Source organism: Aeribacillus sp. FSL W8-0870 (assembly GCF_037963755.1).
In the GTDB taxonomy this organism is placed as follows: Bacteria; Bacillota; Bacilli; order Bacillales; family Aeribacillaceae; genus Aeribacillus; species Aeribacillus composti.
This window is the reverse complement of sequence record NZ_CP150165.1, coordinates 2,734,360-2,849,702: the sequence shown is the minus strand read 5'-3', so window position 1 is coordinate 2,849,702 and position 115,343 is coordinate 2,734,360. Positions and strand designations below refer to the sequence as shown.

The window sequence follows — 115,343 nt, the reverse complement described above, 5'->3', positions numbered from 1 at the left end:
AAAATCCAAGTGAAAATTCCAGCTGGTGTAGATGACGGTCAGCAGCTCCGCATACAAGGGAAAGGAGAGCCGGGAATTAACGGCGGTCCATCAGGTGATTTATATATTGTTTTCCACGTACAGGAACACGAATTTTTCGTCCGCGATGGTGATGACATCTATTGTGAAATGCCGCTGACATTCGCACAAGCTGCGCTTGGAGATGAGATTGAAGTTCCTACTTTATACGGTAAAGTGAAATTAAAAATACCTGCAGGCACGCAGACAGGCCGAAAATTCAGACTGTCTGGAAAAGGGATCAAAAATGTTCACGGCCATGGCATAGGAGATCAATATGTAACTGTTCGCGTCGTTACACCAACTAACCTTACGGAAAAACAAAAAGAATTGCTGCGGGAATTTGCGGCTATCAGCGGGAATCAACCTGATGTACAGGAAGAAAGTTTTTTTGATAAAGTGAAGCGGGCGTTTAAAGGAGATTAAAGGATTGGGGTTACTAAAATGAAGTGGTCAGAGATTAGCATCCATACAACGGAAGAAGCGGTTGAACCTATCTCTAATATTTTACATGAAGCGGGTGCTGGTGGAGTAGTTATTGAAGATCCGTATGATCTTATAAAAGAAAGAGAAGATCAATATGGAGAAATTTATCAGCTTGATCCTGAAGACTATCCTGATGAAGGTGTCATCATTAAAGCGTACCTTCCTGTGAATAGCTTTTTAGGCGAGACGGTGGAAGGGATAAAAGAACGGATAAATAACCTGCTGTTGTATGATATTGATTTGGGGCGGAACCATATTACAATTAGTGAAGTTAATGAGGAAGAATGGGCTACCGCTTGGAAGAAATATTACCGTCCTGTGAAGGTTTCAAAAAAATTTACGATTGTCCCCACATGGGAGCTGTATGAACCTGCTCACACCGATGAACTGATCATTGAATTGGATCCTGGTATGGCGTTTGGAACTGGAACCCATCCAACAACAGTTCTCTGCATACAAGCACTTGAAAAAAAGGTGCAAAAGGGAAATATTGTAATTGATGTCGGTACAGGGTCAGGCGTATTGAGCATCGCGAGTGCTTTGCTGGGGGCCGATAAAGTCATCGCACTTGATTTGGATCCAGTTGCAGTGGACAGCGCGCGATTAAATGTTAAATTGAATAAAGTGCAGCATCTTGTTCAAGTCAAGCAAAACAATTTGTTGGACGATATCGATGTTAAAGCGAACGTAATTGTTGCAAACATATTAGCTGAAGTCATATTGCGATTTGTTCGTGATGCGCATGAGCGTTTAGAAAACGGCGGTTATTTTATTACTTCCGGAATTATTCAAAACAAAAAACACGAAGTGGAGCAAGCTTTAATCGAAGCTGGTTTTACGATTGAAGAGACGATGACGATGGAAGATTGGGTCGCCTTTATCGCAAAAAAATAGAGGGATTGAAGATGCAGCGTTATTTTATTCATTATGCAAAAAAAGAATTAACTGATATTATTGACATCACCGGGGAAGATGTCCACCACATTTCCCGGGTGATGCGGATGAAACAGAATGATCAAATTATATGTGTAACAAAGGATGGATATTCAGCCCTTTGCCAAATTGTTCAAATATCTGCCGATAAAGTATGCTGTTCCATTTTAGAGTGGATCGAGAACAATTCAGAGCTTCCGGTAAAAGTGATATTAGCGAATGGGCTGCCTAAAGGGGATAAATTGGAGCTCGTCATTCAAAAAGGGACGGAGCTTGGTGCTTCCAAGTTTATCCCTTTTAATGCTGCTCGTTCAATTGTAAAATTAAATGAAGGTAAAATAAATAAAAAATTAGAGCGGTGGAATAAAATTGCGAAAGAAGCTGCGGAACAGTCACATCGGACCATAATTCCTGAGGTGACGAAGCCAGCTTCATTAAAGGATGTCATTTCTTATGCTGCATCAGCCGATGTAAAAATTGTCGCTTATGAAGAGCATGCAAAAAAAGGTGAAACGAGCAATTTATTTCGTGCTTTAAATTCTTTGCAGCGGGGAGGATCATTATTCGCTGTTTTTGGACCAGAAGGAGGTTTTACAGCCGAGGAGATTAAGCAGTTATCCGATAACGGCTTTCTTTTATGCGGGCTAGGTCCGAGAATATTGCGGGCGGAAACGGCTCCTCTTTATTTATTATCTGCAGTATCCTATCATTTTGAACTGTCGAGGTGAAAAACATGCCGACTGTTGCTTTTCATACATTAGGATGTAAGGTAAATCATTATGAAACAGAAGCTATTTGGCAGCTATTTAAAGAAGCGGGATATGAGCGCCGGGATTTTGAAGCGATTGCGGATGTATATGTCATTAACACTTGTACGGTGACGAATACAGGTGATAAAAAAAGCCGCCAAGTAATACGGAGAGCGATCCGCAAAAACCCTGACAGTGTTATTTGCGTTACAGGTTGTTATGCGCAAACGGCACCCGCAGAAGTCATGGCTATTCCTGGGGTTGATATCGTTGTCGGTACACAAGATCGAAAAAAAATGCTCGATTATATTGAGCAGTTTAAGAAGGAGCGCCAGCCGATCAACGGTGTGACAAACATTATGAAAGCTCGGGTATTCGAGGAGATGGACGTACCTTCCTTTACAGACCGGACGCGGGCGTCTTTAAAAATACAAGAAGGCTGCAATAATTTTTGCACGTTTTGTATTATTCCTTGGGCACGCGGTCTCATGCGGAGCCGGGATCCAAAAGAAGTGATTAAACAGGCTCAAAAGCTGGTGGATGCTGGATATAAAGAAATTGTTTTAACCGGCATCCATACAGGAGGATATGGGGAAGATTTAAAAGATTATAATTTTGCGCAACTTCTTCGCGATATTGATTCTGAAGTGAAAGGATTAAAGCGGCTTAGAATTTCTTCAATTGAAGCGAGCCAAATAACTGATGAAGTAATTGAAGTGCTGAAAACGTCCGATAAAATTGTCCGCCATTTGCATATACCGCTTCAATCAGGATCAAACAGCGTCTTAAAGCGGATGCGCCGTAAATATACGACGGAATTCTATGCTGAGCGTCTGAAACGGCTGCGGGAAGCTTTGCCTGGGCTTGCGGTAACTTCTGATGTGATTGTAGGTTTCCCGGGTGAAACGGAAGAAGAATTTATGGAAACATACAACTTTGTTAAAGAACACCGTTATTCTGAGCTTCATGTTTTCCCTTATTCGAAGCGGACAGGAACACCAGCTGCCCGAATGGAAAATCAAGTTGACGAAGACATAAAAAACGAACGCGTGCACCGGCTGATCGCATTAAGCGATCAACTAGCAAAAGAATATGCCTCAAAATTTGAGGGACAAGTACTGGAGGTTATTCCAGAAGAACCTTATAAAGAAGCTCCAGACAGCGGCAAATATGAAGGATATACGGACAATTATTTAAAAGTTGTTTTTCCGGCGACGAAAGAGATGGTTGGGAAAATTGTGAAGGTGAAATTAACTAAGGCGGGCTATCCATATAATGAAGGACAAGTAGTCCGTATAGTCGATGAAGACTATTTACAGAAGTCTTCTTAATCTAGCTTTTTCTTGCGTAAAACAGACTTTGATGTAAGCTGTACCACTTTTTATGAAGGGAGCCTTCTCATGAAAAGGGATATTGCGAAGTATATTGACCATACTGTTTTAAAGCCGGATGTCACGCAGGCAGATATTGAAAAGCTTTGTTTTGAGGCGAAGGAGTACGGATTTGCATCTGTCTGTGTTAACCCCGTATGGGTGGAAACAGCAGCTAATTTGCTGCAAAAATCAGATGTGAAAGTTTGCTCAGTGATTGGTTTTCCGCTTGGAGCAACAACTACTGAAGTAAAGGCATATGAAACGACAGAGTTGGTTCAAAAAGGTGCAGCGGAATTAGATATGGTGATAAACATCAGCGCATTAAAGGATCAGCGTTATCATGCAGTTAAAGAAGATATTCGTGCTGTCGTTGAAGCGGCAAACGGAAAAGCTTTGATAAAGGTGATTATTGAAACATCTCTATTAAATGTTGATGAGAAAAGAAAAGCGTGTGAGCTAGCTGTAAAAGCCGGAGCAGATTTTGTCAAAACATCGACAGGATTTTCTACCGGTGGTGCAACAGTTGACGATGTGAAGCTTATGCGTGCAGTAGTAGGTCCGAAATTCGGCGTGAAAGCATCTGGCGGAATCCGCGATTATAAAACTGCGATCATGATGATAGAAGCCGGTGCGACAAGAATTGGTACTAGTTCTGGAGTGGCGATTATAAAAGGAAGTGAACGTTAATCTATTATAATCACAGAATTGCTGGATTTTTTACATTTAGTTTAAAAAAGTTTTCCCGCAGTTTGTTGCGGGATTATTTTTTTATCCATGCTGAAATAGTTTTTGTCCACCATAATACAAAATTTGCATATTGATTCGCAAACGGGAGAATGATTAAAGAAGTTATCAGGTTAAAAATCAGACTAAAGTGAGCGATTTGGAAATCTGGTTCATTTGTTAACAATTTTAAATTATTTGCGAAAAAAGGAATAAGCGGAACGAACAGGATCACTCCAAACACATTCAGCCAAAGATGGGCAAAAGCAGTATATTTCGCTTCTTGTTTAGAGCCGATCGAGGCCAATAAAGCTGTAATGCAGGTGCCGATATTTGCGCCGAGAACAAAAGCTAATCCTGTTTCTAATGGCAGCAGCTGTTCGTTCATAAAGCTCATGACAATTCCGATTAATGCAGTTGATGATTGAATAATTCCGGTGAAGACCGCGCTTATTCCGACAGAAAAAAGCAAATGGTCACTCGATTTGGCAAGTAGATCAGACATAACCTGCAGGTCAGACAAAAGAAAAGCAGCTTTTTCAAACCCGTTCAAAGCTAAAAAAATACACGATATGCCGAAGCATGAACAGCCTAATGAAAATAAAATTCTGTTTTTAAAAAGCATGAGAAGAAGAGAAATTGCAAACATCATCCCTAAATAGTCATCTATTTCAACGGCTAGAAATTCGGTCGTAAAGGTCGTCCCGACATTGGAACCTAAAATAATTCCAATTGCATCTTTAAACTTTAACAAACCAGCGGAAACAAAACTAACTGTAATCACCATCACTAGAGAACTGCTATGAACAAGAGCTGTTGCAATCATGCCGGTTAGAAAGGATTTGATTGGGGCATTCGTGCAGTTGTACAGCCATTTCTCCAGCTGCCTATGGGACATTTGCTGAAATCCGTATTTCATCATTGCCATTCCGCAAAAAAATAAAAGGAAACAAGAAAAAAATAATAACAGCAATTGCATTCCCATGAAAACCACCTCATCAACAGTCTATGGACAAGGTGTCACAATAAGACCTTATGAACGAGTAATTTTTTTCAATCGAACTAGTTATATTTTTTCAGACAGCTGTTTAGCGGCTTTCAAACGATCTTGAATCATTTCCTTATATACATGATGAATTTGGAAATTCTTCCATACAAAAGCTGATATAAAACAGTCTTGTAAACCTGTCCGGTAAAAAAAAGTCATAAGGAATAGGAAAGATGTTTTGAACATTGACCAAATAAATCGATTATATTATACTAACTTAGTAAATGTTCTTTTTGATAAGGAACATGAACTGGCTTTGTTCGGAGGGAGGGAAAAAGGATGTCTAAAACGATCGTACGTAAAAACGAATCGCTTGAGGATGCTCTTCGCCGCTTCAGACGCCAAGTATCAAAAACTGGTACTTTGCAGGAATATAGAAAGCGCGAATTTTATGAGAAGCCTAGCGTAAGACGCAAGAAAAAATCTGAAGCTGCAAGAAAGCGTAAATATTAAAAGAGGGTGTATATTAATTATGGGTCTTCTTGAGCGTTTAAATCAAGATATGAAGCAAGCGATGAAAAATAAAGAGAAAGATCGCCTTTCAGTCATTCGCATGGTAAAAGCATCCTTGCAAAATGAAGCGATTAAACTCGGAAAAAGTGAGTTGACTGAAGAAGAGGAATTAACGGTACTTTCTCGAGAATTAAAGCAACGTAAAGACTCCCTCCAAGAATTTGAAAATGCAGGTCGTTCAGATTTAGTTGAAAAAGTGAAAGCTGAAATTGCAGTAATAACTGAATATATGCCTGAGCAATTATCTGAAGAGGAATTAATACAAATTATTAAAACAACAATTTCGGAAGTGAACGCAACGTCCAAATCCGATATGGGGAAAGTAATGGGAGCCGTTATGCCAAAAGTAAAAGGAAAAGCAGATGGCTCGCTTGTTAATAAATTGGTTCAGGATTTGCTTTCATAATTCGAGTAAAAAGCTTGCCGCTTTCTATGTGCGGCAAGCTTTTAAGTTTTTGCAGCGGATTCATCCTATGGACTGCGGCAGTCGATTAATGAATGTAGCTGCCTTGCAATTCATCAATAGTGGTTCAGTTGTTGATAGCAAGCTTGTCGGCGAAAGAATATAGCTGCTATGCAAATGTCCGCAAAAAATTGAGCAGAGGGCAACAATGAAGGAAAACATTCGGAAAGATCGCTGATCTCAATGAAGATTATCGGGAAAATACGGCGGCAATAAAGGAAAACCTATCGAAAAGAGCACACGTCTATCTAGCTGTGAGAACAGGGAAAAACGACAGCACTATTTGCTCTGAAAGGGAAAGGATTTATTTCGGAGTTAACCCAAATATTTTCATTGAAACCTCAACGGGATCAACATGACGGAGCGTATAAGCGGCGCCTGAGCTGTTCATACGCTCTTTTTTGATGAAGGGAAAACCGTTCTATCCATATAGTTTGAGCAGTTTTTCTTTTGACATCATTAAATATTTCGGCGGCCGCTTCAAGCTATCGAAACGATATTGAATGATGAAATACATAGGGGTAAATGTCAAAAGCTTATACCATTTATAAAATGGATTTTGAATGGAAAACGTTTCAAAGCCCAGCCGTTCAGAGCCTTTATTTAAAATAGTTATTCCAATAATCCCTTTCACATTGTGAAATTGTGAATGATTCCGCAAGTATTGAACGATATTTGGCAGCCCTTTTTCTGTTTTAGAGTAAATGTATCTTCCTTTTTGAATTTCGCTCTTAAAATGATTCAGTTCCTTCATTAAATAGACGTTATGAAGATGTATTTTTAACAGAAGATCATTTTTTTTAATTTTTGTACCGTCTGAAAGAATTATTTCCCTTCCTTTATATTTTGTCAATCGAACCCGGAAAATGTCACGATTATTCTCCTTGTCCCTCACATACTCAAGCCGCGAACAAAGGTAATAAATGGGATCCAATAGGCACCAAAACTTAAAAAAACAATATCTCAACCTTCCCATTTGCAACACCTTTCACTTTTTTTCTTACAGTTTATTTTTTAGCATACGAATTGTTTTTATTTATAAAAAATTTTTTTCGAATAGCCATGAGAAATTAAGAAAAAACTTTTAAAGAACTCCATCAATAACAATGGTGAGCGATATGAAAAAAATTTTATATCTTCCTTTTTTGACCATACCTTCAGGCCATCATCAAACAGCTGATGCCCTAATGGAAGGGTTGTTACGGCTTGATCCTGACATTCATTGCGAAAAAATGGACCTTTTGTCATCGAAATTTGGAAAAATAGAAAGGCTGATATCTTCCTTTTATTTGCAATGGATTGGCCGTTTTCCTAAATCATACAGCCATATGTACCACAGGTCAGTGCTTGCGGAACAAAAGAGCGGCAAAAGGTTTTTCCATTATGAGGCACTTTTTCTCCGCCATTTAAAAAAGATCATTGATGAATTGAATCCGAAAATGATTGTTTGTACCCATGCTCTTCCTTCCTACTTGCTTGCCAGGCTGAAAGCCTCTTCTCAAATCAACATCCCTGTTATCAATGTATACACAGATTTTTTTATTCATCATCTTTGGGGAAAAAGAGAAATTGACTATCATTTTGTCGGTCACTCATATATGAAAGATTATTTGCTCGAAAAAGGTATAAAAAAAGAACAGATTTTTGTTACAGGGATTCCTATTCACCCAAATTTTACAAAAAGGAAAGATGAACATGTACATAGCATGCGTTTTTATCGAGGATTAATTTCGGGAGGAAGTTCAGGCGTCGGTTCAATAGAGAAGATAACGGAAAAAATCAGCCGCGATGATGATATCCATTATATGGTGTTATGCGGAAAAAACAGAAAGCTTTATGATCGATTAATAAAACAAAACCATCCACGAATTACTCCTTTACCTTACATCTCTTCAAGAGAACAAATGAACGATCTGTACAATCGCGTCGATTTTATCATGACAAAGCCCGGTGGTGTGACAATCAGCGAATGTTTATACAAAAAAATTCCTATATTTGTATACCACACTCTTCCAGGACAGGAAGAAATAAATTTGGAGAAATTAACAAAATTCGGGATGGTGTTTGATTTTCGAAATTGGCAAGAGGAAACAAATATTTCGGACTCCATTATTCGAGCGCTGCAATCTAAGCAGCTATCAAAATTTTTATCGAAAGTGGATGAATATCATAAAAGTTTAGCTCCGATTGAACCAGCGGGATTGATCAAACGTTTAATGAATGAATAGCTCCTGGAAGCCATTAAAGCTTCTAGGAGCATTAGTTTGAAAATTATTTATCGATAAAGGGATGACCCGCCCTCTATAAATTCTTTTGCTTTTTGCCTCAAACCTTCCTGAACGAAATCAGAATCACTTGAACCGGCCATTTTTCTTAAATTGTGGGAAATTTTCATCGAGCAAAATTTTGGACCGCACATAGAACAAAAATGGGCAATTTTCGCTCCTTCTGCCGGCAAAGTTTCGTCATGATATTCGCGTGCCCGTTCAGGATCGAGAGAAAGATTAAATTGGTCGTTCCAGCGAAATTCAAAACGGGCTTTTGATAAAGCATCATCCCTTATTTGGGCGCCTGGATGCCCTTTTGCCAAATCTGCGGCATGGGCTGCAATTTTATAAGCAACAACACCTTGGCGCACATCCTCTTTATTGGGAAGGCCTAAATGCTCTTTCGGAGTTACATAACATAGCATGGCCGTTCCGTACCAGCCGATCATGGCTGCTCCAATGGCTGACGTAATATGATCATAGCCGGGAGCAATATCGGTCGTTAATGGACCGAGGGTATAAAAAGGAGCCCCTTTGCAAATTTCATTTTCTAAATCAACATTTTCTTTAATTTTATGCATCGGAATGTGCCCAGGGCCTTCGATCATGACTTGGACATCATGTTTCCAGGCTATTTCCGTCAATTCACCGAGCGTTTTCAATTCGGCAAATTGCGCTTCATCATTGGCATCTCGAATAGATCCGGGACGCAAGCCGTCACCTAATGAAACGGCAATATCATATGTTTTTAAAATTTCGCAAATCTCTTCAAAATGAGTGTATAAAAAGTTTTCTTGATGATGCGCCATACACCACTGCGCCATGATCGAACCGCCGCGGGATACGATTCCGGTCGTCCGTTTGACGGTCAAAGGGATATAGCGAAGCAGCACGCCGGCATGTATAGTAAAATAATCGACCCCTTGTTCTGCTTGCTCAATTAATGTATCACGGTAAATTTCCCATGTTAACTCTTCAGCAACGCCATTTACTTTTTCGAGCGCTTGGTAAATCGGGACGGTTCCAACCGGCACGGGCGAGTTGCGGATGATAAATTCTCTTGTTGCATGAATATTTTTTCCTGTTGACAGGTCCATAATTGTGTCAGCGCCCCAGCGGATGGCCCAAAGCATCTTCTCAACTTCTTCTTCGATTGACGATGTTACAGCTGAATTGCCAATGTTGGCATTAATTTTTACATGAAAGTTCCGGCCGATGATCATCGGTTCACTTTCCGGGTGATTAATGTTGGACGGAATAATGGCCCTGCCGGCAGCGACTTCTTGACGAACGAATTCAGGATTTATGTTTTCACGAATCGCCACAAACTCCATCTCTGGGGTGATGATCCCCTTTTTTGCATAGTGCATTTGTGTAACGACAGCACCTTTTTTTGCTTTGAAAGGCTTTCGATGAAAAGGTGTGGCAATATTGTGATCTTCCCAATTGCGAAATCCATTATCTTCAGGCTTTACCTGGCGCCCGTCATATTCTACAACATCATGACGGTCTAAAATCCACTGTTTGCGTACAGCCGGCAAACCTTTATGAATATCTGCCTGAAAATCAGGATCTGTATAGGGACCGCTCGTGTCATAAACCTTTACAGGTTCATTTTCAAACGTTCCCGCTTCCGTTTTCGTGGGAGTTAATTGAATTTCCCTCATCGGAACCCGAATATCGGGTCTTGACCCAGTCACATAAATTTTTTTGCTTGCTGGAAACTGCATGTTTTCGAAATAATGTTTCATTTTTCTCCTCCTCCATTTTTTTATCTGAAGATGTGCATAGAAAAATAGGAGGGGAGATGGGATGTGAAAAATAAAAACGGGTTCGCTTTAGCACGAACCCGATCAATTCAATATAGAAAAAGAAGGCAATACAAATACTCCCGCTACCTACTTCCCTACGCTGGCATCATCCAGATCAGGTTCAAAGGGTTGAAGAACTTCAGGCGCGTTCTTCTCTCAGTCCAGCTAATTGGACACCCCTAGTAGATGGTTATATATTTTTTTTAATAGTAACATAATATGAAAAATAATGAAAATATTTTTTCGTTTCATGATGTTTGTAGAATTGTTGATTTTTGAAACTTTCTGCGCAATTGTCCGTAATAATATTAGGCAAAAAATAAGGGGGGAGAGGCCTGAAATCAAACAATAAGTTTTTCGCTATTTGCGCTCTGCTGCTCATCTTGTCGATTATTTGTGCGTCTTTTGATGCCAAATCAGCTGAAGGGAAAACCGTTTATTTTATTCCGATTGAAAATACAATTGAAAAAGGATTGGTGCATTTTATTAAACGATCCATTCAGGAGGCGGAAAAAGAGAAGGCGGATGTCATTGTTTTTGAATTGAACACTCCTGGCGGTGCTTTAGAGGCAGCGATAGAAATAGGCAAAATGATTATGGATACAGATATCAAAACAATCGCTTATGTAAATAAACATGCGATTTCTGCAGGGGCTTATATAGCATTAAGGGCTGATCAAATATATTACCATCCTGGCGGTACCATTGGGTCAGCGGCTGTCATTGACTCCAATGGCAATGCTGCAGAAGTAAAAGTGCAATCGTTTTGGAAAGCAGAGATGAGAAATGCTGTTGAGGTTCATGGCAGAGACCCTATGTTCGCTGAGGCGATGGTAGACAGCAGCTTGGATATGCCCGAATATGGTGCAGAAAAAGGAGAATTACTAACATTAACAGCAAAACAAGCGATGGAAGTCGGGTATGGTGAAGGCATCGCCAAAAGCCGGGCAGAGCTTTTGAAATCGATCGGAATGGAAGGTGCAAAAGTCCAGGAGACTGAGGAGACGTTTGCTGAAAAAATAGCCCGTTTTGTAACAAACATGTATACCATTCCGATATTATTAACGATTAGCGGTTTAGGGTTTGTGTTAGAATTGTACACTCCTGGGTTTGGCATTCCTGGTTTTATTGGACTATTGGCACTGTTTTTGTTTTTCTTCGGTCATTTTATTGCAGGGCTTGCGGGATTGGAAACGGTTGTTTTGTTCGTGCTTGGGGTTCTGCTTATAATTGCAGAGTTGTTTGTTCCAGGAGGAATTATTGGAGCAATCGGTTTTCTTTCAGTCCTTTTAAGTTTATTTTTAGCAGCTGATCATATAGGACATATGGCGGTTTCTCTTTTTATTGCCGGTTCCATTTCGATATTCACAATATTCATCATGTCAAAGGTGATTGGTAAGCGTATGAAATGGTTTAAAAAAATTATTTTAAATGATTCAATCAGCACGGAGAAAGGTTATGTATCCAATCAAAATCGTACAGATTTAATTGGGAAAACGGGTGTAACTGTGACTGCTTTACGACCGGCAGGAACAGTAATGACCGATGGAGAGGAAAGATTGGATGTTGTGACAGAAGGAACGTATATTGAGAAAGGAAAAAAAGTGAAAATTGTTAAAGTAGAAGGCTCACGAATTGTTGTAAGAGCTATTAATGAAAATGAATAGGAGGTAGGTATATCACATGGACGTAACATTTTTTCTTTTACTAGGTCTTATCGTATTAGGTCTTATTTTGCTTGGCATCTTGTTCTCTTTTGTGCCGATTATGCTCTGGATTTCAGCTCTGGCAGCTGGCGTTCGCATCAGTATTTTGACTCTTATTGGAATGAGGCTGCGCAGAGTCATTCCAAGTCGAGTGATCAATCCGTTAATTAAAGCGCATAAAGCAGGCCTTGATGTCACAACGAATCAATTGGAAAGCCATTATTTGGCAGGAGGGAATGTTGATCGAGTTGTCAACGCATTAATTGCAGCTGAAAGAGCTAATATTGAATTGAGCTTTGAACGTTGTGCTGCGATTGATTTAGCGGGAAGAGACGTGCTTGAGGCCGTTCAAATGAGCGTAAATCCGAAAGTAATCGAAACCCCGTTTATTGCAGGGGTTGCCATGGACGGAATTGAAGTGAAAGCAAAAGCCCGCATCACGGTGCGAGCCAATATTGACCGGCTTGTTGGTGGTGCCGGGGAAGAAACGATTATCGCACGTGTAGGTGAAGGAATTGTCAGCACCATTGGTTCTTCTGATGATCATAAAAAAGTGCTGGAAAACCCTGATATGATTTCGCAAACAGTTTTAAACAAAGGACTCGATTCAGGAACAGCCTTTGAAATTTTATCCATCGACATCGCGGACGTTGATATCGGCAAAAACATCGGTGCGATCCTGCAGACAGATCAAGCGGAAGCGGACAAAAACATCGCGCAAGCTAAAGCGGAGGAACGCAGGGCGATGGCGGTGGCAAGAGAGCAGGAAATGCGCGCTAAAGTTGAAGAAATGCGGGCAAAAGTTGTTGAGGCGGAAGCGCAAGTTCCGCTTGCAATGGCGGAAGCTTTAAAATCAGGAAATATTGGAGTTATGGATTATATGAACATCAAAAACATTACCGCTGATACAAATATGCGTGATTCTATCGGAAAAATGACAAAAAACTCTGCTGGTGATGAAGAAGAATGATCTTTCTGCCCATCAAAGGAGGTGTCATATGGAAATATTTGAAAATCCACTGTTCATTGTTATTTTAATCGGGATTATTTCTTCTTTGTTTGGCAGAAATAAAAAAGATCAAGAGCAGCAGAAAAAAAGGAAACAAGTTGCAAAACAAACGAAACAAAGGATAAAAAATGTTTCGACAAGCCCTCCAAATGAATGGAATCAAATTCAAAATGTACACACAGGCCTATCCAGCCAACTAAAAAAAGCTGAAAAAGACAAATCGAATATGAAATCTTTTCATAATAAAAATAAAAAACAGAAACCATCAGCTTTACACATGCATTCAGCTGCAAAAGGAGTCATTTGGAGCGTCATTTTAGATGAACCCCGATCCAAAAAGCCCCATCGGTCGAATTTCATAAAATAAATGAATTAATGGTGTTAATCCCCTTTTGTCTCTCATAAATATGAGGATGAAGGGGGTTCTTTTATGGGCAAAAAATGGCATCAGCGAATAAAAAGCATATTGACAGAAGGATTGCAAATACCAGCTGACGTCATGATGGATCTTCCCCGTGTTACGATGATCGGTACATTGCATATATATATAGAAAATCATAAAGGACTGCTTTCTTTTACAGATAAAGAGATTCGAGTTCTGCTGCAGCAAGGCCAGATGCTCATTAAAGGAAGCGATTTTGTGATGAAAGCGATATTGCCAGAAGAGCTCCTTGTAGAAGGGAAAATTGAACAAGTATTATATATTGATCAGTAGGGGGATCGGGATGCGGAACAATTGGTTGTTATATTTTACAGGCTTCGTTCAGGTAATAGCGGAAGGAACCGGCTCAGAAAGAATGTTGAACGATTGCACGCGGCTTGGCATTGTCACAATAAATGTAAAGCGGCTGGAAAACGGTGCAATTTCTTTTTTTATACGCCTTAAAGATGTACAGGCTTTACGAAAAGTAGTTCGTAAACATGAATGTAAGTGCACCTTTCACCAAAGGATAGGATTTCCATTTTTATTAAAAAAATCATGGAGAAATTTTGGTTTTGTTATTGGAATTGTTCTGTTCATTGCCATTACATTTCTTTTATCCAACATGATTTGGCATATTGAAATAAAAGGGGCTAGTCCGAAAACAGAGCATTTAATACAAAAAGAATTGGACAAAATAGGAATTAAAAGAGGGACGTTTCAGTTTTTGACATCGAGCAATCAAACAGTTCAAAATCGTTTGATGAGCCAAATAGATGATATAACATGGATCGGTGTCAAATTAAAAGGAACGACATATTCTCTGGAAGTAGCCGAAAAGAAAAAAGAGCAAAAAAGCAAAGTGGAGGGGCCGAGGCATTTAGTGGCCGCGAAGGAAGCTGTTATAGCAAAAATGTATGTTGAAAAAGGACAACCTTTAGTAGACGTTCATGATTTTGTTAGAAAAGGACAAATATTAGTTTCCGGTGTAGTTGGAGAAGGTGATAAAATACGAAAAGTGGCAGCAGACGGAGAAATATTAGGCGAAACTTGGTATATTTCAACAGTGGAGGTGCCGCTTCAAACAACTTTCCAGTTATTTTCAGGAAAGTCAGTCACGAAGCATTTTCTCTCCTTTCGTTCTTTTTCCCTTCCTATTTGGGGGATGTTTCGCAATGATGAATCGGAATATCCGCAATATGCGGTGGAGCGAGACGAGCGTCCATTAAAATTTTTAAAATGGGATCTTCCAGTTAACTATAAGAAAGAAACGATTCGTGAGACGGAAACCTTTCACAGAAAATATTCTGTGGATGAAGCGAAACGGCAAGCGATTGCTGCCGGGAAAAATGACTTATTTCGAAAACTTGGAAAAGATGTGAAAATTGTTGGCGAAAAAGTTTTGCACGAAGACGTCGAGAATGGTAAAGTAAGATTGAAAATACACTTCCAAGTTATTGAAAACATTGTAAAAATAAAACGGGTTCAGGGAGATTAGAGAATGACAGAAGATTTAGTCACAATCAGCCAGAGTTTAGAAAATCCGAATGAAGCCATTAATTTATTTGGGATTCATGATGTTCATTTAAAAAGAATTGAAGAAGAGTTAAACGTATCGATCATTTCGCGCGGTGAAGCGGTATATGTTTCAGGAGATAAAGAAAAAGCTGAACTGGTTGAAGACATCTTGAAATCCCTTCTTTCGGTTATTCGAAAAGGAATTTCGATTAACGAACAAGACGTGCTTTATGCAACAAAAATGGCGAAAAGTGGGAAGATCGATGAATTTGAATCCCTTTACGATGAAGAAGTTGCGAAAAATGCAAAAGGAAAAACCATTCGTGTAAAAACACTAGGTCAACGAAAGTATTTTCAAGCAATTAAAACGCATGATTTAGTATTTGGAATCGGTCCAGCAGGAACAGGAAAAACGTTTCTCGCTGTTGTCATGGCCGTCCATTGCTTGAAAAATGGGCTTGTAAATAAAATCATATTAACGCGGCCGGCCGTTGAAGCTGGTGAAAATTTAGGTTTTTTGCCCGGCGATTTAAAAGAAAAGGTAGATCCTTATTTAAGACCTTTATATGATGCTCTACACGATATTTTAGGCGTGGACCATACAGAGCGCTTATTAGAAAGAGGAGTTATTGAAATTGCTCCATTGGCGTATATGCGCGGAAGAACACTTGAGGATGCGTTCGTTATTTTAGATGAAGCGCAAAATACAACAACTCAGCAAATGAAAATGTTTCTAACCCGTTTAGGCTTTGGATCCAAAATGGTCATTACAGGCGACCTGACACAAGTGGATTTGCCCAAAGGAGTAAAATCAGGACTGCTTGAAGCGAATGAAAAATTATCAGGCATTCGAGGCATTTCATTCGTATATTTAAAGGAAACTGATGTCGTGCGGCACCCGCTCGTTTCAAAAATTATTGAGGCTTATGAAAAAGATGATCAGTAAGACCCGCTCATCATGACCGGGTCATTTTTGCATAGAATTGATCGGAGGTGCTGTGACAAATGAAAAGAAAAATGGATCGCAAAGACAGGAAACAGCCGATATTCCATTTTTTGAAAAAAATGAAATCCCTTCATTTTTTCTTATATCCCGTTATTGGAGTAATTTTGTTTACCGTTTTATACAGCAATGTAGAACCGGACACGTTTGATGCCAAATTATTTTCAGTATCCGACCAAACGATTTACGCACCTGTTACCGTTGTCGATAAGGAAATGACGGAAAAGAGAAGAGAAGAAGCTGCTGAAAGCGTGGAAGATCAATATGTGCTAAAAAAAGAATATGCGGACAACAGTGTGGATTTGGTCGAATCTTTATTTGATGCCATCATGGAGGCTTCATCTAATGCCGAAATGAGCAGCAAAGAGAAGCTTGACAGGCTTAAAAGCAGTTTAGGAGATATGTATGATAAATATCCTGAAAGCGTATATACATCGTTGTTAAGTGCAAATGAAGGACAGCTTACGCTGGCGAAAGATGCGGTTGTTACGGCTGTCAATGAAACGATGAGCGAGCCGATTCCGGCTGAAAAATTAGAAGAAGCGAGAAACAAAGTGAAAGAACGGCTTCAAAACGTGAATTTGCCGGATAAGATACGCTCAGCAGCTGAAGAGATTGGACGCAGCGCAATTATTTCCAATTATGTATTTGACCCAAAATCAACAGATGAAAAGCGGGAAGAAGCAAAAGAAAAAGTGCAGGAGGTTCAAATTAAGCAAGGTCAAATTATAGTCGAAGAGGGCCAATTAATTGACAGGGAAGTATATAGAAAGCTGGAATTGTTGGGCCTTTTAGATAATAAGTACACATTTCAGCCGATCATTGGTCTTTTCATTTTAGTCTTATTAGTGATGATCTATCTTGCATATTTTTTTGAAAAAGAAAAGAACTCGTTCTTTACGAGTAAAAACCAGTCATTGCTTCTCTTTACCATCATCCTAGCGATAACGTTAACGGTCATGAAGATTATCAGCTTATTTCAAAAAATGGACTATTCTCATATCGGCTTTATTGTCCCGGTGCTGATGGGAGTTATGTTGACAAAGCTTTTGATTAATGACCGCCTTGCGTTCGTGACAAGCATTATATATGCTTTTTGCGGAAGCTTGATTTTTAATGATGGAGTCACTGGCACATTTAATTTTACAATTGGTCTTTACTACTTATGCGGGTGCATCGCAGCCATTCTGTTTCTAGGGGAACATAACGTCCGTTCGAAAATTTTACAAGCTGGTCTTTTCGTTTCGGCTGTTAATATTGTTGTGATCACTGCTATTTTATTCATTCAAAATGGAATTTATTCGAATCTAGAGATCGGTTCTTATTTTCTTATGGCGATTGTATCAGGTGTTATCTCTTCCGTCTTGACAATCGGTTTAATGCCTTTTTTTGAATCAGGTTTTGGCATTTTATCGACGATGAAGCTGATTGAACTGTCGAATCCGAATCATCCTTTATTAAGGAAAATATTAACGGAGGCGCCTGGTACTTATCATCACAGTGTAATGGTGGCCAATCTAGCCGAGGCTGCTTGCGAAGCGATCGGTGCGAATGGGTTGTTGGCAAGAGTTGGAAGCTACTATCACGATATCGGCAAGACGAAACGGCCGCGCTATTTTATTGAAAACCAAATGAACATGGAAAATCCGCATGATAAATTGTCCCCTCAGCTAAGCAAAAACATTATTATTGCTCATGCTGAAGAGGGAGCAGAAATGTTAAGGAAGCATAAAATGCCGAAAGAATTTATCGATATTGCTCTGCAGCATCATGGAACATCGCTTTTAAAATTTTTCTACCATAAAGCCCAAGAAAATAGTGATCAGCCTATTTTGGAAAGTGAGTTTAGATATCCGGGTCCGAAGCCGCAAACGCGGGAGATTGCCGTTATTTGTATCGCTGACAGTGTAGAAGCAGCTGTTCGTTCAATGAAAAATCCGATGCCCGAAAAAATTGAAAAGCTTGTTCGTTCCATCATAAAAGATAAACTTCAAGACGGGCAATTCGACGAATGTGATATAACGTTTAAAGAGCTTGAAACGGTGGCAAAAATATTGTGTGAAACATTGAAGGGGATTTTTCATTCAAGAATTGAATATCCGGAATTTCATGAAAAGAAGGTGAAGAAAACATGACATTATCCATTGACATTTTCGATCAGACGGAAACACTCTCTTCTGAGGAAATAGAAACGATCGAAAATTTGCTGCAATTTGCTGCTTTAGAAGAACGTGTTCCCAAAGATTCGGAAGTATCTATAACCTTTGTTACTAATAAAGACATTCAAGAGATCAATCGGGATTACCGGGGAAAAGATCAGCCGACAGATGTGATTTCATTTGCGCTTGAAGAAACAGGAGAAGATGAAGTGGAGATCCAAGGTGCTGATCTCCCCCCTCATTTAGGGGATATCATTATCTCAATAGAAAAAGCGAAAGAGCAAGCAGAAGAATACGGCCACTCATTTATGAGAGAGCTCGGATTTTTATCTGTTCACGGCTTTTTGCATTTATTAGGTTATGATCATATGACAAAAGAAGAAGAAGAAAAAATGTTTTCAAGGCAAAAGGAAATTTTGGAGAAATTTGGATTGAAAAGAACAGGATAAACATGAAGATTTTGTTGAAAAGCTTTTATTTTGCCGTACAAGGAATAGCTGCAGCCTTCCAATCCGAGCGGAACTTTAGAATTCATGTCACAGCTGCGATCATCGTGATCGCAGCCGGATTATTTTTCAACATTAGCTTAATTGAATGGATTGTCATTCTCCTATTAATTGGCGGAATGTTAGCTTTAGAGCTGGTCAATACTGCCATTGAACGAATCGCTGATGCTGTGTCGAAAGAATTTCATCCTCTGCTTAAAACTGCAAAAGATGCAGCTGCAGGAGCAGTATTGGTTTATGCAGCCGTTTCGGTTGTTATCGGATTCATCATTTTTTCCCCAAAAATAATTGAAGTTTTTTCGTGAAAAATGTAGAATTTTCTGAAAAAATAAACGTGAAATTAAATGAAAAATGATGTAAAATAATGAGTATAAGCTGCAACGTAAACGAAAGGAAGGAAGCTATGGACTCCCATCAACTGATTGAAGAAGCAAAAAGAGCAAGAGAATTTGCTTATGCACCTTACTCTCGATTTAAAGTAGGTGCAGCACTTCTGACAAAGGATGGAAAAGTATACAAAGGATGCAATATTGAAAACGCAGCTTATTCCATGTGCAATTGTGCCGAGCGCACTGCTATATATAAAGCGGTTTCAGAAGGTGAAAATGAATTCGCAGCTATTGCCATAGTTGCGGATACAAAGCGCCCTGTATCGCCGTGCGGCGCTTGCAGGCAAGTCATAGCAGAGCTCTGTCCTAAAAATATGAAGGTGATTTTGGCGAATCTTAACGGAGACTATAACGAGCTAACAGTTGAACAACTATTACCAGAAGCATTTTCATCGGAGGATTTACATGAATAAGGCAGAATTTAAATCAGGATTTGTATCAATCATCGGCCGCCCGAATGTCGGCAAATCGACTTTTATTAACCGTGTAATCGGTCAAAAAATTGCGATTATGAGCGATAAACCTCAAACAACGAGAAACAAAATACAAGGGGTTTATACGACGGAAAACTCACAAATTATTTTTATCGACACTCCCGGTATTCATAAACCAAAGCATAAATTGGGCGATTTTATGATGAAAGTCGCTCAAAATACGCTCAAAGAAGTGGATCTAATTCTGTTTATGATTAATGCTGAAGAAGGATTAGGCCGCGGTGATGAATATATCATGGAACGATTGAAGGAAACCGATACTCCTGTATTTTTAGTTGTCAATAAAATCGATCGGGTTCATCCTGATGATTTATTGCCGCTTATTGACCAATACAGGGAAAAGTTCGAGTTTCAGGAAATTGTTCCAATTTCTGCTCTGCAAGGAAACAACATTGAAACGTTGCTAGGGCAAATTGAAGCGTATTTGCCGGAAGGTCCGCAATATTATCCTAGTGATCAGGTGACAGATCACCCGGAACGTTTTATCATTTCTGAACTAGTTCGCGAAAAAGTATTGCATTTGACAAGAGAAGAGATCCCACATTCTGTTGCAGTTGTTGTTGATTCAATTGAAAAAAGAGAAAACCATGCAGTATATATAGCTGCAACAATTGTTGTGGAACGCAACTCTCAAAAAGGTATTATCATTGGGAAGCAAGGAAGAATGTTGAAAGAAATTGGGAAAAGGGCAAGGGTTGACATTGAAAACTTGCTCGGGTCAAAAGTCTTTTTAGAGCTGTGGGTCAAAGTGCAAAAAGATTGGAGAAATCGCCTGTCGCAATTGCGAGATTTTGGATTTAGGGAAGACGAATATTAATTGACTTAAAGGAAGTTAGAAATATTTTCAAAACATGAAAATGATTCAAAAAGGCTATGATAACAATGAATTGGATATAGCTTAGGAACAACGACAGAAAGGTGGGGACAATATGTTAGATTTTACCTGGAAAGTATTCACGTTTACAGGTAATATTGACACATATCTCCTTTTTAAAGAGCTTGAAAAGGAGCGGACGAAAGATTGTCAAATGAAGGAAGAAGAGCGGACTGAGGTTGATCTCCCTGTTTAGTAGTGCTGTATCCAATAGGATGGTGGAGAAATGCTTGTAAAGACGGAAGGAATTGTCATTCGTACAACGGAATATGGTGAGACCAATAAAGTTGTTACAATATATACAAGGGAGTTGGGGAAAGTTGGTGTAATGGCACGGGGCGCAAATAAACCGAACAGCCGCCTCGCAGCTGTTACCCAACTTTTTACGTATGGAAATTTTTTGTATCATCAATCTTCTGGATTGGGTAATTTAAGCCAAGGAGAAATCATTTCCGCTTTTAGAGAGATTAAGGAAAATATTTTTTTGACTGCATATGCTTCATATATTGTAGAGCTCCTTGATAAAGGAACAGATGAAAAAGACAGAAACCCTTTTTTGTTTGAGCTCTTATTTCAAACACTTCATCTGCTGAATGAAGAAAAGGATGCGGAAATTTTGACCAATATATTTGAAATAAAGATGCTCAACGTTCTCGGTTTATATCCCGAATTAAACAAATGTGCAGTAAGCGGCGAAACAAACGGACCGTTTCATTTTTCATTAAAAGAAAACGGATTGATTTGCAGCCGCTGTTTTGAAAAAGATCCTTACAGGCTCAATATTTCTCAGAAGACAGTGAAGCTGTTGCGGCTGTTTTATTCTATTGACTTAAACCGCATTGGTCAAATATCCGTCTCCGCTGAGACAAAAAAAGAACTGAGATTTGTTCTTGATCAATATTATCAGGAATATGCAGGTTTATCGCTGAAATCGAAAAAATTTTTAAATCAGCTTGACAGTTTAAAAGAAATGTTGTAAACCATATACATGGATGTGAAACCTTTCAAATGAAGGATTTATCCCCCCTCATGCTGTTAGAAAAAGCGATTTAATGTCATGTAATGAGCGGAAATGTACGTGTCAAATTGAATAATAAAATGCGATGAAGGAAAAGAGTACCTGCAATCTTCATAGAAAGCGACCTTAGGATGGTGCGAGCTAAGGTATGAGGATGCAGGGAACGGCGTTCCAGAGCAATAACGGTTTACGAGAGGCTGAAACATTTTTCAGCAAATAGGGTGGAACCACGGGTCATCCCGTCCCTATGCAACTTTGTTGCATTAGGGACGGTTTTTATTTTGTTCGAACATAACTTAATTGTGGAGGTGCATGATGAATGAACATTCAAGAAATGATTTTGACGCTGCAAAAGCATTGGGCCGATCATGGATGTATTTTGATGCAGGCATATGATGTAGAAAAAGGTGCCGGAACCATGAGCCCATACACATTTCTTCGCTCCATCGGGCCAGAACCGTGGAATGTTGCTTACGTGGAGCCGTCAAGAAGACCTGCTGACGGAAGGTATGGGGAAAATCCGAACCGCCTTTATCAACACCATCAATTCCAAGTCATTATGAAGCCGTCTCCGAAAAACATACAAGAAATTTATTTAGATTCATTAAAGGCTCTTGGAATTGATCCGCTTGAACATGACATCCGCTTTGTGGAAGATAACTGGGAAAATCCTTCTCTCGGCTGCGCAGGGCTTGGCTGGGAAGTTTGGCTTGACGGAATGGAAATTACTCAATTCACGTATTTTCAGCAGGTCGGAGGACTGGAATGCAAACCGATTTCTGTTGAAATTACTTATGGAATAGAGCGTTTGGCGTCTTATATTCAAGAAAAAGAAAATGTATTTGACCTTGAATGGACAAACGGATTTACATACCGGGACATTTTTTATCAGCCTGAATATGAGCATTCCAAGTATACGTTCGAAACATCCGATACAAACATGCTATTTGAACTGTTTAATACGTATGAAAAAGAAGCGCACAGACAGATGGAATTAGGTCTCGTTCATCCAGCGTACGACTACGTTTTAAAATGCTCGCACACATTTAATTTGCTTGACGCAAAAGGAGCTATTTCTGTTACAGAACGAACCGGATATATTGGCAGAGTGAGAAAGCTGGCAAGAAAAGTTGCCAAAACGTTTTATGAAGAACGGGAAAAACTCGGTTTTCCAATGCTGAAAAACAAGGGGGCCGAAAATCATGAATAAACGGGATTTACTTATCGAAATCGGGCTTGAAGAAATGCCTGCCGGCGTCATCCTGTCTTCGATTGATCAGCTGGCTGACAAAGTAGGAGCTTGGCTGGATGAACATCGCATTTCTTACGCCAAAATAAAAAAATATTCAACTCCTAGACGTCTTGCCGTCCTTGTAGAGGATGTAAATGAAAAACAGGAAGATTTGCTTGGCGAAGCAAAAGGACCGGCAAAAAAGATTGCGGTTGATGAGAATGGAAATTGGACAAAAGCAGCGTTAGGCTTTGCACGGAGCCAAGGAGCTTCCACAAACGACATATCCTTTAAAGAAGTAAACGGTGTTGAGTACGCTTTTGTTCAAACATTTCAAAAAGGGAAAGAAACGAAAGAACTGCTCCCAGGGTTAGAAGAGATTATTCAAACCATCCATTTTCCGAAAAATATGCGTTGGGGAAATTGGAATCTTCGCTATATCCGTCCGATCCAATGGTTAGTTGTCTTATTTGGACAAGACATCATTCCGTTTTCCATTACCGATGTTCCGACAGGAAATGTTACGTATGGCCATCGCTTTTTAGGAACGAAAGCGGAAATTTCCACTCCACGCGATTATGAAAATACTTTGTTGAACCAGTTTGTTGTCGCCGATTATGAAAAACGAAAACAAATGATCATTCAACAGCTGGAGGAACTGGAAAGAAAGGAAAACTGGATCATCCCTGTTGATGAAGATTTGCTCGAGGAAGTTACAAACTTGGTGGAATATCCGACCGCCCTGTACGGTTCATTCGAAGACCAGTTTTTAACATTACCTGAAGAAGTGTTAGTGACGACGATGAAGGAGCATCAGCGATATTTTCCTGTCAAAAATAAAGATGGAAAGCTGCTTCCGTTTTTTGTTACCGTAAAAAACGGGAATGATCAAAACATTGAAACGATTGCCAAGGGGAATGAAAAGGTCCTTCGGGCAAGACTTTCCGATGCAAATTTCTTTTACGAAGAAGACAAAAAGCTTGCCATCGATACCGCACTGGAGAAGCTTGAAAAAATTGTTTTTCATGAAGAACTGGGCTCCATCGGTGACAAGGTTCGCCGAATTGTAAAATTATCAGAAAAGCTTAGCGAAAAGCTTGAATGCTCCAATGAGGAGAAAGCTTATATTAAACGGACTGCTTCCATTTGCAAATTTGACATTGTTACGCAAATGGTTTATGAATTTCCTGAGCTTCAAGGAATTATGGGAGAAAAATACGCTCTTTTAAAGGGTGAACAGGAAGAGGTTGCAAAAGGAATAAATGAGCATTATATGCCGCGGCATGCTTCCGACAAGACGCCTGAAACGTTGAGCGGAGCCATTGTAGGGCTTGCGGACAAGCTGGATACAATTGCAGGATTTTTTTCGATCGGTTTGATTCCAACTGGCTCACAAGATCCGTATGCATTAAGAAGACAAGCAAGCGGCATTGTTCAAATTCTTCGAGCCAAACAATGGCGGCTTGAATTGGAGGAATTGTTCGACCTTGCTATAAATGTATATGGTTTAGAAAATAAAGACAATTTGAGAAAAGAATTGCTGTCGTTCTTCCAAATGAGAGTCAAATTTGCGCTTCATGAAGAAAATGTCCGCCATGATATAATTGAATCGGTATTACAATCCAATTACCATGAAGTTAATGCATATTTTGAGCGGGCTGCCGTTCTGTCAGAAGAAAGCCAAAAGGGTGACTTTAAAGAAGTAATTGAATCGCTGTCTCGTGTTGTCAACATCTCGTCTAAGGGCCAAGAGGGCAATATTAAAGAAGAGCTGTTCGAGAAGGAAGAAGAAAAAACATTGTATCAAGCGTATTTACGGCTTGAAGAAAATTTTGTAAAATTGCAAAAAGAGGGTAATTTTAAAGAAGCATTTTTGGAAATGAAAGCTTTAAAGCCGGTGATTGATCGTTATTTTGATAATATTATGGTAATGGCAGAGGATGAATCGGTTAAACAAAACAGGCTGTCCCAAATGGTACAATTAACAAAGATAATCACATCTTTTGCCAAAGTGAATGAAATTATCGTAAAATAAATGCAAATAGACGATTATCCCGAGGATAATCGTCTTTCCTTTCGCCGTAATGAGCAATAGAAAACCTTTTCAAAATATTGAAATCATATATAATATTTTTATAATGCAGCCTCTTTTTCAAGGTGGTGAGGACAATAGAGCTTAATAAACGGCAAGAACAAATATTGCAAATCGTTAAGGAGCATGGACCAATTACAGGTGAACATATTGCAGATCGTTTAAACTTGACAAGAGCTACGCTAAGACCTGATTTAGCAATTTTAACAATGGCTGGATACCTTGACGCAAGGCCGCGAGTCGGCTATTTTTATACAGGGAAATCAGGCGCCAATTTGCTTGCAGAGAAATTAAAAAAGCTCCAAGTAAAAGATTTTCAGTCGATCCCAGTCGTTGTCAACGATAATGTTTCTGTTTATGATGCAATTTGTACAATGTTTTTGGAAGATGTCGGGACATTATTTGTGGTAGATAATCAATCGTTGCTAGTGGGAGTGCTGTCGAGAAAAGATCTCCTCCGGGCAAGTATCGGCAAACAGGAATTAACCCAAATCCCCGTCAATATTATTATGACTAGAATGCCAAATATAACCGTATGCAAAAAGGAAGATCTTATTATTGATGTAGCAAGGATTTTAATTGAAAAGCAAATCGATGCACTGCCCGTTGTAAAAGAAGTGGACGGCGGTTTTGAAGTGATAGGAAGAATTACGAAAACAAACATTACAAAAATATTGGTAAGATTAGTTGATGACGATATTATGTAAGAATGGGGGATCCGAATGAATAATCGTACGATCTATATTGTTTCAGACTCAGTCGGGGAAACGGCAGATCTCGTTGTAAAAGCAGCTATCAGTCAATTTAACGGCTCTCAATATGAAACGAATGTGAAAAGGGTGCCTTATGTGGAGGATGCAAATACAATCAAAGAAGTTGTCGCATTGGCGAAAATGGATAATGCGATCATTTGCTTCACAATCGTTGTCCCCGAACTTAGGAATCTTCTTATTCAAGAAGCGGAAAAAGAAGGTGTGATCTACCACGATATCATTGGTCCTTTAATTGATAAATTGGAAACGTCATATGGAATAAAAGCGAAGTATGAGCCCGGAAGAGTTCGGAAGCTTGATGAAGACTATTTCAAAAAAGTAGAAGCAATTGAGTTTGCTGTTAAATATGATGACGGCCGCGATCCGAGAGGAATTTTGAAAGCCGATATTGTTTTGATCGGTGTATCGCGCACTTCCAAAACGCCTTTGTCGCAATATTTGGCGCTAAAACGATTAAAAGTAGCTAATGTTCCTATTGTTCCAGAAGTAGAACCCCCTGAAGAACTTTTTAAAGTTTCCAAAGAGAAATGCGTCGGTCTAAAAATCAGTCCGGAAAAGCTGAATTATATCCGAAAGGAAAGATTAAAGCAGCTCGGGCTTAATGATCAGGCTATATATGCCAATATAGACAGAATTAAAGAAGAATTAGCTTATTTTGAAAAAATTGTTCAAAAAATCGGCTGTCCAGTTATAGATGTATCGAACAAAGCAGTTGAAGAAACAGCCAATCATATCCAAAATTTATTCTTAAAAAAATAACATGTGATAAAACCTGCTTATTCCGATCTTAAGAATATAGTAGGTTTTTTTCATGGTGAAAGATAAAATGATGGAATAATGCAGTGTATTGTATTATAATAAAAAATTGTGATAAAATTGTGCTTTTTAGGTTTAGACTAAAAAAAATACGAATAAACTATTTACAGGAAGATGTCAAGGGGGTTGGAGAAAGAAAATTCGACAAATCACTTTTTGTAAAAAGTTTAAATTGCTGGCAGGATTCTTTGAGGTGATGAAGAATAGAGAAATATGATGGGAAAAATATCACTATTTTTGTCGATGCTGATGCATGCCCCGTCAAAGAAGAAATTGCATCAGTCGCAAAAAAATATAAAGTCCCGGTTTGTTTCATTGCATCATATGCTCATGTAGGTAAAAAGGATGACGGGAATAGCTGGGTATTTGTCGATCAAGAAAAGGAATCTGTCGACTTATACATTTTTAACAACTCAAAAAAACATGACATCATCATTACACAAGATATCGGACTAGCCGGTATGCTGCTTAAGAAATGCACACATGTTCTCTCTCCAAGAGGAATGCTGTTTACAGAAGATACAATCGACTCTGTTCTCCATCTCCGGTATATTTCGGCAAGGGAAAGAAGAAACGGCAATTATATCAAAGGGCCAAAAAAATTCCAAGATAAAGATCGTCATCATTTTATCACAGCACTTGAAAAAATATTGTCGAATTATGCAGGGAATTTTAAAATTCATATTGAATAAATTTTAAGGCACGGAGTTGTTCATATGGGGAAAATGCTTCCCGAGGAATTTATAGAAAAAGTGCAACATGCTGTTGATATAGTAGATGTTGTGAGTGAATATGTTCAATTAAAGAAGCAGGGTCGAAACTTTTTTGGACTATGTCCTTTTCACGGCGAAAATACACCTTCATTTTCTGTTTCACCTGAAAAACAAATTTTCCACTGCTTTGGCTGCGGTTCTGGCGGAAATGTTTTTACCTTTCTCATGCAAATTGAAGGATGCAGCTTTACAGAAGCTGTACAAATGACAGCAAAAAAAGCTGGTTTGGACATTCCAGGGGGCTCGGCACTTTCTCAAGAGTCGACATACCCAAACAACAGCGAAGCAGAGAAAATGATAAAAGTGCATGAACTGCTGAAAAAAATGTACCATCATTTATTACTAAATACAAAAGAAGGGCAAAACGCGTTAAATTATTTGCTTCATCGGGGTTTTACGAAAGAATTAATCGATCAATTTGAGATTGGCTACGCTTTAGATTCTTGGGACTTTTCTTTAAAATATTTGCTGAAAAAAGGTTTTGAACTTCCGTTGTTAGAAAAAACAGGATTAATTATCCGAAGCGAATCTAACGGTTCTTTTTTTGATCGGTTTCGCAATCGGATCATGTTTCCGGTTAAAGATGCACAAGGCCGTACAGTCGCTTTTTCCGGAAGGTCGCTAGGAAACAAACAGCCAAAATATTTAAACAGCCCTGAGACAAAAATATTTAACAAAGGACGGATTCTTTATAATTTCCACCAAGCAAGACCTTTCATTAGACGAAAACAGGAAGCGGTGTTGTTTGAAGGGTTTGCGGATGTTATATCGTCCGTTCACGCAGGAATCGAGCATAGTGTAGCAACAATGGGAACAGCGCTGACGGAAGAACAGGTCAAGCTCTTAGCCAGAAGCGGAGGAACAGTTGTCATTTGCTACGATTCCGATTCCGCTGGAATTGAAGCTGCCTTCAGAGCTTCTAAATTGCTTGTTGAAGCAGGATGTAATGTAAGGATTGCTAAAATGCCTGAAGGGTTAGACCCTGATGACTACATTCGGACATACGGAAAGAAAAAATTCAAAAACGATGTAATAGGGGCAAGTCTCTCATTAATGGCATTTAAGATGGAATATTTTCGAAAGGGGAAAAATCTCCAGGATGAAGGGGACCGAGCGAGATACATTCAAGAAGTGCTTAACGAATTAAGCGGCCTTCCGAGCGGGATCGAACAAGAGCTGTATATCACGCAGCTTTCTGAAGAATTTTCCGTATCAAAAGAAACGTTAATGGCAGAGCTTCGGAATATAAATAAGCGGAAAAGAAGAAGACCTGAAAAAACGAGCCTCAAGACTGATGCATTACAACGGAATGCACTGATGCCTGCTTATCAAAAGGCAGAACGCCTTCTAATTGCTCATATGTTGAAAAGCAGGGAAGTGGCAGAAAAGGTTCTTCATGCGATTGGTGGAAATTTTAACGTGGAGGAGCATCGGGCTATTTCATCCTATTTATACGCTTATTATGAGGAAGGGAACGATCCAGACATAAGCCACTTTTTGACAAAGCTCAAAGATCCTTCATTAAGCCGAATTGTATCGGAAATTGCCATGATGACAATTGGCGAACAATTGACTGAGCAAGAGCTTCAAGACTATGTAAAACATATCTTGAACCATCAAAAAATGCTCATCCTAAAGGAAAAGGAAGCTGAGAAGAAAGAGGCTGAAAAACGAAAAGATTATGTAAAAGCTGCCGAAATTGCAATGGAAGTAATTCAGCTGAAAAAAGGATTAATGTGAAAGCTTGTATAACTCTGGAAGGAGGGGATCCAATGGCTGAAAAACAAGCCCATTCAAAAGATTTAGAAGCTGATGGAACTGTTGAGGAAGTGAAAAATCAGCTTATTCAATTAGGAAAGAAACGCGGAGTATTAACATATGAAGAAATTGCTGAGAAAATGGCAAATTTCGATATTGATTCAGATCAAATGGATGAGTTTTATGAATACGCTAATGAGCAAGGAATCGAATTAATTAGCGAAAACGAAGATGTTGATTCCAATTTGCCGGATTTAGACAAAGAAGATGAAGAAGAATTTGATCTAAATGATCTTAGTGTACCGCCGGGTGTGAAAATAAATGATCCGGTTCGAATGTATTTAAAAGAAATCGGCCGGGTTGATCTCTTATCGGCTGATGAAGAAATCGAACTTGCCAAGCGTATTGAACAAGGGGACGAAGAAGCGAAAAGAAGGCTTGCAGAAGCCAACCTGCGCCTAGTCGTCAGCATTGCAAAACGCTACGTCGGCCGCGGAATGCTCTTCCTCGATCTCATACAGGAAGGCAACATGGGGTTGATGAAAGCTGTTGAAAAATTTGATTATCGAAAAGGATACAAATTCAGCACATATGCAACATGGTGGATTCGCCAGGCAATTACACGGGCAATTGCAGATCAGGCGAGAACGATCCGCATCCCTGTCCATATGGTTGAGACAATCAATAAGTTAATTCGAGTCCAACGCCAATTGCTTCAAGATTTGGGTCGTGAACCGACACCAGAAGAGATCGCTGAAGATATGGATTTGACTCCTGAAAAAGTTAGAGAAATCTTAAAAATTGCCCAAGAACCTGTATCATTAGAAACGCCGATTGGCGAAGAAGACGATTCGCACTTAGGTGATTTTATTGAAGACCAAGAGGCTACTTCTCCATCAGAGCATGCTGCATATGAATTATTAAAGGAGCAGCTTGAAGATGTTCTCGATACCCTTACAGACAGGGAAGAAAACGTTCTGCGCCTTCGTTTTGGACTGGACGATGGAAGAACTCGGACTCTGGAAGAAGTAGGAAAAGTTTTCGGTGTCACTCGAGAACGCATTCGGCAAATTGAAGCGAAGGCTCTGCGAAAATTGCGCCATCCAAGCCGAAGCAAGCGGCTGAAAGACTTTTTGGAATAAAAATAAAAATGTCTTTTTCTTTCCTTGGGCAGACTTATTCGTCTGCCTTCCCTTCAATATATGTAAACGCTAACAACAATAACTATTTGTACTATATTTTACTGAATCTTCTTTCATTTTGCAAATGACATTTGTTGAAAAAACATAAGATCTTTTTAAATTGTTTTTTTGTCTAATTCGTGAACATCACAAGGAACTTATATAGAAAGACTTTTCCTTCAAAGAAAATTCAAGTACAATAGAGATTGTTTAGGTTAGTTTCAGCTCGTCCATGTTGAGCGAAAAAAGCAAATGTACGGTTATACATAAGGGAGGTTACAAAATGAATCGTAATCCGCTTATTCCATTTGCATTAATCATTGTGTTTGGAATTGGACTAATGGTTGCATTTTCTTTCATCGGACTGGATAATATGAAAGAGATGGCTGAAGAAAAAGAGGGGGGCGGACAAAAAACGGAAGACGTCGCTAATGCAAAGCCGGAGGATATATTCAAGCAAAGCTGTGCAAGCTGCCACGGTCAAAACTTTGAAGGCGGAGCAGGTCCTTCATTAAAAGGTGTTGGCGACAAATTGTCTGTTGATGAAATTAAAGAAACAATTAAAAACGGCCGCGGTGCGATGCCTGGCGGGCTAGTACCTGAAGAAAAGCTTGATGAAATGGCCGAATGGGTTTCTAAAATTAAATAATAAAAAACATATTGGTTGAAAAGTCTTCCTTTTGGGGGACTTTTTTCGTATTTTCATGTTTACCAAATTGGAATAAAGGGTGAAATAAATTGAACAGTGTCCAACTTTCAAAAAGACTGTCGGCTGTGGCAGAATTTGTTCCGAATAATCAGGTGACAGCAGATATTGGATCAGATCATGCATATTTGCCATGTTATTTAGTGCTTGCCAAAAAAACAGTGAAAGCGATTGCCGGTGAAATCAATGAAGGCCCTTATCAAGCGGCAAAAAAGCAAGTGGAAAAAAACGGGCTCCAGCATGTAATTTCCGTTCGGAAAGGGGACGGATTGTCCGTATTACAAAAGGATGAGGCAACATGCATCACGATCGCTGGCATGGGCGGCTCGCTTATTAAAACGATTTTGGAGGAAGGAAAAGAGAAGCTCGGGAAGGTTGAACGGCTTGTACTTCAGCCGAATATTCATGCAATTGAAGTTCGAAAATGGCTGATTGACAATGGTTGGGAGCTCGAAGGAGAAACAATTCTAGAAGAGAGCGGAAAAATATATGAGGTGCTGTCCGCTAAGCGTGGAAATGCAATGAAACCGTACGAAGCTTTGCCATTTGAAGCAGCTTTGTTAATGGGTCCATTTTTGTTAAAAGAAAAGAACAACGTTTTTTTAAAAAAATGGAGACACGAGCTTTCTCATCGGAAGGACATTCTACGGCAGCTGGAGCAATCCAATGGAAATGAACAGCTTATGCAAAAAAAAGAAGAAATAAAAAAGGTGATCGAGATCATTGAGGAGGTCATAAAATAAATGAAGAAAATCGCTAACGGCCAACATATTATTCAATTATTTGAACGGTTTTCTCCAAAGCATTATGCATTGGAAGGAGACAAGATCGGGCTGCAAATCGGCACATTAAACAAGCCTGTCCGAAAAATTATGGTCGCTCTGGATGTTTTGGAGGAAGTCGTTGATGAAGCAATCAATCAAAAGGTTGATTTAATTATCGCTCATCATCCTCCCATTTTTCATCCTTTAAAGCATATTAGAACAGATGATCCGGCAGGACGTATTATAGAAAAATGCATCAAGCATGAAATTGCCGTTTATGCGGCCCATACAAATTTGGATGTGGCTCCAGGTGGAGTGAATGATCTTTTGGCCGACCGCTTACAATTGGTGAATCAAAAAATACTTGTCCCAACTTATCAAGACCCATTAAAAAAGCTTGCTGTATTTGTACCAAAAGACTATGAGGGGGACGTTCGGGAGGCGCTTGGCAAAGCGGGTGCTGGATTTATCGGCAACTACAGTTATTGCACTTTTTCCTCGGCAGGAACAGGAACATTTTTACCTTTGGAAAATGCAAATCCCTTTATCGGAGATACTGGAAAGCTTGAAATGGTTGAAGAAGTCAAAATTGAAACGATCTTCCCGCAGTCAATCCAAAAGAAAGTCATTCAAGCGATGTTGAAGGCGCACCCTTATGAAGAAGTTGCTTATGACATCTATCCATTAGAAAACGAAGGGAAACAGCTTGGATTAGGGAAAATTGGAGAGCTTGAAAAAGAAATGACATTGAAGGAATTTGCAGAGCATGTTAAGAAAGCTTTAGAAGTGGAAAAAGTAAGAGTAGTAGGGGATTTACAGGCAACTATAAAAAAAGTAGCCGTTTTAGGTGGAGACGGAAATAAATACATTTATCAGGCAAAAATGAGAGGCGCAGATGTTTATGTAACTGGTGATGTATATTACCACACAGCTCACGATGCTATGATGCTCGGCTTACATGTAGTTGATCCAGGCCACAACATTGAAAAGGTGATGAAAGAGGGAGTGGCGGAAAAACTAACAAAGCTGTGTGCTGAAGAAAATCTGGAAGTAGAAATTATTCCTTCCCGCGTCCATACAGATCCGTTCAAATTTCTATAATTAAATGGGGGATCAGTCCTTTTTAGCGGACCGATCCCCTTTAAGCATTAAAAAGGTTTTGTCTATGATTTTTTGACTTTTACCTTTGGCAATATTTTTTCAAGAGGGACATTTGAAGTTAAATCCCATGTTTCTGGATTTTCTGGATCATAATTCTCCAAAAATCGAATGACCTCTTTGACAATCGGCGTTGGGGTTGATGCACCGGCTGTAACGGCAACTTTTTTAACGTCTTTAAGCCATTCCAGTTTGATTTCACTTACATTCGCCACGCGATAAGCTTTCGTGCCCGCAATCTCTTCAGATACTTGCGCAAGCCGGTTTGAATTGTTGCTGCGCGGATCGCCGACGACAATGGTTAAATCAGCTTCTTTTGCCTGTTCGGCCACAGCTTCCTGGCGAACTTGTGTTGCGAGGCAAATTTCTTTATGAAACTCGACATGCGGATATTTTTCCTTCACTTTTTCCATTATATCAGCTACGTCCCATTGGCTCATTGTTGTTTGGTTCGTAACAATGATTTTGTCGTTGGAAATATCGAGCTCTTCAACATCGTTGACAGTCTCGACTAAATGAACGATATCCGGCGCTACACCTACTGCTCCTTCCGGTTCCGGATGCCCTTTTTTTCCAATATAAATGACGTCATACCCTTCTTCTTTTTTTTGCTTAATAAGTTCATGAGTTTTTGTGACGTCAGGGCATGTAGCATCGATCGTGACAAGCCCTTTTTCCTTCGCTATTTTGCGCACTTCTGGCGAAACGCCGTGAGCAGTGAAAATAACGGTTCCTTTATCGACTTTTTTCAAAATCTCAAGTCGATTTTTTCCGTCTAACGTAATAATCCCTTCTTTTTCAAAGGCATCTGTTACATGTTTATTATGAACGATCATTCCTAAAATATAGATCGGTCTAGGCAGTGATTTATCCATTGCTGCATTTTTGGCTATCACCATTGCATCAACAACACCATAGCAGTATCCTCGAGGGGAAATTTTAATAACCTCCATGTTTTTTCCTCCTGATATTTAGTAAAGGAAAATAAAAAAGCCGTCAAGCGGCTTGACTATCTAACATCATTATACCTAACATGGAGGAAGAAAACAAAACACAATTAAATATATAGCTTAGGTTTTGATTCGCCCGACGTATTTTCATCTGAAGGGCTGTCATCGGCTGTCTGTTCCTTCAATCTTTTAGATGACGAATTTTCTTTTATATCATCTTCTTCGCTACTGTCTGTATCAGCATTTTTTAATTCTCTATAAATTTTGAACATTGCCGGGAGATTGCGGATCAGAGGACCGTATTGCTGAACCATCGGTGTGACTTGCTGAGCGACACCGAGAACTTTTTGGACATTCGTCAACATGTTTGAAAGATTGGCAGGGTTTGCTAAACTTTGAACAGCGCCGCTTGACGGTATACTTCCTGCATGCATTGTGCTCGATGGAAGAAAACGTGAAAAAAGCGATTGTAATCCTCCCCTAGGCGGAACAGGCCATTGCTGAACAGGGGGCTGCCCCCAAAAAGGATGGTAGCCTCCACCAAAAAAAGGGCGGATCAATGGCTGTTGCCGGAAGGGAGGAAAAGCACGATAAGGATGCATAAACTTTTCCCCTTTCTTTTCCTGTTTTACCTACATTAAACTATGCGGCTTTTTAGGAAAATGTTTTATTAAAATTGGAGTTTTTCCATTATATTGTTTATAATCAAAAAATGGGTTGATTGATTATGAAGGAGTTGTTTTGCAATGGCAGCTGACTTTAAAGATTTTCCATTTCAAAATTTTATTATAGATGCCGTTCAGTCGTTAGGTTTTAAAGAACCGACTGAAATTCAAGCACAAATGATCCCAATCATATTAAGAGGAGCAAGTGCCATCGGCCAATCACAAACAGGTACAGGCAAAACACATGCTTATTTGCTACCGTTAATCAACAGCATTTGCGGAGAGGAAAAGCGTGTTCAAGTTGTTGTTTTAGCACCGACGAGAGAGCTTGCGACTCAAATTTACGAAGAAGCGTTAAAAATCATAAAATTTGCCCCGCCAGAAAAAGAATTACATGCAAAACTTTTTATTGGCGGTACAGATAAAATGCGGGCGATCGAAAAGCTAAAAACTCAGCCCCATCTTGTGATCGGAACACCTGGCAGAATTCTTGATCTTGTCAAGGAAGGGGCGCTAGATTTATATTCGACAAAAAGCATAGTTGTGGATGAAGCCGATTTAATGCTAGATTTAGGCTTTATTTATGAGGTCGACCAAATAGCTAGTCGAATGAAAAAAGAACTGCAAATGCTTGTGTTTTCTGCCACCATTCCTGAAAAATTAAAGCCTTTTTTAAAAAAATATATGGAAAATCCTGAGTATGTTCATGTATCTCCAAAACAAGTACATGCCAAAAACATCACGCATGTCCTTGTTCCGCTGAGGCATCGAAACAAAATAGATCTTTTATACAATATGGTAGTTTCCTTAAACCCTTATTTAGCGTTAATTTTTGTGAATACAAAAGCGAATGCCCAAGATGTGGCATACGGTCTTGCCGAAAAGGGATTAAAGGTTGGGCAAATCCACGGCGGTCTTACCCCGCGTGAACGGAAAAAAGAAATGCGTCAAATAAAGGATCTTGCCTATCAAGTTGTAGTAGCAACTGATTTAGCTGCAAGAGGAATTGATATTGAAGGTGTTTCCCATGTAATCAATGCCGAGCTGCCGACTGATTTAGATTTTTATATTCACCGAACCGGAAGAACGGCTCGGGCTGGCTTTTCAGGATTTGCCTATACAATCTATGAAGACGATGATGAACAAATGCTGCAAAAGCTTGAAAAAATGGGGATAATCTTTGAAAATCGAGATATTGAAAACGGAATATGGAAAGCGCTCGATGACCGAAATCGCAGACAAAAAAGAAAAAAACAACCAATGGAAACAAACGCGATTATCGGAATCATCAAAAAGCCAAAATCGGTAAAACCAGGATACAAAAAAAAGATGAAAGAACAAATTGAAAAGCTAAAGAAAAAGCAAGCAAGAAAAAATAAATAAAAGGTTGTAAGGAGAGGAAAAACATGTTAAAAATTGGCTCGCATGTATCGATGAGCGGCAAGAAAATGTTGCTTGCGGCAAGTGAAGAGGCAGTTTCATACGGCGCTAATACGTTTATGATTTATACAGGAGCCCCGCAAAACACGAGAAGAAAAAAAATTGAAGATTTAAATATCGAAGCAGGTTTGGCGCATATGAAAGAGCATGGCATCGAAGAAATTGTCGTTCACGCACCATATATTATTAACATTGGCAATACAACAAATTTAGCGACCTTCCAGCTTGGCGTTGATTTTTTAAAATCGGAAATTGAGCGCACGGAAGCAATCGGTGCAAAACAAATCGTGCTCCATCCGGGAGCTCACGTTGGAGCCGGTGCAGAAGCCGGAATTAAAAAAATTATTGAAGGTTTAAATGAAGTGCTGGAGAGGGGGCAAAAAGTGCAAATCGCCCTTGAAACGATGGCCGGCAAAGGTTCAGAATGCGGAAGAACGTTTGAGGAGCTTGCGATGATCATTGATGGTGTTACCTACAATGAACATTTGTCCGTTTGTTTCGACACTTGCCATACTCATGATGCCGGTTATGATATTGTCAATGATTTTGATGGGGTTTTAAATCAATTTGATAAAATCATCGGTATCGACCGTTTGAAAGTTGTTCATATAAACGACAGCAAAAATCCGCGCGGGGCCCAAAAAGACCGTCATGAAAATATCGGATTCGGCCACATAGGATTTAAAGCAATCAATTATATCGTCCACCATCCGCAATTAAAAGACTTGCCAAAAATTTTAGAAACTCCGTATGTCGGTGACGACAAAAAAAATAAAAAGCCGCCTTATAAATTTGAAATTGACATGCTGAAGAATAAGACGTTTGATGAAAATGTTTTGGAAAAAATAGCGAATCAATAAAAAAGAACAAGCTCCCTTTTTTAGGGAACTTGCCTTTTTTATTTCCAATTGCCATTGAAGAATTGCAAAAATAATTGATTTGCTTTTTTGGCTGTTTCCGGCGAAGTGATTTTGGCAATTTGTTTTAACAAAGCAATTCTTTCTTCTTCATGAAACACGTTGATTTTTTTTCCCTGTACGAGTTGAAGCAGCTGTTTTGCTTCGTTAATCGAAATGGATATATCATATTGCTTTGCATATGACACAAGTTCTTCAGGTTTTAAACTGTTAATTTTTTGTTGAATAATTTTTTCAAATAAAATCAAAGATCTCGCCTCCCCTCTTATTCGTATGAACAGAGGGGAAGATAGTTGCCTTTTTTTAAAAAAAATGGGTGGAGAAAATGACATAAATATCGTCTCAGCAAAATTTTTATAATACAATATGATTAAAAAAAAAACTAGGAGGACGAGATGAGTAAAAAACATCATAAAAAAGAAAGCTTAAGACACATCATTTATCGATTGTTAATGATTGTGATCGGAGCTGTTCTGGCAGCCGTAAGCATCGAGCTGTTTTTAGTCCCAAATCATATGATTGATGGCGGTATCATCGGCATTTCGCTTATTTTAGACCACATATTTTCGAATCATATTAAAATCATTAATTTCGCAACATTAGTTATTGTGTTAAACCTTCCTTTTATGTATTCCGGTTATAAGCAGATTGGGAAGACATTTATGTTTTCGTCCATATTTGGCATCATTTGTTTGGCCATTGCGGAAAGGCTGGCCCATGATTTTGAGGTCTTTACTACAGAGCCTTTGCTAGCCACTGTATTTGGTGGTTTTTTGCTCGGTGCAGGAGTGGGACTTGTCATCCGACACGGAGGATCTCTGGACGGGACAGAAATTTTAGGAATTCTTTTAACGAAAAAAATTCCCTTTTCCGTTGGTGAAATCGTGATGTTTTTGAATATTTTCATTTTTGGAAGCGCAGCGTTTGTCTTCGGGATTGAGCAAGCCATGTATTCCATCTTTACATATTATATTGCCTTTAAAACAATTGATGCGGTTGTTCAAGGTCTTGATGAAACAAAGGCCGCCATCATTATATCTGATCATTACGATGAAGTGTCTGATGCTATATTGTCACGCTTAGGACGCGGAACGACAAAATTAAAGGGAAAAGGCGGATACACGGATACGGAAAAAGACGTCATTTATGCAGTTGTTACAAGGCTTGAAGTGGCAAAATTAAAATCGATTGTACATGAGATTGACCCGAACGCGTTTATTACCATTATGAATACACAAGAAACGAAAGGCGGAAAATTTAAATCTGCCATCCATTAATCAACACATTGAAGTAGAGGGAGAACACATTTTTCTTTACAAATGTGCTCTTCTCCTGTATACTTTAATGATAAAAATAAATCGTAATGATTCCTAATTAAATAGGTGAGAAGCATGGGGGAAAAAATAGTAGAAGTAAAGAACCTTTTTTTTCAATATGAGAGAAAATATGTGCTCGAAAATATCAATATTTCCATTGAAAAAGGAGCATTTTTAGGTTTAGTTGGGCCGAACGGCTCCGGAAAATCGACATTATTGAAATGTCTGCTTGGGCTTTTAAAGCCTCAGAAAGGGACGATTCATTTATTTGGTGAAGATATTCATCAATTTAACGATTGGCATAAAATTGGCTACGTTTCTCAAAAGGCAAACAGCTTTAACTCTTCGTTCCCAGCTACTGTTTTTGAAGTAGTAGCGAGCGGCTTGACTCCCAAACTCGGTTTGTTTAAAAAAATGAAAAAAGCTGATCGGGAAAAGGTAATGGAAGCGATCCGGGCAGTTGGAATGGAAAAGGCAGTTCACCAAAATATCGGTGAGCTTTCAGGAGGACAGCAGCAAAGGGTATTTATTGCTCGCGCACTTGTCAGTGAACCTAAATTATTGATTTTAGATGAACCAACTGTAGGTGTAGATAGTCAGACAGTCAATCATTTTTATCAGCTTTTGCATCATTTGAATAAAGAATTGGAAATCACATTAATACTTGTTACCCATGATATTGGAGCTATTACAGATAAAGTTACGCATGTTGCTTGCTTGAACAAACAACTTTATTTCCATGGAAATAAAGACGAATTTGAACGCCTGAAAGAAACGGAATTGACCTCATTGTACGGGCATCCAGTTCAGTTAATAACGCATGATCATGAGTAGATGGAGGAAATGAAGATGTTTAGCAGTATTTTACAATTTGAGTTTTTGCAAAATGCATTTCTTTCAGGTATTTTAATCGGTTTTATCGCACCTCTTTTAGGTGTTTTTGTGGTGGTCAGACGATTATCACTAATTGCAGATGCACTGAGTCATGTGACCTTGGCTGGAATTGCGGGCGGTCTTTTTTTATCTTCAAAAATATCCTTCTTTTCTTCATTGAATCCAATTTATGTAGGAATGGGTTTTTCTGTTTTAGGCTCACTTGTGATTGAAAAGCTACGAGCTTTTTATAAATTTTATGCGGAATTGGCCATTCCGATAATTATGTCGGCTGGGATCGGTTTTAGCGTTGTATTTATCTCTTTGGCAGACGGGTTTAATACAGATCTTTTTAATTACTTATTTGGAAGTGTTAGTGCGGTTTCTAGGACGGATTTATATATTATTACTGGTGTTGCAGCGTTGGTTATTTTGTTGATCGTATTGTTTTATAAGGAATTGTTTTTACTGTCGTTTGATGAAGAATATGCATCTGCATTAGGGCTGCCGGCAAAAGGCTTGCATCTTTTGTTTATTTTAACAGTTGCCCTAGTGATAAGCGTTTCCATGAGAGTTGTTGGAATTTTGTTGGTTTCCTCGCTTATGACCCTTCCTGTTGCTGCAAGCATTAGAATAGCAACCGGTTTTAAAAAGACAATTTTTCTTTCCGTTATAATAGGAGAAGCTTCCGTTTTAATCGGTTTAGTATTATCTTATTATTTAGATATTGCTCCGGGAGGAACAATTGTCATTTTAGAGGTATTGGCTTTGATTTTTTCCATTATTTTGTCAAAAGCTAGGAGGGGCAAAATATGAATGTCGAACAAGCTTTACAATATTTAAAAGAAAAGGGATATAAATATACATCCAAAAGGAAAGAAATGCTTCAACTAATTGCCGATTCTGATAAATATTTGACAGCTAAAGATGTTTTGGAAAAAATGAATAAGCGCTATCCCGGTTTAAGTTTTGATACGATTTACCGGAATTTATCATTGTTTGCAGAGTTGGGTATATTGGAAACGACAGAGCTTTCAGGTGAAAAGCACTTTCGCTTTCATTGTGACTTAGGACATCATCACCACCATTTTATTTGCATGGAATGCGGAAAAACGAAAGAGATCGAATCATGCCCAATGAATACGATAGAGGAGTATTTGGACGGATATAAAATTAATGGACATAAATTTGAAATTTATGGGTTATGCCCGAATTGCCATGAACAAACCTTGTGAAATTTGATCACAAGGTTTGTTTTTTTATGGGAATTCATGATAAGAAGGGATGAACTCGAGTTTTGTCATTTCTTAAAAAAAGAATAAAATTTCACAAATAGTAAAAAAATAAAGGATCAACATATTGCTTCCCGTCCTCTGATCCAACATTAGATCCTATTTGAAAACATTTCCATAATAATGGGAATTGATTTGCTTATACTATAAATGCTCCTATCTTTTGAAAGCGAGGGATATGGCAATGGCAAACAAAAATTTCCCACATGCCGGCAAATCAACTGAAATAAATGCCATTCAGGAAAACCGAAATTTTGAAAACCGGAATAATGAAAACCGAGATTATCTAGAAGAAACTGCGGCAGAAGCTGGAGCAGTTGAATCTAGAAATACAAATGAAACATATAATTATAATAATGACGCCGATGAAGCTGGCGGCCGCAATTTAGGATGGCTGGCGCTGGCACTATCGATTATTTCTTTATTTGTTTTGCCCGTTTTATTAGGAGCAACGGGTATCATTATTGGGTTTATCGCCCGTCGGCGCGGTGCGGAAAATCTGGGAGCATGGGCGATCGGAATAGGTATCGTTTCCTTGCTGCTTGGAATTTTCGTATTGCCGTTTTTTTAACAAAAACAAAAAGCTTGGGGCATCCGCTCCAAGCTTTAAACTTTTTCCTTTTCTTGTTTTTTGAAATATTCTTCAGCGATTAAATCCACTTCTTTTTTTAATTCTTCGACCATTGTTTCTTCCGGAACTTTCCGAACAATTTTTCCTTTTCTAAAAAGCAATCCTTCGCCTCGTGCACCAGCAATTCCAATATCGGCTTCTCTCGCTTCGCCTGGACCGTTTACTGCGCATCCTAAAACAGCTACTTTGATTGGCGCACGAATTTTTGAAATATATTCTTCGACTTCATTCGCGATTTTAATGAGATCTATTTCAATTCTTCCGCATGTAGGGCATGAAATAAGTGTTGCTGCATTGGCAGCCAGGCCGAATGATTTCAGCAATTCTCGGGCAACCTTCACCTCTTCGACGGGATCAGCGCTTAATGATATACGCAAAGTATTGCCGATGCCTTTGCTTAAAATGGCTCCAAGGCCGGCAGCGCTTTTGATTGTCCCCGCAAACAAAGTGCCAGATTCGGTAATCCCTAAATGGAGAGGATAATCAAACGCCTTTGCAGCTTTTTCATATGCTTCGATTGAAAGCCGTACATCAGACGCTTTTAAAGAAACGATAATATCGTGAAAATCAAGATCCTCTAAAATTTTTATGTGATGCAATGCACTTTCAACCATTCCGTCAGCAGTAGGATAGCCGTACTTTTCTAAAATCCTTTTTTCAAGTGAACCGGCGTTTACTCCAATTCTGATTGGAATGTTTCTTTCTTTCGCAGCCTTCACAACGGCTTCTACTTTTTCCCTTCGCCCGATGTTCCCCGGGTTAATCCGTATTTTATCTGCTCCGCCTTCAATCGCTTTTAAAGCGAGCCGGTAATCAAAATGTATATCGACAACTAGAGGAATGTTAATGCGTTTTTTGATTTCTGGAATTGCATTTGCAGCCCGTTCATCAGGACAAGCAACTCGAACGATTTGACAACCTGCTTCTTCCAGTCTGTGAATTTCTTTTACTGTGGCTTCAACATCATGCGTTTTCGTTGTGGTCATGCTTTGAATGACTACTTCATTATTTCCGCCAATTTGAATGTTGCCTACTTTGACTGGACGTGTTTTCGTACGATGTGTGATTTCGCCCACGTTTATCGCTCCTTAAATATAAATACGTTTGATGGAACATTTGCCATCCTATGATATTGTACCAATCATAGCCAAGCAATGACAAGAATTAAAAACTTTTAACTAATTGTTATATAAGGGGAATTTGTATGTTTTTCCTGCCTGTATACTGTACACATCTTCATTTGAATTTAATTCCCCAAAATCTTTAATAATCTCTTCAATGCTTGCTGGAACAGGCTTATTGTGTATTTTTTCAACAATGGAAAGAACCGTATCTCCTTCCTTCACTTTTACCTTCATAAATTGTTCTTCAGCATGCTGTTCATTTTGTATGGAAGATACAGGTAATGTACCGTTTTTTAAATCATAATAAATAACAAAACTGAAAAAGATAACTAGTAAAGCGGAAAATAAACGTTTCATCTCTATGTTCCCCCGTTTTGTTCTTTATTAACATATATGTTTTTTTATGTACAAACATACCAATTATGTCTTTGCTGGCATACACAAGTGAAAAGTTAGCAAGTTCGGAGGACCTGGGGAGAAATCAACATCTCTTTTCTCGCTTGAGACAAGCTGCTGAAGCTGTTGCAAAGCGAGTTCGATGCTTTTTTCGATCTTTCTTCCTTCTCAAATGGAAAATTTATACAGATTAAAACTTTCAGGCAATGCGGGCTCAAATTTATGAATTCAGATCCTTTCCAGCTATTCTTTCCGAAAATATGTTCAAGCTGAAGCCAGTGCCTGAATTAATGCGAGAGGGAAGCTCAGTTAAACCTAAAGGATAGAAGAGGCAGCTTTACGATCGAAGAGCATTTTGAAAACGTCCAAGATATTCTTCGGTTTAACGCATTCCCTGCTGTCAAACAATGAATTCATGCATCAATTCGAGTAAACGAAGGGAGATAAATATGAGAGAGCATATCATCATTATGTTATTAGGGATGCTTCCGTTTATGATGGTGCTAGGCAATTCGATGCTGATCCCGATATTGCCGGAGTTTGGACAAGCGCTTGAAATTACAGCTGCACAGACGAGCTTTATTTTAAGCATATTTAATATACCTGCAGCGATCATCATCCCAATTGTAGGTTTCCTTTCCGACCGTTACGGCCGAAAAACATTTATTTTATGGTCGCTTTTATTGCTGATCATAGGGGGGGCTATCTGTTTTTTCAGCGGTTTTGTCAACAAATCTATTGCTTTTTGGACATTGTTAGCTGGGCGTTTGGTGCAAGGGCTTGGCACAGGAGGAATATCGTCTCTAGCCATGTCATTAGCAGGAGACATGTTTACGGACGAAAAACGGGATCGAGCTCTTGCCGTTTTAGAAGTGTTCAACGGAACTGCAAAAGTAGCCGCTCCCATTTTAGGGGCTTTGTTAGCCCTTGTAGCATGGTATTTTCCATTCATTCTTTTCCCTATTATTGGAACTCTCTTGCTTTTTTTCATTCTTTTTTTTATAAAGACTTCTCCATCAGGCGAGGAAAAAATATCGCTTCACGAATATGTGCAAAGAATAGCTGATGTGTTAAAGGTGCAAAAAGTGCGATTGTTATCTCTTTACCTGTATGGCGGTACAAGTATGTTTTTGCTTTTTGGGCTGCTGTATTACTTAGCCTATTTAATTGAAGAGTTATATCATATCGATGGATTCTTTAAAGGATTTGTATACTCTTTTCCGTTAGGCGCATTATCTATATCGTCTTATTGGACAGGAAAGCGATTGGACTATGTAAAAAACCGTTTTCTTTTTTTATTGGTAGGGATGTTCATGACGTTTTTATCATTTTTCAGTTTTTTGATTTTTCAACAGTTTTCGCTATTTTTGTTTTTTATCACTATTTCATTTGGCGGCTTAGGTTTTGTGCTGCCGGTTATTAATTCGTTGATTATATCAAGTGTTGATGATGCAGAAAGAGGGATTGTAGTTAGCTTATACGGGATGGCGCGTTTTTTAGGGGTTGCGCTCGGACCGGTTGTTTTTAGCTTGTGGATTGGCAATGAACAGTTGTTGTTTAAGCTTTTATTTTTTATGTTGTCGCTCGTTCAATGTTTACTCCTATACGTATTTAAAAATGATTGGAAAATAGTATGTAGCAAAATGTGGAGGAATTTACAATAAAAATAAAAAAACTTTAAATTCCCTTAATAATCTTTTGTCATAATGCTGTTAAGCTTATAAAGGGGGAAATCATAATAGTGAAAAAGAAGAGAAAGAACATGTCGATAGGAGAGCGAATACCTCTATCTGTAAGATTGATTTTGTTTGCGCTCATACTTCTTATTAGTTCGATAACTGTTGTCGGTTATACTGCTTACCAAAAAGCAAGTGAAACAACTTTTAATTTGATAGAGGATCGATTAAAAAGGGAAGTATATATGACAGAGATTGCTGCCAGCAATCTTCTGTATGCTTATGTAAATAGCTCTGATGATTTTTTCGAAAGATTTGATAAAGAAGTCGTTCAAAGGCAATCCTCCCAGCTGATTCAGGACGGTTTAAATGCTGACTTTTTTTTCGTTCGAAATGAAAAGGCCACACCATTTTCGGTTAGCGTTAAAACAAAAACTCAAATCCCAGCTGAAATTGTAAAGGAAATAACGAAAAAAAATAGCGGAATTATTCATAAATCTTTCAATGGACAAGATTATACGTTGGCCTTTAAAGAAATGCAGGAATTGAAAGGAATTTTTTTGCTTGCCGTTCCGACAGAAAGCTATATTAAGCCTGTGCATGAACTAGCTTACAATACAATCTGGATTGGAATAATCAGCGTCTTTTTTATGATGGGAATATTGTTTTTAGCTGTCAGAAGTATGACAAAACCGTTGACGATTTTGAGGGAAAAAATGAGAAAAATGCGTGAAGGAGATATTCAGCTTGATTTAAACATAAATACAAATCTTCCAGAAATCCTTTCGCTCATCAAAAGCTTTAAGCAATTGGCAGGCTATTTGGGGATGATGATTCAAAGGATTAATACCACAACAGAAAATTTGTTTTCGACAGGCCGGAAGCTTAAACACTCTTCTGATGACGTATTAACATTACATACGAATCTTGTTGAAGCGATTGAAATGGTGAAAAACGGTGCGCAGCAAACAGCTTCAAGCTCTGAAGAAAGCGCAAAAGTATTTCATTCCATGAAAAATACAGTTCAAACTGTGCTGGAGAGAATAGAGCGCCTTTTCTCAAGCGCACAAGGCATGAACCGATCAGCCAACACGGGAGAACAAAATATGAGACAGATGATCGAATCGTTAAATCGCTTTGAAAAAGAGTGCAAAACTATGTCTAAAACGATCCAAAGTGTTCGAGATCATTCGACGGCGATTGAAAAGGTTGTGGAAATGATATATGCAATATCTGAGAAAACAAAGCTATTGTCATTAAATGCAACAATTGAAGCAGCAAGAGCTGGAGAAGAAGGCAAAGGATTTGCTATCGTTGCTGAGGAAGTCCGAAAATTGGCTGAACAGTCATCCAAAGCGACGGAAGACATAGCACAGTCTGTAAAAATGATGCATGATATTTCTCAGAGCGCTTATCAGCAGTTTAAGCTAATTTTGGAGCTTGTGCAAAACCATTTAGAAGTTGCAGGTAAATCGCGGCTTTCATTTGATCAACTAGTAGATGAGATTGGAAAAGTGAATGAAATATTGTCTGAAACAAGACACAGCTTACATACTTTAGATGATTGGCTCCCTAAAATGGAGCAATCTGCTGAAAATTTTTTATCAGTCTCTCAAGAAACGTTCGCCAGTGCAGAGCAAATGCAATCTGTCGCAAAAGTACAGATGGAACAAATTCGCGAAACCCATGCTATTGGACTAACTTTAATGGAACTGTCCGAATCTCTAAAGTCCACTACAAACAAATTTCAGTTTAAATCATAGTGTTAATAACCCCTTAAGGCAGAGTTGGAAATTCTGCCTTAAGGGGTTTTTTATGCAGCTTTTATTGGTTGTTTCGGGCTCGGGATTTCTTTTAATACAAGATATAAAACAGTTATATGTACAAACCAGTTTATATAAAGAGCAAAGGATATATCGATGAGAAAAAAGTTCATAATGGCAAAAAACACGGTTGCAAGCGTGACGCTGTAGGCTGAAATAGTCCAAAGCTGTTTAAAATTTAATCTTTTTCCCATCCTCTTTTTAAACAACAGCCCGACAATAGCTAAAAACGTAATTTCCACAAATTTAGAAGTGGCTGACATCGCAAATAGTGTGACAGATATCACGGGAATGATAATCGGAGCAACTTCAGACAGCTGTTTGATGGCAGCTGTCAAATCCTCTTTTGTTATCTCTGTTTCCTGAAAAAAGTTATACTCGAGCTGCTGCATTGTGCCATTGGAAACGAAAACAAATTCATTCGATAAGATGCCGATGACGTTTTCCTGCCATTTCAAGTCATCCCTTGTGAAAGTTCCTTTTGGGTCAAAAATAATTGTATATTGATCATGCTTTGCTTTCACAACCGCATTTTCCTCGGATTTTAAAGTTCCGTTATGAATGGTGAATTCAGGGATTTTTTCATTTATCGTTTGGTCAAGCCCGTTTATAGCATTTACAATAGCTAAGTTTAAATATATGCAATTGGGCAGGGCGGCAAGAAAGGCCAATAAAAATCCATAAAGAATGGGTTTGCCGATTTTTTGAAATCTAGTAAGAGCGATTGTTTTTGGAGAGTATATGCTTTTAAAAAGGAGGACAAATAAATTCATTGATCGAAACACTTCCTTTTATAACATTTCTATTTGATTGTACCAATGAAACAAAAATAATGAAAATAAGTTATATAGGCGATTCGGCAATAAGAATAACAATTGTGAACAAAATGTAAAATTTTTTTGTTAAATTTAAAATATAAAAGTAACATGTGTGGGAGGGACATGTTAAAAATTAATTTTATTTGCGGGGCATATCGGTTTCGTCCATTATTATAGACAGAAGCTGCAGGAGCCTGCACCGATTGCAAAATAAAAAAATTGGATTTGAAGGAATTTGGTAATGGGAAATGTAAACGTTTCTTTTTCAAAAATGATTTAACCGTTAATATATTTGGAAAAATAAGGAGGTGAAACGAGTGGATGTAGATGTTCAAAAAATATTATTTGAATTTCTTGGCGGGATTGGAATTTTTTTATTTGCGATTAAAAGTATGGGAGAAGGTATGCAAAAATTCTCCGGAGATAAATTACGAGATATTTTGGATAAGTTTACGACAAACCCTATTATGGGTATTTTTGCTGGGATGTTTGTGACAATGTTAATTCAATCAAGCAGCGGTACAACTGTTTTAACGGTTGGTCTCGTTTCTGCCGGCTTCATGAGCTTAAAGCAAGCAATAGGCGTGATCATGGGAGCAAATATCGGAACGACTGTTACGGCATTTATTATCGGATTCGATATCGAAGCTTATGCCTTGCCAATTTTATTTATAGGTTCTGTTCTTTTATTTTTTTCTAAAAACAAAAAAATAAACAGCATCGGGCAGGTGATCTTTGGATTTGGCGCTTTGTTTTTTGGGCTTGAATTGATGGGAGACGGCATGAAGCCGTTAAGATCATTAGAAATTTTTCATGACTTGACTGTCAGCATAAGTGCAAATCCGCTGCTTGGCGTTGTAATTGGAACCGTTTTTACAATCATCGTTCAAAGTTCAAGTGCGACGATTGGGATTTTGCAAATGATGTTTTCACAAGGGTTAATTGATCTCAACGCTGCGCTGCCTTTATTATTCGGTGATAATATCGGAACAACCATCACAGCAGTTTTGGCATCAATTGGAGCATCGATTGCTGCCAAACGGGCTGCTTTGACGCATGTAATGTTTAATTTAATCGGAACGGCAATTTTTCTAATTATTTTACCAATTTTCAAATATTTTATCGAATCATTGCAAGCCCATTTGTATTTAAATCCTGAAATGACCATTGCCTTTGCTCATGGAATATTTAATGTTGTCAATACGATCGTTCAAGCGCCGTTCATCGGTGCACTTGCACTGCTTGTCACAAAAGTTATACCTGGTGAAGATTTAGCGATAGAGTATAAAGCGAAGCATTTGGATCCAATTTTTATTGAACAGTCACCAACCATTGCTTTAGGGCAAGCGAAGGAAGAAGTGCTTCGGATGGGTCAATATGCATCATTAGGGCTAGAGGAAACGAGACAATTTTTGATGACAAATCAGCAGAAGCACGCACAAATGGCGATGCAGCTTGAAGAGGCGATCAATAATTTAGATAGGAAAATAACAGATTATCTCGTATTGATTTCTGGAAAAGATATGTCGCAAAATGATTCACGCCGACATTCCATTTTAATGGATACTGTTCGAGATATTGAACGAATCGGCGACCATTTTGAAAATATAGTGGAGCTTATTGATTATAAAAATAATAATAAAGTCACCATTACTGAGCAGGCATTGGAAGATTTATTGGAAATGTTTGAAATTACCTTGCAAAATGTGAAGGATGCGATCGACGCTTTAGATGATAACGATGTTGTATTAGCAAAAAAAGTATTGAAATCTGAAGAAAAAATCGATAGAATGGAACGCACTTTACGCAAAAAACATATTATCCGCATTAATGAAGGGATTTGTACCGGACAAGGCGGAATAGTATATGTAGATATTATCAGCAACTTAGAACGAATTGGCGACCACTCGGTGAATATTGCGGAAGCTGTTTTAGGATACCGTCAATAATCGTTTCAAGTGGATTAAATTGTTCATTGATTTCTAATTTATAGGAGGATAAGCAAATGGATGTAATCATTTGGATTTTGATCATTGCTCTTTTTATCTTATCTTTTGTCGGGCTGCTTTTCCCCATTTTACCGTCAGCGTTATTGATTGTAGCAGCCTTTTTTATCTATGGGATTTGTTTTAGCTTCAGCCAGTTAACCATTTCATTTTGGGTTGTTGAAAGTATGTTCATCATTCTTTTATTCCTATCGGATTATTTGGCAAATATGGTAGGAGTTAAACGGTTTGGTGGAAGTAAAGCAGCCGGCTGGGGAAGTACGATTGGTTTAATTGCCGGGCCATTTATCATCCCGTTTGTTGGCATTATTTTAGGACCTTTTTTAGGGGCTGTTGCGGCAGAGCTTCTCGTACACCGCAAAACATTTAGCGAGGCTGTAAAGGTTGGAGTCGGTTCTTTATTGGGGTTGTTGGCGAGCACAGTAGCAAAAGGGCTGATTCAGCTGTTGATGATCATTCATTTTCTTTATACAATATTCTAAATTAGCCATTGACTTCAACAGCTATTTAGTGATAATTTACTTATGTGTTTGAAAAAGGACCCTTAGCTCAGCTGGTTAGAGCAGACGGCTCATAACCGTCCGGTCGCAGGTTCGAATCCTGCAGGGTCCATAAAATTAGTCGAATAATGTAACCGCTTTTTTAATTGCACATTAATTGCATCATTTTAATAAGTTTGGTAATCTGAATATGAAAGCTTCAAGGCAGAAAGCATTTAGTACATATTAATCATTAAGGAGGAGATTCATTATGGCTTATGAATTACCTAAATTGCCATACGACTATGATGCATTGGAACCTCATATTGACAAAGAAACAATGACGATTCACCACACAAAACATCATAACACATATGTGACGAACTTGAACGCTGCTTTGGAAGGTCAAACTGAACTTTTATCTAAAAGTGTAGAAGACTTAATCTCTAATTTAGACGCTGTTCCTGAATCTGTTCGTACAGCTGTTCGAAATAATGGTGGAGGACATGCAAATCACAGCTTGTTCTGGACCATCCTCTCACCGAATGGAGGCGGCGAGCCAACTGGAGAATTAGCAGAAGCAATTAACAAAAAATTTGGAAGTTTTGAAGCTTTTAAAGAAGAATTTGCTAAAGCTGCTGCTGGTCGTTTTGGCTCCGGCTGGGCATGGTTGGTTGTAAACAACGGCGAGCTTGAAATTACAAGCACTCCAAACCAAGACAATCCTCTTATGGAAGGGAAAACTCCAATTTTAGGTCTTGATGTTTGGGAGCATGCTTATTACTTAAAATACCAAAACCGTCGTCCTGAATATATTGCAGCGTTTTGGAATGTTGTGAATTGGGATGAAGTGGCAAAACGCTACAGCGCTGCAAAATAAACTGTTACAAGAGGCTGAGATATTCGAATCTCAGCCTTTTTTTATTTGTCGCGCCCAGCTAAGCTGTTATCTGCTAGTTGGTGCAAGTCCAACTCGAGTAAATGCCAGGACGCTCGGTAGCTGACAGGCAACTGGTGGAGAAACTAGACCTTGAAATCAACACAGAAAAATCCAAACTGGTCAGCCTATGGGACGACACAAACGGATTTGACTTTCTGGACAGCCCCTTGAAATCAGTTTTCTACTCTACTATTTTTTGGAAATGACTGGCATAATTCGCGTTTCAGCGGTTTCTGTGCATTTTTTTGAGGTTGATCACTGAAAGGTAACGAAAACACCTTTCTTTATACATAACTCCCCTTTAGCTAGGAAAAATAGTAGTAGCAAGTAAAGGGGAGTTTTATATGATAAACGTCAAAAAATGGATTGGATCAAGAAAAACAGACCATGATTTCATGCTGCTGTTGATGATCGGCGGTTTTTATTCATTAAGCATTGCACTTTCGAATACGTTCGTAAATGTTTATTTATGGAAACAGTCAGGGGAATTGATTGATTTAGGATTATACAATTTATTTATTGTCATTTTTCAGCCGCTTGCTTTCATTATTGCTGGGAAAGTATCCAAAAAAATTGATCGAGTCGTTGTACTTCGCCTAGGAGTGTCCTTTTTAGCCGCATTTTTTCTAACCGTTTTAGTTTTAAAAGATCAAGCTGTCAACTACATGTATTTGTTAGGTGCAATCATTGGCATCGGCTACGGTTTTTATTGGCTGGCCTTTAATGTGTTGACATTTGAAATTACTGAACCGGAAACACGGGACTTTTTTAATGGCTTTCTTGGGATATTAACTTCCCTTTCAGGGATGGTTGGACCGATGTTAGCCGGTCTGATTATTTCAAGACTTACAAATACTATTGGGTATAAAGTGATTTTTGCAGTTTCGTTAATGTTATTTACTGTTGCTGTCATGTTGAGCTTCTTTTTTACGTCTAGAAAAGCTCACGGAGATTACATTTTATTGAAAATCATTCAAGAAAGAAAAAGAAACAAAAATTGGAGATTAATTACAAACGCTCATGTGTTTCAAGGATTGCGTGAAGGAACATTTACATTTTTCATTAATGTGTTTGTATACATCGTGACCAAAAGTGAGATGGCTTTAGGTACATTTAGTTTTCTAAATTCTTTCGTAGCCTTTTTCACTTATATTGTGGCTTCTCGGTGGATCACGAAAAAAATGAGGAAAAAAGCTATTCTAGCCGGCGGGCTTATGCTATACTTTTCCTTGTTTCTCATTTTATTTCAAATTTCCTATGAAAGATTGTTAATATATGCTATTGCAATCGGAATTGCCTATCCAATTTTGCTTGTTCCGTACTCTTCGATCACGTATGATGTGATTGGAAAAGGGTGGAATATTGCGCAAGCAAGGATCGAATATATTGTTGTTCGAGAAATTTTTTTAAATGCAGGAAGAATCCTATCGATCCTCTTTTTTATTTTTACAGTTGCTTTGACAAATGAAACAAAAACCATTCCTTTTTTATTGCTCTTAATAGGTTCAGGCCATGCGTTCATATATCTGTTTGTTAAACAAATTAGGCTGAAAGAAAGCAACCGCCCGTTAAAACAAGAAAAGCGCATACACAGGCCAAATCTAGCGGATGGAGAGAAGGGATAAAATAAATGCGGAATGCCGTTTACGCAGCATCAGCTGTTCTTTATACACACAAAAAACAAGCTTTACAAAAGCTTTACATTCTATTAAAACTTGTTTAATACTTGAAAGTTAATCTTATATACGTAAGATGAGATCACGAAATAATAGGGGGAAGTAACCGAATGAAAAATTTTAAATTTTTGGCGTCATCCATTATGATCAGTTCTGTATTAGCTTTTACAGCAGCCTGCGGTAATTCGGATGATGCAAACACAAATGGTTCAAACTCCGGACAGCAATCATCTTCAGAAAGCGGATCAAGCGAGCAAAAATTAGAAGGTGAAATCGCTATTGATGGATCATCAACTGTTGGTCCGATAATGGAAGCTGTTTCTGAAGAATTTGCTGCAGAACATCCTGATGTAAAAGCTCCAATTGGAATTTCAGGAACAGGCGGAGGCTTTGAAAAATTTACAGCTGGTGAAACTGATATTTCTAACGCATCTCGCCCAATTAAAGACGAAGAGAAAAAAGTTGCTGAAGAAAATGGTATTGAATATACAGAATTCAAAATTGCTTTTGACGGTTTATCCGTTGTTGTAAACAAAGAAAATGACTGGGTCGATAAACTTACGATCGAAGATTTAGCAAAAATTTGGAAAGGCGAGCCGAAAAAATGGTCTGACATCAACCCTGAGTGGCCGGATGAAAAAATTAAATACTTCTCGCCTGGTACAGATTCCGGTACGTATGATTATTTTGATGAAGTTGTTTTAGGCGGTGAGCCGATTGTAAAAGATGCGACATTGTCCGAAGACGATAACGTACTTGTAAAAGGAGTCGCTAACGATAAAAATGCAATAGGTTATTTCGGCTATGCATACTATTTAGAAAATAAAGACCAGTTGAAAGTTGTACCGATTGTAAACTCTAAAGGGGAAGCAGTCGAGCCGACAAATGAAACGATTGAAAAAGGAACTTATGAACCGCTTTCCCGTCCGCTATTCTTTTATGTGAACAACAAATCATTAAAAGAAAAGCCGCAAGTGTATGAATACGTGAAGTTTGCCTTGGAAAACGCTGGGCAATTGGCAGAGGAAGTTGGCTATGTAAAACTTCCGCAAGAGCAATATGATGAACAGTTAAAAACGCTTGAAGGTTTAAAATAAAAATAAATAGACTGGTTGGATGAGAAGCATCCTTGCTTCTCATCTTCCTATGGGCATGAAAGGGGTTTTCATGATGGCTTTATCTGCAGGAAAATCGGTTCGGGAAATGATCAAAGAGAAAAAAACAAAAAAATCCACGCGCGATTTTATGGAAAAAATGGTCCCAGCCGTTTTATTTGTTGCAGCAGCTATTTCCATCTTAACAACTATCGGAATCATTGCTACTCTTGCTACAGAAACAATCATGTTTTTTTCACGAGTTTCTTTTTTTGAATTTATCACTGAAAAAGAATGGTATCCGTTTTTAAAAGATGATGCCTCATATGGAATCATGGCTCTTGTTTCTGGCACGCTTTTAGTAACGGTTATTGCCATGATTGTTGCGCTTCCAGTCGGTCTTGCATCTGCTATTTTTTTGAGTGAGTATGCGTCAGATCGGACAAGAAGGATTATCAAACCGATTTTAGAGGTTTTGGCAGGAATTCCAACTATTGTATATGGTTTTTTTGCTCTGACGTTTGTTACTCCTCTCTTGCAAAAATTGATCCCTGATATTGGCTTTTTCAATGCATTAAGCCCGGGCATTGTTGTTGGAATTATGATTATTCCGATGATTGCTTCCCTTTCAGAAGATGCGATGAGCTCTGTTCCGAATTCCATTCGAGAAGGCGCACTTGCTTTAGGTGCGACAAAATTTGAGGTGGCTTTAAAAGTAGTACTTCCTGCTGCCACATCGGGAGTCGTTGCCTCGTTCGTACTAGGAATTTCCCGTGCGATTGGCGAAACAATGATTGTCACATTGGCTGGAGGAGCCACTCCAAAATTAACGTTTGATCCAACTGAATCTATTCAAACGATGACGGCTTATATCGTTCAAGTCAGCACGGGCGATGCGGGATACGGAACAACAATCTATTACAGCATTTATGCTGTCGGGGCCACGCTTTTTGTCTTTACAATGCTGATGAATTTATTAGCTCAATTTATCTCGCGCCGATTCAGGGAGGAATATTAACATGAAGTACATTGATCAAACGGTTGTTCGAAAAATGATGGGCAAAAGGGCCATGAAAAATCGTTTTTTTCAAACACTGTTTTTTGTATCTACCATCTTCGCTTTAGTAGTCCTTGCTATTCTGTTATACCGAATATTCACTCAAGGAATTAGTTATGTAACACCGGAGTTTTTCCAAAATTTTGCCTCTAGAAGAGCTTCTGCATCAGGAATAAAAGCAGCCCTGGTCGGCTCAATTTGGGTTATGGGAGTGGTCATTCCAATTTCCCTCCTGCTTGGTGTAGGAACAGCTATCTATTTAGAGGAATATGCGAAAAAAAATAAACTTACAAATTTTATTCAGGCGAATATTTCGAATTTGGCGGGTGTCCCATCTATTGTTTTTGGTTTGTTGGGGCTTACAGTATTTGTTCGGGGAATGGATTTAGGCAGAAGCATTTTGGCAGGCGGTTTAACGATGAGTTTATTAATATTGCCAGTTATTGTCGTGGCGGCACAAGAAGCGATCCGTTCGGTTCCGAAAGAGTTACGTGAAGCTTCTTATGGAATGGGAGCAACAAAATGGCAAACAATTTATCGAATTGTTCTTCCAGCTGCAATTCCTGGAATTCTTACCGGAAGCATTTTAGCTTTTTCACGAGCTATTGGAGAAACAGCCCCTCTTCTTGTGGCGGGTGCATTTGTATTTGTTAACTATTTACCAGAGAATTTATTAAGCTCCTATACGGTTATGCCGATTCAAATTTACAATTGGGCGTCGCGACCTCAAGCAGAATTTCAAAATGTAGCAGCTGCCGGAATCATTGTGTTGTTTATTTTCTTAATAGTAATGAATTCGGTTGCGGTGTTGATTCGAAACAAATTTCAAAAGCGTTATTAAATGGGTTTTCCTAAAAGGATGAAGGAGGTTTTTATTTTGGCAATTACTGAATTGAAAAAAACTGAACTGAAAAAAGAACAAGAAATTGTTTATGAACAAAATAGCGAAGACAAGAATGAAAAGAAAATTGTCTATAAAACGAACGGCTTAAATTTATGGTACGGTGATGATCAAGCTCTAAAAAACATTGATTTAGACATTTATGAAAATGAAGTAACTGCAATCATCGGTCCTTCTGGGTGCGGAAAGTCGACTTATATCAAAACATTGAATCGAATGGTCGAGCTGATTCCATCCGTTCGAATCAACGGTGAAATATTATATCGCGGAAAAAATATATTTGATAAATCTTATCGTGTTGAAGAACTGCGCACTCAAGTCGGCATGGTTTTCCAAAAGCCGAACCCGTTTCCGAAATCTATTTATGACAATATTGCGTATGGACCGAGAATACACGGCATCCGTGATAAAAAAATATTGGATGAAATCGTCGAAAAAAGTTTAAGAGGCGCGGCTATATGGGATGAAGTAAAAGATCGGTTGAAGGAAAACGCGTATGGCCTGTCAGGAGGACAACAGCAGCGTTTATGTATTGCGCGTTGTTTAGCAATTGAACCTGATGTGATTTTGATGGACGAACCAACGTCAGCGCTTGATCCGATTTCTACGTTGAAAATTGAGGAATTGGTTCAAGAATTAAAGAAAGATTACAGCATTATTATTGTAACGCATAACATGCAGCAAGCTGCACGTATATCTGATAAAACTGCCTTTTTCTTAAACGGAGAAGTTATCGAATTTGGCGAAACCGACCAAATCTTTTCTAATCCGTCAGATAAGCGGACGGAAGATTATATTACAGGACGCTTCGGATAATAATTGTTTTGAATAACACGGTTCATGTTGGAGGAAAAAAAATGAGAGAAAAATTCGAACTTGACTTGAACACGTTACACACCAAGTTAATTGAAATCGGCAGTTTGACGGAAGTTGCATTAGGCAAATCAATCCGCGCATTAGAAAAGCAGGATATCGATTTGGCTATTGAAGTATTAGAGCAAGATGTGAATGTCGATCAGCTCGAAGAGGAAATTAATGACTTTGCAATTCTTTTAATTGCAAAGCAGCAGCCCGTTGCGATTGATCTAAGAAGAATCATTGTTTCCATTAAAATAGCTGCTGATATCGAACGAATGGCAGATAACGCAGTCAACATCGCAAAATCAGCAATTCGAATTGGAAATGAACCGCTTATAAAACCGCTTGAACAAATCACAAAAATGCACAAGCTGGCATCAGAAATGCTGTCTTTATCGCTGAAAGCTTACCATGAGGAAGATGTTGCATTAGCAAGAAAAATAGCCGAAATAGACGATGAAGTAGATGATTTATATGGTGAAGCAATTAAGGAGCTTTTGCAAATTATTCCTGAGAACTTAGAGTATATGAATCAAATTACCCAGCTCTCTCTTGTAGCAAGATTTATTGAACGTACTGCTGACCATGCAACGAATATCGCGGAAAATGTTTTATATTTAGTTAAAGGCCGCCATTATGCTTTAAATGATTAAAGGTTTGCCGTTTTCAGGCAAACCTTTTTTATATAAATAAAATCGCTATGTTATTCGTAAATGGTTCCGCGATACTAAAAAGCCCCTCCTAGTGCTAAAATAAATTTTGGTTCGCCGCCCAAATTTATCTAGATAGGAAGGGAACTTTTTATGTCTTTCGATTTAAATAGTTTATCGAATATAAAATGGAATTGTAAGTATTATATCGTGTCTATGTCTGAAATATAAGAGACAAGTGTTATGGAAAAATTTCGGGCAGAGCATAGGGCAATTTTGTGAAAGAAAAGGCATGGAATTTTGGTGGGCTTTTATAAGTACTATTGATTGAAAAAAGACAATTTAAAAGCCGAGAAAAGCACAAAATTGAGGCTGGGACAATGATCTTGGAATGACAATAATCAACACGGTCGGGAATGGGAGAAAAATGATAAGGGCAATTTTTTTGTGGTTCTGAACTTCACCATTTTGAGTTTTGAAAAACTTCCTTTTTTTACAAACGGCTGGTTTCAAACCTTATTTATAAAAAAACGGATCGCAGCCCCTTTTATCTTGTAAGGGCTTCTGCGATCTCGTAGTAGCTCATCCCTTTTTTTACTTCAAAAGTTCCAATTTGTACACGCTTATGATAATCGTGTTTAATTAAGTATTGATTAAATTTGGAGGCGGAATCAATAATGCCCGATTGTTCAAGTATTTTTGATACGTCGCTTGTCGTCATGCCTTCTTTAATATTTACTTTTACAGGTTTTACCTCAGTTTGTTGGTTATTGTTCTTTTGTTCTTGGTTTTGATTTTGTGCATTTTGGTTTTGTGCATTTTGGTTTTGTGCATTTTGATTTTGCTGCTTCTGCTGCTGTTCATTTTGTTGAGGTGTTTTATTCAGATTTTTTACTTTTGTATCTTTGTAAGAAAGAAATTCTTCATATTCTTTATTGGATACAGCAATTTTATTATTTTGAGCTAAATACTCGTTAACTGATTTGTCCGTCAACTCTTTTTCAGCCACAACCTTTTGATCATAGTTCCCTAAATAAAAAGTGAGGGTCAAAATTGAGGTGGAAACGATCATCCCTGCTGAGAATGCTTGTAAAATTCGTTTATTCATGATAGTTCCCTCTTATTTTGTTCGATTATTAGCTTTACTTCATCGGTTGTGGCATTTTCCGATTTTGCAATTTCAGCAATTGACATGCCTTGCTGATATTTTGATAGAATTTTGTTTTTCGTGTAATAATCAAAGTGTATAACGGACTGTGTGTCTTGCGAAACAGGTTTTGTGTTTGTTCCTTGCAGCAATTCTTCTTCCAATACCCTCATTTTCTTTTTCATTTTGTATATTTCTTGCATCGCAGAAACGGATAAATGCTCAACTTCTTGTTCCAACTCTTTTATATCGTCACGCTGAGTATAAGCAATTCCTAATAAAGCAATGCTGACAAGGAAAAGAATAATAATCACAACTTCCATGCATCTCACCTTCCATTAGTTGTCCCTTTATTGTTATATCATATATTTTAATAGAACAAAACGGCTTTTAACGAAATTTCATGTTAACTTAAAAAAAATGTAATTTGAAACGACTTGAAACTTTGTGTTCAAAAATAAACATAATGTAGATTTTACAATGCAAAAATGATATTATATAAAAGTCTGAATTTGAACATGAAATAGTTTGGAGGGAAAGATATGCGCGTAAATATTACTCTTGCTTGCACAGAATGCGGCGATAGAAATTATATCTCTACAAAAAATAAACGTACAAACACAGAACGCATCGAATTGAAAAAATATTGTCCAAGATGCAAAAGTCATGCTTTGCATCGTGAAACGAAGTAAAAGCAGTGGGAAGATATTTCCTGCTGTTTTTTTATTATAAAAAAGGTAAATGGGAGGAATTTTTAAGTTGGAAAAAAAATTTGAAATCAGAAATGAAGTGAAACGGATGTTAAAAAACATGAGGCATGAATTGCATGCGGACTGGTCAAACAAAATTGCTGAAACTCTTTTTGAAACAGACTATTGGCAGGAGGCGAATACCATTGGCCTTACAGTATCCAAAGGCTTCGAGGTCGATACAAAAAGTTTATTTTTTCGCTGCTGGCAGGAAAAGAAAAAAACAGCTGTGCCTAAATGCGACCCAAATATAAAAGAAATGGAGTTCAGGGAAATAAAATCGTTTGATCAATTAGAGAATGTTTATTTAGATTTACAGGAGCCGATCTTTGAGCAAACAACACTCATAACGCCAAAAGAAATTGACTTGCTCATCGTCCCTGGCATCTGCTTCGACCGGCGTGGGCACAGGATCGGATATGGCGGGGGTTATTTTGATCGTTATTTACATAAATACGCAAATGTAACTATTGCGCTTGCTTTTTCCTTTCAAATAGTTGAGGAAGTGCCGATTGAATTCCATGATATTCCGGTTGATATCATCATTACTGAAAAAGAATTGGTGGAGTGCAGGAAATGATCATTCCTTTATTGTTCATTATTTTTATTGCGACTATCGCTTATATTTCCTATAAGTCAAAAGCTTTGTCGATTTCTGGAGCAATAAGCTCCGTATTTGTCGGCGCTAGCATCTATTTTAGTTTTGGTTTTCCAGGGCTGGTCCCCCTTGGATTATTTTTTGCGTCATCAAGCATGATCAGTAAATGGAAGAAGGAACGAAAAGCGCAAATGGCATCAATTCTTGAAAAAGGGGAAAGACGCGACTATGTTCAAGTGCTGGCAAATGGCGGGATTCCAGTATTGATCAGCATTTTCAATATAGTGGATCATGATGACCGCAATTTTTGGTTCATTCTTTTAACCATTTCATTCGCTTGCGCCAACGCGGACACATGGGCTTCCGAAATTGGCAGCTTAAGCCGAATAAAACCGATTCTTTTATTTCCTCCAAAATTTGTCGAAAAAGGAACATCAGGTGCTGTTACCGTTCTCGGAACTTTTGCTTCCATCCTCGGTTCTTCGTTTGTTGCGCTGGGGAGTTCTTTTTTTATAAAAAATGATGCTCAAATTTTACCTTTCATTATATTATTTGGATTTATTGGAGCTTTGATTGACACGCTGTTCGGATGCTTTTTTCAACGAAAAAATAAATGTCTCGTCTGCCATGCTGAAACGGAAAAAAGAATACATTGCGGGGAATATACGGTAAAGACGAAAGGTTTTGTCTGGATGAATAATGACGCAGTTAATTTTTTATCAATTTTCATTTCAACAGTAATTGCGTATTTTATTTTGGATAAAAATTGAGCAAAAAGTTTATTTTAATTAATGGAGGGATTAAATTATGAAGCGATTAAAAAGAATTCTTCTAGTATTCGGCATTTTCTTCATATATTCAAATCGATACAAAATTATGAACGTATGCCTAAAAAGCAAATGGATGCGTGAGAAATTTATTCAACTGACAATGCAGATACCGCTAATTGGCAGGAAATTTCTCCAAGGTGCTTTTAAATAGGTGGAAATGGAAAGCTGAATCGTTTTTGATTCAGCTTTTTTCTTCAAACTGCCCTTCCACATTGGTATAATAAAGGAAAAACATGCGGAGAGATTTTAAATGGGGACTCAGCTAGATTTTATTTTTTGGAAAATTTTGCGAAGTCTTGTGGTGGAGCATAATTACAGGCTAATCAATATATCCGGCGATCATTCGGAGGTTTGGCTTGAGCCGTTTCGCAACAAATATTTTCAGCTTGTACGATTTGTCAGAAAAGATATTGACTGGGGAAATTGGATCTCTCAAGACATTGAACATACGGCGCATATTTTTGAAACGATCCGAAAACAATCTATGAGAAGGGACTTAAATATTCTTAACATTTATGTGACCACATTTCCTCCTGTTGATGATTGGGAATTTCGGATTAAAGAACCTTTTGCGCATGGGAAAACAGTCGTCAAAACAATGCTGCTGGATCAAGAGCATATAATGGAAAAAACAGGTGATTTGGAAGATGCTCTTTCGGCTTCGTTGAAAAAACTTGATTATGCAGCAGAAGAATCAAATTTTGAATCAGTTGAACGAATAAAAGAAGAAATATTTTCTTATATAAAAAGGCAGGAAAGGCTGGAACGCTCCTTTTTTGAAAATGGCAGGCCTTTCTTTACATATGTTTTTTTAACAGCACAAATTGTGATGTTTTTTCTTCTTGAATGGTACGGGGGAAGCACAAATTCTGATACTCTTATAAAATTTGGAGCGAAATACAATCCTGCCATTTACGATGGCGAATGGTGGAGATTTTTTTCACCAATTTTATTGCATATCGGTTTTTTGCATTTGATTATGAACTCTTTAGCCCTTTATTATATTGGAATGACTGTTGAAAAAATGTATGGTTCGATTCGATTTTTGCTTATATACTTGTTTGCCGGATTTACTGGTTCGCTTGCAAGCTTTGCTTTCAGCCCCTTTTTGTCCGCAGGTGCATCAGGTGCGATATTCGGCTTGTTCGGTGCGCTCTTGTTTTTAGGTGTGTTAAACCCTAAATTGTTTTTCCGTACAATAGGACCCAACATCTTGATTGTAGTTTTAATTAACTTAATGCTTGGCTGGGCGATTCCGAATGTGGACAACGCTGGTCATATAGGCGGTTTAATTGGCGGATTTCTGGCAGCTTTTGTTCTGCAGATTCCAAGGATGTCCAAATTTTTCACGAGAGCAGTGGGGCTTATTTTATCGATCATCTTCGTTTTCGGTCTTGGGTATTATGGATATGAAATAGCCCCTAAGCGCAATTCGGAAATGGCTTTAGCAAGGGCGCAGGCACTAATTGAGAACAAGGAGTTCCAAAAGGCTTCCGAAGTGCTTTCGGAAGCGAAGGAGCTTGATGATGCAAAAGTTGAAATCATCTATTTACTTGCTTATACGGAATATCGTTTGAACAATGTGGCAAGCTCAATTGAATATTTAAACAATGTATTGGAAAAAGATCCGACATTTCATCAAGCTTATTATGTACTTAGCCTAATATATGCAGAACAGAATGATGTTGTGAAAGCACAAGAAGCGATTGATAAGGCATTGAAGCTTGATCCGGGAAAAGCGGAATATCAGCAGCTAAAACAACAGCTTGACAATCTATAGCTCGATGACTTGTTCGGAAGTTTTCAAAAAAAGAACTTTAGCAATATGTGCAGCTTATCCGCATTTTTATTTAGAAGGTGATGTTTTTGAAAACGATTTACGACATACAACAGCTTTTAAAACGTTTCGGTACTATCATATACATCGGGGCTCGTGTGGCTGATCTTGAATTAATGGAGGAGGAGGTGAAGCAGCTGTTTGAGTCGCAGCTGATTGACGCAAAAGAATTTGAAATGGCCATGCTATTGTTAAGACGAGAAATAATGATAGAAAAAGATAAGAGAAAAAGAGTAAAGGATGAAAAATATGATCGATAATTGGCTAGTTGGTGTGGACTTAGGGGGAACTACGATAAAAATTGCATTTATCAATATAAATGGAGAGATTATTGAAAAATGGGAAATCCCTACCGATAAATCAGGAAAAAATATTGTTAGTGATATTTCTCAATCTATATACGAAAAGTTGAAAGAACTTGGTGAATCGAAGCAAAAGCTGATTGGAATCGGCATGGGGGCGCCTGGCCCTGTCGATTTAACAGAGGGAATCATTTCTAGAACTGTCAATATTGGATGGGAAAATAATTATCCGCTTAAGAAAAATCTTGAAAAAGAAACTGGTTTGCAAGTAATCGTTGATAATGATGCCAACCTTGCAGCTCTTGGTGAAATGTGGAAAGGAGCGGGGAATGGAGAAAGGGATTTAATATGCGTCACACTCGGAACGGGAGTCGGCGGAGGAATCATTGCAAATGGAGAAATAATCCATGGGAAAAATAGCGCAGGCGGAGAAATCGGCCATATAACTTCCGTTTTGCATGGAGGTTTTCCGTGCAACTGCGGAAAAACGGGCTGCCTGGAAACGGTCGCCTCTGCAACTGGAATAGTTCGAATGGCTATAGCCAAAATGGAAGAGTTTAATGGGAGATCAACGCTGAATCGAGAATTGGAAAGAAAAGGATCGATCACTGCAAAAGATGTGTTTGATGCTGCGAAAAACGGCGATGAGATGGCATTGCAGGTTGTCGACGACATGACGATGCATCTTGGTCTTGCTCTTGCCAACTTGGCTACTGCTTTAAATCCTTCCAAAATTATCATTGGCGGTGGAGTATCAAAGGCTGGGGAATTTTTAATAAAAAGAGTTAAAAATGTTTTTCAACAGTTCGTTTTTCATGAAGCTTCCGCAGCAGATATTGCTCTTGCAACGCTTGGCAATGATGCAGGTGTAATTGGCGGCGCATGGCTGGTTAAAACGTACATACTTGAAAATTGAGAAAGACTAAAAAGGAATTGTCCGATAAGTCCCTAAAATGAAGTAAGTGGAGAAAAACAATGTGTTTCTCTCCACTTGCTTTTATATTTGTTCGATTTTCATCTGAAAGTAGCTGGCGGATGCCGGCTACTTTCAGTATGTGTGCGCTAAAGCCACAATCCCAAACTCGACATGTACCTTGTCGAGGTCCAGCAAAGAAAACCTGATAGCGCTTTTAAAAAAGGCGCTATTTTTTTGGCAGCCAAATTTGGATTATAACAAATTCTGTTTATATGAAACTTTTTTAATTTTTGTCCGTCTAAACATAATAGGTACTGAGATAAAATAATATATAAAAAGCTAGCATCTTATTGTAAATATATTGTAAAAAAACATTGATTTTTTTTGGAAGAAGTATTAAGATAATCTTTAGTTATTCACTAAGATGCCTAAAAAATGGAAAAAAACACTTAAGTGTAGAAATGCGCAGGTCCACCGTTTGAGGAGGTAAAAAAATGCGTAAAAGCACATTTTCAAAAATTTCTTTTTTGTTATTAGCGACATTTTTTATGTGGATTAAAACGTACATTGTCTACAAAACTAGCTTTGATATAAAAATAGAAAATTTCAAGCAAGAGATTATTTTATTCATCAATCCGCTGAGCTTTTTGCTGTTTGTTTTTGGTATTGGATTATTTATGAAAGACAAAAACCGGAATCGCTGGGTGATCGGTGCCAGCATTGTGATGACCTTTCTCTTATTAGCTAATGTTGTTTTTTATCGGTTTTATAACGACTTTTTGACTATTCCCGTGCTCTTCCAAGCTAGCAATATGGGAGATTTGGGAAGCAGCATAACCGAGCTGATTCAACCTGTCGATATATTAATGTTTGTTGATATAGCCATTTTAATTTGGCTTTCACGGAGACCTGTTTTCCGCAAACAGGAAAAATTAATGCGCAAAGAAAAAACAGCATATTATTTAATGGTTGCAGCTGTGTTTTTCTTTAATCTTGGATTGGCTGAAACAGAGCGTCCGCAGCTTTTAACAAGAACGTTTGACAGGGAGATGCTCGTCAAAAATATCGGTGTATACAATTTTCATATTTACGATTCTTTGCTGCAGTCCAAAACGTCTGCACAACGTGCGTTAGCTGACAGCAATAACTTGGTCGAAATTCAAAATTATTTAAATGCGAACAAAAAAGAACCTAGTAAAGAAATGAATGGAATTGCAAAAGGTAGAAATGTCATTATCGTCTCTATGGAGTCGTTCCAAAACTTTGTTATCAATCAGAAATTGAACGGACAAGAAATTACTCCGTTTTTAAATGATTTTATTAAACAAAGCTACTATTTTGATAATTTTTACCATCAAACAGGACAAGGCAAAACGTCAGATTCAGAATTTTTATTGGAAAATTCTTTGTATCCGTTGGGAAGAGGCTCAGTCTTCTTTACAAATGCGAACAATGAGTACAATGCAACTCCGGAAATTTTAAAGGATTACGGTTATTACACAGCTGTATTTCATGCAAATAACCGCACATTCTGGAATCGCGATGTGATGTATAATTCTCTCGGATACGACCGTTTCTTTGATGTCAGAGATTATAATGTGACGGAAGAAAATTCGGTAGGATGGGGATTGAAGGATATTGACTTCTTTAAGCAGTCGGTACAATTATTGAAAAATGTTCCTCAGCCTTTTTATACGAAATATATTACATTAACGAACCATTTTCCGTTTGAGTTGGGTGAAGAAGATAAATTGATTGATGAATTTGATTCTGAAGATGGAGTCGTGAATCGCTATTTTACGACGGTTCGTTATACAGATGAAGCCTTGAAAGTGTTCATCGAAGATCTAAAAAAAGCTGGACTATATGAAAATTCAATTATTATATTGTACGGCGACCATTACGGTATTTCCGAAAACCATAACAAAGCGATGGCACAATTTTTAGGAAAAGAGGAAATTACGCCGCTTGATACGATTCAACTGCAAAAAGTTCCGTTAATTATCCATATTCCAGGGGTTACCGATAAAAATCCGAAAGTGTTCCATCAAGTCGCCGGGCAAATTGACTTGAAGCCAACTATTTTAAACCTGCTAGGCATTGATACGAAAAACGATATCGAATTTGGTACAGATATTTTTTCAAAAGACCGTATTCCGTTTGCTGTGTTAAGGGACGGCAGCTTTATTACGGATCAATATGTATATACAAGAGGAATATGCTATGACAAATCAACAGGTGAAGCTGTTGAGGAAAAAAATGCATGTGAACCATATATGGAAAAAGCGAAAAATGAGCTTGATTATTCGGATGAAATTATTTATGGTGACCTGCTGCGGTTTTTTGACAAAGAGGATGAATCATCTCCGAATACAACCGAGCAGCAAGATGCAAAAAAACAGTAAAAGGCTCTGGCCATTAGGTCAGAGCTTTTTTATACGTTTTATTAATGAAACATGATGTCGTTCATATAATATGTTATGTACTGAATAAAAAGGGGAGAGGGGTTTTTTATGGAAATCTGTATGAATGAAACAGCGGATTTGGAGTACTTGGGAAAAAAATATCAACTTTCAAAACGATTGTTGTTGGATTCAAATCCCTTCTTCGAAAACGAAAAAATCTTTAAAGGGGAAAAAATCGTCATCCCCGGATGGGGTTTCGTACAAAATAATCCGTTTCATCCTTCACCAAGCTTGACTAAAAATACATACAATGCTGTCCCAATTTCATGGCCTGTAATTGATCCAAAACGGCCCTATCATTTTTTGGCTTTGACAAGCGATATTGCGGTGTTAAAAAAAAATTACCCGTTTATTAAAGAGAGGATTATCGGTCGCAGTGTTCTAGGGAATCCTTTAGTTGAACTTCTTATCGGTTCCGGAACGAAAAAAGTTCATATGAACGGTTCGTTTCATGCAAATGAGTGGATTACGACAGCCATTATGATGAAATGGCTCAATGAGTATGTTCGGAAGCTTATTTTAAACGAATCGATTAATGGAATTTCTGTGAGACAGCTTTATGAGCAGATAACTTTATCGTTTGTCCCGATGGTAAATCCGGATGGAGTGAATCTTGTTTTAGCAGCCGAATCGTTTGATCCTCAAGTGAAAGAACAGGCCGTCAAGTTAAATAATAACTGTGAAGATTTTTCCGATTGGAAAGCAAATATTCGCGGTGTCGATCTGAACAATCAATTTCCTGCCTTTTGGGAAATTGAAAAAGAAAGAAAAAGCCCAAAATCCCCGGCTCCTCGTGATTATCCAGGTGATTATCCTCTCTCAGAGCCGGAAGCAATTGCTATGAGTGAACTAGTCAAGCAGTCTCAATTTGATCTCATCGTAGCCTTCCACACACAAGGAGAAGAAATATATTGGGGGTATTTAAACTATGAACCAGAGGAGTCGGAAGAAATCGTAAAAGAGTATGAGTTGTTAAGCGGATATAAAGGAATCCGAATGATTGATAGTCATGCCGGCTTTCGCGATTGGTTTATTAAAGAATACAGAAAGCCGGGATTTACCGTTGAATTAGGCAGAGGAAGGAACCCTTTGCCGCTTGACCAATTTGATGAAATTTATCGGAAAGCAAAGGGAATATTTTGGGCGTCGCTTTATTTGCTGTGCAAATAAATTTTTTGAAACATTTTTTTGAAAAATTCGTAAATTATAAGTGAAAATTGAATGAGAAGGATGAGGGTGATGAGGGCAGCCTTTTTTTTCGTCATGTGCTTTCCGATTCTCCTTTTGTCGTCTTGTGAATTTCATCAGCTTACGAATGAAAAGAAACAAGTGACAAAAGAGAAAAAAATGGAAAATGAGTTTGAAAACTTTAAAGCAGAACAGAATCTTTTAGAGAACATTCAACCGATTGAAGCAGAGGAAAATACCTTTCAAAATATTACTGGATGGTTTCATGAAACGGCTGTGCTTTACATTAAAAATCTTGAAGACCGTTCGGAAGTTATTTGTCACGATCTTCAAAGCGGAAAAGATGAACTATTTTTTCAGACAAAGCATCCGATTATTCAAACAGTGCCCAATGATCGCCGAACAATTTTTCTCATTCATTCAAGCCCTGAAACCAATCAAGCCATCCTAACATTTGTAAACACCGAAGGAGAGGAATTATTTCATTGGGAAATCAATGCGTTTGAACTTCAATACACATGGAATCCCTATAATGAAAACGAGCTGATGGTTACAGCATTTGCTGAAGATTGGTCATATAAGACTTATTTGCTTGATTTGAAAGAGAAAAAAGTTGTGGATAGTCCCTATCAAATACCTTTTTTTCAATGGACAGATGAAGATCGCATTACATATGTAAAATGGAATAACGATGAGCCTGAGTTAAGCGCTCCGCTTTATGAAGCGAACTTAATGAAACATCACGAAAAAAAAATCGCTGATCATGTCATCGGAAATGGAAATTTTTCATCGATTGTCATGTATTTGCAGGAAAATCAACAGGAAAAAGGATTCGGTCAATATGTTTTTATAAATTCTTCATCAAAAAAAGTGTTGTCTACATTTCGTGTCCCTTTGGCTTCCGATTACTCTCAATGGATTTTTCCCTACTATGACTTCAATGCTCAAAATCAGCAGTTTTATACATTTGTGCCCGTTGCCAAATCCCAGGACGGTTCCTTTGAACTGCAGAGATTTAACCTTATCACTAAGAAAAAAGAAACCATCTTCAAAAACGTGACAAACGATCCTATCCTCATTTCGCCATCCGGTCATTATGCTTTGTATGGGCCGAGATTGGAAAAAATCATGGATTTAAGTAAGGAAAAGATTCAGGAGATTGTAAAATAAACAGGAGTGAAAGCATCTTTTTTGGCAATATGAAGCGGAGGTTAAAAGACGGGTGTGTGACAACTGAATGTTTATTTATTCATAAAAAAAAGAATGGCCCCGCCATTCTTTCTTTTTTAGTGTGGCACTGGTATACCGTGGTGAACAATCGTTTTATAGGTAAACCATCCAAAAACAGCGACTGTTCCAAGCGCAAACAAAATTCCCAATATGTTTTTTTGTTTTAAAGAACGGAAAATAGCATAGATACCAAGCAAAGTTACTAAAGTAAAGATAATGACAGTACCCATTGTATAGCCCCCAATCTTTTATACGTTGAAGTGCGGCAAATATCTTCCCCTTCATATTTTAATCTCTTTTACTAGATTTGTCGAGGTAGGAACGGTACGTTTGCATAAAATGACTATGTCAATTTTATGAACGGTATGTCCTGCACATTTTAGGTTTGGCCAAAAATTTTCTAACTATTCCTTTTGCGCCAAAAAAGAATGTTTTGTATGATGGAAATGGAAAAGAAAATGACCTGAGGTGAGAGCATGAAATGGATGAGAATCCCGCTCGGATTGCTGCAAACAAATGCGTATATTTTAACAAATGACAAAAATGAGTGTATTTTATTTGATCCAGGCGATGAAGGAGAAAAGCTAATTGAAGTATTGCGCAAACATCAGTTGACTCCCCTTGCCATTTTGTTGACACATGCACATTTTGATCACATCGGAGCGATTGATGATGTTCGAAAAGTTTGGAATATTCCAGTATATGTCCACGAAAAAGAACAAAAATGGCTTGGCGATCCTTCTTTAAATGGATCTGGTCATTTTATGAATGGAAAAAATGTAACGGTAGAGGAAGCGGACGAAATCATTCGGGAAGAAGGAAGCTTGACAATTGGTTCTTTCCAGTTCTCTTTATTTGAAACACCGGGGCATTCTCCTGGAAGCATCTCCTACTATTTAGAAGAAGCAAATGCTGTTTTTTCAGGCGACGTATTATTTAAAGGAAGCATTGGCCGTACGGATTTGCTTGGAGGGAATCATGAAGAACTGCTGAAAAGCATTCATGAAAAACTGCTAGTGCTGCCGGAAGAAACCATTGTGTTGCCTGGCCACGGTTCAGAAACAACCATTATAGAAGAAATGGAAACAAATCCTTTTTTAAATGGATTTTCGCTTTCGTAAAAATTGAAGAAGGTCAAAAAACAGGCAATTCCATTGCGGAATTGCCTGTTTTTATTAATGGCCGCCTTGTCCAGGAACCATCATAAACGTCGTCCAATATGTAAACCCGACGAAGAAAATGGTCAAATATGCTCCGAAAATATAAATATACATACGTTCAGTTAATTTTAAATAAGATAGTAAAACAAAAAATCCAGTTTGACCAAAGAAAAGTAAAGACGTCGTCTTCATATCGCCTAAATAAAACATAATAGCAAAAATACCTGTCCAAAAACCGAGTACACGGAACATGCGATCCATTGTGTTTCCCTCCTTTTCCCTCAATCGGTCGCTTTTTATATTATAATGTACAGCTTGATACATTGTAAATATACCGTTTCCAATTGTTATTGTATCCACTTTGTTTTCAAACATGTTGTAAAAAAATGTTCAAAAATTATGAGTTTATAGCAAAAAATTGTTTTCTAAACAGTCTTTGCAAACAATTGTTATTTTTCGGTTATGTTCAATTAAATTTTGCAAAAGGAAAGGGAAAAGAAAAATCCATTATCTACGTTCGCATTTTTCTCTTCAATTCGTTAAGATGAATCCTAAGAAAAGAAAGGGGGGATATGGAATGATTGAAATTGAAAAGCTTAGCGAAAAACTGATTGAACTGGCGTGTTCATTTAGTGCCTCAGACATCCATATTGTTCCGAAAAAGAAAAAAGCAGTTATTCAATTTCGAATTGACGATGACATCAAAGAAATATTTCATCTGCCAAAAGCTATTTGTGAACGCTTAATTTCTCATTTTAAATTTATGGCCCAAATGGATATTGGCGAAAAAAGGCGTCCGCAAAACGGTGCTTACTCCTTCCATACGATTTACGGAGAGGTGCATCTTCGTTTATCGACATTGCCTACAGTATTCGATGAAAGTCTAGTCATCCGAATATTGCTAGAGCAATCGATTCAAACGCCTGAAAAACTTTCATTGTTCCCGTCAGAATCCAAAAAAATGCTTTCATTTTTAAAGCATTCTCACGGTCTCCTGATCCTTACCGGTCCGACCGGTTCGGGAAAAACGACCACTCTTTATTCGCTTCTCCATTATGCAAAAAAACATTTTAAAAGAAACATCATCACACTTGAAGATCCTGTGGAAACGAAAAGCGATGAAATGCTTCAAGTGCAGATCAATGAAAAAGCTGGAATTACGTATGCAAATGGGTTAAAAGCAATATTAAGACATGATCCGGATGTCATTATGGTCGGTGAAATTCGAGATCATGAGACAGCAAGGATTGCGGTCCGGGCTGGGCTTAGCGGACATTTAGTACTGACCACCATGCATACGCGGGATGCAAAGGGAGCTATTTATCGATTATTAGAATTTGGTGTAACCTTTTCCGAAATTGAGCAAACTTTGATCGCTGTTGCTGCGCAGCGTCTCGTTCATTTAATATGCCCGTTTTGCAAAGGGAATTGCCCGCCTTATTGCAAAAAATTAAAGGAAATTAGGAGAATTGGGGTCTATGAACTTCTTTACGGCAAAAATTTAACCGCCGCTATTCGGGAAGCAAAAGGAGAGGAGCAGAGTGAGTTAGATTATATGAAGTTAAAAGATGTAATTAAAAAAGGAATCGCTCTTGGGTATTTATATCCGGACATATATGATCGTTGGGTGTTTGAATATGAATAGGCATCGATGGAACAAAAAGATGCAGGCACAATTTTTGAAGAAAGTGAGTGAGCTGCTTTCAGAAGGATATGCATTAAATGAAGCTATTCGCTTTATGAGTTTTCATGTAAAAGAAAAATACCGACAAGATATTGAGACTTGTATACAGATGTTGACGAAAGGAAATTCACTATACACGGCTTTTGAGAAGCTTGGATTTCATCGAGATGTACTAAGCTATCTTTTCTTTGCTGAAAAGCATGGTGATATACATTTTGCTTTAAAAGAAAGCTCAGTAATGCTGGAAAAACAACTCCTCCATTTGGAAAAATTTATTCAAGTTCTCCGCTATCCGCTCTTTTTAATTGCTCTTCTTTTAATTATTTTATTTGTCATCCAAGCAGTTGTTACCCCGCAATTTTCGTATATGTATGAAGCAGTTGATTTGAACGCCTCCTTCTTTCTGACATTTGTCATGTTTACCATTCAAGGCATCAAAACGTTTTTTTTCATTTTGTTTAGTTTCTTATTGCTCCTTTTTTTCTACTATTGTGTCTCTTTCCGAAAAAAGCCTCCGCTTGAAAAACAGAAGCTGCTTATGAAAATTCCGATCGTGTCAAAAGGTTTGCGGTTATTTCACAGCTACTATTTTTCTTTGCAAATGAGCAATTTGTTGAAGGGAGGATTGTCCGTTTTTGAATGCTTTACTCTGTTTCAAGAACAACATTTTCTCCATTTTTATAGGGAAGAGGCCAATCTCTTTATCGAGAAATTAAAGAAAGGAGAATCGCTAGAGATAATATTTGCTGAAAGTCCATTTTTTGAACAGGAACTTTCCTCTGTTGTTCAACATGGACAAGCCGTCGGTCAATTGTCTAAAGAGTTGTATATGTACAGCCGGTTCGTATTGGAGCGGATGGAACAAAAAATAATGAGAATCATTAGTTATATTCAGCCGGTCGTTTTTCTGATGATCGGGGTCTTCGTATTGATCATTTATTTATCGATTTTGCTTCCAATGTACCAAATGATGGGTCAAGTATAGGAGGATGAAAATAGTGAAAAATGAACATGGATTTACATTAGTGGAAATGCTGGTTGTGCTGTTAGTGATCTCGATTTTGCTTATTATAACGATTCCGAATGTTATGGCTCATAATAAAAATATTCAAAATAAAGGGTGCGAAGGTTTAATTGATATGGTGCAGGGTCAAGTCGTCGCATATGAAATGGAGTTTCATCAAACACCAACAATTAATGATTTAATCACTAAAGGGTACTTGCCGAATAATTCTGGAAAATGTCCAAATGGTGATGAGATTGAAATTGATGCAAATGGAAACGTCATTAAGAGCAACTAGGCAAAGTGGTTTTACTGTTCTGGAGATGCTTCTTGTTCTTTCGATCTTTTTATTGATCAGCTCTTTTATATGGATTGGAGCAGTAAATATTTACAGAGAAAAAGTCATCGATCAATTTTTCGTTCAACTGGAAAAAGATTTGCTATATGTACAACAGCACGCATTCGTTAATAAAGAAAAAATTTATTTGTTTTGGTATCCTGACAAACATTACTACGAAGCTGAACGATCCGGCTTTAAAGGGGAACTGTTTGAAAGAGCATACGATCAAAACATAAAAGTCGAATCAGGAAACATAAAATTTCCAATCGAGTACTCTCCTTCCGGCTATTTTTATCAAGCTGGAACAATCTTCATTTCGTATGATAAAAAAACGTACAAAATCATTTTTAATTTAGGGAGAGGAAGGTTCCGTGTGGAAAAATTATAGCGGATATACGATCACAGAAATATTAATAGCATTTTCCATATGGTGTTTGCTTTCGCTGACGCTGGTCCCTGTGTCAACAGCCTTATTGAAACAGCAAAAAGAAGCAGCAGCATCTGTGCTGGCTTATCAACTGCTCAAAGAAGAACTTGAACGTTTTGTATTTGAAAAGAAAAAAACAAATGGCCAAGTTGAGCGGCAAGGGATGATGTTCGAACTGATGTGGGGAAAGGAGGGGCAATTTGCTGAATTATGTGTTCTTTCGGATGAAAATGCAGAACAAAAGGTTTGCGGCTACATTTATGAACAATAAAGGATATACGGCAGCAAACATGCTGATAGCCTTTCTAGCGACAACCATTATCATCTCTTCCTTTGCACCCATGCTCTCATTTTTTCTCAAATTGAATACGAGACAGCAAGATTTACATCCAAGCGAGTGGAATTTATTTCTAATTGAGCTTCATCGTGAAATCAAAACGTCTCAACAAATAATGGTGAAGCAAAATGTTTTACAATATAAAAATCAAAAAGGAGAAGTAGTCACACTCAGTCAATATAATGATTTGCTGCGCTATCAGGTTGACGGAAAAGGACATGTTATTGTGCTGCGCGGTGTTCAAGCCTCTCATTTTATTCCAATAACACATGGTGTGAAAATTGAAATCACAAGCTTAGAAGGTAAGCGGTTTGAAGGAACCATTCGCGATGTGAAAGGAGTGATTCCTGATTGAAAAATGAAGATGGTCATATTTTCCCAATGACGATCGGCATATTTCTGCTTTGCATAATGATTCTTACCGCATATGCTTCCTCATATATTCAAGAGCAAAGATTTCGGCATGATGCGAAAGAGTTTTATTTGCAGGAAACGTTAATGCTTGCCGGTGTTCAATATTCGCTGAAAAAAGCTGACTATTCTGATACCCAGGAAATACTTGAACTCCCAAATGGAACCATTTCGTATAAACGAACGAAAAAAGAAAAAGGAATCGTCAATATTTCCATTACATGCAAGACGATAAAAGGAACGGAGTATACGGCAAACTTTCATTATGATTTGAACAATCAACAGATTATGAGCTGGAATGAATATTCATAGCTTTCATCGTTCAGCGCCTTATCAAAGCTTCAACCAATCGTTTATTTGCCAGAATGTCTGTTTAAATGAACAGAGTTTAGGAAATAATATAAAAAAATTTTATTTCGAGGTGCCCGCTTATGTCTGGTAATGATTATGTGAAATATGTAACCGAACAGTTTGTAAAGTTTATCGACACCCCAAAAGAAACAAGGAAACAAAGGCGTGAGGAACGGAAAAAAGATCGTCTTCCATTATCAATGAGATGGTTTGGATTTTTGCCGATGGCGTTTTTAATTTTGATCAAGAAAAAGAAATAAAGGAAAAGGAGCCGTTCATCAGCTCCTTTTTTATTGAAAAGTGATGAGATCATTCAATTTCGAGCGTATTTTCTGCGTCTTGATTTTATTTTAATGAATTATAGAATCCGATGATAAATAAAAAATTCCTCCATTGTGGACTTCTATTTCAATGCGCGGTTCATACAGCTCTTGAATCGCCTTCTTTTCTGTCCAATAAACAGAAGGTTTTTCATCTAGATCTTCATAAAAATGCTCCAACAATGCTAAATCGGCATTCATTCGTTCTCTCGCTTCTTCCGCCCACCGATGGTCATCTTCTTCAATTTTTTTTGTCACGTAATGCTTCAATCGAGTTAATCCGCTTTTTGGTGTAATTAATGGCGTAATGGTAAAACAAAAATCAGGAATTTTCGGTGTCAAATGAATTTTTTCTAGCTGCTCCTGAAAATTTTCAACAATCCTTCCATTGATTAAATGCAGTCCTAATGAATAAGTTTGATCCTTCTTTTTGTCACAAATATACGAAATCGTTACATTCATCCCAATCCAAGGGTGCAGCGGCACGTTTGCTTTGGAAGCTGCTGTCTGTTCATATAACCGAATATAAGAAGACATTTTCTTCGTTGCCGCAAAAATTTGGTGCAGTCTCGGCGATCCGAAATGAATCCATTCACCTTTTACATCTTCCGGAGCCTCCTTTGAATCCGTGATGAAAGTAAGTTTCATCGGATTTGGAGTTCCGCCGGTTTTTTCTAAATAATGCCAGTAAAAAGGTCGGTTCATTAATTCTTTATCCATTTCAACAGTTAATTGAACGGTAAAATATCCGTTTTTTTCTTCAATAATTGGACAATTGGTCGCCTGAAAAAAGCGTTTTAAAAATGTGGAAATTTGAGCCTGCTGCATCATTCCGCCTCCTATTTAAAAATTTTGCAAGCAGCTATGAAAATAAAGAAATCAGTTATTCTCGGCCTGTTGTAATTGTTCACCAAAGTTAAGAATAGCCGCTAAATTTTCCATTTTAATTTTCATTTCTCCTTCCGAACTCGACTGAATCATAATATCTTCTATATGTTCATGAATATTGCGGAGGTCAAGTTTTGCTAAAATACTGTCCAATTCCCCAATAACACGTTCAAACAAATTTATTTTTTCATATAATAGCTTTAAGATATGCTCCTCTACTGTATTTTTTGTCGCCATGTTATAAATGAACACATCTCGTTCTTGTCCGAGACGGTGGATGCGCCCGATTCGCTGCTCCAAACGCATCGGGTTCCAAGGCAGATCATAATTAATGATATGATTGCAAAACTGCAAATTTATCCCTTCCCCTCCTGCCTCTGTCGCGATCAGTACTTGCGCTCTATTTTTAAATAAATCCTTCATCCAATCCTTTTTGCCGCGTTTAAATCCGCCGCGGAACGGAACAGATGTTATGCCGTGCTGTTTTAAAAACCATTGTAAATATAATTGTGTTGCCCGGTATTCGGTAAAAATAATCACTTTATCGTTAATGTTTTGAATGAGTTCGACCGTTTTTTCTGCTTTCGAATTTTTTGTTACTTGATCGATATAGCCCATTAGATTGCGAATGATCTTTTCAGGCAATTGTGGAGCTTCATCCTTTTTATCAAGCATTTTTTTTAATGTTATGTACACTGCTTCTCTGCTCGAACATGCTTCACGCTGAAGCGTTAAAATGGAGAAACTGCTTGTCGGAATAGAGAATGACGACCGAATTTGGCTGATGGCATCATATAAAGCCTTTTCAGCTTCCGAAAATTGAATCCAAATCGTTTCCACATGTCTTTTTGACCATTCAATTCCTGTATCAATGCGGCGGTTTCGTATCATAACTTTATTGACAAGTTCTCGTAAATGCTCATCGTCACGAATATTCCGTCCTTTTTTCTTAAACATATCGTGAAAGAGCTGTTCATTGCCGAGATGTCCAGGTTTTAAAAGAGAAACAAGGTTGAAAATTTCTTCAATGCGATTTTGAATAGGCGTTGCCGTCAATAATAAACAAAATTTTTTCTTTAAATTTTGAACAAACTTATAGTTTTTTGTTTTGTTATTTTTTAATTTATGCGCTTCATCAATGATGACCATGTCATAATCCAATCCGTGAATAATTTCTTTATGGGGGCTTCTTTTTGCTGTATCAAGGGAAGATACGACAACATCGCATTGCTCCCAAACATAGCTTTTCTTTTGCTCAACGGCAGGAATGTAAAATTTTTCATTTAATTCCCTCACCCATTGGGAGACGAGTGAAGCTGGAACTAAGATGAGCACTTTTTTGACAAGTCCGCGAATCATATATTCTTTTAATATTAATCCGGCTTCAATTGTTTTGCCGAGACCGACTTCATCAGCTAATATTGCTTTTCCGTTTAATTTTTCTACTACTGTTTGTGCGACCTCCAATTGGTGGGGAAGAGGGGTTACATGATCAAGATGCAAAGGAGCTACTAAACCTTCAAATGATGGAATGGACAAATAATTCGTAACTTCATAAGCTAATTTGTATAATTCCCAGTTTGCCCACGGACCGTCTTCCTTTAATCTTTGCAAAAATTCTTCTTCCCATGTTGTTTTATAGCGGATGTTTATATTCATTGCCCACACCCTATCCTTTATTTTTATATTCAAAGTGAAATGTTCATTTTTTTTATCGCTAATTCAAAAACCGTTCCGTTTTTTGATTATAAATTTTTATAAACACGAACAATTAACAATGATTTTTTAAAATTATTTGGGAAAGGTATTGCTGAAAACGTTTAAAGATGATACCATTAAAATACGTTTGAAGTCTTTTTCTTTTGTTTTCTACTCATCTTTTTCCTTTTTGTCGAATATGTCATTTGTTATTTTTTCACAATTTACAAGAAAATATGTGCGGATGAGAGCAAGGGGAGAGACCTCCTTTGTGAGGCGCCGAAGGAGCAAGCATATGTGAATCTCTCAGGCAAAAAGACTCTTGTTTGACGCAGCTCTGGAGAGTGTTTGCATATTGTGCAAACCACCAAAGGGGAAAGCCTTTTTAAGGTAAACTTTCAGGTGCAAGGACAGAGACGGTGTAGCAAAATCTTGTCGATTGGAATAGACAAGACGATACTAGGCCGTTTTCTGTCCTTTTTTCTGCTTTTTAAGCTGAAAAATTTTGAGAGAAATTAGATGCAAAAAATAGATCAGGAGGGGAAATGATGAATGAATTAAAACGCACTCCTCTTTTTGAAGTGTATAAACAATATCGAGCAAAGACGATCAATTTTGGAGGATGGGAATTACCTGTGCAATTTACTTCCATTAAAGAGGAGCATTACGCTGTCCGCACCAATGCAGGTCTATTTGATGTTTCTCATATGGGAGAAATCATTGTAAAAGGGAAAGATAGTCTTCAGTTTTTGCAAAAGGTATTAACTAATGATGTTTCAAAGCTTCGGGATGGAAAGGCTCAATACACAATTATGTGTTATGAAGATGGAGGCTGTGTAGACGATTTAATCGTTTATCGGCTAAACGAGGAAAAATATCTTTTAGTAGTCAATGCAGCGAATATTCAAAAAGATTTTCAATGGCTCATGTCTCAAAAACACGGAGATGTTGAATTGCAAAATATTTCTGAAAGCTGTGCTCTCCTTGCATTGCAAGGCCAGAAAGCGGAAAAGGTGCTGCAAACTTTAACAGACGTACACTTATCTGAGTTGAAATTTTTTGAATTTATTGAAAGTGCTGAGATCGCAGGTAAAAAAGCGCTCATTGCCCGAACTGGTTATACCGGGGAAGACGGCTTTGAAATCTATTGCCAAAGTGAGGACGCCGTTTATTTATGGGAGAAGATTTTGCAAGCAGGAGATAAAGAAAAAGTTGTTCCATGCGGATTGGGCGCTCGTGATACTTTGCGGCTGGAAGCAGCTTTGCCGTTGTACGGTCAAGATCTTTCGGAAGACATTACTCCGATAGAAGCAGGAGTCGGATTTGCAGTGAAGCTTACGAAAAAAGAGAATTTTATCGGAAAAGATGTATTGCAAATACAAAAAGAACAAGGGGTATCGAGGCTGGCGGTCGGCTTGGAAATGATCGAAAAAGGCATTCCCCGTTCAGGCTATAAATTGTTTTCTGGAAATCAACAAATTGGAGTTGTTACATCAGGGACGCACTCTCCTACTTTGAATAAAAGCATTGGAATCGCTCTCGTCAAGAAAGAATTTTCGGAGATCGGGAATGAAATCGAGGTGGAAGTTCGGACAAAACGATTAAAAGCAAGAGTAGTACCAACTCCATTTTATAAACGACCAACAAAAAATGGAAAATAAAGAAAGGAGAAGCTTTCGATGAAGCATCGCTATTTACCGATGACAGAAACTGATCGAAAAGAGATGTTGGAGGCGATCGGAGTCGAATCGATCGATGACCTGTTTGCCGACATTCCAGAAAGTGTACGGTATAAAGGAAAATACAACATAAAGGCTCAGAAACCGGAAACCGAGCTGTTTCGCGAGCTATCTCAACTTGCTGCCAAAAATAAAGATGTAAAAACAAACGTTTCCTTTTTGGGAGCTGGAGTGTATGACCATTATATTCCGGCAATTGTCGATCATGTCATTTCCCGATCAGAGTTTTATACGGCTTATACGCCATACCAGCCAGAAATTTCTCAAGGCGAGCTCCAAGCAATATTCGAATTTCAAACAATGATTTGTGAATTGACAGGAATGGATGTCGCCAACTCGTCGATGTACGACGGAGGGACAGCTTTAGCAGAAGCTGCATTATTAGCTGCAGGTCAAACAAAAAAGAAAAAGGTGCTCGTTTCGCAAACGGTGCATCCTGAAACGAGAGATGTGCTAAAAACTTATGCAAAAGGACAAAACGTTGAGGTAGTGGAAATCCCTTACCGAAACGGAGTGACCGATGTAGAGGCATTAAAAGAAATGATGAACGCCGAAGTAGCATCAGTCATTGTACAGCATCCAAATTTTTTCGGCCAACTTGAACCGCTTCACCAAATCGAAGAGATCTCCCATTCCGAGAAAAGCTTATTGATCGTTTCAAGCAATCCTCTTGCTTTAGGTGTGCTTTCACCGCCTGGTTCATTTGGTGCGGATATCGTAGTAGGCGATGTTCAACCGTTTGGAATTCCAATGTCTTTTGGCGGTCCAACTTGTGGATATTTCGCCGTAAAAAAAGAGCTGATGAGAAAAATTCCTGGGCGACTCGTCGGTCAAACAGTAGATGAAGAGGGGAAACGAGGCTTTGTTCTCACTCTGCAGGCAAGGGAGCAGCATATCAGAAGGGATAAAGCTACATCAAACATTTGCTCCAACCAAGCGTTAAATGCTCTTGCCTCTTCTGTTGCCATGACTGCTCTTGGAAAAACAGGTGTAAAAGAAATGGCTTATCAAAATATCCAAAAAGCAAACTATGCGAAAAAGATGTTTGAGAAGAAAGGTTTTTCCATTCCGTTTCAAGGTCCAATATTTAATGAGTTTGTCGTGAAGCTGTCCAAACCAGTTTCTTTGGCCAATAAAAAGCTGCTCGAAAAGGGAATCATCGGCGGCTACGACCTTGGCAGAACGTATCCGGAACTTGAAAAACATATGCTTGTAGCGGTAACAGAGCTTCGTTCGAAAGAAGAAATCGATTTATTTGTGAACGAGTTGGAGGGATGGCAATGAAGGATCAACCGTTAATTTTTGAAATATCAAAACCGGGACGGATCGGATACAGCCTGCCTGATTTAGACGTACCGGAGGAAAATATTGATCAGCTGATTCCTAGTGACTATTTGCGGACAGAAGATGCCGAGCTGCCGGAAGTATCAGAACTTGACATTATGCGCCATTATACTGCTTTGTCGAAGCGGAACCACGGTGTGGATTCCGGTTTTTATCCGCTTGGTTCCTGTACAATGAAATATAATCCGAAAATAAATGAAAATGTGGCAAGATTAACTGGCTTTTCTTATATTCATCCATTACAGGATGAAGCGACGGTTCAAGGAGCAATGGAATTAATGTATGATTTATCAGAACATTTAAAAGAAATTACAGGTATGGATGCTGTTACATTGCAGCCGTCTGCAGGGGCGCACGGAGAGTGGACGGGGCTCATGATGATTCGCGCCTACCATGAGGCAAATGGAGAAAAACATCGAACACAAGTGATTGTACCTGATTCAGCCCATGGAACAAATCCTGCTTCAGCGACCGTTGCCGGTTTTGAAACTGTCACGGTGCGATCTGATCAAAACGGACTTGTCGACTTAGACGACTTAAAGAGAGTGGTAGGAGAAAATACAGCTGCTCTTATGTTAACAAACCCAAATACGCTCGGTTTGTTTGAAGAGCATATTGTAGAGATGGCGGAGATTGTTCATTCAGTTGGAGGAAAATTGTATTATGACGGAGCGAATTTAAATGCAATTTTAGGCAAAGCGAGACCAGGGGATATGGGCTTTGATGTCGTTCATTTAAATCTTCATAAAACGTTTACAGGCCCCCACGGGGGAGGGGGTCCCGGTTCAGGACCTGTCGGTGTGAAAAAAGAGTTAATTCCTTTTTTGCCGAAGCCTGTGCTCGTCAAGGATGAAAATGGATTTCGTTTCGACGAAGACAGGCCGCAATCGATCGGACGAGTAAAATCATTTTATGGAAATTTTGGAATCAATGTGCGGGCATACACATACATCCGCTCCATGGGTCCGGACGGTTTAAAGGCGGTTTCTGAAAATGCGGTATTAAATGCGAATTATATGCTGAAAAAATTAGCGCCTTATTACGAAATGCCGTATGACCGCATTTGTAAACACGAATTTGTCTTATCTGCGAAACGGCAAAAGAAGCTCGGTGTCCGTGCGCTTGATATTGCAAAAAGGCTTCTCGATTTCGGGTATCATCCGCCGACAATTTATTTTCCGCTCAATGTTGAAGAATGCATGATGATTGAACCGACTGAAACGGAATCGAAGGAAACATTGGATGCCTTTATCGAAGCGATGATTCAAATTGCTAAAGAAGCGGAGGAAGAACCGGAAATCGTTCAAGAAGCTCCTCATACAACAGTCGTCAAAAGGCTCGATGAAACACTCGCAGCAAGAAATCCGATATTAAAATATGAAAAAAAGTAAGGATTCGCGTTTTGCGAATCCTTATCTTTTATACTTGATTTTATTTCCCTTTTTTAATTTTTCCAGTCCACTTTTTAAAGCCGCCCTTTAAATAATAGAGCTCCTGATAGCCTTTTTTCTTCAGCATTTGTGCGGCTCGCCCGCTTCTTGCACTTGACTGGCAATATAAATAAACCGGTTTGTCTGGGCGGATTTCTTTATAGCGCTGTCTCAATTGGGAAAGGGGAATATTTCTTGCTCCTAAAATGTGGCCACCTTCAAATTCATTCGGCTCCCGCACATCGATGAGCTGCGCTTTCCGATAGCCGGCTTTAAATTCTTCCTCCGTTAATCCTTTCATAATCTTTTTTTGATATAAAAATGTGGCCAAAAAATAAATGATAATAGCTGCAAGAATGAGCAATGACCATTCCACGCTTGTTCGACTCCTTTTTATTTGTTTGAATTTATTTGTTTGAAGTTCATGTGAACATACATACGAATGTTGGACAACATTTATTATATAAAACAAGAATGGAAATGTCATTTCTTTTCGGGCGTTTTATTTAACAATATCCTCTTCATTTGATAGACTAAAAAAGCAAATATAAAATAAAGAGGGTTGCGATATGGGAAAAGAAATATGGAATTATATTGATTCTGGCTTTTCATCCCCTTTTTACAATATGGCTCTTGATGAAGCTTTATTGGACTGGCACAGTGAAGGAAAAATCGCTCCGACGATTCGTTTTTACGGATGGAATCCGCCGACATTATCCATCGGCTATTTTCAAAAGGTTGAAAAAGAAATTGATATGGATGCTGTAAGACGGCACGGCCTTGGCTTTGTACGAAGACCAACAGGCGGAAGGGGCGTGCTGCATGACAAGGAGCTTACATATAGCGTCATCGTATCCGAAGATCATCCGCGAATGCCCAAAACCGTGACAGAGGCTTATCGTGTAATTTCGGAAGGAATTTTGCATGGATTTCGCTTGTTAGGCTTAGACGCTCATTTTGCAATTCCAAGAACGGATGAAGAAAAACAGCATTTGAAAAATCCGCGGTCATCTGTATGCTTTGATGCACCGTCTTGGTATGAGCTGGTAGTTGAAGGAAGAAAAGTTGCCGGGAGTGCCCAAACTCGCCAGAAAGGCGTTATCCTGCAGCACGGCTCGATATTGCTAGATTTAGATGAAAAGCTGCTGTTCGACTTGTTTAAATATCCTAATGAGCGAGTCAGGGAAAGATTAGAGAAAAACTTTAAAAATAAAGCGGTGGCGATCAACGACCTTAGAGAAACTCCAGTCACAATGGAAGAGGCATGGAGCGCCTTTAAAAAAGGGTTTGAATACGGGCTTGATATTGAGCTGAGACCGTATCAATTGTCTAGCGAACAAGAAGAGTATGTGAAAAAACTGGCTAAAGAGAAATATGAAACAGAAGAATGGAATTTTAGAAGATGAAGCGGCGAACATGCCGTTTTTTGTATGATCAAAATGAAATGGATCGTTGCTTGTAAATCAAGGTGCCGATGTGTTTTCAAAAACTGCAACTGACAAATTTCTTCAAATACCGCCGGAATGATTCTAAGATCATTAAATTTCTTTTCCTTGCTTCTTTTTTTGGTTAGTTTTACATTTGACATTTTCATAATGTAGCGTATATCATACAATATATAGAGCAAACAAATGTTCTTTAGCACAATATATTGTTATTTTTTCGTTGATAATATCATCTAAATGTGGTAACGTATATCAAGTACGATATTTTTAAGGGAGTTGTGAATATGACAGTGGCGCTGAATGAGAAAATGAAAATTGATGTGGAGAAGCTGAATAAAGATATCAGCCTTTTCCCGCAGGTGCATCCGATTACGGAAGATATGAAAATCACGCACAAAGGTGTTTCGCGCCTTGTAATGCTGGACAGGTATTCATTTAAAGACACTGAAAAAATTACGCTATCTGAAGGCGATTTTGTAGTGCTGACGATCAAGGAAGATCCAAAATTTCCTGCAAGAGGGCTAGGTTACATTAAAGAAATTGATTGGGAAAATAAAAAGGCAAAGGTTCAGGTCGAAGAAGAGTTTCGTCATACTCTTGAAAAGCCTGAAGAACGGGAGACGGGAATCATCGTTCGCTCTTTAGATGTCATCGAAAAACCGCTTGAAATTTTTTATGAACAAATTGCCAAAAGAAATGCAACAGGTCTTGCTGCTGTTGAAAAAACAGAAGAAAAAAGAAAAGAATGGTTTGAAAAATTTTATCAAGAGCTCGTCAATCTGCATTTTATTCCGGCTGGCCGGGTTCTTTACGGCGCAGGAGCAGGAACCGAAGTGACGTATTTTAACTGCTATGTCATGCCCTTTGTAAAAGATTCCCGTGAAGGGATCTCTGAACACCGCAAACAAGTAATGGAAATTATGAGCCGCGGAGGCGGTGTCGGCACGAACGGTTCAACATTGAGACCAAGAAACACATTAGCCCGAGGTGTAAACGGCAAATCATCAGGATCTGTGTCGTGGCTGGATGACATTGCAAAATTAACCCATCTTGTTGAACAAGGTGGCTCACGGCGAGGAGCCCAAATGATTATGCTGGCCGACTGGCATCCTGACATCATTGAATTTATCGTTTCCAAAATGCAAAACCCGCGCATTTTGCGCTACTTAATTGAAAATACAAATGATGAAGGAATTAAGAAGGCGGCTGAAGACAAGCTCAAATTTGTTCCTCTTACACAGCAAGAGCGCGACATGTATCAAGGAATTGTCAACTTTAAAAATGTTCCGGGCAAAGGAGGCTTTTCAGACGCTGTTATTAGAGAGGCGGAATTAAAGCTTCGAGTCGGAGGAACATATACTGTTCATAATCCGGAATTTTTAACAGGCGCTAACATTTCTGTCTGCTTGACGAAAGAGTTTATGGAAGCAGTGGAAGAAGATCGGGAGTATGAGCTTCGCTTCCCAGATGTGGAAAGCTACAATGATGAAGAAATGAAGATTTACAATGAAGAATGGCATAAAGTTGGCGATGTGCGCGAGTGGGAGAAAATGGGGCATCGCGTGCGCGTGTACCGCAAAATTCGCGCAAGAGAGCTTTGGAAGCTGATTAACATTTGTGCAACCTATTCAGCGGAGCCAGGTATTTTCTTCATTGACAATGCCAATGATATGACGAACGCAAGAGCATACGGTCAAAAGGTTGTTGCAACAAATCCGTGCGGTGAACAGCCTCTTGCACCATATTCCGTCTGCAACTTAGCAGCAGTAAACTTGGCGAAGATGGTCGACAAGGAAAAGAAAGCTGTTGACTATGAAAAGCTCAAACGAACTGTGGAAATCGGCGTCAGAATGCAAGATAATGTCATTGATGCTACGCCTTATTTTCTCGAAGAAAACAAAAAGCAAGCGCTGGGTGAACGGCGCATCGGCTTAGGCGTTATGGGTTTGGCGGACTTGCTTATCTACTGCGAAAAAGAATATGGAGCAGAGGACGGCAACAAGCTTGTTGATGAAGTGTTTAAGGTAATTGCAACGACCGCATACCGGGCATCAATAGAACTGGCAAAAGAAAAAGGCAGCTTCCCGTTCCTAGTCGGCGAAACGGAGGAAGAGACGCAAAAATTAAGACAAGCCTTCATTAATACAGGATATATGAAAAAAATGCCGGAAGATATTCGCGAAAACATTTTAAAATATGGTATTCGCAACTCGCATTTGCTGACGGTAGCACCGACAGGATCAACTGGCACTATGGTTGGCGTTTCTACAGGTCTTGAGCCATATTTCTCCTTCTCGTACTACCGAAGCGGGCGTCTTGGCAAATTTATTGAAGTAAAAGCGGATATCGTTCAAGAATATTTAAACGAACATCCGGAAGCTGATCCGAATCATTTACCGCATTGGTTTGTGTCAGCGATGGACTTGTCGCCTGAAGCTCATGCTGATGTGCAATGCATCATTCAACGATGGGTCGATTCAAGCCTTTCCAAAACAGTAAATGCGCCGAAAGGCTATACAGTTGATCAAGTGCAAAAAGTATATGAGCGCCTATGGAAGGGCGGAGCAAAAGGCGGAACTGTTTATGTAGACGGAAGCCGTGATACCCAAGTCCTGACATTAAAAGCGGAAGAAAATGTATTGAATGACGACATTCCGGAATCGACGAAAGAAAATGAAGGTAAAGTTGTGTTAATGAACACTGTTCAAGATTTGCGCTCAACTGATGTCACATATGGCAACGAAGTCGGCAATACATGTCCTGTTTGCCGGGAAGGAAAGGTTCAAGAAATCGGCGGCTGCAATACTTGTACAAAATGCGGTGCCCAATTGAAATGTGGATTATAATAAAGCGGCAGACTTGTTCTGCTGCTTTATTCTTGTGCGCCCGGCATGGGTGTAATCTATAGGGTGAAAGTCCCGAGCTGCGAAGGCAGAAGTAGCAGTTAGCTTAACGCAAGGGTGTCCGTGGTGACGCGGAATCTGAAGGAAGCGAGCGGCAAACTTCCGGTCTGAGGAACACGAACTTCATATGAGGCTAGGTATCACTGGGTGAGTTTGCAAGACAAAACAAAGCCCTTTCTGCCGAAGGTGATACAGAGTAAATGAAGCAGATGGATGGAAGGAAAGATTACACTCTTACCCGGGGAGGTCTGGCTGGCACGCCAAGTAACCTTGGTAACCTATCTAGTGATAGATAGCTGAACAGTCAGAAGTCAGCAGAGGTCATAGTATTAGTTGGTCTAGAACAACTAAGAAGGACCGAACAATTAAGAGAGAATAGCCCTTGGCATTCAGTGAGTCATGATGAACACAGAAAACGTAGTACCTCACTTGAGGGAGGAAGCGGTGAATCCCGTGGGAGATCTCTTGGAGGGTGGAGTGACCACTGGCATAAAGAGAACAGCTATTCACGGAAGTTATAAAGACTTGCGTCAATTATCTTAATTGAACCGCCGTATACGGAACCGTACGTACGGTGGTGTGAGAGGACGGGAGTTAATCGCTCCCTCCTACTCGATTTATTGAAAACAAACTTCTAAACATCGTTTTCCCTTCTTAAAATGTAGTAACGGAATAGTAAGGAGGGAATGCTTTGAAAATTGACGGTGTTTTTTCTGGTGGAGGGATCAAAGGCTTCGCTTTTATTGGAGCATACAAGGCCTTGGAGGAAAAAGGATTTGAATTCGCCAGGGTTGCTGGCACGAGCGCCGGTTCGATCATTGCCGCTCTCATTGCAGCCGGCTACAAAAGTGATGAAATCCTTTCTTTGATGGACAGCTTAGAGCTGCGAAAGTTTTTAGATAAAAGAAAAGGAATTATGTCATTTATGCTCATGAAATGGATCAGTGTTTATTGGCGGATGGGACTATATAAAGGACAATTTTTAGAAGAATGGATGGAAGAAAAATTAAAAGCAAAAGGAGTTTCAACATTTGCAGATTTGCCGAAAGGAAAGCTTCGTGTGATTGCCTCCGACCTTACGAACGGAAAAATTGTTGTATTGCCGGACGATTTAAGCAAATATGGAATCAATGCTAATAGATTTTCTGTTGCAAAGGCAGTCAGAATGAGCTCATGCCTCCCGTATTTTTTTGAACCTGTCAAACTATGGACGAAGGATGGCGTCAGTATTGTTGTCGATGGAGGAGTGCTCAGCAATTTCCCGATTTGGCTTTTTGATGGAAAAATAAAAAAAAGACCGATCCTCGGTTTTCAGCTTAGCGCGCATATAGAGGAAAGGCCAAAAAATGAAATAAAAAACGCTTTATCAATGTTTCATGCGTTATTTGAAACGATGAAAGAAGCGCACGATGCAAGGCATATTGCTACAAGGCATGAACGCAGCATCGTTTTTATTCCGGTTGAAAATATTTTAACGACGGAATTTAAAATTACGAATGAGAAGAAACAGGAATTAATTCAGCTCGGCAAAGAAAAAACGGAAACCTTTTTAAAAAAGTGGTCCTATTAGAAAAGAGCTCTATTTTTCTTTTTTCCTTTTTTACCTTCGATGACTGTCAAATGATTGTTTTCTCTCCGCCTTTTAGCAGAGATAGCCGTTTTGTTTTTTTTGTGGAGTACGTGCTTTTGAGCATAATGTATCTTTTTGTCTTTAAATCTTTTTTTCGATCTTTTCGCAGCTTTTAAAAACTGTGAATACTCATTATTTGTACGTTTTTTCATCACTAAGCGATAAATGAGGATGATGATCCCGATGACAACCGCCCAAATAAACAATTTGAAAAAAGTCTTTGGATTGAAAAAGAGCATATAAATAAGCCCTAAACCTCCTAAAGTAGCGATAACGGCGAATACGGGATGGACGGGAAAACGGTTCATCTAAAGGCCACCTCCATCAGTCGTTTTCAAGAAAAAGAAAAGCTCTCGTTTATCAAATCAACCAATACGCTCCATTTTTTCCGTCTCTTCTTCCAATAAAAGCAGCTTTTGAAAGCTTGCAATCGCTACTTCCACTTGATCGTCTGTAGGTTCTTTTGTCGTCAGCAGCTGAAGCCATAGTCCTGGATAACCAAGATATTTTAAAACAGGCTTATGCCGCAGCTTATTTGTAAACTGCAATACTTCAAATGAAATGCCGAGAACAACCGGTATAAGAGCGATTCGGTCAACAACGCGAAGCCAAAGCGGGTCTGTCGGAACGAGCAGATACACAAATACTCCAACAATAACCGTAAACAAAATGAAACTGGAACCGCATCGATAATGAAGTCTTGATTGTTTTTGTACATTTTCAACAGTTAAAGCGAGCCCGTTTTCATAGGCGTTAATCACTTTATGCTCAGCCCCATGGTATTGAAAAACACGCTTTACTAAAGGAGTCATCGAGATGAAATAAATATAAGCAAGCAACAGCAAAAGCTTAAAAAAGCCTTCGAGCAAAATTTGCCCCACATCCGATGAGATGATCGGCCTGAACCATTCTGCGATAAACACTGGAATTAAAGTAAAGATAAATTTGCCAAGCAAAAATGACAGCACTCCGACAGCAGCAGCTCCTAAAATGAGTGAAAGCTTCGACTCTTTTTTTTCTTCTGACAATAATTTTTCATCATCGGCTGGATCAACATCGTATCGATCTGAAGAATAGCTTAAATGCTTGGAGCCGTTTGCGCTTGCTTCAATAATGGCGGCAATTCCGCGAATAAAAGGAATTTTTTTGAAGCGGGATAATATAGGATGTTTTTTTCGCGGCAATTGAAAAAAATCAATTGAATTGTCTTTTCTCCTGATCGCTGTGACGAAATGATGCTTCCCTCCAAACATAACTCCTTCAATTACCGCTTGCCCGCCATACATAGTCTTTTCGTTTTTCATGACGCACCAACCTGCCTATCTATATAATAAAAAAGCTATTGAAAAGTTTTATTTATTACTATTCTACAAAAAATTAGATGAAACCTCTAGGTTGGATGTGTCTTTTTTCCAATAGGGCGGCGTGAAAAACTTTATCATTATTTAGTATGAATGAAATAAATTTTTTTATACAAAAAATCAGTAGCGTTGCATAAAAAATAAAAACATTTTATGCAGAATTTTCTGAATAAAATATTTTATGATAAACGAAAAACAAGGCAGTAACCAACTAAAGGTGATCACTATCCATTTGGTAATAAATGTATTTGTTTTATTGTTACATGGCTACTGCGCTTCGCCGACTTTTTTCAACTCATTCCCGTTGAATTCGTTCCACCCACACGGTACTTGGTTTCCAAAGAAAAACGCGAAGCCAACGATAAATCTGGGTGAGAGAATGTTTCGATTTCATTTCAAGTTGAATAAGAATGAGTAAACAGTAAGAAATCAGAGCTAAGTAAACCTGATTTTCTACAGCTTCTGGACTCGTTCCATAAAGATGTTTGAGTGTTAAACGTTGCTTAATCCACTTAAAAAATAATTCAATGGCCCATCGAGAACGATAGATATCACCAAGTTCTTCTGGATCTAGGTCGAATCGGTTCGTAATGATTCGAATTCGATTCCCGTCCGAATCGAATGTTTCGATTAATCGAAAGACATTTTCCGTTCGTTTTTGTGGTGTCCCAATGACCACCATCGAATCAGATAAAATAGAGGAATTGGATGGGACAGAGAACGATTCAAGAAATCGAACATAGGCATTCTTTTTCAGACGGGAGGCGAAAAAGAGGCCTTTATCACAGTAATAATCGAACTTTTCGTAGTCTACATAACCACGATCAAACACGTACATGGCATCTGTTTCGTCGATCAGTTGTTCCATTTGTGTTCGATCATTGTTCCCTGCTGGGGTCATGACCATTTTTTCCGGATAAACCGTATCTTCATTGACAAACACCAGTCGTAAATGAACCTTAATTCCCGACTTCGTTTTGCGAAACGTAGCCCATTGATATTTTTTCAGATTCAGTGAAATGGTCGTAGAATCCACGATTTTTAAGCCACTCACCTGACTGGAGGAATTCGTGGACATCTGGCGGATTTGATTCACTAAATCCAGAAAGATTTCTGCGAGCAATTCGGGTTTTACTTGGCGATGTTTTCGAGAAAGTTGTGAAGCACTAATAGATGTCAATCCTAATTCTCGCTGAAAATCATCCAGTAACGCATCATCGGCGATGGCGCGCAGTCCTTCTCGTTGTTGAAGTTGAGCATGCAAAAACAAAAGTAAATACGCTTTTGTGGTTAATTTTTTCGTATATTTATCTTGTTTCATCTCTTCAATTCTTTGTGTAAATTTAACAGAATTGAGAGGAGTGACCCATTTACCAAATGAAGAAAATAGTGTATCCTTGTCCATAGGCTTCATCCTTTATATTGGATTTGGACAGGGACCACCTGTACCATCCATTATAAAGGATTTTTTTATGGACTTTTTTCAATTCAGAATTTTCGAATTAAATTAATGCAACGCTAGTGACAAAAAATAAACTTTTCATGAAAAATTCATCAAGAAAAGAAAAGTGGACATATTAAAAGAGGGAGGTGGACGGATGCTTAACAGCGAAAAAAAGAATTCTACTGGTAAGGAAAAGAAAAAAGAACCATTCCGATCCTTTTTTCTGAAAATTGTTGTCATTGGTTTTACTGGCGGAGTATTATGGAGTTTGATAGGATATTTAGCGTATGTGTTGAACTTTACGAAAATCGGGCCAAATCGAGCTCTCATGTTATTTGCCTTTGATAATTGGAAGAACGGAGTCGCTGGGCATTTTGCGGGAGCTGCCTTCATAGGCATCATTTCTATACTTACTGCATTTTTATATTATGTTCTGTTCAAAAAAGTTCGGTCAATATGGGGAGGCATTGTTTTCGGAGTCGCGCTGTGGGCCGTTGTTTTTTGCTGGCTGGGACCGGCATTTCTAAAAATCGATCCGCTCGGTCGGCTTGGTACAAATACCATTGTCACCTCCATCTGCTTGTATGTGCTGTTTGGCGTTTTTGTCGGGTATTCCATTTCCTACGAATATGGGGAGCGTCAATCATAAACTAAATGATGAGATTATAGAACTGTGTCAGGGTCACAAGATCCAATCATAAACTAAATGATGAGAGATCAAGAATCTTATGGTAGAATGTTCATAATACTGGACATTCTTTTTTAATACATGATAGAAAGGTGTAATCGATGGAGAGAATACTTGTGATCAATGGCCCGAATTTAAATTATTTAGGCGTGAGGGAGCCGCATATTTACGGAAAAAAAACATTGGCAGATTTGGAAAATGAATTGAAATCTCTCGGTGAAAAAAAACAAGTTCAATTTTCTTTTTTTCAATCGAATCATGAAGGAGAGATTATCGATAAGCTTTATGAAGCCGATCAACAATTTGATGGAGTGATTTTAAATCCAGGAGCTTTTACTCATTACAGCTATGCGATACGGGATGCAATTGCCAGCATTTCAAAACCGGTAATTGAAGTCCATATCTCCAATACAAATCAACGGGAACCGTTCCGGCATCATTCTGTCACAGCACCGGTGACACAAGGGCAAATAATTGGCTTAGGGTTTTACGGCTATCAATTGGCAGCTTTATCTTTACTACGTTTGATCAGGGAGGAAACACATGAAGCTTGAAAAAGTTCGTTCACAAATGGAACAGTTAAATATTGACGGCATGCTCATTACAAACGAATATAACCGCCGCTATTTGACGGGATTTACAGGTACGGCCGGGGTCGCACTGGTGGCAAAAGAGGATGCATGCTTTATTACCGATTTCCGGTATGTAGAACAGTCAAAAAAACAAGTAAAGCATTTTAGAATCGTGCAGCATTCAGGATCGATTTTTGAAGAAGTCGCTGCGCAGGCGAAGAAAATGGGGATCAAAACGCTCGGGTTTGAGCAGGATCATCTTTCTTATTCAACATACACATCGTACAAGGATGTTTTAAAAGGGATTGAATTCGTTCCTGTCTCAAATATTGTGGAAAAGTTGCGCTTGATAAAGACTGATGAAGAGATTAAGATATTAAAGGAAGCCGCTGAAATCGTTGATGCTGCCTTTACACACATTTTACATATGATCCGTCCAGGTGTGAGAGAGATTGAACTAGCGAATGAGCTCGAATTTTTTATGCGAAAAAAAGGAGCAGCTTCCTCATCTTTCGATACGATTGTCGCGTCAGGTTATCGGTCAGCCCTTCCCCATGGTGTAGCAAGTGAAAAACCAATTGAAAAGGGAGAGCTTGTAACGTTTGACTTTGGCGCCTATTATAAAGGATACTGTTCAGATATGACGCGGACAATTGCTGTTGGAGATCCTGGAGATGAAATGAAAGAAATTTATAACATCGTGCTTGAAGCACAAAAGAAAGGCGTGCGCGAAATCAAGTCTGGAATGACTGGAAGGGAAGCGGATGCTGTTACACGTACCTACATTGAGGATAAAGGGTACGGCGAATATTTCGGTCATTCAACTGGACATGGAATCGGACTTGAAATCCATGAAGGACCGACACTATCAGCTCGCTCTGATACCGTTCTTCAGCCAGGCATGGTGGTCACGGTTGAACCTGGTATATACCTTCCAGGAAAAGGCGGGGTAAGAATTGAGGATGATATTTTGATCACTGAGCACGGAAATGAAGTGTTGACTCATTCGAAGAAAGAGCTCATCATTCTCTAGCGAGTGCCCCAATCAATGTTGTTAAAGAAAATGTAATAGGAGGACCAAATATGATTTCTGTAAATGATTTTCGTACAGGTTTAACGATTGAAGTCGATGGGGGGATTTGGCGCGTTCTTGAATTCCAGCATGTAAAGCCTGGTAAAGGGGCGGCGTTCGTTCGTTCAAAATTGCGCAACCTTCGGACAGGTGCCATCCAAGAAAAAACGTTTCGGGCTGGCGAAAAAGTAGCACGTGCTCAAATTGACACCCGGAAAATGCAATATTTGTATGCAAATGGCGATCAGCACGTTTTCATGGACACAGAATCGTATGAACAAATTGAGCTTACTTCAAAACAAATTGAATATGAGTTGAAGTTTTTGAAAGAAAATATGGAAGTATACATCATGATGTATCAAGGCGAAACAATCGGAATTGAGCTTCCGAACACGGTTGAATTAACTGTTACGGAAACAGAACCTGGCATTAAAGGGGACACTGCATCAGGCGGCTCTAAACCGGCTACGCTTGAAACAGGGCTTGTCGTGCAAGTGCCGTTTTTCGTTAATGAAGGGGACGTTATTATCGTCAATACTTCTGACGGTTCTTATGTTTCCCGTGCGTAATTATTCTTAAAAAAAATAATGAAAAAAGACAGAGAAAACGAAAAGACCCGCAGAATTCTAACTGATTTCTGTGGGTTATTTTTTTGAAAAGAAAGATTTTATAGCTATTTTCGCAATCGTTTATAAAAGATCAGAATACACAAGCTTTCCAACCTGGCCTTTTTTTGAACAGGATTCAAATACAGCTTGTCCACCTTTAATGATCTATCCACGCTTTTTTCTTTTTCCTCAATTCACTGAAAACGGCAAAAGGTATAACAATATAAATAAAAGCCGCAAGAAGCCATACAAGTCCATCATAAATTTGAACCAACATTCACTCACCACCCCCTAACTCCATTATAACTGTTAAAATCAGAAAATTCTATCAAATTCTATTGAAATGATAAATGCAAAAAAAGGAATAAGAGAAACGGTAGTCATAAAGTGGCCAAGCTTGCATACATTGAAAATAAATAAGGTATTAAAGGGGGAAGGAAGATTGAAAGAAATCATCTCAATTTTTCCCGAAACAATTGCAAATGAATTAAAGCAGCTTCCTTCTTCTTTTTTTGAACAGATGGAAGAAATTCGCATACGTTTGTACAAGCCGATTGAAATCATCGCTTTCGGCAAACCGCACTTTCTTCACTACGAGGCGACAAAAGAAGACGGGATGATGATTTTAAACAAGATCAGCCAATATTCGATTTACACACTGGAGGAAGAATTAAAGAGAGGTTTTATTACGATTGGAGGAGGGCACCGGATCGGCCTTGCTGGAAAAGTGATTACAGAAAACGGCAATGTCAAAGCCATACGGCACGTTACATCTTTTAATATCCGGATAGCAAGGGAGAAAATAGGCCTGGCTGAGCAATATATTCCTTATGTATATGAAAAAAAATGGTTAAATACGCTTATTTTTGGACCTCCCCAATCAGGAAAAACGACGCTGCTGCGCGATTTTGCCCGGATCATAAGTACTGGGGTTAAAACGATTCCGCCTCAAAAGGTCGGCATTGTGGATGAAAGATCAGAAATAGCCGGCAGTGTAAAAGGAATTCCGCAATTTACTTTTGGTCTTCGCATTGATGTATTGGACGGATGCCCGAAAGCAGAAGGGATGATGATGTTGATCCGTTCGATGAGCCCTGACATCATTATTGCTGATGAAATAGGGCGTAAGGAAGATACCGATGCATTAATGGAAGCTGTGAACAGCGGTGTTCAGCTGTTTGTGAGCGCTCATGGCGAATGCTTTGAAGATTTGCTGCACCGTCCGACCTTAAGAGAACTTATTCAATTAGGCATTTTTGACCGATACATGGAATTGGAGAAAAAAGGTACTCCAGGGACGGTTTCCCGTATATTTGGAAAAAAAGAAAAAGAGATTGTGTATAAAGCAGGTGTGAAATAGCGATGAAATTGCTAGGGTCTTTATTCATCTTATTAGCAACAACATGGATTGGGTTTGATTCGGCTAAACGATTGACAGAGCGGACAAGACAATTGCGGCAATTAAAGGTTTCTTTGCAAAGCTTGGAAGCTGAGATCATGTACGGCCACACACCATTGCAGGATGCATCGCTTCATATTGCCAAACAGGCAGCCCCTCCGCTTTCTAATCTATTTACATTATTTTCTGAGAAATTATCGCAAGGCGACATGGATGTGAAAAGCGCATGGGAAAGCAGTCTGCTTGAAATATGGCCTTATACATCGCTGAAGGAAGGGGAATTGGAAGTTTTAAAGCAATTTGGAGAAACATTGGGGCAGCATGATTTAATCAGCCAGCAAAAGCATATTAAATTGACAATGGCTCATTTGGAAAAAGAAGAAAAAGAAGCGCTGTTTAATCAAGAGCATTACGGAAAAATGACGAAAAGCTTAGGATTTTTAGCGGGATTGCTCATTATCATTCTTTTGATGTAGCGATATAAGCTGGGAGGAGAAAGGGACATGGGTGTTGACGTCAACACAATTTTCCAAATCGCTGGAATCGGAATTATCGTTGCGTTTCTTCATACCATTTTAGATCAAATGGGGAAGAAAGAGTACGCCCAATGGGTTACATTGTTGGGATTTATTTACATACTTTTTATGGTTGCTTCCATTGTCAACGATTTGTTCCAAAAAATTAAAGCGGTTTTTCTTTTTCAAGGATAGGAGGTTTTGGAGATTGAAATTTTTCAAATTGTCGGGCTAGGATTGATTGCAACTTTGCTCGCTCTTGTCATAAAAGAACAAAAGCCGACCTTTGCCTTTCTATTAATCGTCTTTACCGGTGTCTCCATTTTTCTTTTTTTAGTGGATCAAATTTATGAATTGATTCGAATGGTCGAAAGAATTGCGAATGAAGCAAGCATTGATTTGATTTATGTCGAAACCATTTTAAAAATCATCGGAATTGCCTATATTGCTGAATTTGGTGCGCAAATTACGAAAGATGCCGGACAAGGCTCTATTGCATCCAAAATTGAATTGGCAGGGAAAATTTTAATCTTATCTATGGCAATTCCGATCATGACGGTGATTATACAAACGATGATTAAGCTTCTCCCAAATATATAAGTTTAAGGGGGTGATGGGGATTCAGTCATCATTTTTTCGCGGCATCCTTTTTTTGGCGTTTTTTGCTTTCGCTGTGCCAAACATGGTACAAGCCTCTCAAGAGCAAAATTCCTCGGCAGATCCTCCAAAAGAAGAAGCGATTCAACAAGAATATATGGCAGAACAAATGGACGAGCTTGGGATTGAGGAAATTAAAAATTTTTGGAATGACATTATGACGACATACGGAGGACTTCTTCCGGAAAGCCAGAAGGGAAGCTTGATGGATTTTATTAAAGGTGAAAAACAATTTTCTATAAAAGAGTGGGCCGTTGGCATTTTGAAATTTCTTTTACATGAAATCTTGGCAAACGGAAAGCTTCTTGGAACCATTATCATTTTAACGATATTTAGCGTTCTTCTCCAGCATTTACAAAACGCTTTTGAAGAAAAAAATGTAAGCAAAGTTGCTTACTCCATTGTTTATATGGTGCTTGTCATTTTAGCTTTAAACAGTTTTCACGTAGCCATTTCCTATGCAACGAATGCGATTAACGGGATGACAAGCTTTCTTCTAGCTTTAATTCCGATGTTAATAGCTTTAATGGCGTCATCTGGAGGAGTTGCTTCGGCTGCATTTTTTCACCCCATTACCATTTTCTTGATGAACGGAAGCGGTTTGTTGATTGAAAAAATTGTTCTCCCTCTGCTGTTTTTGTCTTCTTTGTTATTTTTAATCAGCACGATGACGGATCAATATAAAGTTACTCAGCTTGCTCAGCTGTTCAGAAGCATTAGCATCTGGCTTTTAGGCATTTTCTTAACCATTTTTTTAGGAGTGATTTCTGTCCAGGGGGCGACGGCAGCTGTGACAGACGGGATCGCCTTGCGGACGACAAAGTTTATAACGGGAAACTTTATACCTGTGCTTGGAAAAATGTTTACGGAAGCGGCTGATACGCTCTTTAGCGCATCGATGCTGTTAAAAAACACAATTGGCGTCATTGGTGTTGCCATTCTCTTTTTGATCACCATTTTTCCGGCAATGAAAGTACTGGCGATTGCCTTCATCTATAAATTTGCCGCTGCCGTTTTGCAGCCTTTAGGGCCGGGAGAGATTATCTCCTGTTTAGACATCATCTCCAAGAGCATCATCTATATACTAGCGGCACTGATCCTTGTATCGTTCATGTTTTTTTTAAGCATTACAGTTATTATCGCAGCGAGCAATGTCACCATGATGGTTCGATAGGAGTGGTGGTATATGTCATTCATCACCGAATGGGTCACTAATATCATATTATTTATTTTTATTGCCATTATTTTAGATATGCTGCTGCCGAGATCCGCAATGCAAAAATATGTAAAAGTCGTTGTTAGTTTATTATTAGTGTCTGTCATTCTTACGCCGATTTTAAAAATATTTTCCTATGATTTTCCGAACTTGTTATCCGAGGAGCTGCTGAACTCGGAAGCAAAAGAAGATTCAATAAAAAAATCAATAGAATTTAAGAAAAATGAAATACAAGCTAACAACCGTGCATATATTTTAGAACAAATGGCTGTCCAAATGAAAAATTTAGCGGAAGAGGAGCTGGTAGAAAACTATGGTTTAAAGGTTCAAAAAATTCATCTTTCGGTTGATGAAACAAAAGAGAAGATTGAATCAGAAAACGATTTAAAGCAAGTTACAGTTTTCGTGGAAGAAAAAGATCTTCCCCACACGGTTGAAACGGTTAAACCGGTTGAAATCAACATGAACGAAGAAGACAAAAAAATGCTCGCAAATGAAAACGAAATAATTGCCCAGCTTGCTGAAACATGGGGAGTATCGAAAGAAAAAATTTCGATTGAAATGGAAGGAGGCGGCCTAAGTGAATGATAGGAAAAATTTTTTGCAGCGACTAGCCTCTCTTCTTCCCGGACGAGATATGCTCAAAAAATCAGCCACCTATCCATTCATGCTTATACTTTTGACGCTTGGAATCGCTTTTATGCTGATCGGCAGTTTTTTATCCGGCGAAAGCAAAACAGTAGAAACGATAAACACCGCTGCAGAAGAAGAGGATGTTGAGCCCGCATTTAAACAAACAACAAGTGAAAAAGGAACAATTGAACGTTATGAACAGCAGTATGCAAATGAGCTAAAAGGAGCGCTTCAGTCCATTTCAGGCGTAGGTGAGGTAGAAGTTATTGTCAATGTTGACTCTTCATCTGAAAGTGTGTTGGAAAAAAATCGCTCGATTCAAAACCAAACGACAGATGAGACGGACCGTGAAGGCGGAAAGCGGCAGGTGGAAGATAAATCTGTTGACGAACAAGTGGTAATCATTCGAAAAGGGGATCAAGAATCGCCCATCGTTGTAAAAACCGAAAAGCCGAAAATACGCGGGGTGTTAGTAGTAGCAAAAGGTGCTGAAAACGTTCAAATTAAAAAAATGATCACCGATGCAGTTACAAGGGTGCTTGATGTCGATAGTCATAGAGTAGCCGTATTGCCAAAAAAGTAAAGGAGGATGCTTGACATGTTAAAAAAACAAACTGTTTGGTTATTAACCATGTTAAGTTTAGTTGTTGTGCTGTCCGTTTATTACATTACATCTCCTGAAGGAGGATCTTCCCCTGATGTGGTGTTGACGGATACAGAGACGAATTCGAATGAAAAAGAAAGCGGAAATGACAATAATAAAGAACAAACAGAGCAGCAAAAAACTGATGCGAAGCAGCAAGAAAAAGAACAATCGAGCAAGCAGTCCAGCTCAGAAGATGGATCGGTAGTCTCCACAATAACGGACGATGATTTATTTACTGCGCTGAGAATGGAAGTGGAAGATGAAAGAAGTGAACGCAAGCAGGAGCTGGAGACAATTATTGGGTCCAATGATGTCTCATCTGAGGAAAAAAACAATGCATATGAGGAGATGCGCGAATTATCCAAGCTGTCAGAGAAAGAGAAGGTATTAGAAACACTTATCAAAACAAAAGGCTACGAGGATGCATTAGTTCGCGCTGATGGAGACAAGGTGAGAATTACCGTAAAAGCGAAAGAACACTCCCCGCAGCAAGCAAACGAACTGATTCAATTGGTGAAGGATGAAATCCAGTCCATGCAAGATGTTGCCGTAACATTTGAAATAGCAAAGTAACATGACTCCCCGAAAAAAATCGGGGATTTTTTCATGTGAAGAAAAAGCTGCTTTGAATTGTTTGCTCATATTTTTAATAGTTATTGAATTTTAGCAAAAAGTTATCGTATCATAAATGATAGTTACTTTTAATACTTGATGATAATATCTAGCAAATTGGAATTCATTTTAAGGAGTGTTTTTTCATGTTAAATTTTAAAGAAATAAAGGAAATCATCAAATTGATCGATGATTCATCCATTGATGAATTTACATATGAAAGCGAAGGGGCAAAGGTCCAATTAAAAAAAACTGCGGCTCGCGCTAATCAGCATGTTGTCTATAACAATGCTTCTGAAATTCAAGCTTTGCCAAAGCAACCAGCTGCTGAATCTTTAGAACAGCCGAAAAAAGAGGTGCATTTGCCGAAAGAAGAAAGCGAGCAGAAAACAGAAAATTTACATAAAATTACTTCGCCGATGGTCGGCACATTTTATGCTGCTCCAAACCCAGATGCAGATCCTTATGTTACAATAGGATCAAAAGTAAAAGAGAATACCGTTGTTTGCATTGTAGAGGCAATGAAATTATTTAATGAGATTGAAGCGGAAGTAAAAGGCGAAATTGTCGACATTTTAGTTGAGAACGGTCAGCTTGTTGAATACGGACAACCATTATTCCTTGTAAAACCAGAGTGAGGGAAAGAAAATGTTTAAAAAATTGCTGATAGCAAACAGAGGAGAAATTGCAGTAAGAATCATACGCGCCTGCAAGGAATTAGGGATCGAAACAGTCGCCATATATTCTGAGGCGGATAAAGACTCCTTGCATGTTCAGCTTGCAGATGAAGCGTATTGCATAGGACCGACTGCATCTAAAGACAGCTATTTAAACTTTACGAACATCGTGAGTGTAGCGACGTTGACTGGATCAGAAGCCATTCATCCAGGCTACGGATTTTTGGCAGAAAACGCTGATTTCGCCGAGCTTTGCAATGATTGCAACATTGTTTTTGTAGGCCCTAGTCCAGAAGCAATCACAAAAATGGGAAAAAAAGATGTTGCTAGGGAAACAATGCGGCAGGCGGGTGTTCCGATTGTGCCTGGGTCAAAAGGGATCATTAAAAGCGAAGAGGAAGCAGTTGAGATCGCAAATCAAATCGGTTATCCAGTCATTATTAAAGCAGCCGCCGGAGGCGGAGGAAAAGGAATACGCGTTGCGAATGACGAAGAAAGCTTGCGGAAAGGGATCCAAATTACTCAGCAGGAAGCGCAAACAGCATTTGGAAACCCAGGCGTTTACATTGAAAAATGTATTGAAGATTTCCGCCATGTTGAAATCCAAATTCTTGCCGATCACCATGGAAACGTCGTTCATTTAGGTGAAAGGGACTGCAGCATTCAAAGGCGCTTACAAAAGCTGGTGGAAGAAACTCCTTCTCCTGCACTATCTGATAAAATGCGACATAAAATGGGGGAAGCGGCTGTAAAAGCAGCCAAAGCGGTGCGTTATTCCGGTGCAGGTACAGTGGAATTCATTTTTGATTATAAAAATGAGCAATTTTATTTCATGGAAATGAATACCCGCATTCAAGTTGAGCATCCTGTTACTGAAATGGTCACAGGCATTGATCTGATCAAAGAGCAGATCAAGATTGCAGCAAACGAACCACTAAGCTTTGAACAGAAAGACATTACATTTAACGGCTGGGCGATCGAATGTAGAATTAACGCAGAAAACCCGGAAAAGAATTTTATGCCTTCAGCTGGTAAAATCGAAATGTACCTGCCTCCGGGCGGACCGGGTGTCCGCATTGATTCTGCCTGCTACCCTGGCTATTCCATTCCGCCATATTATGATTCAATGGTCGCAAAGCTGATTACACACGGAGCGACAAGGGAAGAAGCGATAGCCAAAATGAAAAGAGCTTTAAGTGAATTTGTTATAGAAGGAGTGCATACAACCATACCTTTCCACCTGAAATTAATGGATCATGAAAAATTTATCAGCGGGGAGTTCAACACTAGATTTCTTGAAAATTATAAAATCATGTCATAATTTTGGAGGTGTACTATTTGAAAGATACAGGATTGGAAATGAATCATGAAGCAAGCTTTGGAAAAGTGGAAATCGCTCCGGAAGTCATTGAAGTCATCGCCGGAATTGCCGCATCTGAAATAGAAGGGGTAGCCCAAATGCGCGGCAATTTCGCTTCAGGAGTCGCTGAACGCTTTGGCAAAAAAAATCATGGTAAAGGCGTAAAAGTAGACTTAGGTGAAGAAGGCATTGTCATTGATGTATATTGTGTCATGAATTTCGGGGTTTCCATTCCGGCTGTTGCACAGAAAGTACAAGAAAATATTCGTCAAACGCTTTTAACGATGACGGCGCTTGAAATCAACGAAATCAACATTCATGTAGTGGGCATTCAGTTTGAAACGAAGACGGAAGAGCCTGAAATTCAAGAGGAAATGTAAAGGCGGAGGATATCCTCCCCTTTTTTGTTTAAAATAAAGAATAATAAGAAAGATTCTGAAATTTCTTTTCGGATGAACTTTCATATGTGATACAAGAGACAGTTATGATATGATTCATATATGACATTTCGACATAGTTTGAAAAAAGGAGCAAAAAGATGAAACGGAGAACAGCTAGGAAAAAGGCATTGCAGGCACTGTTTCAAATTGACTTGGCTGAAGCGCTTCCTGAGGAAGCCATCAATCATGTTTTGGACGGTAATGAACATGATCCATTTTTAAATAAGCTTGTACTCGGAACGGTTGAACATCAAAACGAAATTGACGAATTGATAAAAAGGAATTTAACCAATTGGAAATTGGAAAGATTGGCTAACATTGACCGTGCCATTTTGCGTTTAGCTGTATATGAGATGAAATATGAACCGGATATTCCGTTCAATGTAACAATTGATGAAGCGATTGAACTTGCTAAAATGTTCGGAGATGTTCAGTCGAGCAAATTTGTAAATGGTGTCCTCTCAAGTATAAAAGAAGAGTTAGAAAAAAAAGCTTAGGAGGAAAAAGATGGTGGCGACGATTATTGACGGAAAAGAATTGGCAAAAGAAATGCGAAGCGAGTTAAAAAAAGAAGTGGAACAATTAAAGGAAAAAGGGGTAACACCCGGCCTTGCCATTATTTTAGTTGGGAACAATCCTGCTTCCCTTTCTTACATTAAGGGGAAGCAAAAAGCTTCGGAGGAAATCGGCGTTTCTTTTAAGCTGGAACATTTGGAGGAGTCGATTTCACAAGAAGAACTGCTTGAAGTGATAGAAAAATATAATCAGGACGATCGTTATGACGGAATTCTTGTTCAGCTTCCGTTACCTGACCATATTGATGAAACAGCAGTCATTGAAAAAATTTCTCCAGAAAAAGATGTGGATGGCTTTCATCCGATTAATGTTGGACGCATGATGACGGGACAGGATGCGTTTTTGCCGTGCACACCGGCCGGAATTGTTGAAATGATCAAATCTGCAAATATCGAAATTCCCGGAAAGCATGTTGTCGTTGTTGGCAGAAGCAATATTGTCGGAAAACCGGTCGGACAATTGCTTCTAAACGAAAATGCAACGGTTACATATTGCCATTCGAAAACGAAAAATTTGCGGGAGCATACGATCCAAGGAGATATTTTAATCGTTGCTGTCGGGCGTCCTCATTTCATAGGTGCTGATCATATTAAAGAAGGTGCAGTCGTAATAGATGTTGGCGTCAATAGACTTGAGAACGGAAAACTTGTAGGCGATGTAAAATTTGATGAGGCAAAAGAAAAAGCAAGCGCCATTACTCCTGTTCCCGGCGGAGTAGGTCCAATGACGATTACGATGCTGGTTTATAATACGGTTAAATCCGCAAAGAAGCGGGTACGTCCATAAACTTGCTTTAAAGGAGTTGTTCATGAGTAACAAAAAATTTGTAACCGTTTCGGCGTTAACAAAATACCTTAAGCGAAAATTTGATGTTGATCCACATTTGCGCGATATTTGGGTAAAAGGCGAATTATCAAACGTAAAAATTCATGACAGCGGACATATTTATTTTACGTTAAAGGACGAGCATGCCAGAATACAGGCGGTTATGTTTTCGAGTTTTAACCGTTCTCTTCCATTTCGCCCAGAGGACGGGATGAACGTATTGGTACGCGGTGAAATTACCATTTACCAGCCCGGAGGAATATACCAAATTTATGCAAAGGAAATGGAGCCTGATGGAGTAGGAGGGCTTTATCTTGCATTCGAGCAGCTGAAAAAAAAATTGGAGCAAGAAGGGCTGTTCGATGTCAAGCATAAAAAAACGATTCCTGCCTTTCCAAAGACGATCGGTGTGATCACATCGCCGACAGGTGCAGCCGTCAGGGATATCATCACAACGATCAAACGAAGATACCCTGTGGCAAAAGTGGTGGTTATTCCCGCAATTGTTCAAGGTGTACAAGCGGGAAAATCGATTGTGAATAAAATACAGCTTGCCAACTCCCTCGGTTATTTCGATGTCCTCATTGTTGGAAGAGGAGGCGGATCGATTGAAGAGTTGTGGGCTTTCAATGAAGAGATGGTGGCAAGGGAAATTTTTAAATCAAAAATACCCGTTATATCTGCTGTAGGCCATGAAACAGATTATACAATCGCAGATTTTGTCGCCGATCTTCGGGCGCCGACTCCAACCGGAGCAGCAGAGCTGGCTGTTCCTAATATAACGGATTTAATCGAAAAGATCCGGGAACGGAACATTAGAATGACGAACGCTTTAAAGGAACGGATCAAAAAGGAAAAGCTCAAGCTTTTCCGCTTAACCAACTCATATGCATTCAAATATCCGAAAAAGCTTTATATGCAAAAGGAACAGGAGCTGGACATTTTATTCGAACGGTTTAAAAAAGCAGGAAAACGTTACTTAAACGATCAAACGAACCGATACTTGTTATTGACGAATCGTCTTAAAAACGAACTTCCATATGACCAAATTGAGCGGGCGAAGACAAGAATGAAGGATCTGGACAAAAAAATGCTGCGCGAGATGACAGCTTTATATCAACAGAAGCTGAATCGCTTTCAAGCATTGGCTTCTAAACTTGATGCACTCAGCCCATTAAAGATTATGGAACGTGGATACAGCCTTGTGTATAAACAAGATAAGCTGGTAAAGAGCGTAAAACAAACGGCTGAAGGGGATTTTATTCAAATTAAATTGCAGGACGGGACCATCCATTGTGAAGTATCTGAAATTGAGGAGAGAAGATCATGAATGATCAAAAAGAATTAACGTTTGAAGAAGCGATGAAAGAGCTGGAAGCAATTGTTTTAAAATTAGAAGACGGGGATGTTCCATTAGAACAGGCGATCCAATATTTTCAAGAAGGAATGAAGCTTTCAAAGCTTTGCCATGAAAAATTAACGCAAGCTGAAAAGCAATTGGATTTTATTCTTGATGAAGATGGAACGATCAAACCTTTCCAAGCACAGGAGGAAGAACAAAAGTGATGTCTTTTCCGGAATACTTAAAAACGCGCAAAGCTGCCATTGATTCCGTTCTTCCCACATATATTGAAAGATTAAATGCCCCGAAAATTATTAAAGAATCGATGCTTTATTCCTTAAATGCCGGCGGGAAACGTCTGCGCCCTATGCTCTTGCTTGCCGTTCTCCATTCGTATGGAAAAGAAGAGAAAATTGGTTACCCGGTCGCATGTGCGGTGGAATTGATTCATACGTATTCGCTTATTCATGATGACCTTCCATGCATGGACAATGATGATTTTAGAAGAGGAAAGCCGACCAATCATAAAGTATATGGAGAAGCCATAGCCGTGCTGGCAGGTGACGGATTACTGACTGAAAGCTTTCGGCTGATTGCTGATGCTGAAGAGCTTTCAGATCGCGTAAAATTGACGCTCATTTCAGAGCTTTCAAAGGCGGCTGGTGCAGAAGGAATGGTTGGCGGACAAGTTGCCGACATGGAAGGAGAAAACAAACAATTAACTTTAAAACAGCTTGAATATATTCATGAGCATAAAACAGCAAAGCTTCTGGCTTTCAGTATTATTGCAGGTGCCATCATTGCTGAGGCGTCGATTGAAGAAATAAATAAATTAAAGGAATTCGCATACCATATAGGCATTGCCTTCCAAATTAAAGATGACATATTAGATGTTGAAGGAGACGAAGAAAAGATCGGAAAGCCTGTTGGTTCCGATGAAGAGAATAAAAAAACAACGTATTTGTCCGTACTGTCTTTGGAAGGCGCAAAGGAAAAATTGTCGGAGCATATTGAAACATCAAAGGCTATTTTGCAAACATGTTCCATAAACAATGAGCTTCTATTATCGTTTTGTGATTTAATTGGGGAGCGCGAACATTAAACGATGAAAATTCGGTGCACCTCCAACGGGTCGACAAAATGTGAGGAACGGGATTCGCATTTGAATGTGTGCATTCTCCAACAAGTTGAGGAAAACACTCCTATATGATATAATTCTGTCAGAAAACATGATGGAGTGGTGCAGTATTCTAGTCAGCCCTCCGGTTCTGAAGGCGGGCCTAAAAATCCGCTAAAGGGCACATCGATGAAGTTCCTGGTGTTGGCTTGAGGCGCCCAGCCTTGGGTTGATGCTGGGGGTTAAGGTTAGAGGGCGATCCACAATGGCATGTGGGCGTTGACCCTCTTTCCGCGGAGGCCCATTTTATGTGCAAAATGGGTATGAACCTGTCTACGCGCTTCATAGTGCAATGAGGCGCGGACAGCGTAGCCTGCCTTGAGTGGAGGCCGAGGGGATTATGGAAACAAGGAACTTTTTCATATGGCCAATGAAAGAGTTTCTTATGTGACATATGAAATCGGCTCTGCAAAAGAGGCTAGGAACCGGCTAAAGGCTGTTTGAGGAAAACTCCTAGACTGTTCACATGACATATATAGAGGATTGTAGTACGGACTAAGTGGCAATCCAGTCTAGCGTTTGGCGACAGCGCTAAGTCAGGTTTAAAGGGAAACCGCCGGGGCGGCAACGCCTGGTACTTGACTGGGAAAACCTACTGGACCTAAGCCGTAATGTTTACTCTATATATGACCACTCCATTTCGTTATATATAGTTTTTACATAGAAATCAGGTGTTATGCATTTCATGATGAAAGAGCTAATTCGATATTCAATACGATGGAGTTTAGGAATTGCCGTTATCACATTCGTGTTAGCGGCTCTTTTTTCAATTGTATCAACTGTTCTTCTGGAAGGCGTCGGATGGGCTGCCGGTATGATGATCGTTTTTGTGATCGTTTTAATCGGCATTTTTTTTGATATGCTCGGCATTGCTGCCACATCAGCAGATGAGGTTCCGTTTCATGCGATGGCGTCAAAGCGTGTGAGCGGTGCCAAGCATGCCATTCAAATTATCCGAAATGCCGATCGCTTTTCGAACTTTTGCAACGATGTTATTGGCGATATTTCCGGCATAATCAGCGGAACAGCCTCGGCTGTTGTCGTAGTGCAGCTGGCGGTGACGTTTGCCGACCGTCAAACTTCGGCGCTTGAGTTTACGATTTCAATCGTATTCACAAGCATTGTAGCTGCTCTTACTGTCGGAGGAAAAGCGTTTGGAAAGGCGTTTGCAATCCGTTTTTCAACTCCGATTATTTTTTATGTCGGAAAGATATTTTATTTTTTTGAAAAAAGATTTAATATTGTTTTGATGAAAGAGAAAAAAGGAAAGAATCATAAAAAAGTAAGCATATCTAAAAAGCGAAAGTGAGTGATCCGTTTTGGATCTATTGTCCATCGAAAATCCAAAATTTCTGAAAAAGTTTTCAATAAAAGAACTGGAGCAATTGAGCGCGGAAATTCGCCAATTTTTAATTGAAAAGCTGTCAGTGACCGGCGGACATATTGGACCAAATTTAGGAGTAGTTGAGCTGACAATATCTTTACATAAAATGTTTGACAGCCCGAAAGATAAATTTATTTGGGATGTAGGTCACCAGGCGTACGTTCATAAAATTTTGACAGGCAGGGCGAAAGAGTTTGATACGTTGAGGCAGTATAAAGGATTGTCCGGTTTTCCGAAACGTTCAGAAAGCGAGCACGATGTTTGGGAAACGGGGCACAGTTCAACTTCACTTTCTGCGGCAATGGGAATGGTTATTGCCCGCGATTTAAAAGGAACGGATGAATATATTGTGCCGATTATCGGCGACGGTGCTTTAACCGGAGGCATGGCGCTTGAAGCATTGAATCACATCGGCCATGAACAAAAGGATATTATTGTTGTGTTAAACGATAATGAAATGTCTATTGCTCCAAACGTCGGTGCTCTTCATCATATACTTGGAAGATTAAGAACAACAGGCAAATATCACTGGGTAAAAGAAGAGTTGGAATACTTGTTGAAAAAAATTCCAGCTGTCGGAGGAAAGCTTGCCTCAACAGCAGAACGGCTTAAAGACAGTCTGAAATATTTATTCGTTTCGGGCATGTTTTTTGAGGAGCTTGGCTTTACCTATTTTGGACCGATTGACGGACATGATTTTCAGGCATTGATGGAAAACATTAGTTATGCCAAAAAAACAAAAGGCCCTGTTTTGCTGCATGTTATCACGAAAAAAGGAAAGGGCTATTTGCCTGCCGAAAAAGACAAGATTGGAACATGGCATGGAACAGGCCCTTATAAAATTGAAACAGGCGATTTTGTTAAACCGAAAATATCGGCTCCGTCTTGGAGTGAATTAGTAAGTGAAACAGTTCGAAAATTAGCGAGAAACGATGAAAGAATTGTTGCAATTACACCAGCCATGCCGGTTGGTTCGAAACTTGAAAAATTCCGAGAAGAATTTCCGGACAGAATGTTTGATGTCGGTATTGCAGAGCAGCATGCGGTGACGCTTGCAGGAGGACTTGCTGCTGCCAATATGAAGCCGTTTTTGGCAATCTATTCAACCTTTTTGCAGCGCGGTTATGACCAAATGGTTCATGACATTTGCCGACAAAACTTAAATGTGTTTTTCGGAATTGACCGCGCAGGACTCGTCGGAGCTGACGGAGAAACCCATCAGGGAGTATTTGACATCGCTTTTTTGCGCCATATACCAAACATTGTATTAATGATGGCGAAAGACGAAAATGAAGGACAGCATATGGTTTATACGGCTCTGAAGTACGATGAAGGGCCGATCGCTCTTCGCTATCCGAGAGGAACAGGATTGGGTGTGCCTCTTGATCCTGAGCTGAAAGAAATTCCGATCGGTACGTGGGAAGTTCTTTTACAAGGTAAAGATGCTGTCATTTTAACATTTGGAACGACGATTAAAATGGCATTGGATGCAGCGAAAGCACTTGCCAAAAATAATGTTTCCGTTCGAGTCGTCAATGCCCGCTTTTTAAAGCCGCTTGATGAGAAAATGCTTCTTGAGATTTTCAACGAAGGAATACCGATTTTAACAGTAGAGGAAGCAGTTCTTGAAGGCGGTTTTGGCAGCTCGGTATTAGAATTTGCTGAAAAGCATGGCTTTACAAATCTTACAATGAAAAGAATGGGAATTCCAGATCGCTTTATCGAGCATGGAAGCGTGGAAAAACTATTAGAAGAGATTGGATTAACAAAAGAAGGAATAATAAAAAATGTGCTCGAAGTAATACCAAAAAAAGAAAAAGGAATCAAATATGGGTAAAAAGGAACGTTTAGATGTATTGCTTGTAGAAAGAGGACTTGCAGAAACGAGAGAAAAAGCAAAAAGAGCCGTTATGGCCGGGCTTGTTTATTCAAATGAAAAACGATTGGATAAGCCTGGCGAAAAAATTGATCGCGACATCCCGTTAACTGTAAAGGGAGATGCGATCCCTTATGTTTCAAGAGGCGGTTTAAAGCTGGAAAAGGCATTGAAACAATTTGAAATCAGTGTGGCAGGAAAAATTATGGTAGATGTCGGCTCTTCTACGGGAGGATTTACCGACTGCGCCTTGCAGAACGGCGCAAAATTATGTTATGCGGTGGATGTCGGGTATAATCAATTGGATTGGAAGCTGCGTCAAGATGAACGTGTCATCGTGATGGAACGGACAAACTTCCGTTATGTAAAGCCGGAGGATTTTCAAAAGGGGCTTCCGGAATTTGCTACCATTGATGTATCGTTTATCTCTTTAAAATTGATCCTCCCTGTTTTAAAAACCATTTTGGTGCCGACTGGTGAATGCGTCGCGCTAATTAAGCCGCAATTTGAAGCAGGAAAAGAAAAAGTCGGGAAAAAAGGAATTGTGAAGGATGCTCGGGTTCATGAGGAAGTTTTGCATGACATAACGGCCTTTGCAATCAATGAAGGATTTGATTGCTTACATTTATCGTACTCTCCGATCACTGGCAGCAACGGGAATATAGAGTTTTTGCTCCATTTGTATTGGGGAGGGGCAAAAGAAAAAGGTGACATAAAATTTACGGAAACAATTGAAGAAATTGTGAAAAACGCTCATTCGACGTTAAAAATAAAGAGACAGGGATAACGAATACAAGTTATTCCTGTTTTTCTATGAGATATCATAACAGGAAAGAGAATAGGGGTGGTCGCTAATGACAAAAGGACAGCGTCTTATTAAAATTAGAGAGCTTGTCACAAATTACGAAATCGAAACGCAGGATGAACTAGTTGAAATGCTGAAAAATTTAGGTTTTAATGTCACCCAAGCAACCGTATCCCGCGACATCAAAGAGCTCCATTTAGTGAAGGTTCCGACATCTGATGGACGTTATAAATACAGCCTGCCCGCAGATCAGCGCTTCAATCCCCATCAAAAGCTGAAAAGAGCATTGATGGATGCATTTGTTAAAATCGATTCTGCCGGACATTTGCTTGTGATGAAAACAATGCCGGGAAATGCTCATGCAATCGGTGCATTAATTGATAATTTGGACTGGGAAGAAATATTAGGGACAATTTGCGGCGATGACACGATTTTAATTATATGCAGGAAGAATGAAGACACCAAAACGTTGACGGAAAAATTTTTGGACATGCTTTAACAAGTTTGGGGTGAAAATGCGATGTTAGCGGAATTGTCGATTAAAAATTTTGCCATTATTGAATCCCTATCTCTTTCTTTTGAAAAAGGGCTGACAGTGCTGACGGGAGAAACAGGTGCTGGGAAATCGATCATTATTGATGCTATATCTCTTCTTGTAGGAGGACGCGGTTCTTCTGAATTTGTCCGAGCCGGTGAAAAGCGCGCTGAATTGGAAGGGTTGTTTATATTGGAAGAAGAGGACCATCCGTGCTTGAAAAAGTGCCATGAATTAGGAATAGATGCTAGTGAAGGCATGATTGTTTTAAACCGGAATATCTCCGCTAACGGAAAAAGCATTTGCAGAATTAATGGAAAGCTTGTCACAATCGGAATTCTCCGGGATATTGGGAGCACATTAGTCGATATACATGGACAGCACGATCATCAAGAGCTGATGGACGAGCAAAAGCATCTTCATCTTCTCGACGAATATGGCGGCGAAGAAGTGAAAAAAGCAAAGGATGCATACGTAAAGCTTTATAAAAAATACGCGGACTTAACAAAGCGGTTAAAAGCCCTTTCAGAAAATGAGCAGCAGATGGCGCATCGATTGGATTTATTGAAGTTTCAATTAAAGGAAATTGACGATGCCGATTTAAAAATGGATGAAGATATAAAGCTTCAGGAAGAACGGCAGGAAATGTTAAATTTTGAAAAAATTTATGAAGCCTTGAAAAATAGCTATGAATCGCTGCAAGGAGAGCAGCGCGGGCTTGATTTTTTACGACTTGCCATGAATCATTTAGAAGAAGCAGCAGAATTTAATAAACAGTTAAAAGAAATGTCCGAAACGCTGTCGAACAGTTTTTACGTTGTAGAGGATTTAACGTTTCAGCTTAGAAATGAATTAGAACGCATGGAATTTAATCCTGATCGGTTAAATATGATAGAGGACCGCCTCCATGTCATTCATCGGTTAAAACGAAAGTACGGGCAAACAATCAAAGACATTTTGCAATATAGAGATGAAATTGAAAAAGAGATCGATACGATTGAAAACCGTGATAGCCATATTCAAACGCTTAGAAATGAGCTTAAATCTGTCGTCGAAGAACTGCTGACAAAATCCCAACATTTAACGGCAATAAGAAAAAAATATGCAAACAAGCTAACTGCTCAAATCACATCTGAATTAAAACAGCTGTACATGGATAAAACTACATTTAAGGTTCAATTTTCGCAGAAAGAGGCCCAAGATTCCGCTTTGATCGATGGAATTCCAACGAAATTTGGAAGTGACGGCATGGATTTTGTGGAATTTTACATTTCCACCAATCCAGGCGAACCTCTTAAGCCTCTTGCGAAAATTGCTTCCGGCGGGGAATTATCAAGAATCATGCTTGCCTTAAAAACGATTTTTTCCAAGCATCAAGGAATTACTTCCATCATATTTGACGAGGTGGATACTGGTGTAAGCGGCCGTGTCGCCCAAGCGATCGGAGAAAAAATTTATCAGGTGTCGATTAACTCTCAAGTGCTATGCATCACGCATCTTCCTCAAGTTGCAGCGATGGCTGACAACCATCTATTAATTGCTAAGGAAGTAAGCAAAGAGGGAAGAACGAAAACAAAGGTTATTCCGCTTTCTGAAAAAGAAAAAATTGCAGAAATCGGCCGGATGATTGCTGGAGCGGAAGTGACGGAATTGTCGAAGCAGCATGCAAAAGAGCTGTTGGATCTGGCTATATCGGTGAAATCCTCCTAGCGGAAATAATTTCTTTAAGAAAAAGTTATAAATGACCTCGCTCAAGGAAAAATTATTAGATGTAGCCATGTGAAATAGTCATATGGTGTGGGTTAGGAGCGAGGAGAGTGAAGAAATGACTTTAGAATACATCAGAAAAATAATTGGTACGATTCTCCTTGTTTCTTTAATCAGTTTAGGCTTTTCAAAAGAGGTGCGACAATATTTACACATTCCGAAAACAATCACCATTTTTGAAAATGACGTTTATACAATAGAAAAAAATGTTATTCCAGCTCAAGCTCAAGTTCAGGATGTTCAAAACGCTTTCAAAGTGTCGGAAAGCGGGGACGAATTGCAGCTAAAAGGCACGAAATCTGGAGATGGACAAATTCTCTATGAAATAAAAGGCATGCCGGTTAAAAACGTGAATGTCAAAGTTCTCCCGGAATTAAAGGTAATTCCTGGAGGCCAATCGATCGGTGTTAAGTTAAATACACTTGGTGTTTTAGTAGTCGGCTTTCACCAAATTGAAACTGAAGCCGGAAAAAAATCACCGGGTGAATCGGCAGGTGTAGAAGTCGGCGATATGATAACAAAAATTAATGGGACAAAAATAGAAAAAATGAGTGATATTATTCCATTTATACAAGAAGCAGGAAGAACAGGCCGCCCTTTAGCGATCGAAGTAAAACGCAACAACAAAGTTCTCAACACGAAATTGACACCAGTCAAAGACAAAAGCGACAAAACGTATCGTATCGGTCTCTATATACGGGATTCTGCAGCAGGCATTGGAACGATGACGTTTTATGATCCGAAATCAAAAAAATACGGTGCTCTTGGGCACGTTATATCAGATATGGATACAAAAAAACCGATTGTGGTTGAAAACGGAAAAATTGTCCGGTCTACGGTAACGTCGATTGAAAAAGGAAGAGGCGGAAGTCCAGGTGAAAAATTAGCAAGATTTTCAGAAAAACATGAAGTGATCGGCTCTATTTCAAAAAACAGTCCATTCGGCATATTTGGCAGGCTGAATCAAGAAGTGAAAAACGGAATTATGGACAAACCGATACCAGTTGCTTTTTCACATCAAGTGAAAGAAGGTCCTGCACAAATTTTAACAGTGGTAGATCAAAATAAAGTGGAAGCATTTGATGTAGAAATTGTCAGTACCGTTAATCAAAAGTTTCCTGCAACAAAAGGTATGGTCATAAAAGTGACAGATAAGGAATTGCTTAAGAAAACAGGAGGCATTGTTCAAGGAATGAGCGGCAGTCCAATCATTCAAGATGGAAAGCTGGTTGGCGCTGTGACTCATGTATTTGTCAATGATCCGACATCTGGTTACGGTGTTCACATTGAATGGATGCTGCAAGACGCAGGGATTAGTATGGACGAAAAACAGCAAAAAGCGAGTTAACGCACTCGCTTTTTCTTATTACATGATGCAGCGTTCTTAAATAAATCCTTTTGCGAAAAACGTCACGTTCACATAAAGGAGTTTTGTGAAGTGGGCTGTTTGCTTTAAAAGCAAGGGAAGTGTACTGGCTCAATCAAGCGAAAATTTATGTATAAACTTATTTAATTCGACATACATATTTATTACAAAAACGCTGTTTATGTTTGTTAGAGGAGAATTTTGCTTGAAATCGAAAACTTTATTCATAATAAGAAGAACTTTGAAAAAACACATAATTTTTCACTTTTTTTAAAAAAGGAAAAGGATTATTTGTAAAGTTGTCGAAAATATCTTGTAGATCAAACAATGTATAATTTTGTAAAGAAGATTGGGAGGAGTGCGTGTGGAAAAAATTAAAGTATGTATCGTTGATGATAACCGAGAGCTTGTTGCCCTTTTGGATGAATATTTATCCAGCCAGGAGGATATGGAAGTAATCGGCGTTGCTTACAATGGTCAGGAATGTTTAAATATTTTGAATGAAAAAAGCCCGGACGTCCTTGTTTTGGATATCATTATGCCCCATTTAGATGGATTAGCAGTACTGCAAAAGCTCAAGGAGCTAAACAAAGCGAAAAAGCCGAACGTAATCATGTTAACTGCTTTTGGCCAGGAGGATGTAACGAAAAAAGCGGTCGACCTAGGGGCTGCTTATTTTATTTTAAAACCGTTCGATATGGAACAGCTGGCTGGAAATATTCGTCAAGTGAGTGGAAAGCCTTCGCCTCTAATGAAAAATATATCTTTACATAAATCTGGCTCTGCTGTTTCTGAAAATAAAAATGACAATCTAGACGCTAGTATTACAAGCATTATTCATGAAATCGGGGTTCCTGCGCACATCAAAGGATATTTATATTTAAGAGAAGCGATTTCCATGGTTTATAATGATATCGAGCTGTTAGGATCGATTACAAAAGTGCTTTATCCAGATATTGCGAAAAAATTTAACACAACGGCAAGCCGTGTGGAACGTGCTATCCGCCATGCTATTGAAGTAGCATGGAGCCGCGGCAACATTGAATCTATCTCATCGCTGTTTGGCTACACAGTCAGCATGTCAAAAGCCAAACCGACGAACTCGGAATTTATTGCAATGGTGGCAGATAAATTGAGATTGGAGCATAAGGCCTCCTGAAAAAAAAAGTAACCGCTGAGCCTAACGGCGGTTACTTTTTTTCTGAAAACGCGGCTGAACTCGATTGCGTTTTCTATCTCTATGCAAAATAAATCCTCCTATAAAGAACAATCCTGCTAGGAAAAATAATAAACCCATTAAAAATTGCAGCCATAAGTAAGGAAACGGGGGCTGTAAAATGCCAAAAAGCATGTCTCTCATTAATTTAATTCCGTAAACCGCCAGGATCCCTGGAATCACCATAATCAACAATGCAATAAGCCTTATCATTTGACTTTATATCCCTTTCTGTTAAAATAGAGCGAATCAATTTCATTTTTACGATCATATTACAATTTGTCAATACAAATAAACATGTTATGATGAAGATATGCCATTTTATTAACGATGAATGGACAAGGAGCATACGTCTTTTCTATATAAATATTTTTAAAAATCGGTTTTTTAGCATACATAGAAGAGATGAAGGAAGGAGAGTTTCATGGCCAAAGAATATGATGTAGTGATTTTAGGAGGAGGAACGGCAGGATATGTTACAGCGATCCGGGCATCCCAGCTCGGAATGAAAACAGCTATTGTTGAAAAATCAAAGCTTGGAGGGACCTGTTTGCATTCGGGCTGCATCCCGAGCAAAGTTTTATTGCGAAGCGCTGAAATATTTGCTCAATCAAAAAAAAGCAGCGACTTTGGAATCGAGCTGTCCAATGTTCAAGTCAATTTTGATAAAGTGCAGGAGCGGAAGGAAAAGATAGTTTCTCAACTTTATCAAGGGGTCAGGCAATTAGTCAAAAAGGGAAAGATCGATGTGTTTCATGGCATCGGACGAATTTTAGGTGCGTCCATCTTTTCTCCGCAGCCAGGAACAGTTTCTGTAGAGATGGAAAACGGGGAGGAAAACCAAATTTTACTTCCGAAATACGTTATTATTGCAACTGGATCGCGCCCTCGTGAATTGCCTGGATTAACGATTGACGGCGAGACTATTTTGACGTCAGATGAAGCATTGCAATTACAACGCCTTCCTTCATCTATGATCATTGTGGGCGGCGGAGTGATTGGAATGGAATGGGCATCTATGCTCTCTGATTTCGGAGTTGAAGTCACGATCCTTGAAATGGCGGATCGAATTTTGCCGTCAGAAGATATTGAAATAAGTAAAGAAATGGAACGGCTAATGAGGAAAAAAGGAGTCCGCATTTTTACGAATATATCGATTTTGCCTGAAAAAACAGAAATACAAAACGGAATCACAGTGTTCATCGAACAGGATGGACAAGAAATCAGTTTGCACAGTGAAAAACTGCTGTTGTCAATAGGGAGAAAAGGGAACACAGAAGGAATTGGATTGGAAAATACCGAAATTGAAATCCATAATGGCTATATTGTGACAAACGAGTTTTATCAAACAAAGGAATCAAACATCTATGCAGTCGGTGATGTCATCGGCGGTCTTCAGCTTGCCCATGTCGCATCGCAAGAAGGAATACGCGCCGTAGAACATATTGCAGGAGAGAATGTTTTGCCAATTGACTACAAAAAAGTCCCTAAATGTATTTATTCGAATCCTGCAGCTGCAAGTATCGGTTTAACAGAACAAGAAGCGAGGGAAAAAGGCTATACCATCAAAATCGGAAAATTTCCTTTTCAAGGAGTTGGAAAAGCGCTCATTTATGGAGAACCGCAAGGGTTTGTCAAAATTGTCGCAGATGAAAAGACCGATGATCTTTTAGGAATTCATATTATCGGACCAAATGCAACAGAGCTGATTTCTGAAGGAAGTTTAGCAAGCTTTCTCGATGCAAGCTCTTGGGAACTCTCCCGTACGATTCATGCCCATCCAACATTGTCAGAAGGGATAATGGAAGCGGCTCTTGCGGTAAATGGCAAAGCAATACATATATAAGC

The 115,343-nt window shown here is 38.8% G+C and carries 120 protein-coding genes, 1 tRNA gene, 1 pseudogene, 2 riboswitches and 1 other annotated feature (1 of these 125 running past the window's edge); of the genes and pseudogenes, 102 read left to right on the top strand and 20 right to left on the bottom strand.

Going from position 1 to position 115,343, the window contains the following annotated elements:
• From dnaJ to deoC, 5 genes are all read left to right on the top strand, one after another.
• On the top strand, positions 1-483 hold the 3' portion of the coding sequence (gene dnaJ, locus NSU02_RS13875) for a molecular chaperone DnaJ (protein WP_063388026.1). It extends 648 nt beyond the left edge of the window; only the last 483 of its 1,131 coding nucleotides appear in the window; its start codon lies off the left edge, out of view; the stop codon is at positions 481-483.
• Between the two features lie 18 nt (positions 484-501).
• Positions 502-1,437: a 50S ribosomal protein L11 methyltransferase gene (gene prmA, locus NSU02_RS13870; RefSeq protein WP_063388027.1), complete on the top strand. Its 936-nt coding sequence runs from the start codon at positions 502-504 to the stop codon at positions 1,435-1,437.
• Positions 1,438-1,448: 11 nt separating this feature from the next.
• Positions 1,449-2,204 carry a 16S rRNA (uracil(1498)-N(3))-methyltransferase gene (locus tag NSU02_RS13865; protein ID WP_066250567.1) on the top strand — a complete coding sequence of 252 codons (756 nt, stop codon included), beginning with the start codon at positions 1,449-1,451 and terminating at the stop codon, positions 2,202-2,204.
• A gap of 5 nt (positions 2,205-2,209) precedes the next feature.
• The gene (gene mtaB / locus NSU02_RS13860; protein ID WP_066250569.1) at positions 2,210-3,556 is read left to right on the top strand and encodes a tRNA (N(6)-L-threonylcarbamoyladenosine(37)-C(2))-methylthiotransferase MtaB; all 1,347 of its coding nucleotides are present in this window, start codon (positions 2,210-2,212) and stop codon (positions 3,554-3,556) included.
• Between the two features lie 69 nt (positions 3,557-3,625).
• The gene (gene deoC, locus NSU02_RS13855) at positions 3,626-4,285 is read left to right on the top strand and encodes a deoxyribose-phosphate aldolase (RefSeq protein WP_339193112.1); all 660 of its coding nucleotides are present in this window, start codon (positions 3,626-3,628) and stop codon (positions 4,283-4,285) included.
• Positions 4,286-4,358: 73 nt separating this feature from the next.
• Here the strand turns inward: deoC and NSU02_RS13850 are convergent, their stop codons facing one another.
• The gene (locus NSU02_RS13850) at positions 4,359-5,306 is read right to left on the bottom strand and encodes a Na/Pi symporter (protein WP_144596759.1); all 948 of its coding nucleotides are present in this window, start codon (positions 5,304-5,306) and stop codon (positions 4,359-4,361) included.
• 342 nt (positions 5,307-5,648) lie between these two features.
• On the opposite strand from NSU02_RS13850, the gene rpsU reads away from it, so the two are divergent.
• Complete coding sequence (rpsU, locus tag NSU02_RS13845; protein ID WP_063388032.1) at positions 5,649-5,822, top strand: 30S ribosomal protein S21; 174 nt, start codon at positions 5,649-5,651, stop codon at positions 5,820-5,822.
• 19 nt (positions 5,823-5,841) lie between these two features.
• Entirely contained in the window at positions 5,842-6,288 is a 447-nt protein-coding gene (locus NSU02_RS13840; protein ID WP_063388172.1) for a GatB/YqeY domain-containing protein, read from the top strand.
• Positions 6,289-6,766: 478 nt separating this feature from the next.
• Here the strand turns inward: NSU02_RS13840 and NSU02_RS13835 are convergent, their stop codons facing one another.
• Positions 6,767-7,321, bottom strand: a complete 555-nt coding sequence (locus tag NSU02_RS13835; RefSeq protein WP_339193111.1) for a hypothetical protein — start codon at positions 7,319-7,321, stop codon at positions 6,767-6,769.
• Positions 7,322-7,463: 142 nt separating this feature from the next.
• Between NSU02_RS13835 and NSU02_RS13830 the strand changes: the two genes are divergently transcribed.
• Positions 7,464-8,573 (top strand): galactosyldiacylglycerol synthase, encoded by a 1,110-nt coding sequence (locus NSU02_RS13830; protein ID WP_339193109.1) that lies wholly within the window; start codon positions 7,464-7,466, stop codon positions 8,571-8,573.
• 47 nt (positions 8,574-8,620) lie between these two features.
• On the opposite strand, the gene thiC is transcribed toward NSU02_RS13830, so the two are convergent.
• A complete protein-coding gene (gene thiC, locus NSU02_RS13825; RefSeq protein ID WP_339193106.1) occupies positions 8,621-10,363 on the bottom strand; it encodes a phosphomethylpyrimidine synthase ThiC in 1,743 nt (580 codons plus the stop codon).
• Between the two features lie 135 nt (positions 10,364-10,498).
• Positions 10,499-10,614, bottom strand: a riboswitch (TPP riboswitch).
• A gap of 192 nt (positions 10,615-10,806) precedes the next feature.
• Between thiC and NSU02_RS13820 the strand changes: the two genes are divergently transcribed.
• The 23 genes from NSU02_RS13820 to NSU02_RS13710 all read left to right on the top strand — a co-directional run bounded on the left by NSU02_RS13820 (position 10,807) and on the right by NSU02_RS13710 (position 32,715).
• On the top strand, positions 10,807-12,090 hold the full coding sequence (locus NSU02_RS13820) for an NfeD family protein (RefSeq protein ID WP_339193104.1): 1,284 nt from the start codon (positions 10,807-10,809) through the stop codon (positions 12,088-12,090).
• Positions 12,091-12,106: 16 nt separating this feature from the next.
• Entirely contained in the window at positions 12,107-13,099 is a 993-nt protein-coding gene (gene floA, locus NSU02_RS13815; protein WP_339193102.1) for a flotillin-like protein FloA, read from the top strand.
• 28 nt (positions 13,100-13,127) lie between these two features.
• The gene (locus NSU02_RS13810; RefSeq protein ID WP_339193100.1) at positions 13,128-13,505 is read left to right on the top strand and encodes a hypothetical protein; all 378 of its coding nucleotides are present in this window, start codon (positions 13,128-13,130) and stop codon (positions 13,503-13,505) included.
• A 63-nt stretch (positions 13,506-13,568) separates the two neighbouring features.
• The gene (yqfC, locus tag NSU02_RS13805) at positions 13,569-13,853 is read left to right on the top strand and encodes a sporulation protein YqfC (protein WP_063388039.1); all 285 of its coding nucleotides are present in this window, start codon (positions 13,569-13,571) and stop codon (positions 13,851-13,853) included.
• Between the two features lie 10 nt (positions 13,854-13,863).
• Complete coding sequence (gene yqfD / locus NSU02_RS13800; protein ID WP_063388040.1) at positions 13,864-15,057, top strand: sporulation protein YqfD; 1,194 nt, start codon at positions 13,864-13,866, stop codon at positions 15,055-15,057.
• A 3-nt stretch (positions 15,058-15,060) separates the two neighbouring features.
• Complete coding sequence (locus NSU02_RS13795; RefSeq protein WP_063388041.1) at positions 15,061-16,023, top strand: PhoH family protein; 963 nt, start codon at positions 15,061-15,063, stop codon at positions 16,021-16,023.
• Between the two features lie 59 nt (positions 16,024-16,082).
• On the top strand, positions 16,083-18,215 hold the full coding sequence (locus NSU02_RS13790; protein ID WP_339193097.1) for an HD family phosphohydrolase: 2,133 nt from the start codon (positions 16,083-16,085) through the stop codon (positions 18,213-18,215).
• Positions 18,212-18,688, top strand: a complete 477-nt coding sequence (gene ybeY, locus NSU02_RS13785) for an rRNA maturation RNase YbeY (protein WP_063388043.1) — start codon at positions 18,212-18,214, stop codon at positions 18,686-18,688. The genes NSU02_RS13790 and ybeY overlap by 4 nt, the downstream gene beginning before the upstream one ends.
• A 2-nt stretch (positions 18,689-18,690) precedes the next feature.
• A complete protein-coding gene (locus tag NSU02_RS13780) occupies positions 18,691-19,050 on the top strand; it encodes a diacylglycerol kinase family protein (protein ID WP_339193095.1) in 360 nt (119 codons plus the stop codon).
• Between the two features lie 98 nt (positions 19,051-19,148).
• Positions 19,149-19,547 (top strand): cytidine deaminase, encoded by a 399-nt coding sequence (locus tag NSU02_RS13775; RefSeq protein WP_339193093.1) that lies wholly within the window; start codon positions 19,149-19,151, stop codon positions 19,545-19,547.
• Positions 19,540-20,445 carry a GTPase Era gene (era, locus tag NSU02_RS13770; protein WP_339193091.1) on the top strand — a complete coding sequence of 302 codons (906 nt, stop codon included), beginning with the start codon at positions 19,540-19,542 and terminating at the stop codon, positions 20,443-20,445. Before NSU02_RS13775 ends, era begins: the two co-directional genes overlap by 8 nt.
• A gap of 112 nt (positions 20,446-20,557) precedes the next feature.
• Positions 20,558-20,698, top strand: coding sequence for a YqzL family protein (locus NSU02_RS13765; protein ID WP_065095532.1), 141 nt, complete (start codon positions 20,558-20,560; stop codon positions 20,696-20,698).
• Between the two features lie 30 nt (positions 20,699-20,728).
• Entirely contained in the window at positions 20,729-21,481 is a 753-nt protein-coding gene (gene recO / locus NSU02_RS13760; protein WP_094246234.1) for a DNA repair protein RecO, read from the top strand.
• A 115-nt stretch (positions 21,482-21,596) separates the two neighbouring features.
• Positions 21,597-21,770, top strand: a binding site (T-box leader).
• A 69-nt stretch (positions 21,771-21,839) separates the two neighbouring features.
• A complete protein-coding gene (glyQ, locus tag NSU02_RS13755) occupies positions 21,840-22,730 on the top strand; it encodes a glycine--tRNA ligase subunit alpha (RefSeq protein ID WP_063388048.1) in 891 nt (296 codons plus the stop codon).
• A complete protein-coding gene (glyS, locus tag NSU02_RS13750) occupies positions 22,723-24,786 on the top strand; it encodes a glycine--tRNA ligase subunit beta (RefSeq protein ID WP_144596771.1) in 2,064 nt (687 codons plus the stop codon). Before glyQ ends, glyS begins: the two co-directional genes overlap by 8 nt.
• A 125-nt stretch (positions 24,787-24,911) precedes the next feature.
• Complete coding sequence (locus tag NSU02_RS13745; RefSeq protein WP_094246231.1) at positions 24,912-25,550, top strand: helix-turn-helix transcriptional regulator; 639 nt, start codon at positions 24,912-24,914, stop codon at positions 25,548-25,550.
• A 15-nt stretch (positions 25,551-25,565) separates the two neighbouring features.
• A complete protein-coding gene (locus NSU02_RS13740; protein WP_339193087.1) occupies positions 25,566-26,375 on the top strand; it encodes a pyruvate, water dikinase regulatory protein in 810 nt (269 codons plus the stop codon).
• Positions 26,376-26,635: 260 nt separating this feature from the next.
• Positions 26,636-27,124, top strand: coding sequence for a YaiI/YqxD family protein (locus NSU02_RS13735; protein WP_063388052.1), 489 nt, complete (start codon positions 26,636-26,638; stop codon positions 27,122-27,124).
• Between the two features lie 24 nt (positions 27,125-27,148).
• On the top strand, positions 27,149-28,945 hold the full coding sequence (gene dnaG, locus NSU02_RS13730) for a DNA primase (RefSeq protein ID WP_339193085.1): 1,797 nt from the start codon (positions 27,149-27,151) through the stop codon (positions 28,943-28,945).
• 32 nt (positions 28,946-28,977) lie between these two features.
• Positions 28,978-30,105 carry an RNA polymerase sigma factor RpoD gene (rpoD, locus tag NSU02_RS13725; RefSeq protein WP_339193082.1) on the top strand — a complete coding sequence of 376 codons (1,128 nt, stop codon included), beginning with the start codon at positions 28,978-28,980 and terminating at the stop codon, positions 30,103-30,105.
• 322 nt (positions 30,106-30,427) lie between these two features.
• Positions 30,428-30,793: a cytochrome c550 gene (gene cccA, locus NSU02_RS13720; protein ID WP_063388055.1), complete on the top strand. Its 366-nt coding sequence runs from the start codon at positions 30,428-30,430 to the stop codon at positions 30,791-30,793.
• An 89-nt stretch (positions 30,794-30,882) separates the two neighbouring features.
• Entirely contained in the window at positions 30,883-31,593 is a 711-nt protein-coding gene (locus NSU02_RS13715) for a tRNA (adenine(22)-N(1))-methyltransferase TrmK (RefSeq protein WP_130156321.1), read from the top strand.
• The gene (locus NSU02_RS13710) at positions 31,594-32,715 is read left to right on the top strand and encodes a Nif3-like dinuclear metal center hexameric protein (RefSeq protein WP_130156324.1); all 1,122 of its coding nucleotides are present in this window, start codon (positions 31,594-31,596) and stop codon (positions 32,713-32,715) included. It abuts the gene before it with no gap.
• 62 nt (positions 32,716-32,777) lie between these two features.
• Here the strand turns inward: NSU02_RS13710 and NSU02_RS13705 are convergent, their stop codons facing one another.
• On the bottom strand, positions 32,778-33,725 hold the full coding sequence (locus NSU02_RS13705) for a 4-hydroxy-3-methylbut-2-enyl diphosphate reductase (RefSeq protein WP_130156326.1): 948 nt from the start codon (positions 33,723-33,725) through the stop codon (positions 32,778-32,780).
• A 104-nt stretch (positions 33,726-33,829) separates the two neighbouring features.
• Positions 33,830-34,198 (bottom strand): annotated as a pseudogene (gene vrrA / locus NSU02_RS13700) (VrrA/YqfQ family protein); the annotation flags it as partial.
• A 270-nt stretch (positions 34,199-34,468) separates the two neighbouring features.
• Between vrrA and NSU02_RS13695 the strand changes: the two are divergent.
• Both NSU02_RS13695 and NSU02_RS13690 read left to right on the top strand, forming a co-directional pair.
• Positions 34,469-35,770 (top strand): DEAD/DEAH box helicase, encoded by a 1,302-nt coding sequence (locus tag NSU02_RS13695; protein WP_066247560.1) that lies wholly within the window; start codon positions 34,469-34,471, stop codon positions 35,768-35,770.
• Positions 35,771-35,793: 23 nt separating this feature from the next.
• A complete protein-coding gene (locus NSU02_RS13690; protein ID WP_066247561.1) occupies positions 35,794-36,687 on the top strand; it encodes a deoxyribonuclease IV in 894 nt (297 codons plus the stop codon).
• 38 nt (positions 36,688-36,725) lie between these two features.
• On the opposite strand, the gene NSU02_RS13685 is transcribed toward NSU02_RS13690, so the two are convergent.
• Complete coding sequence (locus NSU02_RS13685) at positions 36,726-36,992, bottom strand: DUF2624 domain-containing protein (protein ID WP_063388062.1); 267 nt, start codon at positions 36,990-36,992, stop codon at positions 36,726-36,728.
• A 147-nt stretch (positions 36,993-37,139) separates the two neighbouring features.
• Here NSU02_RS13685 and NSU02_RS13680 point away from each other — a divergent pair, with 147 nt between their 5' ends.
• The 5 genes from NSU02_RS13680 (at position 37,140) to NSU02_RS13660 (ending at position 40,796) form a co-directional block, all read left to right on the top strand.
• Complete coding sequence (locus tag NSU02_RS13680) at positions 37,140-38,021, top strand: YitT family protein (RefSeq protein WP_144596777.1); 882 nt, start codon at positions 37,140-37,142, stop codon at positions 38,019-38,021.
• Between the two features lie 114 nt (positions 38,022-38,135).
• The gene (locus NSU02_RS13675) at positions 38,136-38,894 is read left to right on the top strand and encodes a metal ABC transporter ATP-binding protein (RefSeq protein ID WP_066247563.1); all 759 of its coding nucleotides are present in this window, start codon (positions 38,136-38,138) and stop codon (positions 38,892-38,894) included.
• A 15-nt stretch (positions 38,895-38,909) separates the two neighbouring features.
• Positions 38,910-39,749 carry a metal ABC transporter permease gene (locus tag NSU02_RS13670; protein ID WP_063388065.1) on the top strand — a complete coding sequence of 280 codons (840 nt, stop codon included), beginning with the start codon at positions 38,910-38,912 and terminating at the stop codon, positions 39,747-39,749.
• The gene (locus tag NSU02_RS13665; protein WP_063388066.1) at positions 39,746-40,168 is read left to right on the top strand and encodes a Fur family transcriptional regulator; all 423 of its coding nucleotides are present in this window, start codon (positions 39,746-39,748) and stop codon (positions 40,166-40,168) included. The genes NSU02_RS13670 and NSU02_RS13665 overlap by 4 nt, the downstream gene beginning before the upstream one ends.
• Before the next feature lie 241 nt (positions 40,169-40,409).
• On the top strand, positions 40,410-40,796 hold the full coding sequence (locus tag NSU02_RS13660; RefSeq protein ID WP_311066327.1) for a DUF4190 domain-containing protein: 387 nt from the start codon (positions 40,410-40,412) through the stop codon (positions 40,794-40,796).
• 35 nt (positions 40,797-40,831) lie between these two features.
• Here NSU02_RS13660 and ispG read toward each other — a convergent pair whose 3' ends face one another.
• Together ispG and NSU02_RS13650 are read right to left on the bottom strand one after the other, a co-directional pair.
• Positions 40,832-41,938 (bottom strand): flavodoxin-dependent (E)-4-hydroxy-3-methylbut-2-enyl-diphosphate synthase, encoded by a 1,107-nt coding sequence (gene ispG, locus NSU02_RS13655; RefSeq protein WP_094246222.1) that lies wholly within the window; start codon positions 41,936-41,938, stop codon positions 40,832-40,834.
• A gap of 96 nt (positions 41,939-42,034) precedes the next feature.
• On the bottom strand, positions 42,035-42,337 hold the full coding sequence (locus NSU02_RS13650) for a hypothetical protein (protein ID WP_339193075.1): 303 nt from the start codon (positions 42,335-42,337) through the stop codon (positions 42,035-42,037).
• A 488-nt stretch (positions 42,338-42,825) separates the two neighbouring features.
• On the opposite strand from NSU02_RS13650, the gene NSU02_RS13645 reads away from it, so the two are divergent.
• Positions 42,826-44,040, top strand: coding sequence for an MFS transporter (locus tag NSU02_RS13645; protein WP_339193073.1), 1,215 nt, complete (start codon positions 42,826-42,828; stop codon positions 44,038-44,040).
• Between the two features lie 77 nt (positions 44,041-44,117).
• Entirely contained in the window at positions 44,118-45,815 is a 1,698-nt protein-coding gene (locus NSU02_RS13640) for a methyl-accepting chemotaxis protein (RefSeq protein ID WP_339193071.1), read from the top strand.
• Positions 45,816-45,865: 50 nt separating this feature from the next.
• Here the strand turns inward: NSU02_RS13640 and NSU02_RS13635 are convergent, their stop codons facing one another.
• Entirely contained in the window at positions 45,866-46,648 is a 783-nt protein-coding gene (locus tag NSU02_RS13635) for a DUF1189 domain-containing protein (RefSeq protein ID WP_144596783.1), read from the bottom strand.
• A gap of 362 nt (positions 46,649-47,010) precedes the next feature.
• On the opposite strand from NSU02_RS13635, the gene NSU02_RS13630 reads away from it, so the two are divergent.
• The 10 genes from NSU02_RS13630 to phoU all read left to right on the top strand — a co-directional run bounded on the left by NSU02_RS13630 (position 47,011) and on the right by phoU (position 56,357).
• Positions 47,011-48,642 (top strand): Na/Pi cotransporter family protein, encoded by a 1,632-nt coding sequence (locus tag NSU02_RS13630; RefSeq protein WP_063388072.1) that lies wholly within the window; start codon positions 47,011-47,013, stop codon positions 48,640-48,642.
• A 56-nt stretch (positions 48,643-48,698) separates the two neighbouring features.
• Entirely contained in the window at positions 48,699-49,181 is a 483-nt protein-coding gene (locus NSU02_RS13625) for a DUF456 domain-containing protein (RefSeq protein ID WP_063388073.1), read from the top strand.
• Between the two features lie 56 nt (positions 49,182-49,237).
• A tRNA-Ile gene (locus NSU02_RS13620) sits at positions 49,238-49,311 on the top strand.
• 138 nt (positions 49,312-49,449) lie between these two features.
• The gene (gene sodA / locus NSU02_RS13615; RefSeq protein WP_063388074.1) at positions 49,450-50,058 is read left to right on the top strand and encodes a superoxide dismutase SodA; all 609 of its coding nucleotides are present in this window, start codon (positions 49,450-49,452) and stop codon (positions 50,056-50,058) included.
• A gap of 404 nt (positions 50,059-50,462) precedes the next feature.
• Positions 50,463-51,743, top strand: coding sequence for an MFS transporter (locus NSU02_RS13610; RefSeq protein ID WP_339193067.1), 1,281 nt, complete (start codon positions 50,463-50,465; stop codon positions 51,741-51,743).
• Between the two features lie 161 nt (positions 51,744-51,904).
• On the top strand, positions 51,905-52,891 hold the full coding sequence (locus tag NSU02_RS13605; protein WP_117016748.1) for a PstS family phosphate ABC transporter substrate-binding protein: 987 nt from the start codon (positions 51,905-51,907) through the stop codon (positions 52,889-52,891).
• Positions 52,892-52,964: 73 nt separating this feature from the next.
• Complete coding sequence (gene pstC, locus NSU02_RS13600; RefSeq protein ID WP_063388077.1) at positions 52,965-53,906, top strand: phosphate ABC transporter permease subunit PstC; 942 nt, start codon at positions 52,965-52,967, stop codon at positions 53,904-53,906.
• 1 nt (position 53,907) lies between these two features.
• Positions 53,908-54,786 (top strand): phosphate ABC transporter permease PstA, encoded by an 879-nt coding sequence (gene pstA / locus NSU02_RS13595; RefSeq protein WP_063388078.1) that lies wholly within the window; start codon positions 53,908-53,910, stop codon positions 54,784-54,786.
• Positions 54,787-54,852: 66 nt separating this feature from the next.
• Positions 54,853-55,662 carry a phosphate ABC transporter ATP-binding protein PstB gene (gene pstB / locus NSU02_RS13590; protein ID WP_063388174.1) on the top strand — a complete coding sequence of 270 codons (810 nt, stop codon included), beginning with the start codon at positions 54,853-54,855 and terminating at the stop codon, positions 55,660-55,662.
• 41 nt (positions 55,663-55,703) lie between these two features.
• The gene (gene phoU / locus NSU02_RS13585) at positions 55,704-56,357 is read left to right on the top strand and encodes a phosphate signaling complex protein PhoU (protein ID WP_063388079.1); all 654 of its coding nucleotides are present in this window, start codon (positions 55,704-55,706) and stop codon (positions 56,355-56,357) included.
• Between the two features lie 544 nt (positions 56,358-56,901).
• Here the strand turns inward: phoU and NSU02_RS13580 are convergent.
• Entirely contained in the window at positions 56,902-57,462 is a 561-nt protein-coding gene (locus NSU02_RS13580; RefSeq protein ID WP_339193063.1) for an endolytic transglycosylase MltG, read from the bottom strand.
• The gene (locus NSU02_RS13575) at positions 57,459-57,824 is read right to left on the bottom strand and encodes a hypothetical protein (RefSeq protein WP_339193061.1); all 366 of its coding nucleotides are present in this window, start codon (positions 57,822-57,824) and stop codon (positions 57,459-57,461) included. The genes NSU02_RS13580 and NSU02_RS13575 overlap by 4 nt, the downstream gene beginning before the upstream one ends.
• Before the next feature lie 219 nt (positions 57,825-58,043).
• Here NSU02_RS13575 and rpmG point away from each other — a divergent pair, with 219 nt between their 5' ends.
• The 9 genes from rpmG to NSU02_RS13530 all read left to right on the top strand — a co-directional run bounded on the left by rpmG (position 58,044) and on the right by NSU02_RS13530 (position 67,556).
• Complete coding sequence (gene rpmG / locus NSU02_RS13570; RefSeq protein WP_063388082.1) at positions 58,044-58,193, top strand: 50S ribosomal protein L33; 150 nt, start codon at positions 58,044-58,046, stop codon at positions 58,191-58,193.
• A 67-nt stretch (positions 58,194-58,260) separates the two neighbouring features.
• Complete coding sequence (locus tag NSU02_RS13565) at positions 58,261-58,830, top strand: 5-formyltetrahydrofolate cyclo-ligase (protein WP_339193058.1); 570 nt, start codon at positions 58,261-58,263, stop codon at positions 58,828-58,830.
• Positions 58,827-59,618 carry a DUF92 domain-containing protein gene (locus NSU02_RS13560; protein ID WP_066247569.1) on the top strand — a complete coding sequence of 264 codons (792 nt, stop codon included), beginning with the start codon at positions 58,827-58,829 and terminating at the stop codon, positions 59,616-59,618. Before NSU02_RS13565 ends, NSU02_RS13560 begins: the two co-directional genes overlap by 4 nt.
• Positions 59,619-59,928: 310 nt before the next feature.
• The gene (locus NSU02_RS13555; RefSeq protein WP_063388085.1) at positions 59,929-61,458 is read left to right on the top strand and encodes a rhomboid family intramembrane serine protease; all 1,530 of its coding nucleotides are present in this window, start codon (positions 59,929-59,931) and stop codon (positions 61,456-61,458) included.
• A gap of 86 nt (positions 61,459-61,544) precedes the next feature.
• Positions 61,545-61,775, top strand: coding sequence for a YqgQ family protein (locus NSU02_RS13550; RefSeq protein WP_339193055.1), 231 nt, complete (start codon positions 61,545-61,547; stop codon positions 61,773-61,775).
• The gene (locus NSU02_RS13545; RefSeq protein ID WP_066247573.1) at positions 61,765-62,733 is read left to right on the top strand and encodes an ROK family glucokinase; all 969 of its coding nucleotides are present in this window, start codon (positions 61,765-61,767) and stop codon (positions 62,731-62,733) included. The genes NSU02_RS13550 and NSU02_RS13545 overlap by 11 nt, the downstream gene beginning before the upstream one ends.
• 494 nt (positions 62,734-63,227) lie before the next feature.
• A complete protein-coding gene (locus NSU02_RS13540) occupies positions 63,228-65,138 on the top strand; it encodes an LTA synthase family protein (RefSeq protein WP_339193051.1) in 1,911 nt (636 codons plus the stop codon).
• A 108-nt stretch (positions 65,139-65,246) separates the two neighbouring features.
• The gene (locus NSU02_RS13535) at positions 65,247-66,368 is read left to right on the top strand and encodes a M14 family metallocarboxypeptidase (RefSeq protein WP_339193049.1); all 1,122 of its coding nucleotides are present in this window, start codon (positions 65,247-65,249) and stop codon (positions 66,366-66,368) included.
• 69 nt (positions 66,369-66,437) lie between these two features.
• Positions 66,438-67,556 carry a hypothetical protein gene (locus tag NSU02_RS13530; protein WP_117016741.1) on the top strand — a complete coding sequence of 373 codons (1,119 nt, stop codon included), beginning with the start codon at positions 66,438-66,440 and terminating at the stop codon, positions 67,554-67,556.
• 116 nt (positions 67,557-67,672) lie between these two features.
• Here the strand turns inward: NSU02_RS13530 and NSU02_RS13525 are convergent, their stop codons facing one another.
• Entirely contained in the window at positions 67,673-67,846 is a 174-nt protein-coding gene (locus NSU02_RS13525; protein ID WP_065095533.1) for a DUF2759 domain-containing protein, read from the bottom strand.
• Positions 67,847-68,092: 246 nt separating this feature from the next.
• Between NSU02_RS13525 and NSU02_RS13520 the strand changes: the two genes are divergently transcribed.
• Positions 68,093-68,737: an MBL fold metallo-hydrolase gene (locus NSU02_RS13520; protein ID WP_063388091.1), complete on the top strand. Its 645-nt coding sequence runs from the start codon at positions 68,093-68,095 to the stop codon at positions 68,735-68,737.
• Between the two features lie 54 nt (positions 68,738-68,791).
• Here the strand turns inward: NSU02_RS13520 and NSU02_RS13515 are convergent, their stop codons facing one another.
• Complete coding sequence (locus NSU02_RS13515) at positions 68,792-69,037, bottom strand: DUF2626 domain-containing protein (protein ID WP_063388092.1); 246 nt, start codon at positions 69,035-69,037, stop codon at positions 68,792-68,794.
• A 316-nt stretch (positions 69,038-69,353) separates the two neighbouring features.
• Between NSU02_RS13515 and comGA the strand changes: the two genes are divergently transcribed.
• From comGA to NSU02_RS13475, 8 genes are all read left to right on the top strand, one after another.
• Entirely contained in the window at positions 69,354-70,421 is a 1,068-nt protein-coding gene (comGA, locus tag NSU02_RS13510) for a competence type IV pilus ATPase ComGA (protein ID WP_130156359.1), read from the top strand.
• The gene (comGB, locus tag NSU02_RS13505) at positions 70,414-71,445 is read left to right on the top strand and encodes a competence type IV pilus assembly protein ComGB (protein WP_339193046.1); all 1,032 of its coding nucleotides are present in this window, start codon (positions 70,414-70,416) and stop codon (positions 71,443-71,445) included. The genes comGA and comGB overlap by 8 nt, the downstream gene beginning before the upstream one ends.
• A 4-nt stretch (positions 71,446-71,449) precedes the next feature.
• Entirely contained in the window at positions 71,450-71,761 is a 312-nt protein-coding gene (comGC, locus tag NSU02_RS13500; protein ID WP_063388095.1) for a competence type IV pilus major pilin ComGC, read from the top strand.
• Positions 71,730-72,191, top strand: coding sequence for a competence type IV pilus minor pilin ComGD (gene comGD, locus NSU02_RS13495; protein ID WP_158640149.1), 462 nt, complete (start codon positions 71,730-71,732; stop codon positions 72,189-72,191). The genes comGC and comGD overlap by 32 nt, the downstream gene beginning before the upstream one ends.
• Positions 72,175-72,501 carry a hypothetical protein gene (locus NSU02_RS13490; protein WP_130156365.1) on the top strand — a complete coding sequence of 109 codons (327 nt, stop codon included), beginning with the start codon at positions 72,175-72,177 and terminating at the stop codon, positions 72,499-72,501. Before comGD ends, NSU02_RS13490 begins: the two co-directional genes overlap by 17 nt.
• A complete protein-coding gene (gene comGF, locus NSU02_RS13485) occupies positions 72,431-72,922 on the top strand; it encodes a competence type IV pilus minor pilin ComGF (RefSeq protein ID WP_130156367.1) in 492 nt (163 codons plus the stop codon). Before NSU02_RS13490 ends, comGF begins: the two co-directional genes overlap by 71 nt.
• Positions 72,919-73,290, top strand: coding sequence for a competence type IV pilus minor pilin ComGG (comGG, locus tag NSU02_RS13480; RefSeq protein WP_063388099.1), 372 nt, complete (start codon positions 72,919-72,921; stop codon positions 73,288-73,290). The genes comGF and comGG overlap by 4 nt, the downstream gene beginning before the upstream one ends.
• 119 nt (positions 73,291-73,409) lie before the next feature.
• On the top strand, positions 73,410-73,589 hold the full coding sequence (locus NSU02_RS13475) for a YqzE family protein (RefSeq protein ID WP_130156369.1): 180 nt from the start codon (positions 73,410-73,412) through the stop codon (positions 73,587-73,589).
• 90 nt (positions 73,590-73,679) lie between these two features.
• Here NSU02_RS13475 and NSU02_RS13470 read toward each other — a convergent pair whose 3' ends face one another.
• Both NSU02_RS13470 and NSU02_RS13465 read right to left on the bottom strand, forming a co-directional pair.
• Complete coding sequence (locus tag NSU02_RS13470) at positions 73,680-74,477, bottom strand: YqhG family protein (RefSeq protein ID WP_339195804.1); 798 nt, start codon at positions 74,475-74,477, stop codon at positions 73,680-73,682.
• 51 nt (positions 74,478-74,528) lie between these two features.
• Positions 74,529-76,196: an SNF2-related protein gene (locus NSU02_RS13465; RefSeq protein WP_339193042.1), complete on the bottom strand. Its 1,668-nt coding sequence runs from the start codon at positions 76,194-76,196 to the stop codon at positions 74,529-74,531.
• A gap of 283 nt (positions 76,197-76,479) precedes the next feature.
• A riboswitch (glycine riboswitch) is annotated at positions 76,480-76,567 on the top strand.
• A gap of 213 nt (positions 76,568-76,780) precedes the next feature.
• On the opposite strand from NSU02_RS13465, the gene gcvT reads away from it, so the two are divergent.
• Genes gcvT through gcvPB form a run of 3 tightly spaced genes read left to right on the top strand, consistent with a single transcriptional unit; the run spans position 76,781 to position 80,709 of the window.
• Positions 76,781-77,896, top strand: a complete 1,116-nt coding sequence (gene gcvT / locus NSU02_RS13460; RefSeq protein WP_082829399.1) for a glycine cleavage system aminomethyltransferase GcvT — start codon at positions 76,781-76,783, stop codon at positions 77,894-77,896.
• Between the two features lie 18 nt (positions 77,897-77,914).
• On the top strand, positions 77,915-79,258 hold the full coding sequence (gene gcvPA, locus NSU02_RS13455; RefSeq protein WP_339193040.1) for an aminomethyl-transferring glycine dehydrogenase subunit GcvPA: 1,344 nt from the start codon (positions 77,915-77,917) through the stop codon (positions 79,256-79,258).
• Complete coding sequence (gene gcvPB / locus NSU02_RS13450) at positions 79,249-80,709, top strand: aminomethyl-transferring glycine dehydrogenase subunit GcvPB (RefSeq protein ID WP_130156377.1); 1,461 nt, start codon at positions 79,249-79,251, stop codon at positions 80,707-80,709. The genes gcvPA and gcvPB overlap by 10 nt, the downstream gene beginning before the upstream one ends.
• Before the next feature lie 40 nt (positions 80,710-80,749).
• On the opposite strand, the gene NSU02_RS13445 is transcribed toward gcvPB, so the two are convergent.
• Positions 80,750-81,124, bottom strand: coding sequence for a rhodanese-like domain-containing protein (locus NSU02_RS13445; protein WP_063388106.1), 375 nt, complete (start codon positions 81,122-81,124; stop codon positions 80,750-80,752).
• 193 nt (positions 81,125-81,317) lie between these two features.
• Here NSU02_RS13445 and NSU02_RS13440 point away from each other — a divergent pair, with 193 nt between their 5' ends.
• The 3 genes from NSU02_RS13440 (at position 81,318) to NSU02_RS13430 (ending at position 86,666) form a co-directional block, all read left to right on the top strand.
• Complete coding sequence (locus tag NSU02_RS13440) at positions 81,318-82,154, top strand: biotin/lipoate A/B protein ligase family protein (protein WP_063388107.1); 837 nt, start codon at positions 81,318-81,320, stop codon at positions 82,152-82,154.
• 323 nt (positions 82,155-82,477) lie between these two features.
• Positions 82,478-85,039, top strand: coding sequence for a vitamin B12-dependent ribonucleotide reductase (locus NSU02_RS13435; protein ID WP_063388108.1), 2,562 nt, complete (start codon positions 82,478-82,480; stop codon positions 85,037-85,039).
• 748 nt (positions 85,040-85,787) lie between these two features.
• Positions 85,788-86,666, top strand: coding sequence for a patatin-like phospholipase family protein (locus NSU02_RS13430; protein WP_130156379.1), 879 nt, complete (start codon positions 85,788-85,790; stop codon positions 86,664-86,666).
• On the opposite strand, the gene NSU02_RS13425 is transcribed toward NSU02_RS13430, so the two are convergent.
• The 3 genes from NSU02_RS13425 to NSU02_RS13415 all read right to left on the bottom strand — a co-directional run bounded on the left by NSU02_RS13425 (position 86,663) and on the right by NSU02_RS13415 (position 89,492).
• Positions 86,663-87,034 (bottom strand): SA1362 family protein, encoded by a 372-nt coding sequence (locus tag NSU02_RS13425; RefSeq protein WP_066247602.1) that lies wholly within the window; start codon positions 87,032-87,034, stop codon positions 86,663-86,665. The two genes, NSU02_RS13430 and NSU02_RS13425, sit on opposite strands and share 4 nt — an antisense overlap.
• A gap of 57 nt (positions 87,035-87,091) precedes the next feature.
• The gene (locus NSU02_RS13420) at positions 87,092-88,030 is read right to left on the bottom strand and encodes a DUF1385 domain-containing protein (RefSeq protein ID WP_066247604.1); all 939 of its coding nucleotides are present in this window, start codon (positions 88,028-88,030) and stop codon (positions 87,092-87,094) included.
• 352 nt (positions 88,031-88,382) lie between these two features.
• Positions 88,383-89,492 carry an IS4 family transposase gene (locus tag NSU02_RS13415; protein WP_144596560.1) on the bottom strand — a complete coding sequence of 370 codons (1,110 nt, stop codon included), beginning with the start codon at positions 89,490-89,492 and terminating at the stop codon, positions 88,383-88,385.
• 193 nt (positions 89,493-89,685) lie between these two features.
• Here NSU02_RS13415 and NSU02_RS13410 point away from each other — a divergent pair, with 193 nt between their 5' ends.
• From NSU02_RS13410 to spo0A, 27 genes are all read left to right on the top strand, one after another.
• Positions 89,686-90,180 (top strand): YqhR family membrane protein, encoded by a 495-nt coding sequence (locus tag NSU02_RS13410; protein ID WP_063388112.1) that lies wholly within the window; start codon positions 89,686-89,688, stop codon positions 90,178-90,180.
• A gap of 140 nt (positions 90,181-90,320) precedes the next feature.
• The gene (aroQ, locus tag NSU02_RS13405) at positions 90,321-90,773 is read left to right on the top strand and encodes a type II 3-dehydroquinate dehydratase (RefSeq protein WP_339193038.1); all 453 of its coding nucleotides are present in this window, start codon (positions 90,321-90,323) and stop codon (positions 90,771-90,773) included.
• On the top strand, positions 90,763-91,824 hold the full coding sequence (locus NSU02_RS13400; protein WP_094246194.1) for a Xaa-Pro peptidase family protein: 1,062 nt from the start codon (positions 90,763-90,765) through the stop codon (positions 91,822-91,824). Before aroQ ends, NSU02_RS13400 begins: the two co-directional genes overlap by 11 nt.
• A gap of 50 nt (positions 91,825-91,874) precedes the next feature.
• Positions 91,875-92,432, top strand: coding sequence for an elongation factor P (gene efp, locus NSU02_RS13395; RefSeq protein WP_063388115.1), 558 nt, complete (start codon positions 91,875-91,877; stop codon positions 92,430-92,432).
• Positions 92,433-92,913: 481 nt separating this feature from the next.
• Positions 92,914-93,831, top strand: a complete 918-nt coding sequence (gene spoIIIAA / locus NSU02_RS13390; RefSeq protein ID WP_063388116.1) for a stage III sporulation protein AA — start codon at positions 92,914-92,916, stop codon at positions 93,829-93,831.
• Between the two features lie 2 nt (positions 93,832-93,833).
• Entirely contained in the window at positions 93,834-94,346 is a 513-nt protein-coding gene (gene spoIIIAB / locus NSU02_RS13385) for a stage III sporulation protein SpoIIIAB (protein ID WP_066247606.1), read from the top strand.
• A gap of 27 nt (positions 94,347-94,373) precedes the next feature.
• Positions 94,374-94,580: a stage III sporulation protein AC gene (gene spoIIIAC, locus NSU02_RS13380; protein ID WP_063388118.1), complete on the top strand. Its 207-nt coding sequence runs from the start codon at positions 94,374-94,376 to the stop codon at positions 94,578-94,580.
• 6 nt (positions 94,581-94,586) lie between these two features.
• The gene (gene spoIIIAD, locus NSU02_RS13375) at positions 94,587-94,985 is read left to right on the top strand and encodes a stage III sporulation protein AD (protein ID WP_094246193.1); all 399 of its coding nucleotides are present in this window, start codon (positions 94,587-94,589) and stop codon (positions 94,983-94,985) included.
• Positions 94,986-95,067: 82 nt separating this feature from the next.
• A complete protein-coding gene (gene spoIIIAE, locus NSU02_RS13370) occupies positions 95,068-96,216 on the top strand; it encodes a stage III sporulation protein AE (RefSeq protein ID WP_311067360.1) in 1,149 nt (382 codons plus the stop codon).
• 12 nt (positions 96,217-96,228) lie between these two features.
• Complete coding sequence (gene spoIIIAF / locus NSU02_RS13365) at positions 96,229-96,846, top strand: stage III sporulation protein AF (protein ID WP_063388120.1); 618 nt, start codon at positions 96,229-96,231, stop codon at positions 96,844-96,846.
• Positions 96,839-97,474 carry a stage III sporulation protein AG gene (gene spoIIIAG, locus NSU02_RS13360; protein ID WP_232515569.1) on the top strand — a complete coding sequence of 212 codons (636 nt, stop codon included), beginning with the start codon at positions 96,839-96,841 and terminating at the stop codon, positions 97,472-97,474. The genes spoIIIAF and spoIIIAG overlap by 8 nt, the downstream gene beginning before the upstream one ends.
• 15 nt (positions 97,475-97,489) lie before the next feature.
• Positions 97,490-98,110 carry a SpoIIIAH-like family protein gene (locus NSU02_RS13355; protein WP_066247608.1) on the top strand — a complete coding sequence of 207 codons (621 nt, stop codon included), beginning with the start codon at positions 97,490-97,492 and terminating at the stop codon, positions 98,108-98,110.
• Positions 98,111-98,295: 185 nt separating this feature from the next.
• A complete protein-coding gene (gene accB, locus NSU02_RS13350) occupies positions 98,296-98,787 on the top strand; it encodes an acetyl-CoA carboxylase biotin carboxyl carrier protein (protein WP_066247610.1) in 492 nt (163 codons plus the stop codon).
• Between the two features lie 10 nt (positions 98,788-98,797).
• Complete coding sequence (accC, locus tag NSU02_RS13345) at positions 98,798-100,147, top strand: acetyl-CoA carboxylase biotin carboxylase subunit (RefSeq protein ID WP_063388123.1); 1,350 nt, start codon at positions 98,798-98,800, stop codon at positions 100,145-100,147.
• Between the two features lie 17 nt (positions 100,148-100,164).
• A complete protein-coding gene (locus NSU02_RS13340) occupies positions 100,165-100,566 on the top strand; it encodes an Asp23/Gls24 family envelope stress response protein (RefSeq protein WP_063388124.1) in 402 nt (133 codons plus the stop codon).
• 158 nt (positions 100,567-100,724) lie between these two features.
• Entirely contained in the window at positions 100,725-101,123 is a 399-nt protein-coding gene (gene nusB, locus NSU02_RS13335; RefSeq protein ID WP_063388125.1) for a transcription antitermination factor NusB, read from the top strand.
• 10 nt (positions 101,124-101,133) lie between these two features.
• Complete coding sequence (gene folD, locus NSU02_RS13330) at positions 101,134-101,988, top strand: bifunctional methylenetetrahydrofolate dehydrogenase/methenyltetrahydrofolate cyclohydrolase FolD (RefSeq protein WP_066247612.1); 855 nt, start codon at positions 101,134-101,136, stop codon at positions 101,986-101,988.
• Positions 101,989-102,010: 22 nt separating this feature from the next.
• Positions 102,011-103,357, top strand: coding sequence for an exodeoxyribonuclease VII large subunit (gene xseA, locus NSU02_RS13325; RefSeq protein WP_339193037.1), 1,347 nt, complete (start codon positions 102,011-102,013; stop codon positions 103,355-103,357).
• Positions 103,354-103,593, top strand: coding sequence for an exodeoxyribonuclease VII small subunit (locus tag NSU02_RS13320; protein ID WP_063388128.1), 240 nt, complete (start codon positions 103,354-103,356; stop codon positions 103,591-103,593). Before xseA ends, NSU02_RS13320 begins: the two co-directional genes overlap by 4 nt.
• Positions 103,593-104,471 carry a polyprenyl synthetase family protein gene (locus NSU02_RS13315; RefSeq protein ID WP_063388129.1) on the top strand — a complete coding sequence of 293 codons (879 nt, stop codon included), beginning with the start codon at positions 103,593-103,595 and terminating at the stop codon, positions 104,469-104,471. Before NSU02_RS13320 ends, NSU02_RS13315 begins: the two co-directional genes overlap by 1 nt.
• Before the next feature lie 763 nt (positions 104,472-105,234).
• Positions 105,235-105,855, top strand: coding sequence for a hypothetical protein (locus NSU02_RS13310; protein ID WP_339195800.1), 621 nt, complete (start codon positions 105,235-105,237; stop codon positions 105,853-105,855).
• Between the two features lie 10 nt (positions 105,856-105,865).
• Positions 105,866-107,767, top strand: coding sequence for a 1-deoxy-D-xylulose-5-phosphate synthase (dxs, locus tag NSU02_RS13305; protein ID WP_339193036.1), 1,902 nt, complete (start codon positions 105,866-105,868; stop codon positions 107,765-107,767).
• Complete coding sequence (locus NSU02_RS13300; protein WP_066247615.1) at positions 107,760-108,593, top strand: TlyA family RNA methyltransferase; 834 nt, start codon at positions 107,760-107,762, stop codon at positions 108,591-108,593. Before dxs ends, NSU02_RS13300 begins: the two co-directional genes overlap by 8 nt.
• Positions 108,594-108,660: 67 nt before the next feature.
• A complete protein-coding gene (gene argR / locus NSU02_RS13295) occupies positions 108,661-109,110 on the top strand; it encodes a transcriptional regulator ArgR (protein ID WP_063388132.1) in 450 nt (149 codons plus the stop codon).
• A 21-nt stretch (positions 109,111-109,131) separates the two neighbouring features.
• A complete protein-coding gene (gene recN, locus NSU02_RS13290; protein WP_144596804.1) occupies positions 109,132-110,856 on the top strand; it encodes a DNA repair protein RecN in 1,725 nt (574 codons plus the stop codon).
• Between the two features lie 115 nt (positions 110,857-110,971).
• Positions 110,972-112,261 (top strand): SpoIVB peptidase, encoded by a 1,290-nt coding sequence (gene spoIVB / locus NSU02_RS13285; RefSeq protein ID WP_144596806.1) that lies wholly within the window; start codon positions 110,972-110,974, stop codon positions 112,259-112,261.
• A 382-nt stretch (positions 112,262-112,643) separates the two neighbouring features.
• Positions 112,644-113,438, top strand: coding sequence for a sporulation transcription factor Spo0A (spo0A, locus tag NSU02_RS13280; protein ID WP_063388135.1), 795 nt, complete (start codon positions 112,644-112,646; stop codon positions 113,436-113,438).
• A gap of 21 nt (positions 113,439-113,459) precedes the next feature.
• Here the strand turns inward: spo0A and NSU02_RS13275 are convergent, their stop codons facing one another.
• On the bottom strand, positions 113,460-113,708 hold the full coding sequence (locus NSU02_RS13275; protein ID WP_063388136.1) for a DUF2627 domain-containing protein: 249 nt from the start codon (positions 113,706-113,708) through the stop codon (positions 113,460-113,462).
• A 211-nt stretch (positions 113,709-113,919) separates the two neighbouring features.
• On the opposite strand from NSU02_RS13275, the gene lpdA reads away from it, so the two are divergent.
• Complete coding sequence (lpdA, locus tag NSU02_RS13270) at positions 113,920-115,341, top strand: dihydrolipoyl dehydrogenase (protein ID WP_063388137.1); 1,422 nt, start codon at positions 113,920-113,922, stop codon at positions 115,339-115,341.
• The last annotated feature ends 2 nt before the right edge of the window (positions 115,342-115,343 follow it).

Bases quoted from the DNA above. Each gene is read 5' to 3' on its own strand.
- prmA (WP_063388027.1), top strand. From the start codon at position 502: ATGAAGTGGTCAGAGATTAGCATCCATACAACGGAAGAAGCGGTTGAA.
- NSU02_RS13865 (WP_066250567.1), top strand. From the start codon at position 1,449: ATGCAGCGTTATTTTATTCATTATGCAAAAAAAGAATTAACTGATATT.
- mtaB (WP_066250569.1), top strand. From the start codon at position 2,210: ATGCCGACTGTTGCTTTTCATACATTAGGATGTAAGGTAAATCATTAT.
- deoC (WP_339193112.1), top strand. From the start codon at position 3,626: ATGAAAAGGGATATTGCGAAGTATATTGACCATACTGTTTTAAAGCCG.
- NSU02_RS13850 (WP_144596759.1), bottom strand. From the start codon at position 5,306: ATGGGAATGCAATTGCTGTTATTATTTTTTTCTTGTTTCCTTTTATTT.
- rpsU (WP_063388032.1), top strand. From the start codon at position 5,649: ATGTCTAAAACGATCGTACGTAAAAACGAATCGCTTGAGGATGCTCTT.
- NSU02_RS13840 (WP_063388172.1), top strand. From the start codon at position 5,842: ATGGGTCTTCTTGAGCGTTTAAATCAAGATATGAAGCAAGCGATGAAA.
- NSU02_RS13835 (WP_339193111.1), bottom strand. From the start codon at position 7,321: ATGGGAAGGTTGAGATATTGTTTTTTTAAGTTTTGGTGCCTATTGGAT.
- NSU02_RS13830 (WP_339193109.1), top strand. From the start codon at position 7,464: ATGAAAAAAATTTTATATCTTCCTTTTTTGACCATACCTTCAGGCCAT.
- thiC (WP_339193106.1), bottom strand. From the start codon at position 10,363: ATGAAACATTATTTCGAAAACATGCAGTTTCCAGCAAGCAAAAAAATT.
- floA (WP_339193102.1), top strand. From the start codon at position 12,107: ATGGACGTAACATTTTTTCTTTTACTAGGTCTTATCGTATTAGGTCTT.
- NSU02_RS13810 (WP_339193100.1), top strand. From the start codon at position 13,128: ATGGAAATATTTGAAAATCCACTGTTCATTGTTATTTTAATCGGGATT.
- yqfC (WP_063388039.1), top strand. From the start codon at position 13,569: ATGGGCAAAAAATGGCATCAGCGAATAAAAAGCATATTGACAGAAGGA.
- yqfD (WP_063388040.1), top strand. From the start codon at position 13,864: ATGCGGAACAATTGGTTGTTATATTTTACAGGCTTCGTTCAGGTAATA.
- NSU02_RS13795 (WP_063388041.1), top strand. From the start codon at position 15,061: ATGACAGAAGATTTAGTCACAATCAGCCAGAGTTTAGAAAATCCGAAT.
- NSU02_RS13790 (WP_339193097.1), top strand. From the start codon at position 16,083: ATGAAAAGAAAAATGGATCGCAAAGACAGGAAACAGCCGATATTCCAT.
- ybeY (WP_063388043.1), top strand. From the start codon at position 18,212: ATGACATTATCCATTGACATTTTCGATCAGACGGAAACACTCTCTTCT.
- NSU02_RS13780 (WP_339193095.1), top strand. From the start codon at position 18,691: ATGAAGATTTTGTTGAAAAGCTTTTATTTTGCCGTACAAGGAATAGCT.
- NSU02_RS13775 (WP_339193093.1), top strand. From the start codon at position 19,149: ATGGACTCCCATCAACTGATTGAAGAAGCAAAAAGAGCAAGAGAATTT.
- era (WP_339193091.1), top strand. From the start codon at position 19,540: ATGAATAAGGCAGAATTTAAATCAGGATTTGTATCAATCATCGGCCGC.
- NSU02_RS13765 (WP_065095532.1), top strand. From the start codon at position 20,558: ATGTTAGATTTTACCTGGAAAGTATTCACGTTTACAGGTAATATTGAC.
- recO (WP_094246234.1), top strand. From the start codon at position 20,729: ATGCTTGTAAAGACGGAAGGAATTGTCATTCGTACAACGGAATATGGT.
- glyQ (WP_063388048.1), top strand. From the start codon at position 21,840: ATGAACATTCAAGAAATGATTTTGACGCTGCAAAAGCATTGGGCCGAT.
- glyS (WP_144596771.1), top strand. From the start codon at position 22,723: ATGAATAAACGGGATTTACTTATCGAAATCGGGCTTGAAGAAATGCCT.
- NSU02_RS13740 (WP_339193087.1), top strand. From the start codon at position 25,566: ATGAATAATCGTACGATCTATATTGTTTCAGACTCAGTCGGGGAAACG.
- dnaG (WP_339193085.1), top strand. From the start codon at position 27,149: ATGGGGAAAATGCTTCCCGAGGAATTTATAGAAAAAGTGCAACATGCT.
- rpoD (WP_339193082.1), top strand. From the start codon at position 28,978: ATGGCTGAAAAACAAGCCCATTCAAAAGATTTAGAAGCTGATGGAACT.
- cccA (WP_063388055.1), top strand. From the start codon at position 30,428: ATGAATCGTAATCCGCTTATTCCATTTGCATTAATCATTGTGTTTGGA.
- NSU02_RS13710 (WP_130156324.1), top strand. From the start codon at position 31,594: ATGAAGAAAATCGCTAACGGCCAACATATTATTCAATTATTTGAACGG.
- NSU02_RS13705 (WP_130156326.1), bottom strand. From the start codon at position 33,725: ATGGAGGTTATTAAAATTTCCCCTCGAGGATACTGCTATGGTGTTGTT.
- NSU02_RS13695 (WP_066247560.1), top strand. From the start codon at position 34,469: ATGGCAGCTGACTTTAAAGATTTTCCATTTCAAAATTTTATTATAGAT.
- NSU02_RS13690 (WP_066247561.1), top strand. From the start codon at position 35,794: ATGTTAAAAATTGGCTCGCATGTATCGATGAGCGGCAAGAAAATGTTG.
- NSU02_RS13680 (WP_144596777.1), top strand. From the start codon at position 37,140: ATGAGTAAAAAACATCATAAAAAAGAAAGCTTAAGACACATCATTTAT.
- NSU02_RS13675 (WP_066247563.1), top strand. From the start codon at position 38,136: ATGGGGGAAAAAATAGTAGAAGTAAAGAACCTTTTTTTTCAATATGAG.
- NSU02_RS13670 (WP_063388065.1), top strand. From the start codon at position 38,910: ATGTTTAGCAGTATTTTACAATTTGAGTTTTTGCAAAATGCATTTCTT.
- NSU02_RS13665 (WP_063388066.1), top strand. From the start codon at position 39,746: ATGAATGTCGAACAAGCTTTACAATATTTAAAAGAAAAGGGATATAAA.
- NSU02_RS13660 (WP_311066327.1), top strand. From the start codon at position 40,410: ATGGCAAACAAAAATTTCCCACATGCCGGCAAATCAACTGAAATAAAT.
- NSU02_RS13650 (WP_339193075.1), bottom strand. From the start codon at position 42,337: ATGAAACGTTTATTTTCCGCTTTACTAGTTATCTTTTTCAGTTTTGTT.
- NSU02_RS13645 (WP_339193073.1), top strand. From the start codon at position 42,826: ATGAGAGAGCATATCATCATTATGTTATTAGGGATGCTTCCGTTTATG.
- NSU02_RS13635 (WP_144596783.1), bottom strand. From the start codon at position 46,648: ATGAATTTATTTGTCCTCCTTTTTAAAAGCATATACTCTCCAAAAACA.
- NSU02_RS13625 (WP_063388073.1), top strand. From the start codon at position 48,699: ATGGATGTAATCATTTGGATTTTGATCATTGCTCTTTTTATCTTATCT.
- sodA (WP_063388074.1), top strand. From the start codon at position 49,450: ATGGCTTATGAATTACCTAAATTGCCATACGACTATGATGCATTGGAA.
- NSU02_RS13610 (WP_339193067.1), top strand. From the start codon at position 50,463: ATGATAAACGTCAAAAAATGGATTGGATCAAGAAAAACAGACCATGAT.
- NSU02_RS13605 (WP_117016748.1), top strand. From the start codon at position 51,905: ATGAAAAATTTTAAATTTTTGGCGTCATCCATTATGATCAGTTCTGTA.
- pstC (WP_063388077.1), top strand. From the start codon at position 52,965: ATGGCTTTATCTGCAGGAAAATCGGTTCGGGAAATGATCAAAGAGAAA.
- pstA (WP_063388078.1), top strand. From the start codon at position 53,908: ATGAAGTACATTGATCAAACGGTTGTTCGAAAAATGATGGGCAAAAGG.
- phoU (WP_063388079.1), top strand. From the start codon at position 55,704: ATGAGAGAAAAATTCGAACTTGACTTGAACACGTTACACACCAAGTTA.
- NSU02_RS13580 (WP_339193063.1), bottom strand. From the start codon at position 57,462: ATGAATAAACGAATTTTACAAGCATTCTCAGCAGGGATGATCGTTTCC.
- NSU02_RS13575 (WP_339193061.1), bottom strand. From the start codon at position 57,824: ATGGAAGTTGTGATTATTATTCTTTTCCTTGTCAGCATTGCTTTATTA.
- rpmG (WP_063388082.1), top strand. From the start codon at position 58,044: ATGCGCGTAAATATTACTCTTGCTTGCACAGAATGCGGCGATAGAAAT.
- NSU02_RS13560 (WP_066247569.1), top strand. From the start codon at position 58,827: ATGATCATTCCTTTATTGTTCATTATTTTTATTGCGACTATCGCTTAT.
- NSU02_RS13555 (WP_063388085.1), top strand. From the start codon at position 59,929: ATGGGGACTCAGCTAGATTTTATTTTTTGGAAAATTTTGCGAAGTCTT.
- NSU02_RS13545 (WP_066247573.1), top strand. From the start codon at position 61,765: ATGATCGATAATTGGCTAGTTGGTGTGGACTTAGGGGGAACTACGATA.
- NSU02_RS13540 (WP_339193051.1), top strand. From the start codon at position 63,228: ATGCGTAAAAGCACATTTTCAAAAATTTCTTTTTTGTTATTAGCGACA.
- NSU02_RS13535 (WP_339193049.1), top strand. From the start codon at position 65,247: ATGGAAATCTGTATGAATGAAACAGCGGATTTGGAGTACTTGGGAAAA.
- NSU02_RS13530 (WP_117016741.1), top strand. From the start codon at position 66,438: ATGAGGGCAGCCTTTTTTTTCGTCATGTGCTTTCCGATTCTCCTTTTG.
- NSU02_RS13525 (WP_065095533.1), bottom strand. From the start codon at position 67,846: ATGGGTACTGTCATTATCTTTACTTTAGTAACTTTGCTTGGTATCTAT.
- NSU02_RS13520 (WP_063388091.1), top strand. From the start codon at position 68,093: ATGAAATGGATGAGAATCCCGCTCGGATTGCTGCAAACAAATGCGTAT.
- NSU02_RS13515 (WP_063388092.1), bottom strand. From the start codon at position 69,037: ATGGATCGCATGTTCCGTGTACTCGGTTTTTGGACAGGTATTTTTGCT.
- comGA (WP_130156359.1), top strand. From the start codon at position 69,354: ATGATTGAAATTGAAAAGCTTAGCGAAAAACTGATTGAACTGGCGTGT.
- comGB (WP_339193046.1), top strand. From the start codon at position 70,414: ATGAATAGGCATCGATGGAACAAAAAGATGCAGGCACAATTTTTGAAG.
- comGC (WP_063388095.1), top strand. From the start codon at position 71,450: ATGAAAATAGTGAAAAATGAACATGGATTTACATTAGTGGAAATGCTG.
- comGD (WP_158640149.1), top strand. From the start codon at position 71,730: ATGCAAATGGAAACGTCATTAAGAGCAACTAGGCAAAGTGGTTTTACT.
- NSU02_RS13475 (WP_130156369.1), top strand. From the start codon at position 73,410: ATGTCTGGTAATGATTATGTGAAATATGTAACCGAACAGTTTGTAAAG.
- NSU02_RS13470 (WP_339195804.1), bottom strand. From the start codon at position 74,477: ATGCAGCAGGCTCAAATTTCCACATTTTTAAAACGCTTTTTTCAGGCG.
- NSU02_RS13465 (WP_339193042.1), bottom strand. From the start codon at position 76,196: ATGAATATAAACATCCGCTATAAAACAACATGGGAAGAAGAATTTTTG.
- gcvT (WP_082829399.1), top strand. From the start codon at position 76,781: ATGATGAATGAATTAAAACGCACTCCTCTTTTTGAAGTGTATAAACAA.
- gcvPA (WP_339193040.1), top strand. From the start codon at position 77,915: ATGAAGCATCGCTATTTACCGATGACAGAAACTGATCGAAAAGAGATG.
- gcvPB (WP_130156377.1), top strand. From the start codon at position 79,249: ATGGCAATGAAGGATCAACCGTTAATTTTTGAAATATCAAAACCGGGA.
- NSU02_RS13440 (WP_063388107.1), top strand. From the start codon at position 81,318: ATGGGAAAAGAAATATGGAATTATATTGATTCTGGCTTTTCATCCCCT.
- NSU02_RS13435 (WP_063388108.1), top strand. From the start codon at position 82,478: ATGACAGTGGCGCTGAATGAGAAAATGAAAATTGATGTGGAGAAGCTG.
- NSU02_RS13425 (WP_066247602.1), bottom strand. From the start codon at position 87,034: ATGAACCGTTTTCCCGTCCATCCCGTATTCGCCGTTATCGCTACTTTA.
- NSU02_RS13420 (WP_066247604.1), bottom strand. From the start codon at position 88,030: ATGAAAAACGAAAAGACTATGTATGGCGGGCAAGCGGTAATTGAAGGA.
- NSU02_RS13415 (WP_144596560.1), bottom strand. From the start codon at position 89,492: ATGGACAAGGATACACTATTTTCTTCATTTGGTAAATGGGTCACTCCT.
- NSU02_RS13410 (WP_063388112.1), top strand. From the start codon at position 89,686: ATGCTTAACAGCGAAAAAAAGAATTCTACTGGTAAGGAAAAGAAAAAA.
- aroQ (WP_339193038.1), top strand. From the start codon at position 90,321: ATGGAGAGAATACTTGTGATCAATGGCCCGAATTTAAATTATTTAGGC.
- NSU02_RS13400 (WP_094246194.1), top strand. From the start codon at position 90,763: ATGAAGCTTGAAAAAGTTCGTTCACAAATGGAACAGTTAAATATTGAC.
- efp (WP_063388115.1), top strand. From the start codon at position 91,875: ATGATTTCTGTAAATGATTTTCGTACAGGTTTAACGATTGAAGTCGAT.
- spoIIIAB (WP_066247606.1), top strand. From the start codon at position 93,834: ATGAAATTGCTAGGGTCTTTATTCATCTTATTAGCAACAACATGGATT.
- spoIIIAC (WP_063388118.1), top strand. From the start codon at position 94,374: ATGGGTGTTGACGTCAACACAATTTTCCAAATCGCTGGAATCGGAATT.
- spoIIIAE (WP_311067360.1), top strand. From the start codon at position 95,068: ATGGTACAAGCCTCTCAAGAGCAAAATTCCTCGGCAGATCCTCCAAAA.
- spoIIIAF (WP_063388120.1), top strand. From the start codon at position 96,229: ATGTCATTCATCACCGAATGGGTCACTAATATCATATTATTTATTTTT.
- NSU02_RS13355 (WP_066247608.1), top strand. From the start codon at position 97,490: ATGTTAAAAAAACAAACTGTTTGGTTATTAACCATGTTAAGTTTAGTT.
- accB (WP_066247610.1), top strand. From the start codon at position 98,296: ATGTTAAATTTTAAAGAAATAAAGGAAATCATCAAATTGATCGATGAT.
- accC (WP_063388123.1), top strand. From the start codon at position 98,798: ATGTTTAAAAAATTGCTGATAGCAAACAGAGGAGAAATTGCAGTAAGA.
- nusB (WP_063388125.1), top strand. From the start codon at position 100,725: ATGAAACGGAGAACAGCTAGGAAAAAGGCATTGCAGGCACTGTTTCAA.
- folD (WP_066247612.1), top strand. From the start codon at position 101,134: ATGGTGGCGACGATTATTGACGGAAAAGAATTGGCAAAAGAAATGCGA.
- xseA (WP_339193037.1), top strand. From the start codon at position 102,011: ATGAGTAACAAAAAATTTGTAACCGTTTCGGCGTTAACAAAATACCTT.
- NSU02_RS13320 (WP_063388128.1), top strand. From the start codon at position 103,354: ATGAATGATCAAAAAGAATTAACGTTTGAAGAAGCGATGAAAGAGCTG.
- NSU02_RS13315 (WP_063388129.1), top strand. From the start codon at position 103,593: ATGTCTTTTCCGGAATACTTAAAAACGCGCAAAGCTGCCATTGATTCC.
- NSU02_RS13310 (WP_339195800.1), top strand. From the start codon at position 105,235: ATGAAAGAGCTAATTCGATATTCAATACGATGGAGTTTAGGAATTGCC.
- NSU02_RS13300 (WP_066247615.1), top strand. From the start codon at position 107,760: ATGGGTAAAAAGGAACGTTTAGATGTATTGCTTGTAGAAAGAGGACTT.
- argR (WP_063388132.1), top strand. From the start codon at position 108,661: ATGACAAAAGGACAGCGTCTTATTAAAATTAGAGAGCTTGTCACAAAT.
- recN (WP_144596804.1), top strand. From the start codon at position 109,132: ATGTTAGCGGAATTGTCGATTAAAAATTTTGCCATTATTGAATCCCTA.
- spoIVB (WP_144596806.1), top strand. From the start codon at position 110,972: ATGACTTTAGAATACATCAGAAAAATAATTGGTACGATTCTCCTTGTT.
- NSU02_RS13275 (WP_063388136.1), bottom strand. From the start codon at position 113,708: ATGATAAGGCTTATTGCATTGTTGATTATGGTGATTCCAGGGATCCTG.
- lpdA (WP_063388137.1), top strand. From the start codon at position 113,920: ATGGCCAAAGAATATGATGTAGTGATTTTAGGAGGAGGAACGGCAGGA.